Origin of the sequence: Paenibacillus sp. NPDC056579 (genome assembly GCF_042793215.1) — a bacterium.
Taxonomy (GTDB): domain Bacteria; phylum Bacillota; class Bacilli; order Paenibacillales; family NBRC-103111; genus Paenibacillus_S.
The window spans coordinates 688985-804327 of record NZ_JBHTVD010000003.1 but is presented as its reverse complement, the minus strand read 5'-3'; the positions used below and the strand labels follow the sequence as shown (position 1 = coordinate 804327).

At 50.5% G+C, this 115343-nt stretch carries 103 protein-coding genes and 1 other annotated feature (2 of these 104 running past the window's edge); of the genes, 78 read left to right on the top strand and 25 right to left on the bottom strand.

Features of this window, described 5'->3' with window-relative positions:
- Nucleotides 1–1372, top strand: the 3' portion of a protein-coding gene (locus ACFQ88_RS16255; RefSeq protein WP_379454784.1) for a glycosyltransferase. It extends 68 nt beyond the left edge of the window; the window shows 1372 of its 1440 coding nt (coding positions 69–1440); the start codon falls outside the window, past its left edge; its stop codon occupies nucleotides 1370–1372.
- A gap of 60 nt (nucleotides 1373–1432) precedes the next feature.
- On the opposite strand, the gene ACFQ88_RS16250 is transcribed toward ACFQ88_RS16255, so the two are convergent.
- The 6 genes from ACFQ88_RS16250 to ACFQ88_RS16225 all read right to left on the bottom strand — a co-directional run bounded on the left by ACFQ88_RS16250 (nucleotide 1433) and on the right by ACFQ88_RS16225 (nucleotide 5195).
- On the bottom strand, nucleotides 1433–1738 hold the full coding sequence (locus ACFQ88_RS16250; RefSeq protein WP_379454783.1) for a hypothetical protein: 306 nt from the start codon (nucleotides 1736–1738) through the stop codon (nucleotides 1433–1435).
- 29 nt (nucleotides 1739–1767) lie between these two features.
- Nucleotides 1768–2067 (bottom strand): alpha-helical endospore appendage domain-containing protein, encoded by a 300-nt coding sequence (locus ACFQ88_RS16245; protein WP_239627809.1) that lies wholly within the window; start codon nucleotides 2065–2067, stop codon nucleotides 1768–1770.
- 33 nt (nucleotides 2068–2100) lie between these two features.
- The gene (locus ACFQ88_RS16240) at nucleotides 2101–2391 is read right to left on the bottom strand and encodes a nucleoside-diphosphate sugar epimerase (RefSeq protein ID WP_239627806.1); all 291 of its coding nucleotides are present in this window, start codon (nucleotides 2389–2391) and stop codon (nucleotides 2101–2103) included.
- Between the two features lie 122 nt (nucleotides 2392–2513).
- A complete protein-coding gene (locus ACFQ88_RS16235) occupies nucleotides 2514–3242 on the bottom strand; it encodes a glycosyltransferase family 2 protein (protein ID WP_379454782.1) in 729 nt (242 codons plus the stop codon).
- Between the two features lie 32 nt (nucleotides 3243–3274).
- Complete coding sequence (locus tag ACFQ88_RS16230; RefSeq protein WP_379454781.1) at nucleotides 3275–4054, bottom strand: glycosyltransferase family A protein; 780 nt, start codon at nucleotides 4052–4054, stop codon at nucleotides 3275–3277.
- Nucleotides 4055–4061: 7 nt separating this feature from the next.
- Complete coding sequence (locus tag ACFQ88_RS16225) at nucleotides 4062–5195, bottom strand: DegT/DnrJ/EryC1/StrS family aminotransferase (protein WP_379454780.1); 1134 nt, start codon at nucleotides 5193–5195, stop codon at nucleotides 4062–4064.
- Nucleotides 5196–5531: 336 nt separating this feature from the next.
- On the opposite strand from ACFQ88_RS16225, the gene ACFQ88_RS16220 reads away from it, so the two are divergent.
- Both ACFQ88_RS16220 and ACFQ88_RS16215 read left to right on the top strand, forming a co-directional pair.
- Entirely contained in the window at nucleotides 5532–6170 is a 639-nt protein-coding gene (locus tag ACFQ88_RS16220) for a hypothetical protein (RefSeq protein WP_379454779.1), read from the top strand.
- Between the two features lie 117 nt (nucleotides 6171–6287).
- Nucleotides 6288–6938, top strand: coding sequence for a DUF1796 family putative cysteine peptidase (locus ACFQ88_RS16215; protein WP_379454778.1), 651 nt, complete (start codon nucleotides 6288–6290; stop codon nucleotides 6936–6938).
- 74 nt (nucleotides 6939–7012) lie between these two features.
- On the opposite strand, the gene ACFQ88_RS16210 is transcribed toward ACFQ88_RS16215, so the two are convergent.
- Genes ACFQ88_RS16210 through ACFQ88_RS16190 form a run of 5 tightly spaced genes read right to left on the bottom strand, consistent with a single transcriptional unit; the run spans nucleotide 7013 to nucleotide 11682 of the window.
- Nucleotides 7013–7648: an acetyltransferase gene (locus ACFQ88_RS16210; protein ID WP_379454777.1), complete on the bottom strand. Its 636-nt coding sequence runs from the start codon at nucleotides 7646–7648 to the stop codon at nucleotides 7013–7015.
- A gap of 41 nt (nucleotides 7649–7689) precedes the next feature.
- Nucleotides 7690–8415 carry an SDR family NAD(P)-dependent oxidoreductase gene (locus tag ACFQ88_RS16205; RefSeq protein ID WP_379454776.1) on the bottom strand — a complete coding sequence of 242 codons (726 nt, stop codon included), beginning with the start codon at nucleotides 8413–8415 and terminating at the stop codon, nucleotides 7690–7692.
- The gene (locus ACFQ88_RS16200; RefSeq protein ID WP_379454775.1) at nucleotides 8412–9656 is read right to left on the bottom strand and encodes a class I adenylate-forming enzyme family protein; all 1245 of its coding nucleotides are present in this window, start codon (nucleotides 9654–9656) and stop codon (nucleotides 8412–8414) included. The genes ACFQ88_RS16205 and ACFQ88_RS16200 overlap by 4 nt, the downstream gene beginning before the upstream one ends.
- On the bottom strand, nucleotides 9653–9895 hold the full coding sequence (locus ACFQ88_RS16195) for an acyl carrier protein (protein WP_379454774.1): 243 nt from the start codon (nucleotides 9893–9895) through the stop codon (nucleotides 9653–9655). Before ACFQ88_RS16195 ends, ACFQ88_RS16200 begins: the two co-directional genes overlap by 4 nt.
- Nucleotides 9896–9897: 2 nt before the next feature.
- Nucleotides 9898–11682 (bottom strand): DUF4214 domain-containing protein, encoded by a 1785-nt coding sequence (locus ACFQ88_RS16190; RefSeq protein ID WP_379454773.1) that lies wholly within the window; start codon nucleotides 11680–11682, stop codon nucleotides 9898–9900.
- Between the two features lie 250 nt (nucleotides 11683–11932).
- Here ACFQ88_RS16190 and ACFQ88_RS16185 point away from each other — a divergent pair, with 250 nt between their 5' ends.
- The 16 genes from ACFQ88_RS16185 to mscL all read left to right on the top strand — a co-directional run bounded on the left by ACFQ88_RS16185 (nucleotide 11933) and on the right by mscL (nucleotide 32509).
- Nucleotides 11933–13213 (top strand): 2OG-Fe(II) oxygenase, encoded by a 1281-nt coding sequence (locus tag ACFQ88_RS16185; RefSeq protein ID WP_379454772.1) that lies wholly within the window; start codon nucleotides 11933–11935, stop codon nucleotides 13211–13213.
- Between the two features lie 183 nt (nucleotides 13214–13396).
- Nucleotides 13397–14119, top strand: a complete 723-nt coding sequence (locus tag ACFQ88_RS16180; RefSeq protein WP_379454771.1) for a sugar phosphate nucleotidyltransferase — start codon at nucleotides 13397–13399, stop codon at nucleotides 14117–14119.
- Entirely contained in the window at nucleotides 14116–15141 is a 1026-nt protein-coding gene (gene rfbB / locus ACFQ88_RS16175; protein WP_379454770.1) for a dTDP-glucose 4,6-dehydratase, read from the top strand. Before ACFQ88_RS16180 ends, rfbB begins: the two co-directional genes overlap by 4 nt.
- 4 nt (nucleotides 15142–15145) lie before the next feature.
- Nucleotides 15146–16009, top strand: coding sequence for a dTDP-4-dehydrorhamnose reductase (rfbD, locus tag ACFQ88_RS16170; protein WP_379454769.1), 864 nt, complete (start codon nucleotides 15146–15148; stop codon nucleotides 16007–16009).
- Nucleotides 16006–16461, top strand: a complete 456-nt coding sequence (locus ACFQ88_RS16165) for a dTDP-4-dehydrorhamnose 3,5-epimerase family protein (protein ID WP_239627766.1) — start codon at nucleotides 16006–16008, stop codon at nucleotides 16459–16461. Before rfbD ends, ACFQ88_RS16165 begins: the two co-directional genes overlap by 4 nt.
- Nucleotides 16462–16500: 39 nt before the next feature.
- The gene (locus ACFQ88_RS16160; protein WP_379454768.1) at nucleotides 16501–17619 is read left to right on the top strand and encodes a CgeB family protein; all 1119 of its coding nucleotides are present in this window, start codon (nucleotides 16501–16503) and stop codon (nucleotides 17617–17619) included.
- Nucleotides 17620–17631: 12 nt separating this feature from the next.
- Nucleotides 17632–18786 (top strand): CgeB family protein, encoded by a 1155-nt coding sequence (locus ACFQ88_RS16155; protein ID WP_239627761.1) that lies wholly within the window; start codon nucleotides 17632–17634, stop codon nucleotides 18784–18786.
- Between the two features lie 34 nt (nucleotides 18787–18820).
- The gene (locus ACFQ88_RS16150) at nucleotides 18821–19948 is read left to right on the top strand and encodes a CgeB family protein (protein WP_379454767.1); all 1128 of its coding nucleotides are present in this window, start codon (nucleotides 18821–18823) and stop codon (nucleotides 19946–19948) included.
- Nucleotides 19949–20090: 142 nt separating this feature from the next.
- Complete coding sequence (locus tag ACFQ88_RS16145; RefSeq protein WP_379454766.1) at nucleotides 20091–20546, top strand: ferritin-like domain-containing protein; 456 nt, start codon at nucleotides 20091–20093, stop codon at nucleotides 20544–20546.
- 216 nt (nucleotides 20547–20762) lie between these two features.
- On the top strand, nucleotides 20763–21983 hold the full coding sequence (locus ACFQ88_RS16140; RefSeq protein ID WP_379454913.1) for an S-layer homology domain-containing protein: 1221 nt from the start codon (nucleotides 20763–20765) through the stop codon (nucleotides 21981–21983).
- 8 nt (nucleotides 21984–21991) lie between these two features.
- Entirely contained in the window at nucleotides 21992–28393 is a 6402-nt protein-coding gene (locus ACFQ88_RS16135) for a CARDB domain-containing protein (RefSeq protein ID WP_379454765.1), read from the top strand.
- A gap of 178 nt (nucleotides 28394–28571) precedes the next feature.
- Nucleotides 28572–29396, top strand: a complete 825-nt coding sequence (locus ACFQ88_RS16130; protein ID WP_379454764.1) for a sensor histidine kinase — start codon at nucleotides 28572–28574, stop codon at nucleotides 29394–29396.
- Entirely contained in the window at nucleotides 29393–30064 is a 672-nt protein-coding gene (locus ACFQ88_RS16125; protein WP_379454763.1) for a response regulator, read from the top strand. Before ACFQ88_RS16130 ends, ACFQ88_RS16125 begins: the two co-directional genes overlap by 4 nt.
- An 88-nt stretch (nucleotides 30065–30152) precedes the next feature.
- On the top strand, nucleotides 30153–30815 hold the full coding sequence (locus ACFQ88_RS16120) for a YcnI family copper-binding membrane protein (RefSeq protein WP_379454762.1): 663 nt from the start codon (nucleotides 30153–30155) through the stop codon (nucleotides 30813–30815).
- A gap of 191 nt (nucleotides 30816–31006) precedes the next feature.
- Nucleotides 31007–31795: a CAP domain-containing protein gene (locus ACFQ88_RS16115; protein ID WP_239627744.1), complete on the top strand. Its 789-nt coding sequence runs from the start codon at nucleotides 31007–31009 to the stop codon at nucleotides 31793–31795.
- 237 nt (nucleotides 31796–32032) lie between these two features.
- Nucleotides 32033–32509 (top strand): large conductance mechanosensitive channel protein MscL, encoded by a 477-nt coding sequence (gene mscL, locus ACFQ88_RS16110; protein ID WP_239635504.1) that lies wholly within the window; start codon nucleotides 32033–32035, stop codon nucleotides 32507–32509.
- Between the two features lie 128 nt (nucleotides 32510–32637).
- Here the strand turns inward: mscL and ACFQ88_RS16105 are convergent, their stop codons facing one another.
- Both ACFQ88_RS16105 and ACFQ88_RS16100 read right to left on the bottom strand, forming a co-directional pair.
- Complete coding sequence (locus ACFQ88_RS16105) at nucleotides 32638–33075, bottom strand: GtrA family protein (RefSeq protein ID WP_379454761.1); 438 nt, start codon at nucleotides 33073–33075, stop codon at nucleotides 32638–32640.
- Nucleotides 33068–34087 (bottom strand): glycosyltransferase family 2 protein, encoded by a 1020-nt coding sequence (locus ACFQ88_RS16100; protein ID WP_379454760.1) that lies wholly within the window; start codon nucleotides 34085–34087, stop codon nucleotides 33068–33070. Before ACFQ88_RS16100 ends, ACFQ88_RS16105 begins: the two co-directional genes overlap by 8 nt.
- Before the next feature lie 189 nt (nucleotides 34088–34276).
- Between ACFQ88_RS16100 and ACFQ88_RS16095 the strand changes: the two genes are divergently transcribed.
- From ACFQ88_RS16095 to ACFQ88_RS16070, 6 genes are all read left to right on the top strand, one after another.
- Complete coding sequence (locus ACFQ88_RS16095; RefSeq protein WP_379454759.1) at nucleotides 34277–35530, top strand: mannosyltransferase family protein; 1254 nt, start codon at nucleotides 34277–34279, stop codon at nucleotides 35528–35530.
- A 157-nt stretch (nucleotides 35531–35687) separates the two neighbouring features.
- Complete coding sequence (locus tag ACFQ88_RS16090) at nucleotides 35688–36563, top strand: AraC family transcriptional regulator (RefSeq protein ID WP_239627731.1); 876 nt, start codon at nucleotides 35688–35690, stop codon at nucleotides 36561–36563.
- Nucleotides 36564–36660: 97 nt separating this feature from the next.
- Nucleotides 36661–37689, top strand: a complete 1029-nt coding sequence (locus ACFQ88_RS16085) for a zinc-dependent alcohol dehydrogenase (RefSeq protein WP_379454758.1) — start codon at nucleotides 36661–36663, stop codon at nucleotides 37687–37689.
- Between the two features lie 63 nt (nucleotides 37690–37752).
- A complete protein-coding gene (locus ACFQ88_RS16080) occupies nucleotides 37753–38865 on the top strand; it encodes an alginate lyase family protein (RefSeq protein ID WP_379454757.1) in 1113 nt (370 codons plus the stop codon).
- 49 nt (nucleotides 38866–38914) lie between these two features.
- Entirely contained in the window at nucleotides 38915–39418 is a 504-nt protein-coding gene (locus ACFQ88_RS16075) for a GNAT family N-acetyltransferase (protein ID WP_239627724.1), read from the top strand.
- A gap of 186 nt (nucleotides 39419–39604) precedes the next feature.
- Nucleotides 39605–39829, top strand: coding sequence for a helix-turn-helix domain-containing protein (locus ACFQ88_RS16070; RefSeq protein ID WP_028547616.1), 225 nt, complete (start codon nucleotides 39605–39607; stop codon nucleotides 39827–39829).
- Nucleotides 39830–40196: 367 nt separating this feature from the next.
- On the opposite strand, the gene ACFQ88_RS16065 is transcribed toward ACFQ88_RS16070, so the two are convergent.
- Nucleotides 40197–41294 carry an acyltransferase family protein gene (locus ACFQ88_RS16065; protein WP_379454756.1) on the bottom strand — a complete coding sequence of 366 codons (1098 nt, stop codon included), beginning with the start codon at nucleotides 41292–41294 and terminating at the stop codon, nucleotides 40197–40199.
- Nucleotides 41295–41501: 207 nt separating this feature from the next.
- On the opposite strand from ACFQ88_RS16065, the gene ACFQ88_RS16060 reads away from it, so the two are divergent.
- From ACFQ88_RS16060 to ACFQ88_RS16045, 4 genes are all read left to right on the top strand, one after another.
- Nucleotides 41502–41969 (top strand): SRPBCC family protein, encoded by a 468-nt coding sequence (locus ACFQ88_RS16060; RefSeq protein WP_379454755.1) that lies wholly within the window; start codon nucleotides 41502–41504, stop codon nucleotides 41967–41969.
- Nucleotides 41970–42165: 196 nt separating this feature from the next.
- Nucleotides 42166–43467 (top strand): beta/alpha barrel domain-containing protein, encoded by a 1302-nt coding sequence (locus ACFQ88_RS16055; protein ID WP_379454754.1) that lies wholly within the window; start codon nucleotides 42166–42168, stop codon nucleotides 43465–43467.
- A gap of 118 nt (nucleotides 43468–43585) precedes the next feature.
- Complete coding sequence (locus ACFQ88_RS16050; protein ID WP_379454753.1) at nucleotides 43586–44578, top strand: phosphotransferase family protein; 993 nt, start codon at nucleotides 43586–43588, stop codon at nucleotides 44576–44578.
- Nucleotides 44579–44976: 398 nt separating this feature from the next.
- On the top strand, nucleotides 44977–45333 hold the full coding sequence (locus tag ACFQ88_RS16045; RefSeq protein WP_239627705.1) for a hypothetical protein: 357 nt from the start codon (nucleotides 44977–44979) through the stop codon (nucleotides 45331–45333).
- A 157-nt stretch (nucleotides 45334–45490) separates the two neighbouring features.
- Here ACFQ88_RS16045 and ACFQ88_RS16040 read toward each other — a convergent pair whose 3' ends face one another.
- Entirely contained in the window at nucleotides 45491–46360 is an 870-nt protein-coding gene (locus ACFQ88_RS16040) for a helix-turn-helix domain-containing protein (protein WP_379454752.1), read from the bottom strand.
- 84 nt (nucleotides 46361–46444) lie between these two features.
- On the opposite strand from ACFQ88_RS16040, the gene ACFQ88_RS16035 reads away from it, so the two are divergent.
- From ACFQ88_RS16035 to ACFQ88_RS16025, 3 genes are all read left to right on the top strand, one after another.
- The gene (locus ACFQ88_RS16035; RefSeq protein WP_239627700.1) at nucleotides 46445–47263 is read left to right on the top strand and encodes a phytanoyl-CoA dioxygenase family protein; all 819 of its coding nucleotides are present in this window, start codon (nucleotides 46445–46447) and stop codon (nucleotides 47261–47263) included.
- Nucleotides 47264–47408: 145 nt separating this feature from the next.
- Complete coding sequence (gene yhfH, locus ACFQ88_RS16030; protein WP_239627698.1) at nucleotides 47409–47621, top strand: protein YhfH; 213 nt, start codon at nucleotides 47409–47411, stop codon at nucleotides 47619–47621.
- Nucleotides 47622–47823: 202 nt separating this feature from the next.
- Entirely contained in the window at nucleotides 47824–49317 is a 1494-nt protein-coding gene (locus ACFQ88_RS16025; RefSeq protein WP_379454751.1) for an extracellular solute-binding protein, read from the top strand.
- 81 nt (nucleotides 49318–49398) lie between these two features.
- Here ACFQ88_RS16025 and ACFQ88_RS16020 read toward each other — a convergent pair whose 3' ends face one another.
- Complete coding sequence (locus ACFQ88_RS16020; RefSeq protein WP_379454750.1) at nucleotides 49399–50382, bottom strand: HD domain-containing phosphohydrolase; 984 nt, start codon at nucleotides 50380–50382, stop codon at nucleotides 49399–49401.
- A 352-nt stretch (nucleotides 50383–50734) separates the two neighbouring features.
- Between ACFQ88_RS16020 and ACFQ88_RS16015 the strand changes: the two genes are divergently transcribed.
- Both ACFQ88_RS16015 and ACFQ88_RS16010 read left to right on the top strand, forming a co-directional pair.
- Entirely contained in the window at nucleotides 50735–50986 is a 252-nt protein-coding gene (locus ACFQ88_RS16015) for a hypothetical protein (RefSeq protein WP_239627691.1), read from the top strand.
- Between the two features lie 62 nt (nucleotides 50987–51048).
- Nucleotides 51049–51792, top strand: coding sequence for an SDR family NAD(P)-dependent oxidoreductase (locus ACFQ88_RS16010; RefSeq protein WP_379454749.1), 744 nt, complete (start codon nucleotides 51049–51051; stop codon nucleotides 51790–51792).
- A 110-nt stretch (nucleotides 51793–51902) separates the two neighbouring features.
- On the opposite strand, the gene ACFQ88_RS16005 is transcribed toward ACFQ88_RS16010, so the two are convergent.
- The gene (locus ACFQ88_RS16005) at nucleotides 51903–52463 is read right to left on the bottom strand and encodes an NADPH-dependent FMN reductase (RefSeq protein WP_379454748.1); all 561 of its coding nucleotides are present in this window, start codon (nucleotides 52461–52463) and stop codon (nucleotides 51903–51905) included.
- Nucleotides 52464–52611: 148 nt separating this feature from the next.
- The gene (locus ACFQ88_RS16000; protein ID WP_379454747.1) at nucleotides 52612–53319 is read right to left on the bottom strand and encodes a FadR/GntR family transcriptional regulator; all 708 of its coding nucleotides are present in this window, start codon (nucleotides 53317–53319) and stop codon (nucleotides 52612–52614) included.
- Between the two features lie 142 nt (nucleotides 53320–53461).
- Here ACFQ88_RS16000 and ACFQ88_RS15995 point away from each other — a divergent pair, with 142 nt between their 5' ends.
- From ACFQ88_RS15995 to ACFQ88_RS15980, 4 genes are all read left to right on the top strand, one after another.
- Nucleotides 53462–55093, top strand: coding sequence for an FAD-binding oxidoreductase (locus ACFQ88_RS15995; RefSeq protein ID WP_379454746.1), 1632 nt, complete (start codon nucleotides 53462–53464; stop codon nucleotides 55091–55093).
- A complete protein-coding gene (locus ACFQ88_RS15990; RefSeq protein WP_379454912.1) occupies nucleotides 55090–56562 on the top strand; it encodes a (Fe-S)-binding protein in 1473 nt (490 codons plus the stop codon). Before ACFQ88_RS15995 ends, ACFQ88_RS15990 begins: the two co-directional genes overlap by 4 nt.
- A 286-nt stretch (nucleotides 56563–56848) precedes the next feature.
- Nucleotides 56849–57985, top strand: a complete 1137-nt coding sequence (locus ACFQ88_RS15985; protein ID WP_239627680.1) for a DGQHR domain-containing protein — start codon at nucleotides 56849–56851, stop codon at nucleotides 57983–57985.
- On the top strand, nucleotides 57985–59157 hold the full coding sequence (locus ACFQ88_RS15980; protein WP_239627678.1) for a DNA sulfur modification protein DndB: 1173 nt from the start codon (nucleotides 57985–57987) through the stop codon (nucleotides 59155–59157). The genes ACFQ88_RS15985 and ACFQ88_RS15980 overlap by 1 nt, the downstream gene beginning before the upstream one ends.
- Before the next feature lie 99 nt (nucleotides 59158–59256).
- On the opposite strand, the gene ACFQ88_RS15975 is transcribed toward ACFQ88_RS15980, so the two are convergent.
- On the bottom strand, nucleotides 59257–60252 hold the full coding sequence (locus tag ACFQ88_RS15975; RefSeq protein WP_379454745.1) for a formylglycine-generating enzyme family protein: 996 nt from the start codon (nucleotides 60250–60252) through the stop codon (nucleotides 59257–59259).
- Between the two features lie 42 nt (nucleotides 60253–60294).
- Nucleotides 60295–61506, bottom strand: a complete 1212-nt coding sequence (locus ACFQ88_RS15970; RefSeq protein ID WP_239627673.1) for an ROK family protein — start codon at nucleotides 61504–61506, stop codon at nucleotides 60295–60297.
- Nucleotides 61507–61789: 283 nt separating this feature from the next.
- On the opposite strand from ACFQ88_RS15970, the gene ACFQ88_RS15965 reads away from it, so the two are divergent.
- The 7 genes from ACFQ88_RS15965 to ACFQ88_RS39825 all read left to right on the top strand — a co-directional run bounded on the left by ACFQ88_RS15965 (nucleotide 61790) and on the right by ACFQ88_RS39825 (nucleotide 69142).
- Entirely contained in the window at nucleotides 61790–62521 is a 732-nt protein-coding gene (locus tag ACFQ88_RS15965) for a class I SAM-dependent methyltransferase (protein WP_379454744.1), read from the top strand.
- A gap of 7 nt (nucleotides 62522–62528) precedes the next feature.
- Nucleotides 62529–63506: an MBL fold metallo-hydrolase gene (locus ACFQ88_RS15960; RefSeq protein ID WP_379454743.1), complete on the top strand. Its 978-nt coding sequence runs from the start codon at nucleotides 62529–62531 to the stop codon at nucleotides 63504–63506.
- A 357-nt stretch (nucleotides 63507–63863) separates the two neighbouring features.
- Complete coding sequence (locus ACFQ88_RS15955; RefSeq protein ID WP_379454742.1) at nucleotides 63864–65504, top strand: spore germination protein; 1641 nt, start codon at nucleotides 63864–63866, stop codon at nucleotides 65502–65504.
- Between the two features lie 23 nt (nucleotides 65505–65527).
- On the top strand, nucleotides 65528–66625 hold the full coding sequence (locus ACFQ88_RS15950) for a GerAB/ArcD/ProY family transporter (protein ID WP_379454911.1): 1098 nt from the start codon (nucleotides 65528–65530) through the stop codon (nucleotides 66623–66625).
- Entirely contained in the window at nucleotides 66594–67832 is a 1239-nt protein-coding gene (locus ACFQ88_RS15945; RefSeq protein WP_239627664.1) for a Ger(x)C family spore germination protein, read from the top strand. Before ACFQ88_RS15950 ends, ACFQ88_RS15945 begins: the two co-directional genes overlap by 32 nt.
- A gap of 38 nt (nucleotides 67833–67870) precedes the next feature.
- Complete coding sequence (locus ACFQ88_RS15940; RefSeq protein ID WP_239627662.1) at nucleotides 67871–68080, top strand: CLC_0170 family protein; 210 nt, start codon at nucleotides 67871–67873, stop codon at nucleotides 68078–68080.
- Nucleotides 68081–68149: 69 nt separating this feature from the next.
- The gene (locus tag ACFQ88_RS39825) at nucleotides 68150–69142 is read left to right on the top strand and encodes a hypothetical protein (protein ID WP_483875130.1); all 993 of its coding nucleotides are present in this window, start codon (nucleotides 68150–68152) and stop codon (nucleotides 69140–69142) included.
- 93 nt (nucleotides 69143–69235) lie between these two features.
- Here the strand turns inward: ACFQ88_RS39825 and ACFQ88_RS15930 are convergent, their stop codons facing one another.
- The gene (locus ACFQ88_RS15930) at nucleotides 69236–69757 is read right to left on the bottom strand and encodes a phosphatidylglycerophosphatase A family protein (protein ID WP_239627658.1); all 522 of its coding nucleotides are present in this window, start codon (nucleotides 69755–69757) and stop codon (nucleotides 69236–69238) included.
- 345 nt (nucleotides 69758–70102) lie between these two features.
- Here ACFQ88_RS15930 and ACFQ88_RS15925 point away from each other — a divergent pair, with 345 nt between their 5' ends.
- The 3 genes from ACFQ88_RS15925 (at nucleotide 70103) to ACFQ88_RS15915 (ending at nucleotide 72685) form a co-directional block, all read left to right on the top strand.
- Nucleotides 70103–71152 carry a GerMN domain-containing protein gene (locus tag ACFQ88_RS15925; protein WP_239627656.1) on the top strand — a complete coding sequence of 350 codons (1050 nt, stop codon included), beginning with the start codon at nucleotides 70103–70105 and terminating at the stop codon, nucleotides 71150–71152.
- A 149-nt stretch (nucleotides 71153–71301) separates the two neighbouring features.
- A complete protein-coding gene (rph, locus tag ACFQ88_RS15920; protein WP_239627654.1) occupies nucleotides 71302–72066 on the top strand; it encodes a ribonuclease PH in 765 nt (254 codons plus the stop codon).
- Nucleotides 72047–72685 carry an XTP/dITP diphosphatase gene (locus ACFQ88_RS15915; protein WP_379454740.1) on the top strand — a complete coding sequence of 213 codons (639 nt, stop codon included), beginning with the start codon at nucleotides 72047–72049 and terminating at the stop codon, nucleotides 72683–72685. Before rph ends, ACFQ88_RS15915 begins: the two co-directional genes overlap by 20 nt.
- Before the next feature lie 248 nt (nucleotides 72686–72933).
- Here the strand turns inward: ACFQ88_RS15915 and asnB are convergent, their stop codons facing one another.
- Nucleotides 72934–74778, bottom strand: coding sequence for an asparagine synthase (glutamine-hydrolyzing) (gene asnB, locus ACFQ88_RS15910; protein WP_239627649.1), 1845 nt, complete (start codon nucleotides 74776–74778; stop codon nucleotides 72934–72936).
- A 399-nt stretch (nucleotides 74779–75177) separates the two neighbouring features.
- Between asnB and ACFQ88_RS15905 the strand changes: the two genes are divergently transcribed.
- The 10 genes from ACFQ88_RS15905 to ACFQ88_RS15860 all read left to right on the top strand — a co-directional run bounded on the left by ACFQ88_RS15905 (nucleotide 75178) and on the right by ACFQ88_RS15860 (nucleotide 86230).
- Nucleotides 75178–75522, top strand: a complete 345-nt coding sequence (locus tag ACFQ88_RS15905; protein WP_239627647.1) for a hypothetical protein — start codon at nucleotides 75178–75180, stop codon at nucleotides 75520–75522.
- A gap of 144 nt (nucleotides 75523–75666) precedes the next feature.
- Complete coding sequence (locus ACFQ88_RS15900) at nucleotides 75667–76761, top strand: GerAB/ArcD/ProY family transporter (RefSeq protein WP_379454739.1); 1095 nt, start codon at nucleotides 75667–75669, stop codon at nucleotides 76759–76761.
- A complete protein-coding gene (locus ACFQ88_RS15895) occupies nucleotides 76745–78199 on the top strand; it encodes a spore germination protein (protein WP_379454738.1) in 1455 nt (484 codons plus the stop codon). Before ACFQ88_RS15900 ends, ACFQ88_RS15895 begins: the two co-directional genes overlap by 17 nt.
- Nucleotides 78189–79361, top strand: a complete 1173-nt coding sequence (locus ACFQ88_RS15890; protein WP_239627641.1) for a Ger(x)C family spore germination protein — start codon at nucleotides 78189–78191, stop codon at nucleotides 79359–79361. The genes ACFQ88_RS15895 and ACFQ88_RS15890 overlap by 11 nt, the downstream gene beginning before the upstream one ends.
- A gap of 79 nt (nucleotides 79362–79440) precedes the next feature.
- Nucleotides 79441–80364, top strand: a complete 924-nt coding sequence (locus ACFQ88_RS15885) for a hypothetical protein (protein WP_379454737.1) — start codon at nucleotides 79441–79443, stop codon at nucleotides 80362–80364.
- Nucleotides 80365–80512: 148 nt separating this feature from the next.
- Nucleotides 80513–81796, top strand: coding sequence for a trigger factor (gene tig, locus ACFQ88_RS15880; RefSeq protein ID WP_239627637.1), 1284 nt, complete (start codon nucleotides 80513–80515; stop codon nucleotides 81794–81796).
- Nucleotides 81797–82238: 442 nt separating this feature from the next.
- Nucleotides 82239–82832, top strand: a complete 594-nt coding sequence (gene clpP / locus ACFQ88_RS15875; protein ID WP_239627635.1) for an ATP-dependent Clp endopeptidase proteolytic subunit ClpP — start codon at nucleotides 82239–82241, stop codon at nucleotides 82830–82832.
- A gap of 11 nt (nucleotides 82833–82843) precedes the next feature.
- Nucleotides 82844–84112, top strand: coding sequence for an ATP-dependent protease ATP-binding subunit ClpX (gene clpX, locus ACFQ88_RS15870; RefSeq protein WP_239627633.1), 1269 nt, complete (start codon nucleotides 82844–82846; stop codon nucleotides 84110–84112).
- Nucleotides 84113–84210: 98 nt separating this feature from the next.
- Nucleotides 84211–85326: a flavodoxin-dependent (E)-4-hydroxy-3-methylbut-2-enyl-diphosphate synthase gene (gene ispG / locus ACFQ88_RS15865; RefSeq protein WP_239627630.1), complete on the top strand. Its 1116-nt coding sequence runs from the start codon at nucleotides 84211–84213 to the stop codon at nucleotides 85324–85326.
- Between the two features lie 193 nt (nucleotides 85327–85519).
- Nucleotides 85520–86230: a divergent polysaccharide deacetylase family protein gene (locus ACFQ88_RS15860; protein ID WP_379454910.1), complete on the top strand. Its 711-nt coding sequence runs from the start codon at nucleotides 85520–85522 to the stop codon at nucleotides 86228–86230.
- A gap of 16 nt (nucleotides 86231–86246) precedes the next feature.
- Here the strand turns inward: ACFQ88_RS15860 and ACFQ88_RS15855 are convergent, their stop codons facing one another.
- A complete protein-coding gene (locus ACFQ88_RS15855; protein WP_379454736.1) occupies nucleotides 86247–86960 on the bottom strand; it encodes an N-acetylmuramoyl-L-alanine amidase family protein in 714 nt (237 codons plus the stop codon).
- A 178-nt stretch (nucleotides 86961–87138) separates the two neighbouring features.
- Here ACFQ88_RS15855 and lonB point away from each other — a divergent pair, with 178 nt between their 5' ends.
- The 14 genes from lonB (at nucleotide 87139) to hemH (ending at nucleotide 103435) form a co-directional block, all read left to right on the top strand.
- Complete coding sequence (gene lonB, locus ACFQ88_RS15850) at nucleotides 87139–88842, top strand: ATP-dependent protease LonB (protein WP_379454735.1); 1704 nt, start codon at nucleotides 87139–87141, stop codon at nucleotides 88840–88842.
- Between the two features lie 195 nt (nucleotides 88843–89037).
- Nucleotides 89038–91371, top strand: coding sequence for an endopeptidase La (gene lon, locus ACFQ88_RS15845; protein ID WP_379454734.1), 2334 nt, complete (start codon nucleotides 89038–89040; stop codon nucleotides 91369–91371).
- 57 nt (nucleotides 91372–91428) lie between these two features.
- Nucleotides 91429–92085 (top strand): ribosome biogenesis GTP-binding protein YihA/YsxC, encoded by a 657-nt coding sequence (yihA, locus tag ACFQ88_RS15840; protein WP_379454733.1) that lies wholly within the window; start codon nucleotides 91429–91431, stop codon nucleotides 92083–92085.
- Nucleotides 92086–92512: 427 nt separating this feature from the next.
- A complete protein-coding gene (locus tag ACFQ88_RS15835; protein WP_379454732.1) occupies nucleotides 92513–93103 on the top strand; it encodes a non-ribosomal peptide synthetase module in 591 nt (196 codons plus the stop codon).
- Nucleotides 93104–93443: 340 nt separating this feature from the next.
- Complete coding sequence (gene speD, locus ACFQ88_RS15830; protein ID WP_239627619.1) at nucleotides 93444–93845, top strand: adenosylmethionine decarboxylase; 402 nt, start codon at nucleotides 93444–93446, stop codon at nucleotides 93843–93845.
- Nucleotides 93846–93985: 140 nt separating this feature from the next.
- Nucleotides 93986–94513: an S-adenosylmethionine decarboxylase gene (locus ACFQ88_RS15825; protein WP_379454731.1), complete on the top strand. Its 528-nt coding sequence runs from the start codon at nucleotides 93986–93988 to the stop codon at nucleotides 94511–94513.
- A gap of 167 nt (nucleotides 94514–94680) precedes the next feature.
- Nucleotides 94681–96078 carry a glutamyl-tRNA reductase gene (gene hemA, locus ACFQ88_RS15820; protein WP_379454730.1) on the top strand — a complete coding sequence of 466 codons (1398 nt, stop codon included), beginning with the start codon at nucleotides 94681–94683 and terminating at the stop codon, nucleotides 96076–96078.
- A gap of 15 nt (nucleotides 96079–96093) precedes the next feature.
- Entirely contained in the window at nucleotides 96094–96918 is an 825-nt protein-coding gene (locus ACFQ88_RS15815; protein ID WP_379454729.1) for a cytochrome C assembly family protein, read from the top strand.
- Nucleotides 96919–96950: 32 nt separating this feature from the next.
- Complete coding sequence (locus ACFQ88_RS15810) at nucleotides 96951–97652, top strand: precorrin-2 dehydrogenase/sirohydrochlorin ferrochelatase family protein (RefSeq protein ID WP_379454728.1); 702 nt, start codon at nucleotides 96951–96953, stop codon at nucleotides 97650–97652.
- A gap of 56 nt (nucleotides 97653–97708) precedes the next feature.
- Nucleotides 97709–98647: a hydroxymethylbilane synthase gene (gene hemC, locus ACFQ88_RS15805; RefSeq protein WP_379454727.1), complete on the top strand. Its 939-nt coding sequence runs from the start codon at nucleotides 97709–97711 to the stop codon at nucleotides 98645–98647.
- Between the two features lie 6 nt (nucleotides 98648–98653).
- Nucleotides 98654–100186 carry a uroporphyrinogen-III C-methyltransferase gene (gene cobA, locus ACFQ88_RS15800; protein ID WP_379454726.1) on the top strand — a complete coding sequence of 511 codons (1533 nt, stop codon included), beginning with the start codon at nucleotides 98654–98656 and terminating at the stop codon, nucleotides 100184–100186.
- A gap of 43 nt (nucleotides 100187–100229) precedes the next feature.
- On the top strand, nucleotides 100230–101219 hold the full coding sequence (gene hemB, locus ACFQ88_RS15795) for a porphobilinogen synthase (RefSeq protein ID WP_379454725.1): 990 nt from the start codon (nucleotides 100230–100232) through the stop codon (nucleotides 101217–101219).
- Nucleotides 101220–101421: 202 nt separating this feature from the next.
- Complete coding sequence (gene hemE / locus ACFQ88_RS15790) at nucleotides 101422–102492, top strand: uroporphyrinogen decarboxylase (protein WP_379454724.1); 1071 nt, start codon at nucleotides 101422–101424, stop codon at nucleotides 102490–102492.
- A gap of 1 nt (nucleotide 102493) precedes the next feature.
- On the top strand, nucleotides 102494–103435 hold the full coding sequence (gene hemH / locus ACFQ88_RS15785; protein ID WP_239627602.1) for a ferrochelatase: 942 nt from the start codon (nucleotides 102494–102496) through the stop codon (nucleotides 103433–103435).
- 87 nt (nucleotides 103436–103522) lie between these two features.
- Here the strand turns inward: hemH and ACFQ88_RS15780 are convergent, their stop codons facing one another.
- Nucleotides 103523–104185, bottom strand: coding sequence for a Crp/Fnr family transcriptional regulator (locus tag ACFQ88_RS15780; RefSeq protein WP_379454723.1), 663 nt, complete (start codon nucleotides 104183–104185; stop codon nucleotides 103523–103525).
- Between the two features lie 103 nt (nucleotides 104186–104288).
- On the opposite strand from ACFQ88_RS15780, the gene hemL reads away from it, so the two are divergent.
- Complete coding sequence (gene hemL / locus ACFQ88_RS15775; protein WP_379454722.1) at nucleotides 104289–105587, top strand: glutamate-1-semialdehyde 2,1-aminomutase; 1299 nt, start codon at nucleotides 104289–104291, stop codon at nucleotides 105585–105587.
- Nucleotides 105588–105749: 162 nt separating this feature from the next.
- Here hemL and ACFQ88_RS15770 read toward each other — a convergent pair whose 3' ends face one another.
- A complete protein-coding gene (locus ACFQ88_RS15770; RefSeq protein ID WP_379454721.1) occupies nucleotides 105750–107390 on the bottom strand; it encodes a phosphodiester glycosidase family protein in 1641 nt (546 codons plus the stop codon).
- Nucleotides 107391–107631: 241 nt separating this feature from the next.
- Between ACFQ88_RS15770 and ACFQ88_RS15765 the strand changes: the two genes are divergently transcribed.
- From ACFQ88_RS15765 to murC, 5 genes are all read left to right on the top strand, one after another.
- Nucleotides 107632–108507, top strand: a complete 876-nt coding sequence (locus ACFQ88_RS15765; protein WP_379454720.1) for an RluA family pseudouridine synthase — start codon at nucleotides 107632–107634, stop codon at nucleotides 108505–108507.
- 104 nt (nucleotides 108508–108611) lie between these two features.
- The gene (locus ACFQ88_RS15760; protein ID WP_379454719.1) at nucleotides 108612–109715 is read left to right on the top strand and encodes a LysM peptidoglycan-binding domain-containing protein; all 1104 of its coding nucleotides are present in this window, start codon (nucleotides 108612–108614) and stop codon (nucleotides 109713–109715) included.
- A 173-nt stretch (nucleotides 109716–109888) separates the two neighbouring features.
- Nucleotides 109889–110185 (top strand) — a binding site (T-box leader).
- Nucleotides 110186–110332: 147 nt separating this feature from the next.
- A complete protein-coding gene (locus ACFQ88_RS15755; RefSeq protein ID WP_379454718.1) occupies nucleotides 110333–113005 on the top strand; it encodes a valine--tRNA ligase in 2673 nt (890 codons plus the stop codon).
- Nucleotides 113006–113010: 5 nt separating this feature from the next.
- Complete coding sequence (locus ACFQ88_RS15750; RefSeq protein WP_379454717.1) at nucleotides 113011–114399, top strand: bifunctional folylpolyglutamate synthase/dihydrofolate synthase; 1389 nt, start codon at nucleotides 113011–113013, stop codon at nucleotides 114397–114399.
- Nucleotides 114400–114406: 7 nt separating this feature from the next.
- Nucleotides 114407–115343, top strand: the 5' portion of a protein-coding gene (murC, locus tag ACFQ88_RS15745) for a UDP-N-acetylmuramate--L-alanine ligase (protein ID WP_239627588.1). The gene runs 446 nt beyond the window's last position; 937 of the gene's 1383 nt are visible here — the first part of the coding sequence; the start codon lies at nucleotides 114407–114409; its stop codon lies off the right edge, out of view.

Here is a 115343-nt window from a genome sequence, read left to right as displayed (position 1 = left end):
AGATGAACCGGAAATGCAAGCTGCCGCCCCGAAGCCAACGAGGAAAAGGAAGCTAAAGCGCGGCACTACCAAGGCAAAGCGTGCGGTAGTTAAGGACGTTAAAAAGAAAGCTAATCCCGAGCAAACGAAAGTAACTAAAAAAAATACGGATAACAAAAAAAGTGATCGTTCTGTTAAGAAAAAACAACCTGGAAAAAAACAGACCAAATCCGTAATAAAGAAAGCCGCACGGAGGGTTGTCAAGCTTAGAAGGAGAAAATCAGCTTATCCTAGGGGAGTTAATCTGATCGGCTTCATTCGGGCTGAAACGGGGATTGGAGAGTCTGTCCGGCTCGCTGCAAGATCATTGATCAATACGGACATTCCTTTCGGCACTATCAATTATCCGGAGCAGCACGATTTCCGTGAAGATGACACGACCTGGGCGCATATGGAAATGGAGAGCGCGGTATACAAGGTGAATCTATTCCACATCAACGGAGACAGGATCAAGCCGGCTGCGGCGTATTTCGGTCCTCGCATCACCAGGGGCAGATACAATATAGGCTACTGGCATTGGGAGCTGCCTGATTATCCGCAGTCTCACTGTGCCGGCTTCGATGTAGTACAAGAGGTCTGGGTTCCTTCCAACTTTGTACTAAACAGCATTTCCACGAAGTCCAAAGTACCTGTGGTGCGTATACCGCATGGGATTCAAGTCCCTGTACCGCTTGGATTGAACAGGGACAGCTTCGGGCTGCCGAATGACCGTTACCTGTTTTGTGCGATGGCGGACTCACAAAGCTACCAAAAGCGTAAAAATCCTCTGGGAGCCATCGAGGCCTTTAAACGGGCATTTGCAGGCGAAGACCCACGAGTCGGACTGGTCATCAAATTGAACAATGCGCAGTCAAATCCGGAGGAGACGGCAGCGCTGCAGCAGGCAGCGGCAGGGCACGCGAACATTTATAGTATCGACCAGACGCTGACGCGCGAGGAGGTCAATGCGTTAATCAGCAGCATTGATTGTTTCGTCTCGCTTCATCGTGCGGAAGGCTTTGGCCTGCCCCTGGCGGAAGCGATGTATTTGGGCAAGCCGGTGGTCGGAACGAACTGGTCAGGGAATACGGATTTCATGCATCCGGGCAATTCCTGTGCCGTTAATTACGAGCTAGTAGAAGTAGGGGAGTATTGGGGGCCGTATGATGCACATCAAAAATGGGCTGAGCCGGATATTGACCATGCATCGGAGTTTATGCGCAAGCTGATTATTCAGCCCGATTGGGCAAGAAGAATTGCTTTAGCCGGCCAGAAAACCATTCATTCCTACTATTCGCCTTATCATGTCGGGCAGCTGATAAAGCAGCGATTAAGGCTTCTGGGATTCAAATAACATGTTCTAAAAGAGAAAAAACTCGACCAGCAGGCTGGCCGAGTTTTTTTGTGCTTAACGTTATGCAGAGGAATTGCGGCGTTTCACAGGCCGGTTCTTCCGCACATGAAGCTTCCGGTTGAGCCATGGCTTTGCCGGCTTGCCGTACCGTCTTCTCCGAAGCTTCACCCCGATCATTTTGACCGCGATTTGCCTCTGATACTTGCTGAAGGCTTCGATTTGTTCAGCGAGCCCTTTGGCCACCATCTGCGAGCTTCCCGCCACATCCGCCATGCTCTCCAGGATAACGGCCAAAGCGCGTTGGCTTCGGGCCAAGGAGTTCAATATATGCAGCTTCATCCTCACTTCCTGCTCGTGCCACTTCATCTGGAGCTTCCTCCCATGAGATCGTTGTATTATCCGGAGATGCCCCCGTTATCGGCTTCGCCATCGTCAAGAATAGCTTGCAGGTTTTTGGTGAGTGCTTGCTCCATCTTTGTCAAACCGTCGATAACTTCAATCAGCTGCTCGTGAATTTCCAAGCACTTCTTCACCTGATCGTTATGGTCACCCAAGTGCTCTGCGGCCAAGTGATTACAGATCCATCGGCAGGCACGGGTCGTTTCGAACGATTTGGCCTCCAAAATTAAATAGACGTTTTTCTGAAAGCTGACTGCGGACACCAGCAGCTTATGGTAAGAACTCGTTCTGCTCAAAGCTAGCCCCTCGCCTCCATCAATAGTTTCAATCTATTCTTCACCGTCCGGCTTTTCTACCTCTTTAAGCACGAGCATGAGATTATCGGCCAATGTGTCTTCCAAATCAGCCAGACTGTTCAAATATGCGGCCATACTCTTCGTTACATTGAGCGCGTTGTCCGTTAACGTTTCAATATCTCCAAAAGAAGGATTATCATGCGGGATATCGTGGATGATTCCTGCAGCATGAAGGATGATATGACGCTGCGATTCCAATATTTTTGCCATTTCCGTCTGCGAGTTCGCCATATGCTCAATAATTTGGGTGAGCTGCTTTTGCATTTCTCAATCCTCCTTTCCGTATTGATTTTTCACCATAACATATGCCATTCGCCCTCTATGAATCACGGCATTTGCCCAGGAGGCGGGGGAAGGAAGGGGGAGGCATCCTCTTTAATCGAAGCTCAAATAAAGGAGCGCGGGTGTACTCCCCACTTTGCAATGAACTGCGCGTAATTTCGATGAAGCAATTGTCTTACGGCTTTCCTCCCTTTTTTTCTAAAGCTTCCGCCTCCTTTGTGATAAATAAACGCATCCCCGGCTACCATCAGGCGAAAACCTTCAAGCCGCGCACGATAGCAGTAATCGTCATCCTCTACATACCCTGGCGAGAATCGTTCGTCCATCAGCCCGACACGGTCCATCAGCTCCCGTTTGAACAAGAAGCATAGCCCGACGATGCGATCCACCTGATGCCATTTGGAAGCATCGGGGTCATTGTACCTTGCCGCCATCTCATTTAGGGATGTGAAAGGCTCCTTGATCTTCTGTTTACCGGTCGCATAGTTGGTTACAGGGCCGACAATGCCGATATCCGCCGAGCTGTACAAGCATCTCAGCATATTGTCGAGCCAATTGCGCGTAAGCAGCGTATCGTTGTTCAGCAGCAACAGCGAGTCTCCGACAGCCATCTTAAGACCGTAGTTGCAAGCAGCCGGAAATCCGCAGTTCGTCGGCAATGAAATTAGCTTGAGCTTCTGCTGCTCGCAGTATTCGATGGAGCCGTCGTCCGATCCGTTATCGACAACTATGATTTCGTAAGGGGATGATGTATGGATTAGAATAGATTCTACACAAGGCTTCAAGTACTTAATTCCGTTGTAATTAGGTATGATAATGCTGGTCAACCGCATGCTATGCCCCCCCTTGCCTGTGCTCTGTTTCGCTAATGGTAAACCGTAGTCACGTCTCTATCTGCTAAACGATTTTCTCCCTTATCGGGATCCAATCCGTTATCCATTTCATGAATCATTCGTATCAGCTGCTCCTCTTCAAGCGGATGGTCTCCGTCCAGAACCAGCAATAGCTCCGATTTGGCCATTTTTGAAACGGCTGCCCGGCTGATTTCCTGTCCGACGGTTTGAGGGTAACATATAATAACGGAGCGGGATAAAGAACGAAGGGCTCGAATGTTGGGATTCGAGGAGCCGTTGACAATAATAAAAACCTCATCAATCGGAAGCCGGTTCAGCAGCTTTAGGATGCCGCCGATATGCTTCCTTTCGCTCCCTAAGTTAACAATGACAGCTACGGAGCGGTAAGTCGGTAAAAGGAGCCATTTACGAGACGGCTTTTTCCGGGCAGACATAAAGCCTTGCACATATCCTCTTGCCGCATTGATATAGCGACTCCAAGGCTCTCCGGCCAGATTAAGCGCCTCAACCCGTTTCACCCAATACCGGTTCAATGTTATTTTCTGCAAAGGACCGCTCTCGATAGTATGCAGAGCGGCATCTTCTCTGCCTGCGGACCATCCGATCCGGTAAAACGGAGATTCTTGTAAAAGGGGGAAGGCTGTTTTTTTTCTTACTGCTTTTGAACGCGAAGCCGCGTTTTTATTATTCCCCTTCTTTGCACGCCGGCTGACAGACCCCTTTCGCAGCTTTTGCTCTTTGCGTCTATGGCGTGACGCTCTCCTTGTTGCCGCTTTACGTAATGGCTTCATGCTTCATTCAGCGCCTCTCTTCAGAGCTTACTTCATGAAGCACCTTTTTCAAACAAGAGCTAATATGTTCTATATCGTTGGCGGTTAGGCCAGCATAGCTCGGGAGGTTAATTCCTTGGGCGCAAATTCGGTTGGCGACTGGAAATTCGTCGGCTGCTTGCAGGTGCTTATAAGGCGGCAGCGTATGCATCGGATAGAAGAAAGGCCGGGTTTCGATTCCCATCCGGCGAAGCCCGTGCATAACCTCATCACGCTGCTCCTCTGTGAACTCGTGGAATACGGCGCTGAACATCCAGTACACATTCTTAGCCCAAATCTTCTCTACAGGAAGGGTGATAGCGGTGCAATCTTGCAAATTTTCAATATAATGACGGGCGCTTTGAATCCGTTGACCGATATGCCATTCCGCCATTTCCAGCTGTGCACAGCCGATGGCCGCTTGAATGTTGGTCATCCGGTAATTGTATCCGATCACGGGATACCAGTAGCGCCGGTTTGGATCCATCCCTTGGCCTTTCAAAAGCCTGATCTTGTTGGCAACGGAATCATCATTCGTCGTGATCATTCCGCCTTCACCTGTAGTTATAATTTTGTTGCCGAACAAGCTGAAAATAGCGGTATGCCCCAGTGAGCCTACCATTCTATTTTTGTATTGCGCTCCTACGGCTTCGGCCGCATCTTCAATTACGAACAGGCCGTGACGCCGGGCGATATCCATAATCGGGTCCATATCGGCGGGATGGCCGTACAGATGGACGGCAATAATTCCTTTCGTGCGAGGTGTTATTTTGGCCTCTATGTGCTGAGGACATAGATTCCAGGTGTCAGGTTCCGAGTCGACAAATACAGGCGTTGCCTTGCAATAAGTTACCGCGTTAGCGGTAGCTACGAAGGTAAAGGTCGGTATTATAACCTCGTCGCCTTCTTCCACGCCATGAGCCAATAAGGCAAGATGCAAGGCGGTCGTTCCGTTGCTGCAAGCCATAGCGTGCTTCGTTTGGCAAAACTCGGCGAATCCTTGCTCGAACTTATGAATATAGGAACCGTTTGAGGATATCCAGGTCGAATCAAGACAATCCAATACATAGTCTTTTTCGTTCCCGTTTAAGGCGGGAAGTGCAACGGGATATAAAATGTCCACTACGAATCTCCTCCACATCGTAACTGATAATGAAGCATTCTTTACTACTATATGCGTGGAGGGAGATAAGGGACTCGAATGCAGCGGCTTTTCCGGCCCAACCTTAAAAGGGGGAAGGTTGTGGGTGTCTGAGGATTAAATACTATTACCTAAAAATGGCTTATACCACATTATTATTAAAATATGCATTGATCCATCAGCATGTACCGTGGCGATAAACAAGCATTTTCATATTAATATAGTATCTCATAGAAAAGGAGTGTTCATATGGCATTTATAGGACCACCCGGACCGCCGGGACCACCGGGACCAACAGGCCCAACGGGACCAACAGGCTTGACCGGTGCGACCGGACTAACGGGTGCAACAGGATTAACAGGTGCAACAGGATTAACAGGTGCAACAGGTGCAACAGGTCCGACAGGTCCGACAGGCCCGACAGGTCCTACAGGAATAACAGGTGCAACAGGTCCGACAGGCCCGACAGGCCCGACGGGTCCAACAGGTCCAACAGGTCCAACAGGTCCAACAGGCCCGACCGGCACCGGATCTGCTGTAGTAGGAGATACAAACTTTACACCACTAGTTATCGCGTTCAATACGGAAGTTCCTGTGTTTACACTAGCTGGTGTTACTGCTACAGCTGCGGTAAATCAATTTAAAGTCGACACGTCTTTTTGGCTTAATATCGCAATTCTTGCCGCTGTCAATGTTGAAATTGATGCAAGGTTGTACAGAGATTTCGGTACTGTAGATTCAGAATTGATAGGGAGGGCAGTCATTGACTCTAATTTGTTGGTAACTTTCTTAAACGCTGACATATCTGGAGCAATTACCGCCTTTGACGACCTCTCTGCAGACTTAGGACCACATAGCTATACGCTAACACTTAGGGTTACTGCTCTGGTCGCAGTAGGTGACACCGCTACAGTAAACTTCAGATCCTTGAACGTCGTGCTTGGAACAACGCCTTAATGTAAGGAGGGTCCGTCTAGTTGAACATTTATGCTAGACGGGCTTTTTTCATTTAAAAGCTTATATTTCAAAGAAATACTCTATCAGATGACTAATCCATAGCGGGAGGTGATAGAAGTGCGATTGAAAGATATTCAAACCTCTTATGATGTGATCTTTAGTCTGGGAGGCAATTGCGAGCCTGCATGGCATATGAAACGGCTTAATTTAAGAAAGTATGCGGGACCGTTGGATTGGAATTTATCTCCTTCACTCTCGGATGTGAACAGGCTGCTGTCCAACCGCTTTCAACATTTCATGGAACTGAATAATCTATTTTTACCTGGTGGTGTCGATTATGTATTTGATGACGGGGAGTATCAAACGTCGAATTCCCTCTATGTTACGGATGCGTACTATAATATTATTACGGTTCACGATTTTCCTAATACCGCGGACTGGATGAACATGTACCCTACCATTAAAGGAAAATACAATTATCTTGCCACTCGATTTCTGGATAAAATCGCAAACAGCCGATCCCTGTTGTTTGTAAGGTGGTCTAACGATTCGAGAGAAGAAATCGTCCATCTGCAAAGCATTCTATCCCGCATGACGAAAGGCCGGTTCCATATTCTTGTTGTTCAGCCATCGGAAAGTATGGAGGGCTATGTGGAGCTGGATTGGGGAATGAAAGGGGTCTGCGCGCTTCAGGCTCATCAAGCTCCCAATATATTTGTGAATGTGCAGCTTTGGGATAAAATATTCAGTGGAATGAGATTGAAATGAGATCGAACAACAACACAGATAAAATGAACAGGGCTATCCCTTATTGTTTTGACAAAGGGATAGCCCTCTATGGGTTAAAAGATCCGTTTATTTCTGCCGGGGACACCAAAGACAAAGTTGTAATCGGGAACGTCATACATAACAACGGAATTGGCGCTTACCTGCGCCCTGTATCCCACTTTTTTGCGGGGGGTGACCGTCGAGTGGCTGGCTAGGAATACTTCATCCTGAAGAATGGAGAATCCGTTCACGGTGGCGTATGGGCATAGGATGGAATAATCCCCCACCTTGGCATCATGACCGCAGGAGGAATAGAAATTCATCATGACAAAATTCCCTATTTCCACATGATCGCTTACGGTAACGAAGGGACAGAGGATGACGCCTTCCCCAATAGTTGCTGTCGGTGTAACGATGGCCGTCGGATGGATAAGAGTAAGGAATTGCGCCCCCCGCTGCTTCAGCTGCGTGACCACCCGCTTCTTAATATCAATATTGCCGATGGCAAACAAGAACCGGTCATTCTCCTGAATGTCGTAGGTGTTCTCATCTCCAATAATCTTTGCCTCAGTACGGAAGTAATCCAGATCATGAGGGTTAGGCGAAAGAAATCCTTTGATTCTGTATTCGTTCTCCGGAAATGCATCCTTCGCCCACAGATAAACTTCCCGCCCGAACCCGCCGGCGCCAACGATAATAATATCCAGCATACGACGACACACTCCTTTCATATCCGGAATCCCATTTCTTTTTAGATCGTTCCATTATCGACGTGGATTACCGTTCCGGTTATGGAGCGTGCATCCTCCGAGAGGAGAAACGCCACCGTGTTCGCAACGCTTTCCGGATCGGTTTCCTCCTTTAACGAGGTTCTGCCGTAGATTTTGTTTTTTTGCTCCTGGGACAGCGATTCGCTCATCGCAGTTTCCATGAAGCCGGGGGAGACGCAATTGGAGCGGATGCCCAGGCTTCCCCATTCTCTGGCCGTCCCTTTGGAAAAGGCCTCCAGTGCGCCTTTGGTCGAAGCATACATACTTAAGCCTTTATAACCGGTATGAGCGCTTACCGAAGAAATATGAACGATAGACCCCTTTGTTCCGTGGAACAGCATATCCCGGATAGCATACTTGGTCAGCAGCATCGGGGCGAACACATTGACCTGAAACATCTGCTGCAGCGCATCCGTATTGATGTTCGTCACGATATCGTCATAGGCCATTGCGGAGTTGTTGACCAGGCCATAGATTGGCCCAAGCGGCTTCAGATGCTGCAAATAAAGCTTGCGGATCGATTGGAGCTCGCTTAGATCATAGCTCAAATGGTGGTACCTCTCGGGGTATTGCTCCCGAAACGATGCGGTAGCCTCGTTTTCCTTCCTGCTGATTCCAACAACGCGATAATTGCCTTCCTTCAATAGCGTCTGGACGATTTGCCGCCCCAAGCCGCCTGTATCTCCGGTAACTATGATGGTTTTCATGTCCTCACCTTTTTGCCTGTTCGGGATTTCGGTAATTCGTTCACAAAATGAAACAGCCGGGGGATTTTCCAAGCTTGCAGAGTGGACACCAATATGTTTCTAATTGAATCCTCCAGCTGCTGCTCGTCGTATCCGGATGCCTTCACAATGTCTGCAACCAATATATTGCCGGTAATGCGGTTATGCCTCGATTTCACGAGCACATCCAGGACCCCGTCTACGGTCTTGATTTGTTCTTCCACCTCATGCGGGTTTACTTTATAACCGCCGATATTGATCATCTCGGTTTTTCTTGCAGCAAATACGAATCTATGCTCGTCAAGAAGCGTGACGGTATCCCCGGTGTGATACCAGTCCCCGTCTGCCAGGGACACCTCCTCGGCGGCACCCAGGAGGCTTTTGTGAATAAGCAGCTCCCGGTCGTCCGAGATTTTAACAAAGGGCCGGAGGGACTCGTTGATTTCGAATATTTCCCCTACGGAGCCGAACAAGCTTCCCGCCTCGGTCGAGGCATAAACATTTCTTATTTTCGCATGGGGCATCACTCTGCCAAGGTCTTTTAGGACGTTCGAATCGAACTTCTCTCCCCCGACTGTAACAATCCGTACGTCCGGCAAAGGATGCTCCATTAAGGGCAGCAGCGTTCTGTAAAATGTCGGCGTAGCGGAAATATTGGTTACTCCATATTTCAGCAGGAGAGAATGAACTTCATTCTTATCGGTATCGAAAATGTACAGCATCGGATTGCGGTTGAAGAATGCCTGGAAAAAGACTTGGAGTCCGGCAAAATGGGTCGGGTTAAAAGAAAATGCCCAGACATTGTCCTTATATCTGGGCCCTTGTTTTACGCTTCTTGCTATGGTGGATAAAGAATGGGTCACTTTCTTCGGCCTGCCCGTAGTTCCTGACGTGTAGATCGTTACGCTCCATCGCTCTTTGGCTGCATCGATTCGAGTGCATAGCTCTTCGAAGTCCGCGATGGGACGGCCGCCGGTTTCAGTCTCTGATACCAGCATGCTTGGGCTGACGCCGAGACGGCTCCTTTCGCTTTCCGAGAAATTGGAGTCGAGCATTTCAACGCCGATCCCGTACGCCATGCTGTGAACTAACTCCAAAAAGATATGGTAGGGATTATCGTAGAAAATGCAGCGCCTGCAGCCGCTCTTCGCGTTCATGTCCGCTATTAAATCCGCATAGCTTTTTTTTATTCCCTGCGCTTCATCTATCCAAAACAGACTCATAAGCTTTCGCTCCGTCCTATTTTTTGTAAAACGTCTTGTATCGTATCTACGTTCCCGTCCTCAAAAACATCTACGCCGAATTCGTCCTCAATCCGAACCGTAAACTCAGCTAAATCAAGCGAATCGAACTGCAGATCGCTTCTTAACGAAGCCGCTGGATCGAGAGCCTCATAACGCCCTCTCGGGTTTTCCTTTTTGCTCAATATTTTATTAATGATGCGAAGCAATTGGTTTTCCATGGCTATCTCCTTCGAATGCTTTTAATAACCTTATAATAATCACGGGCTACATCGCTCCACGTTCTCTGAAGGGAGCTGCTCAATGCGGAAGCTTGAATAGCCGCCAAGGAGCTGTGGGAATAAATCAGCCTGTAAATGGCTATGGACATCTCATAGACGTTGTATGGATCAAACGGGATAAACGGCTCCATATCCGGTACGACTTCCTGTGTAACTCCGATTTTGCTTACGGATACCTGCGTTCCCATCAGGAGCGATTCCAGAATCGGAAACGGGATGGCTCCTTCGAACAGCGTCGGCACGATGGTGCCCTTGGCATATTTGTACAGCGAAGGGACGTCATAAATCGGCATCCGGTTTTGTGAGAAGATGATACTGCCCTGCAAATCGGGGTATCGGCGTAAAATGGCTGCTATTTCGGCGCTGTTAGGTCGATGAACATAATCGTCGGTCAAGAACAGGCGGGTTCTATTCTCACGGTTGGACGCTTTAAAGTACAGGAACGCTTCGATAAGCCGTTCATGGTTTTTGTGCAGACGAATCACCGACGGAAATACGATGTACTCGTCATACAGATTGTATTTTTGCCTGAACAAGCTTTCGTCGTAGGTGCCGATCGCGTGGTACTCTTCAATCGGCGGCGCGAAGCGGACGACGTGGGTTTTATGAGATGGAATTTGCAGAAACCGCAATCCTTCATTATTACGTGTAAATTCGGATTGGAAGAGGACGGCTTCGGCTTTGCCCGCCATGGCGGAAGCAACCCGTTCGATCTCCATGCACCACTGAGGATTTTTGTCATAATACATTTCTTTGAAATGAAGATGAACCATGTCATGCAAGCACAGAATGATAGGCTTCTGCAATTGCAGCGCCGACTCCAATCCCACGTAAGGAATGATCCATGCATCGACATGGACATGGTTATTGACCCATTCGATATCCTGAAATGCATGAATAAACAGCCGGTTCGGGAATTGAGCGGCAAATTTGCCGAGGGTCTCTACAAGATGCGAATAGTTCATTTCGAAACAAACAACGTCTATGACGACATCCTCACTATGAAGCAGCAGCCCTTCCAGCAATCTTGCAATGAACCGCCCGATTCCTTCGCCATCGAGAGAAATTCGCATCGGATATCCAAGATAGAACCCGACACGGGTCGTTCCATGACGAAAGATGAAGCCTTTGCCGGCCGATTTATTACGTCGGTTCATCAAATGTGTAATTGGAGCCAACGACGCTGGAGGGGGCTCGTGAGTCATCGGCGGATAGGGAGAAGATAAAGCGCCGATGCATTCAGCCGAAATCAAGAAGCTTTTGAATAATTTGCCTCTCGACAAGCCCCGGTTCAAATGATAGATATGACTATCGAGACCAGGCAAATCCGGTTTGCGGCCTAACAGTTCGTAGTAAAGAGCATAGATGAAATGAAATTCATTGTAGCCGTACAATCTTTGCATGTGATCGGCGATGAGAATACGGTCAGGCGATCCGGCTTGCTCGGGAGGAACCGGCTGCTGATATAAATGCTCGGCTTCTTCGCTTTGGATAATGGAAGCAACTACCTCAGCCTTAGACATGCTTGCAGCCAGACTACTAAGATGAGTATAATAACCCGCAGCATCCGGTTCCCGTTTCAGTAGTTGCCGATAGACTTCCCAAATGAAATCCTCATTCCCTAGATGAAAAATGGGATATAAAATTTCGATGATTCTTTTGAAACCTCCCTGAAACAGCAATGTTTGATAATAGTTGTTACGTATTCTTAATTGAAAAATATCCATCGGGTTTCCTTTCCCTCCTGTTGACAAGAAGACGGTAGCTATCCTTTTTTTCTAAATTCTTCTTACTAACATATGTAACGATAGGATTGATTGAAATAGACGCTTGTATTAACTTTGGAAAACGCCGGAAGCATGGTCTAAGGGACTTGCGGATAAAAGGGCGTCAGCTCCATTCTCTTCGTCCACACAGGCCGCCGTACTTGGCAATATGATAGTCGATGTAGAAGTATGCTCAAAAGGAGGCCGACTGATGAAGGAACCTTCCGTCATCTTTAATGAAGAACCGCGTGTAGCGAAATACGAGAATGTCTTATCCGGCTGGGAGTGCCGCCAATTGATCGAAATGGCCAGAAACCAGCTGCAGCCGGCTCAGGTTATCGGTGAAAAGGAAGTCATTACTTCGGAATTCCGCAAATCTGAATTCGCCTGGTTTACGCATCAGGCTAATGACGTTGTGAAGCAAGTAACGGAGCGGGTCGCTTCCATTATGGGACATCCGCTTCACTACGCCGAAAATTTGCAGGTTGCGAGGTATGGGGTTGGAGGCAGATTCGGTGCGCATCTGGATACTTACGATTTGTCGTCCGTTGCCGGCAAAAGGTTTTACGAGGAAGGAGGGCAGCGGCTATATACGGCGCTCATGTATTTGAATGACGTCGAACAAGGCAACGGAGGCGAGACCTATTTTCCCAACCTCAATTTCGAAGTGGCTCCGACGGAGGGGACGCTGCTCCTCTTCCATAACTGCTACCCAAATAGCGCCACACCGCACCCTCTATCCATGCACGGCTCAAGAGAGCTGAAAACCGGCGAAAAATGGATTGCCACACTATGGTTTCGTGACCGCCAGCAGTACAACGGGGCACAAGATTCGGGTCCCTATGTGATTGATTATTCCTATGCGGAAGAGGAAAAGAAGAGCGAACCGCCAACGGCTGTCGAGAAGCCTGTCCTCCAACAGGAAGCAGCGGGCAAAGAACAAGCTGCCGTGAAACAGGAGTCCCCTGCTCCCAGCCACGTCTCAGTCAAGAAGCAAGCGATTCCTATCATGAACACTTCGGCAAAGAGAGAATCCTTCTCTCAATCCGGAAATGTGAAGGTAAGAATCGTCGAAACGGAAAACGAGCTGACAAGGGACATTCATATCCGAAATGTTCAGATTATGCACGACAGCATATCCGATTTGGATAAAATTCATTTAATTCCCAATTCGGTCGAAATGATGCTCGGCGCATTGGGGAGCAGCATTGCGGAAGCTACGGTTGCCATCGCCGCCGACAGAGGTATATCGGTACAATCCGTCGAGGTCGAAGTGAACGGACAGCTTGATAGGTACTCAGGCTGGTACGGAGCGTCCTATGTTCCCGCCTACCTTTCTAGTATTTCCTATACGTTGAACATCGTGTCTTCGGAGTCGGAGGATACGATCCTGAAGCTGCATAATGCCGTGCAAAGAACGAGTCCAGGCTTGCAGCTCATTATTGACCCGCAAAAAGTGAATGCATCTTTTGTTCATAAAAAAGAAAAATAACAAACACCGATCCCATGCTCCAAGGAGTATGGGACATTTTTTACCACACTTTATCGGACATAAGCCAATTTTTACAATACGACGGTATACGTCCATATGCTCTTGTCTGTAGGAGAATATCTTGTTACTAGAGTGCAGAAACGAGAACCAGAGATAAGTAGGTGGGAAAGGAGTCGAAGTTCATTGAGAGGAGTCATTTTGGCCGGGGGGACAGGAACAAGGCTTCGTCCATTGACGAACATAGTGAATAAGCATCTCCTGCCTGTCGGAAATTATCCCATGATTCATTATGCTATCGAAAAGATGGCATCGCTCGGAATTGAGCATATTCTGCTCGTCATTGGCAAACAATCGGCGGGCTTATATACGGAATATGTCGGAAGCGGACAGCAATGGGGAGTCAACATTTCGTACAAAATCCAGGAACAGGCTGGCGGCATTGCTGAAGCGTTGGCGTTGGCGGAGGATTTTGTGTCTCCCGGTGAGAAAATGCTCGTCATCTTGGGGGATAACCTGTTTATGGATGATTTAACCGATGCAGTAAACGAGTTCGAGAGGATTGCGAACGGGGCGCATGTGTTTCTAAAGCAAGTGCCGGATCCCAAACGGTATGGTGTTCCTGTATTGAATAAAGGGCGCATTGCGATTATTGAGGAAAAGCCGGAACAGCCGCAATCCGATTACTGTGTGACGGGCATTTATATGTACGATTCCAAAGTATTCGAAATTATACGTACCATAGAGCCTTCGGTAAGGGGAGAGCTGGAAATCACGGATGTGAACAACGTGTATGCGGCAACGGGACAGCTGACATACAGCATATTATCGGGATGGTGGCTTGATGCGGGGACGCACGCTTCATTGCAGCAAGCAGCCGTCCTGCTGACGGGGCGTGATCAGGAGTGACGACGGTGCTTGTAACCGGGGGAATGGGCTTTATCGGCAGCAGCTTTTTGCAGTACTGGATGAAGCGGCATCCCAAGGATCGGGTGATCAACTACGATTTGCTTACGTATGCGGGAAACCCCGCCAACGTCGAGGAGATCAGCCACCTGCCCAATTACCGGTTTGTAAAAGGAGACATCACGGATCTCGCTTTGCTCGAGAAGGTGATGAAGGAGGAAGCGGTCGAGCGGGTTGTCCACTTTGCCGCCGAATCGCACGTTGACCGAAGCATTCTGGAGCCGTCCTGCTTTGTCACGACCAATGTGCTTGGCACCCAATGCCTGCTGGAAGCTGCCAAGCAATGCGGAGTCGGCCGTTTCATCCACGTCTCTACCGACGAGGTATACGGAAGCTTGGGAGCGGAAGGGTACTTCAGCGAAACAACCCCGCTCGCGCCGAACAGCCCGTATTCCGCAAGCAAAGCCGGCTCGGACTTGTTGGCGAGAGCTTACTACGAGACGTATGGCTTTCCCGTCCTCATTACCCGCTGCTCGAATAACTACGGGCCCCGCCAGCTCCCGGAGAAGCTTATTCCTGCCGTCATTACGAAAGCGCTGATGGATCAGCCGATTCCTCTGTACGGAGACGGCCGCAACATCAGGGATTGGCTGCATGTCGACGACCATTGCTCCGCTATTGAGAAGGTAATCGAATGCGGGGTGCCGGGCCAAGTTTATAATATCGGCGGAAGCAATGAGCGTACGAATGTGGAGGTGGTTTCGCAGATTTTGCGAACGCTGGGGAAGCCGGACAGCTTGATCCGGTATGTCTCCGACCGGCTAGGACACGACCGGAGGTACGCGATCGACTCCTCCAAAATTCAATCCGAGCTCGGATGGAAGCCCGCCTATACGTTCGAACGAGGGTTAGCTCAGACGGTGGAATGGTATGCGAATCACAAGGACTATTGGCTTCGGCCGAGCAATGCCACAGTAAAGCGTAACGAAGCTGCGGAAGAAAGCGGTGACGCGGAAGGAGCGTGAGTCGATGAAAGTTTTGATTACGGGGGCAGGAGGACAGCTCGGGCACGATTTGATTCGGGTACTGTCCGGCAGCCATCAGCTTTTCGCTCATACGAGAGCCGACCTTAATATAGCCGATGAACAGGCGGTCTATGCCGCCATCCGGAAGGCGCAGCCGGACATCATTATCAACGCGGCTGCTCATACGAATGTCGATTTGGCGGAGCGGCAGGCCAATGACGCCTATTTGATCAACTCCATCGGAACGAACCATGTGGCCAGGGCGGCAGCGGAAGCCGGCGCGAAGCTGGTCCATATTAGTACCGATTACGTATTCGACGGCTCCAAGCGGACCCCTTATACGGAATCGGATCGGCCTAACCCGATCAACATCTACGGCAATTCCAAGCTGCATGCGGAGAAATTCGTGGAGCTTGCCTGCGAGCGTTATTTCATCCTGCGCACCTCCTGGCTCTATGGGAGAACCGGCAGCAACTTTGTGACGAAAGTGGCGTCTCTCGCCAGGCAAAAGGAAGAAATATCCGTAGTTCACGACCAGTTCGGCTCCCCTACGTATACGCTGGATCTGGCCCGCTTTATCGAGCAGTTGATGCAAACGGATCATTACGGATTGTACCATGCCTCCAACCGCGGGTATTGCTCCCGCTTCGAATTTGCTCAGGAGATTCTCCGCACACTGCAATTGGAGCATGTCCGTCTTGTGCCTGTAAGCTCGGACGCATTCGTCACACCGGCGGAGCGGCCCGCCTATTCCGTTTTCGACGATGAGGCCATCCGGAGAAATCGGCTGCCGAGGCTCCGCCCTTGGAAAGAAGCGTTGGTCGATTTTTTGCTTAACGATTATAACAAAGAGGAGTCGAAGTCATGATCGAAGGGGTTCAGAAAAAAAATCTCGTGCTGCATAGCGACGATCGGGGCTATTTCATGGAACTACTGCGTGAGGACGACGCGATCTACGGACGTTTCGGGCAGGCTTCGATCTCGATGTCGTATCCCGGCGTTATCAAAGCGTTTCATTACCACAAAAAGCAGGATGACATCTGGTTCTTTCCAGCCGGAAGCGCCCAGGTCGTTCTTCACGATATGAGGCCGGATTCCCCGACCTATCGGCAAACGGATGTTTATTATATGGGGGATAATAACCGCTATCTGCTGTTCATTCCCCGCGGCGTGGCGCATGGATACCGCGTGCTGGGCAATCAGCCGGCGACCATCGTCTATTTCACGAATCTTGCTTACGACCCGCAACAACCCGACGAATACCGGATCGATTGGGACGATGAAACGATCGGATTCGATTGGAAAACCCGGAATCGCTAAAGACCGGAGTGACCCGGAGTACGGAGGAGGCTGAAGTACGTGGCTATCAAAGCAAAGCAAGGCAGGTCGGAGGCAAGAAAAAGAGCGCTAGGTGGCGCACGCAGCGGACGGGTGAAGGGCTATCGGTTTGGTTTCAGCCACGGTTTTCATACGGGCCGGTGCCAGGCTGTAATGAACCGTATTCCCGAGAGAATCGAGAAGAGACGCGCAGTCAAAGTGATGTATGTGCAGGAAGGAACGCCTGGGTTCCGTACGCTGGATTTGGGCATTATTCATACGCTGGGCGACATGGTGCAGGAGCTCCGCGTCGTTTATTCCTCGGATTTGATCGAGGCGGCCCAGCAGTTCAAGCCGGATCTCATCCTTGTGCTGAACGGTATTTTCCAGGTTAGCAATGAACAGCTTGAACAGCTTAGAGCACTTGGGTTCCGCACCGCGGTGTGGATTATGGACGATCCGTACTTTATGGACGTGACAACCCGAATGACACCGCTCTATGACTATGTGTTTACGTATGAAGTCAATACTGTACCCTACTACAAGAGCCTCGGCTGCCCTCAAGTCCATTATTTGCCTTCAGCCGTCAGCAGAGCCGTTATATCTCCGCGCTATGTAGAGAAGGAGTACCGTTCGGACGTTTGCTTTATCGGGCAAGGGTTTCCTAACCGGATTGCTTTTTTTAACAAAGTCGTTCCGGCGCTGAAAGGGGTTCGGCTCTTTATGGCGGGATACGGCTGGAATTTTCTCAAAAACTACGCGGATATAAAGAGATATGTCAACCTAAGAGGCGTGCTGTACGACCAAAATATCATGCACTATGCCGGCGCCAAAATCGTGATTAATTTGCACCGGATTACCAATCCGGCTAGCAGCAAATTCATTCAGCCGATGTCGCTCAATCCGCGGACGTTTGAAATCGCCGGAAGCGGCGCCATGCAGCTGACGGACGTACGTAGCGAGCTCCCCCGCATGTTTACGCCAGGAGAGGAGTTAGCGACTTTTTCCACTCCGGCGGAGCTGGTTGAGCGGATTCATTATTACTTGCAGCATGAGGAGGAACGTGAACAAATGGCGCTCCGCGGCTTGTCGAGGGCGCTTAGCGATCACACGTACGGACACCGTCTGGAGGAAATGCTGCGGATTATTTTTGGGGAATAGGTGGGGTAGGTGATGGAAAAAAAACAAGTTCGTCCCGCCTCGGCGCATAAGAAAAGCGCTTTTCAAGCGTATTGGTCGAAAAGAGGAAGCAAACTTGGCTATGCATCGGGATGGAGCCGAGGGTATCACCTTGGGCGAAGCCAGGCGATTGTGAAGAAGCTGGCTGCCTCCGCAGGACTTCAATCGATACGCGATCTTCATGTGCTGTTTGTGGTGGAGGCTTATGAAGGCGGGCAATTCCATGATCCGATCAACCAGGGGATCATCAAGGGACTGCAGGCGCAAGTGCGCAAAGTATCCGTCGCGAGTCCAGTGGACAATGTGGCCAAACAGGCCAAAGCTCTGCAGCCGGATTTGGTTATGGTCTTGAATGGCATATTCCATCTGCAGATCGAGCAGGTGAACGAAATTAGAATGAGCGGGATCAAGACTTGCGTCTGGATCACCGAAGACCCGTATTTCATTGATATCACCTTGCTCAAAGCTCCGCATTACGACTATGTATTCACCCATGAACTCGGCGCGCTTCCCTACTATCAGAAGGCGGGCTGTCAACAGGTGCACTATTTGCCTCTTGCCGTCAATGACGCCATGTTTCGTCCGAGACAGGTCAGCCCAAAGTATAACCGGGATATTTGCTTTATCGGGACGGCGTTTTGGAATCGGGTCCGTTTCTTCGACGCCATATCACCATACCTTTCCAAGAAAAAAACCTTCATCTCCGGTCTGCTCTGGAATCGCATGTCCCATTACAAAAAACTGGGCTCCAAAGTCAGTCTGGAACGCTGCATGAGCCCGGAGCAGACCTCAGCTTATTATAATGCTTCCAGCATCGTCATTAATCTGCACCGTTCCCATGAGGATAGTCAGCATAACCACAACCGGAACGGAATCAGAGCCCTGTCCATCAATCCTAGAACCTTCGATATTTGCGCATGCGGCGCGCTGCAGCTGACCGATTCGCGCGATGATTTGACGACCTTCTATACCCCCGGTCAGGAAATCGTCACGTATTCGTCTCCGGAGGAGCTGGTTTCCAAATGCGAGTATTATTTGAAGCATGAGGATGAACGCAGGGAAATCGCCCTCAGGGGGCTGCAAAGAACCATGAGCGAGCATACGTACACCAAGCGGTTGTCGAGGCTGCTTAGCATCATTTTTGGGTAGCACGTGATGAAATCAGGAAAGGAGAGAATGGATGATGGCGGTAAAACGTGTCAAAGGTTCATTACTCAGCCATGCGTCGAAAAGAGGCAGTTTGGCGGGCTACCGGCTGGGCTGGAGCCATGGGCTCCGTTACGGAAAGAGTGAAGCGGTAATCCGCTCCCAGCCGCCGCAGCACCTCCCCGTTCGCGATTTTTCCGTGCTGCTCGTCACGTCGGGTATGGGCTATCCGTTTTCGCCGATAGATCATGCGGTTACGAATGCCATGAAGAAGCAGGTTCGCAAGCTTCAGGTTTGCTCGCCGAAAGACGATATTGTTGCCGTTGCGGCTCAATTTCGGCCGACGCTGGTCATCGTCTTGCTTGGGACACATATGCCTGTAACGACGGTGGCCAGCTTGAAATTGCTCGGGATCAAAACGGCGATATGGTATTCGGACGATCCTTACTATACCGATACTACAAGGAACACGGCCATCTATTACGATTTCGTGTTCACGAATGAGCTTAGCTGCGTTGAGTTTTACCGGCAGGTCGGGTGTAGGCACGTGTACCATATGCCGCTGGCCGTCGATTTGAATGCTTTTCGTCCCATGAAGCCGAAGCGGGGCTATTATAGCGATATATGCTTTATTGGAAGCGCGTATTGGTACCGGGTGGAATTTTTTAATAAAATCGCTCCGTACCTGATCAAGCAAGATGTCAAAATCTTTGGCTGGTGGTGGCAGAGACTAAGCCTGTATTCGCGTCTGGCCCGAAGCATTCGTACCGAGTGGCTGTCTCCAGAGGAAACGGCACGTTATTACAACGGAGCCAAAATCGTTATCAATCTGCATCGTTCCCCTGATGATGAAACCTTTAACAAAAACAGCTCGCGTGTAGCCGCGCTGTCCACCAATCCCCGCACATTCGAAATTTGCGGCACGGGCGCGTTTCAATTGACGGACGCCCGACTGGATCTGCCGTCTCATTACACACCGGGTCATGATTTAATCACCTACACGTCGGCAGAGGATTTAGTAAATAAGCTCAATTATTATTTAGAGCATGAGGAGGAGCGGAACCAAATCGCGTTGAATGGCTTGAAGAAAACGGTGCGTGATCACACGTTCGATCAGCGGGTCAGAGCTTTGCTCAGTATTCTTGCGGAAAGGCTTGTACTGTAGCAATTCATCCGGAATTGGGTGGAGGTAAAGGGCTGGGTCGGGAGGCCGGAACACTGTTAAAAAGTAGTGACGTAGGCGAGCTGTAATGAATAGGCTATAGTAGGGCTAATGCCTATTCTTGTTTTGGAATGGAGGATGCAGGATGATTAACCAATCCCCCTCTGCCGACGAAAGCTGCAATCTGTCCGTGAAGCTGCAATATCGGGATGTGCGGCGATTTATGGAGCAGCTTCAGTGGAGCGTCGACCATACAGCCACCTTAGTACGCGCTTATGCCGCTTTGATCAAATCGGCTCCCGATGAAGATGCCGTTATAGAATTGGACCGGATGATGCTTGAAGAGAAAGCGATCTTCTCGTTATTGAGTGCCATGTACATGGAGTTGAAGGGTGTGGAGCCGCAAGCCAGGCCCGAATCGTTCGATTCCCCCACATATGCCGATGGCTTGCTGCGCGCCGTTCAACTGGAGCGCGAAGCCGCCCGGCACTTCCGCGATACTTATTTGCTGACCCCGAGCCCGCGGGTCCGGGATTTATTCTTCTACGGATGGACCGTTAGCACGGACCATTCGACCGGATTAGTGCTAATGATGCAATAGTGGTTGCCAAAAATATAATGTATCTAGTATAATCGTACTGTAAAGGAAACTTCTGGAATGAATGTGGCATAATTTCATATGGAAATAGGTCGGAAGCACCGCCAATCAGAGGGAACAACCCTGAGTTTGGGGTGCTTTTTTGCTGGAAATATCCAGCTGTACAGTATGGCTAACAAGCCATCAGGTATATAGAAATAACACGGGAGAGTGGATGGAATGAACAGAATCAAGAAGTTGGCTTTAAGTTTGATCGTATCGGCTGTAGTGGTGCCGATTGCTTCTCAGCACAATGCGAATGCCTCCGGGCTCCAGGATATAACCGATCATTGGGGAAGAACGCAGATTGAAGCTGCGGTCAAGGAAGGGTATGTCGACGGATATCCCGACGGCACGTTCCGTCCGGACCAGCAGGTGAGCCGGGCGGAATTCTTGAAGCTGGTGGTGGATGCGTTGAAGTTTGCTAAGAATGGACAAGCCAAGGAGTGGTACCAGCCTTATGTGGATGCCGCTGTGGCTAACGGCTTGCATGTCGCTGACGAGTTCCCTTCGGATAGACTGAATGATCCGATGACCCGCGAGGAGATGGCGCGTATTGCCGTACGGGCTACAGGGCAGGCCAATTACGATGCTAAGAAATGGATGTACCTGGCCACATCAAAAGGGATTATTACGGGGATGGACTCCAGCGGAACGTTAGGGCCGGAGCAGCCTACAACCCGTGCGCAGGCGGTTACGGTCATTCGGCGAATTATGAAAATTCGCGAAGGGGCCAGCTTACCGACGGATAAGTATGCGGTGTCGTCGGCGGAGGTGTATTGGCATAAGACGAATGTAATAACAATGCTGCCGAGGTATTTTACGAAAGTTAGGAAAGATGAGCGATTTCGGGAGGAAATTTTAACCGACTCAACTTGGGACGGAAATATTACTTGCTCGATAGACCAGTATGTTGTCGTCGATATGGACGATCCGAATGACCCTAACAAATCACTCGTTCCTAACGATCTTCAAGTTTACTATGTGGATGGTTATCGGGAGATTAGCGGAAGTAATTATATTATTATTTCTCAGCAGACATCCAGTATTAAAAGCTATCCTGCAAACACTAGATTTATAACAGGATGCTATACAGCCACGATAGATCGTCTTTATGATGATACTGGGAGATTAAAATCCAATGGGGATGTTTATCAATCTGCGGGACTTGGAGCTGAAGATGAAACTACAAAAACAGAGAAGTATTCAAAAAGATTAAAAGGAGAAGAAGGAAACGTAATACATAGAACAACTTTTTCTTACGAAATCTTACCTAAAGGCCCTCTGAAATCGACAAACCATTTTCCTGATGTATTCAGAATTGGTTTTTACGGAATTGATGCTAGTAGTCCTAAAACCGTGTATGAGGGCCTTATAAGTAATGAGATTCAAAAAGATTAGGTGAACCAATGAAAACACTCTGGCTGAAAACATTTTTTTTCATGAGCGTATTTATCTTCATTTACACAATAAGCGCAGAAGCCTCAACTTTTAAAGTGGGCGATCTTGAATACCCAAGTTCTAGCATTGTTACACCTTATAAAGATAAAGCCTCACAAGTAGAAGGTTACTTAACAAATTATTATAAATATGACTACCCGGCAATTACAGTTACGCCTAAAACGCCCGGAAATATAATTAAGAGCGTAAGACTTTTACGAAAAACTGGAGATACCGAGTACGGCAAACTTATTAATATAGGTAGCAATCAGTGGAAAATTGATACTATTATTGGTATTAGTAAACCAGTAACGAAAAGTGCTAACCCATATAGCGGATATTTCGAATGGTTTCGTGACCCAAACAAGTATGTTTGGATGTATGATATCCCTGGGCAAGAACGTATACACTATCGTTCAAGCCAAATAACGGATATTCCTGTATCAGGCATGATGAGGGTTCCCAATCCTTTTGTCACAAATGGCCCTGTAGATCCCGTTAGTCAGTATGCAGAGATTCATCATGAAACCTCGCTTGACGTATCTCAACTTACGTTAGACGAAGATTCTAGGGTGGTAGTTCCAATAGATAAAGCTTCAAATGTTCATGTAAATGATAATGAAATTATATTTAGTACTGAACACATAAGAGATAATGAAATTCTCAAGCACGCAATTAGAGAAGATGAAGACGACGTAAGTGCAAAAGCAGACTACGTGGATGTAGCTAATAATCTATTCAAATTCCATGTAAGAGCTAAATTTGATAACAGCCGTTACGAAGTAATTTCAGATACTCCCACAGGTGGGCGAGTGATACGATGGTACGACGGATGGAAATTCACGATTCGTGGTGAAGTGTACTTCGTTCCCGAGCTGTACATCGAAGCCGAAGAAGGCCCGCCACCCGATCAACCCGATCTTACCGTTGAATCAATTGTTATGAACGGCTGCCCCGAAGTCGGAACAGAAGCCATGTTCACTTATACCATCTGGAATAAAGACGCAGCAACGACAAAAGACTTCAAAGTACAGATTCGCGTTGACGGTACAGAAATAACAACTCATACCTTCGCAGGAGGGATAGGAGCAAATACCAAGAAAACCGGCACGGTACGGTATACGTTCCCTTCCGCTGGGGAGAAGACATTCTCCGTATTCGTAGATAGCAACAATGATGTTCTGGAATCGGACGAAGCTAACTCTTCGAATGCGCTGCTCCAGACGTTAAAGCCTTGCGATCCGGACGAACCACCCCCACGGCCGCCCGATCTCAAGATCAAGGGAGATTTTCGCATTGCGAAATCAACCATTTATTTTACAGAATCCAATACTATGGTACCGGAGGGAATTGACGTAACAGGAGGGAACGGCTGTACTTATGTTTCTCACTCCTTTAACTTTGCACAGGGAAGCAACCGTTTTTATCCGAAAGATGCTTTAAGTCCAGCAGAAGTGTATTTTTTAGATTATGATTCAGGCTTTAAAACGTATGGCGGAGGGATAGGCAAGGGAACCGTTTCCGTGAAAATGAAAATCAACACTTCCTGCGGAGTTTCTGAGGAGGTTGGGCCCAAGACGTTTCAGATCATTGACGATCCCAATAACAAGCCGCCGTACCTAGAAATTGCATGGTATTACAACGGGATAGAAACCGATACAGTAACGGAAGGGGCCGTTGTAGAGCTAAGAGTCAAGAAAGAAGAAGACCCGGATAACGAGCGAGTAACACGGTTATGGTATTTTGATCAAAGTACGGATTGGGTTCGGAATTTGCCATCCACTTATGGGTTTAAAACGCCTTACGATAAAAAAAGCTATAGCAATATGATTGCAAACGTTCAAGGTACACATAAAGTTTGCGCTATCACTCAAGATGAAAAAGGAAGCGCTTCCAATAAGGCTTGTGCCTTCCTCGATGTCATTGGACCGAATCCGATCCCTGTAATCAGCGGGGCAACATCGGTAAAAGTGAATCGACCGTTAAATCCGACATTGGATGCATTGAAAAGTTTCTCACCTGTTCCAGGTAGAACGATCGATCATGTCCGTGACGAATGGAGCAGCACGGCCCTATGGAGCGATGGGACCACTTCTTCATGGGGAGGATTTAGCAATTCCTTTCCCAAAGATGGCCAAGTGACCGTTTCCCTTCATGTTTTTGATAATACGGGACTTAAATCCGTCGCTCCGGATACGCACGTTATTACGGTAATACCGGATGATCCGCCAGTGATTGAGTTTGAATATTTAAGTGTTATGACACGTTCGGCGCAGACGTTCCGTAACGCTTCTTACAGTCCAGATGGCGACGGAATTGAAATGTACCGCGTAACCGTAGGTTATGAATGGAGCAATAACGGAGTGTTTAATATTTATGAGTCCGAGGTTTCTACCAACAACAACGGATTTATATTTAATCCGACTCGCGTAGGAAAATATCATTTTAGGGTGTATGCAAAAGAACCGCAAGATTATGGCAAAGACGCGTATAAAGATTACACAGTCGAGGTAATTAACGATAGTCCGGAAGTTACGTTTACCGTAACAGGGGAAGCATCCGAACCGAGTCCGGTCAATGTTACGGGATTCAATCCGAGCGATTTAGCGAATGGATGGACGAATACAAGCTTGGATAAATCCTGGATGTTTAATTCATGGAGTGTAGGGCCGAACAATACGTTGGTAAGCAGTAAGAGGGCACCTGTGAAAAACTATCCAGGGAGTGCGTTACCCAACTTCTACTCCGTACCTTTAGGCGATGCCAATATGAAGCTTCAAGGTAAAAAAATGTTGTGGCTTCCAAGGGGGCCATTCGGCTATATAACTCCGCAAGATGGTGTTGACGGCCAATTTATTGCTTCACTCGGAAATGAGATTTTTATTGTAGCTGATGTTGGTGACACTTTGTACTTGGCAAGTCCAAGCTTTGCTCCCAAGCTTATTACAACTAATAACGGGAGTGTATATATCAATAAGGCGACACAAGAACTAATGGTTGTCAAACGATCTAACAGTTACTCTGACCGTTATAGTGAAATTTGGGAGAAGTACGATCTGACAAAACTGAAAGAAGCCGTCGTTGTTAAGACAGGAAGTGGTACACGATCTGTTGAATATCGGGCAGGAGGAAAATATTATGTTGCCTCGGGCACGAGAGGAGCTTGGTCGGACGGAACCCTTCCGGGAGGTTTTTCACGAATTCCGTTTAGAGATGATTTTAAGGAAATCAATTTTACAACAAGAACGATTAAATCATACACGGCAGAAGATAAAATAAACCCTTATAGTGTCATATCTTATGAAACGATTCCAGCTCTTCCGCAACAGAACAGAGAACGAAGCAATGTATATAACTTGGAATGGTATCCTGAATTGGTATCCGATGTTCTTTTTGCACCTACCGACGATGGTGATACTTACCCTTCTTATAACAATAACTACTACATGGATGCGAAAGGGAACTATTACTTTTATACGAGGTTGAACGGGAATCCGACTCTGTTGAAATTGGATTCGTTTACGGGTATCCCTACATTTGCAGGTACTCTTAATTCGAGAGTAACGTATGCAAAATTCGTGTCCATATCGGAAGACGGTCATATTGCAGGGTTTGATTTAGGTAGTGAAACGATTTATATCGACTTACGGACAGGAAATGAAACCGGAGCTGGATCAAAGCATTTGGCTGGATACGATTCAGATTCCTACCAAAACGGTTACGGCTATAAAATGGTTAGCGAACCCACTACCTATTATGATGAAGATTGTGGTTGTACCTTGCCTACAACTCAAAATGTCATGAGACTGCATGAGCTATCCTACAATAATCGTGTATGGGATAGCAGTTTTGACCGAAATAAATCGAACGTAACGGTTGTTTCTGAGAACCAGTACTTTGATGGCGAGTATTTGTATCGATACAACCCGAGCGAGGATCAGCCAGCAGCTTCCAACGAGCCGTTCACGTTCGGCCAGCTCATTAATACGTCTTCGCAGCAAATTACGAACGGGACGATTCTTTGGAGCATGAAAACCCGTTTGGATCAGGTGAATATGACGGCAGGGATGGCCTTTAGAATCCAGAACTACCAAAACATGTACCGACTGGAATCGAACAAGCGGAAGCTCAATTTGGTGAAAATCGTGAATGGCCGCAAAACCATTCTAACAACGGTCAACCGATCGGCAGCTGTAGACACATGGGTTCCATACCGGATCAAGATAACTGGTTCCAATATGAAAGTATATGAGAATAACAGTTTGATTATGGACGAATGGGATGATACTTTCTCCTGGGGAACGATGGGTCCATTCTCCACGGCCGACAGCAGCCAATTTAAAGGCATGTCTTTCCAATGGAGCAATGCAGACAACAGCTATGCAACGCCAGGAACGGCCATCGTTGATAAGAGTGTGAAATACGATCCAACGTATAACGACCAACCGGAAAATGACCCGCGCTTAGATATTCGAACGCAGTGGAGCTATCAGCACGTCGATACGACGAAGTTTTTGGACTATGGGGATGGAAAATCCGGTTTGTCTTCGCTTCACGGCCAAATCATTACATCGCCAGCACTCACTTTCGATAAAGTCGGCGTGTACAAGATCGATTACCGCGTGCCGGACGATCCGCACCAGGATCGCCGTATCGCGAACGGCGACTTGATGTTTGAAGGATATTCCAAATATTCGGATTGGTATTCGCAATACTTGATCGTTCACCGTAGACCGATTTCGCTATTTAACATCTGGCAGGATGGGAGCCGAATGGTATTATGGTCCGACTCCAGTTATGATCCGGATCGTTGCTACAACTCTGGAAACTGCCAAAATCAATCGGACTACCCCACAAGTCACGGGATATACAAGAAAAAGTTTTACTACATCACGCCTAGCGGCAGCCGCGTAGACGGCAAGCTGATCCGGCCAACCGAGTCCGGAACGTATGTTGTAGCTATGGCCGTGGCCGACGAATATAATGCTTGGAGCGATTGGTACGAGCAAACGATCGATATTTGTAACGGATGTCAAGCAGCACCAAACAACCCGCCGGGGGTTTGGCTGACATTTCCTGGCGGCGACTATAACAACCCGAGTCCGGTTAGTCTGCAGCCGACGATTTACTGGAATCAATGGGACCCCGATCCGGGAACCGTGTACGAAACGTTTGATTTGAACATTAAAGAAGAATGGGGCGCTTGCGTCGAATGCGTAACGAATAAATTCATGGGAACAACGGCGGGCAGCTGGGCATGGACCATGGATGTTCAACTTACCGAAGGACGGAAGTATAGCGCTCAAGTACGGATTAACGATGGAGAAGCATGGTCGGGATGGAGTAATATCGGATGGATGATGACGAACAGCCCTCCTGTGGCGTATATGAGCTATCCTTGGGGTACACAAGACAATCCAACGATAGTGAATACGAGACAACCAACGCTTACCTGGACGCAAAGTGATCCGGATGCCGGCGGCTGGCTCGATTACTTCCAAATCCTTATTATCAATGAGGCCAATAATAATACGATTTACGACAGCGGCAAGGTGTGGCAGCATACGCAATCAACCAACGGCAGCATAACGGTCCCGTGGGATCTTCCTACAGGTCAGAAAATGCGGGTACGCGTCAAGGTATGGGACCAATACGGTGCTGAATCCAGCTGGTCGCCCGATGCTTGGATGATGATAAACCGCCCGCCGGTTGCTGATTTTGACTGGACGCCGAAGCCGGCATTTGAAGGGGACACCGTATATTTGCATAATCAGTCGACAGATCCGGACGGGGATCCGTTAACTTATGAATGGCAAATCAAGGGTCCGGCTTACGACGTGGTTCAACATACATGGGATACTTCCATCCCGTCTACGGTGACGGATAACCATCCCGGCAATTATATTGTTTCGTTGAAAGTGACCGATATCCACGGAGCTACAAGTCAAGTGGAAAAGATCGTACGTGTCGGAGACCTGCAGCTAAGAGGATTCGTCAAGCATACCGGTCAATGGGATGATAACCGGAAAAGCTACAATATGCGAAAATCCGGCGATCCGGAACGGCCGCGTCCGTACGATATGTTCTGGTCGGGAGAAGCTTTTGTATTGGAAGCATTGACTAACGAGCCTGCCGCGGCAGTCCAGGTTCATATGTCTTACACCGAGCTGGATTCTGAGCTAACTTCCAACACGACGCACACGATTTGGAGCGGGCAGATGCATCGGGATGAATTCGAAACGCTGCCGGACCAATCGTATTCATTCCGTTTTCATGTCACTTGGCCCAATGGACATATAGAGTCGGTTATTCCGGTCATTACGGTTCGGGATCCATGGACTGATTTTGCAACGAGCGTTAGAAAAGAATAGCATGCGTCGTGCGTAACCCAGATGGGAGATTTTGTCGCTACACACTGGAAGCTGCGATTCCCGTTGCGCAGGAATGATGGTATCATTCAGGTAGGCGATCATCAGCAAGAAGCGTACAAGCTCTATTAGTGCGAGCCGTCTATCTTGCGGCCTTAGACTACTAGAAGAGAGGATATCCATGTCTTTACGCACATTGAAGCTGCTGGCCATCATTTTGCCAACGCTTATTATCGGCGGTTTTGAATATATCCGTCATGAGTTTTTGCTGGATGAGCTCTCGATGGAGGCGGGCAACGTCTATATTACCGTGCTTACCTTGTTTCTTTCTTATTTGTTCGCCTCTTGGATGTTCCGCAGCATACGCCGCACGAACGAGCGGCTGGCCGCAGAGCAATCGAAACGAGCCGTATACGAAGAGCGGGAGCGAATGGCGCAGGAGCTGCACGATAATATTGCGCAAATCTTGTTTTTCCTGAACGTTCAGCTGAAAAAAGGCCAAATTCAGGAAGCCCGCTCCGCCGTTTCCGAGATCGATCATCATCTCCGGCAGGCGATTTTCAACTTGAGAACGGCGCCGGAGGAGGGGGCTACTTTTGGAACCCGATTGTCCACTTGGCTTGATGAATGGAGCGGGATCACTGGCATTGCAGTCGAACAAAAGGTGGACGAATTTCAGCAGTCCGTCGCCCCCGCGGAGGAAGTGAAGCTGTTTGCCATAATCCGCGAGGCGTTCACGAACATTCGCAAACATTCCCAAGCGGACCATGCATCGATCGAGCTCCAGCTTATTAACGAGAAAAATGGAAATGACTGGATTCTGCGGATTTCCGATAACGGGATAGGCTTTGATCCGAGCTTAATAGGGGGCACTAATCGTTACGGAATGACCTTTATGCGCAAGCACGCCGCCGAGATGGGGGCAGCCTTAACCATTCAGAAGTTGAGCCAAGGAGGAACGGAGCTGTTTGTATCTGGTCCGGTAAAAAGGAGCGAGCCGCAATGAATTACAGAGTGTTGATAGCCGATGATCATCCGCTGGCCCGAAGAGCGGTCCGTACGCTTCTCGAGGGCGAAGAAGGCTTTGAGATCATTGGCGAAGCGGATAACGGAGAGCAAGCATTCGCCAAATGCCGCGAGATGTCCCCGGACCTGGTGCTTATGGATATTCAAATGCCTGGAATGACGGGACTGGAGGCGACGAGGAAAATCAAACAGCTGCATCCTCATATCAAAATTGTCATGTTGACCGTGTCGGACGACGTAGCCGACTTGTTCACGGCCATTCAGAACGGAGCACAAGGGTATCTTCTTAAAAATATGGACCCTGACGACTGGATCGTCTACCTGCGTGGGCTTCTGGACGATAACAGCGACATTGCGCGCCAAATGGCGGACAGGCTCTTTCATCAGTTCCGTTCCGTACCTGCGCAGGCGGTCGAGGAGGCGAAACCTCACGTCTTATCTGCTCGGGAAGGAGAAATTCTGACATGTGTCGCGAGCGGGCAGAGCAACCGGCAAATCGCGGAGCAGCTGATGATAACCGAGAACACGGTCAAAAATCATATCAAGAACATATTATCCAAGCTGTCGCTGGATAACCGGGTGCAGCTAACAGCTTATGCAATCCGTCACGGCTTGACACAGTATAGTCAAAAACAAGGGCGCAAATAGCCCGATAGAGTCATATTCATCCCATCCTCCATGTTGTACATTAAGAAAGAAGTTTTTCAAGCATGAAGTTGAGGGGATGAATGAACAAATGAAGAAAATCAACATGTTCCTTATGATTGGGTTGCTGCTATCCATGCTCGGAGGAGGATTGGCAAGCGCTCACGTTACCGTGCAGCCTGCAGAAGCTGTACAAGGCTCGTATGAAAAATTCGCCGTCCGCGTACCATCGGAAAAAGAGGTGCCGACGGTCAAAGTGGAAGTGAAATTTGCTGTCGACTCCGTATCGATCAGCCGATTCGAACCGAAGCCGGGCTGGAAGTATGAGATTGCGAAGGATGCCAGCGGCAAAATTACAGGCGTAACCTGGACGGCAACCGGTGATGGGATTAGTGCAACGGAATTTATGGAATTTTATATGCAAGGGAAAGTAGCGGACAACGCTACCAGCATCAATTGGAAAGCTTATCAAACGTACAAAGACGGCTCGGTCGTTGAATGGGTAGGGGCAGAAGGCTCGGATAAACCGGCTTCCGTAACCAAAGTCAAAGCGAAGCCAGCAGGCGCGGGCCAAGACAGCCATGGCAACACGACGTCAACGCCTGCACAAGGTGCTGCGGGTGCCGGGCACGACAGCCAGCCTGCTGCAGCTCCTGCCGCATCGCAAGCACCATTGTACTTGTCTATCGCGGCACTAGTACTGGGATTGATCTCTTTTGTCATCTCGCTGTCCAAAAGAAAATCCAGCCGTTAAAAAGGCAGCGCCTGATTTCAAAAGTCGGAACCCGGAGATAAGGGTTCCGATTTTTTGGCGTACAATGGACGAAGGATATCCGCTTCCCATTAAACTAAGTAAAACGGCGTGTCTGTTCTCATAAAAATGAAGGCAAATGGGGAAGCTTGGTATAAACGAAACATCAATCCAACCCATGGAGGTATGAGTATATGCGCGGCAAGCTCAGGAAGGGGAAACTGCTCGTTACTCTCTGTATTTGTTTGCTGTTGTTATTATCCTTCAGCACCAACGTATTAGGCTTCGGAAAGAATTCCCAAGGACCTGACGTATTCGTCGTACAAGGGATGCTGAAGACGCTAGGGTATTTTCCGGGTACGATAACGGGGTATTACGGAGCGGAAACGGAGCAGAGTGTAAGAACGTTCCAGAAATCTTATGGCTTGCCGGTGACCGGTGCCGTTGACGACCGGACGCTTCAATCAATTATATGGGCGTATAGCAATCGGAAGCTTCCGAAGAAGCCGGCTCCTGCACCTGCTCCTGATCGGAAACCGGCCCCAGCTCCCTCACCTGGTCCGGCGCCGAAACCGACTCCGCCTCCGACAGCGGATTTTCTCTCCCCTGAAGAGAAGCAAATGATCGATCTCGTGAATGAAGCCCGTCAGCAGGAGGGTGTTCCCCCATTAACAGTTGACCTCGAGCTGTCCAAGTCGGCGAAGCTCAAAAGTCAGGACATGGTGGACAAAAACTATTTCTCGCACGATTCTCCAACGTACGGATCGCCGTTCGACATGATGAAGCGGCTCGGTATCAGCTATTCGACGGCAGGGGAGAACATCGCCTGCAATCAGGCGACGGACACAGCGCATAGTGCGCTGATGGAATCTCCGGGGCACCGCTCCAACATTCTGAGCGAAGACTTTACCCATATCGGCATCGGCATTGTGGATGGGGGAGCTTGCGGCAAGATGGTTACCCAGCAGTTTATCGGGAAGTAACCAACCACGCTGTTTAAACAAAGTCGAGTGTCCATTGGACCTTAGGTCCATCCCGACACTCGCAGCATAACCTCCAGGCTGCCTCCATCATCTAGGGGCTCTGGAGGTTTATTTTGATTTGGAAGGGAATGCTTTTATGCCTCCAGCCCGTTACCTTATCGACCCCGAGGGAAAAATCGGGTATGATAGTAACAAACAAGCGCAGCAAAGGAGAAACGTTGAAGTATGGCTTCCAAAATGATCAAAGAGTTTAAAGAATTCGCAATGAAAGGGAACATGATCGATCTGGCGATCGGTGTTATCATCGGCGGAGCGTTCAGTAAAGTCGTTACCTCTATTGTGAGTGACCTTGTTATGCCTCCGATAGGCCTTTTGCTTAACCGGGTCAATTTCTCGGATTTGTTCTTCAGCTTAGATGGAAAAAGCTACGATTCCTTGGCGGCAGCTAAGGCTGCTGGGGCACCGACACTTAATTTTGGATTGTTTTTCAGTACGATGATCGATTTCCTTATCTTATCATTCGTTATTTTTATTACCGTCAAGCAGATCAACCGCCTGCGCAAAAAGCAGGAGGACAAGCCTGATCCGAAGAAGGAAACGAAGGAATGCCCGGAATGTCTATCGGATATTCCAAAGCAGGCCGTTCGCTGCAAATTTTGCACAGCTTACGTTGAACCGGCAGCAAATCTGGAATCTCCACGCACAATGAACTAAGGACTTACCGAATAAAAAGATGAAAAACCGCTGAGTCAGCGGTTTTTTTTCATATAAAGGATGCCAGGCTGCTGCCATGCCATCTTTTCGTATCCGTACGAAATCGATGACAGAAGCTTGGCCAATACTTAGTTCGTCATAGGTGAACCGGCAGTACGGGAGCGGAACGTAAAATATTTATGACCGAAATAATTGCTGATCGTATACAGCCCGCTGCCGACCAAAATAGCGGCATTGTGAACCCAAACGGGTTTCACATGCGGAAGCATCCGCAAAACAACCTGTCCCAACCAATTACTTACCCCGTACGACACGCCGTAACAGCATAAAATAACGAGCATAAACTTCCACCAGCTGTTTTTGACGCTTACCTCCGAACGGAAGGTGAATTTCTTGTTCAACACATAGCTTACGATGGCCCCTATCGTGTTGCCCAAGAAGGTCGCCGGCCAATAACCGAGATCGAGCAGGTTAAATAACAAGAAGCTGGTTCCCAAACCGACCAGCGTGTTGAATACGCCGACCATCAGGAATCTTACAAAGCTGTGTTGAAGCAGCTTAATCATAACGCCCCCCAATGGAAATGGCGGCCTCCGCCGCGGATTGCTGATACTCTCTTTTTCCGACATCGGTCAGCATCTGTTTCTCAATGACATAGAGCGGACGCCGCTTGACTTCTTTATATATTTTACCGATGTATTCGCCGATCAGACCAAGCGCCAGCAGCTGCACGCCGCCGATGAACCAGATCGATAAGATGAGGGAGGTCCACCCGGATACCGTAGTCCCCCAGAACTTGCCGACAAGCGCATAGATAAACGCAAGCGCACTTAACACAGCAAAGCCGAATCCCGTAAGCGTAACAAACCGGATCGGCTTGACGCTGAATGACGTGATGCCTTCGAGGGCGAAGGCGAGCATTTTTTTGAGCGGATACTTCGACTCTCCCGCAAATCGTTCCAGACGATCGTAATACACTTCCGTGGAGGGGAATCCGATCAACGGAACGATGCCCCGCAAAAACAAGTTTACTTCCTTGAATTGCTCCAAAGACTGCAGCGCTCTCTTGCTCAATAAGCGATAGTCAGCGTGATTATAGCGGATATTGACGCCCATTTTGGTCATCAGCTTGTAGAAGCCTTGTGCGGTCGCCCGTTTGGACCATGTATCCGTCGCTCTGCTTTTTCTCACTCCGTATACGACATCATAGCCTTCACGAAATCGGACGACAAATTCGCGCATCACCCCGGTATCGTCCTGCAGGTCCGCATCAATCGAAATAACGCAGTCCGAATATGCTTCAGCGGTCATTAAACCGGCGAGCAGAGCGTTCTGATGCCCGGCATTGGCAGCCAGCTTGAGCCCGGTTACATACGGATTGGAGGTATGAAATTGCTCAATCAACGCCCAGGTGCGGTCGCGGCTCCCGTCATCGACGAACAAAATAGTGCTTGCGGAAGAAACTAGCCGGTCTTGAATGAGTTCGCTTAATACGCGGCTTAACCTGGTCTCCGTCTCCGGCAGCACTTCTTCTTCATTATAGCATGGGACAACAATCGTCAATACCGGATTCTCCAAAATAGGAATAACCTCCGTTCCTGAATTTCCATCGAGTCGAGTCCAAATGTTTCTAAGCATAGGAATGTTGTTTATAGTATTTAAACATATAATTCGTTATTTATTTATATATTTACAAAAAATTAACACCCATTCGGCTATGTAATCCGTCTATCATAGTACATATAAAGAGAGGATGGGGTGGAGAGATTGGGTTTAGAAGTTCGATTGACGAAAAAAATCATGCTTACGATAGCAATCCTGCTGATCATAAGCCGCGCACTCACTTTATTTACAGGCTACATAGGAATGAATTTATTTAACCATTATAACAACATGCCGACCTATGAGAGAAGCGAATTCGATTTTTTGCCGGCCTGGAAGCTCCAGCAGCCCGAAGCATTGGAGGAAACGCAGCTGCCGACCCTCACGGATTTTCTGAAATTCGATACGTATTCTTATCTGAGAATCGCTACTCAAGGCTATGACAAGGTGCGAATCGACGAACCGCATACCGCTGCGAATTGGGTGTTTTTCCCGCTGTATCCTTTGCTGATATTTATTACCGGCAAGCTGCTGCCGTTCCTGGAACCGATTGCCGTCGGTATGCTGCTGTCCAACTTATTCTTGTATGCAGCGCTGTTATTTATATATCTCATCGGCAGACAGAGAGGGCTGACAGAGCAGCAGGCCGGGGCGGTTGTATTTCTGGTGCTCTTATACCCTTCATCCGTCTACTTATCGGTTGCTTATACGGAGAGCTTGTTTCTGATGCTGTCCGCGATATCGATTTATTGTGCGACGAGCAGGCAGTATGCTTTGGCCTTCCTTGCGGCGGGATTGTCTACCGTGACCCGGGTTCCCGGCGTGATGAATCTGGCATTCGTAGCGGGTGCCGTCTGTCTCGACCAAGGCTTTCGGTTTACCCGAACCTATGTCAAATGCGCGGCTTACGGTGTCCTTTCTTTAGTGCCGATGGGCTTGTATTTGCTGCATATGTATCAAATCACGGGAGATTTTCTGGCGCCGTTCCATGAGCAAAGCCTGAACTGGTTCCGGCATACGACCGCTCCCTTTAAAAATTACATAGGGTACTTGTCGAATCCTTACTTTGCCACGCCGGACGGGTGGGATAACGGATTTATCGCATTTGCGGTATCGACTCTCGTGTTTCTTGTATATATTGCTTACTTTGTGGTTCATTTCAAAACGATATGCCGCGACTGGAAGCAGCTTTTGCTGTACTTGTACGGCGCGATGCTGATTGTGATTCCGTTCTCCAGCCAGCCATATTTTTTGGTCAGCGTGGTCCGGTATATGATGGTCTGCATTCCTTTTTACATTTATTTGGTAAGCCTTACGTCTAAAAGCGAGAACGGCTTCAGGCTGTTCCAGCTGTTTTTTATGATTGTTAACGTCATCATTACTATCGGTTTTTTCAACGGATATTATTTCGTTATTTAACTTTAGCCCTAGCAGATGGAGTCAAGGAATAGATTGCAGGCTTTGTCTGGCTTCCTTCCAGGTAATATATTAAAATATGAGGAGGAAGACCTGTCAAGGTCTGCTCTGCTATCTTTTTAAGCAGCTAACTTCATGAAGCGAGGCAGGGTCAATACATATGAACCTTTTAAGAGATTCCCAATTATCGTTGCTTTGGACAGCGCGTATCGATTATGCCAAGGGCAGCAAGGTAGAGTCTCATTTACATACCGACTATGATCAGCTGCTGGTCGTTCTTTCCGGAAAAGGCAAAGTAACTATAGGACAGCAGTGCTGCGAAATGAAAGAAGGAGCCGCTTACTTGTTCTTGAAAGGGGTTTCACATTGTTTTCAATTTTCAAGCCCTTCTGTAACGCTGGATTTCAAATTCCGAATTGAGGATCCGAAGATCGTCGATTGCCTGTCCGCTGTTCCGTCGCATTGCGCTTGTGCAGGAAGCTATTTGCCGGAGCTGAAGCAGTACTACAAAATGTCGCTGCTGCATGCAAGAAAGCCCGGTACGCTGCACCCGCTCACCATCGAATCGGGCTTTAAAGGAACGTTGGTGTCCATGATGACCAGAGCGGGAGCCGAACAACAGGATACATTCCAAACGATGCCGCCGCACGACGACAATGACCCGATTGTCCATTACATGAAGAGCCATTTTGCCGATAAAATCACGCTGGATCTGCTGGCGCGTCACTTTGGCTTTAATCCGAACTATCTGATCAAACGGTTTCACGATAAGACCGGGATGACGCCGATCCAGTATTTGCAGGAAATCCGCTTGGAGAAGGCCAAGGAATACCTTGAATTCACCGCGCTGCCGATATCGGAAATTGCAGAGAAAGTGGGCTGGACGCAGGCTTATTTCTCTAAAATATTGAAGAAACGAATCGGGCAATCTCCCTCCCAGTACAGGGAATCGCTGCTTAATGCCATCGGGAAGGACATTAATCTGGAGCAGGACTTTTCCAACGTATGGCGTATCGTGACTTATGACAGAAACTGAATAATGACAATAAACAAATGAAGTTTTTCCATACCGATGCCAGAGCTCATCCTATATAATTTTTTTAAGGGTCGAACACATAAGGAGGAGCTATCGTATGGTTAGAAAAATGTCCGTGCCGCCGATGCAGCTGGTTGATTCCGATGGAGAAGGGACGCAGCTGTGCGCCGTTGTTGAAGAGGTGGGAAGCATCTCACTGCAAAGAGCACTTATACCCGAGCCGGCAGAAGGGGAAGTCAGGGTTAAAGTCAAATGGGTGGGCATATGCGGGAGCGATGTGGAAGTGTTTCGCGGCGCCCGAGAGCCGGAATTTATTAGTTATCCGACGAGACTTGGCCATGAAGTGGCCGGCGTTATAGATAAAGTGGGACCGAACGTCATCGGTTTGCAGGTGGGTGATCATGTCGCCCTTCGCTATATATGGGGAGCTTTCGCCGAGTATGTATGCTGCACTCCGTTCTCCGTGAAGGTGCTTCCCAAAGAGCTGCCGTTAATCGAAGGATCGCTGATCGAGGTGCTTCCGGGCATCATTCATGCAGCGGAGCTTGCGGAAATTTCCCCTCACAAAAACGTGCTCATAACAGGACAAGGGGTCAGCGGCTTGATCATGACGCAAATCGTCAGCCTGTACAGTCCGCGTAACCTGATCGTGACGGATCTGTTCGACGAGAAGCTGGAGCTTGCGCGCAAATACGGAGCAACCCATACGTATAAAATGCCGTCACCGGATGCGAATACGATGGATATCGTCGGACGCGACTTTCCCGAAGGGTTCGACGTCGTGATCCCGTGCCTGCTGGAAGGCGACGGCATGGTGGACGCGATTAACGCGGCTGGGCAGAACGGCCGGATTGTGATGTACGGTTGTATCGGCACATGCCACAAGCCGGTGGATTTCTTCAAAGTCCATAAAAAACGTTTGGACATTTATTCTACGGAACCGAAGCGGGATATCGACAACCGGCGCTATTTCGATCAAGGGCTGCAATTGGTTCTGGACGGGCTGGTGAACACCGCCGAGATGATTACGCACGTGGTCAAGCTGAAGGATATTGCCGAAGCTTTCAAGCTCCGCAACGAGCATAAAGGCGATACGATTCACGTGATGATCGATTGCGAAGCGTAAGCAAGGGCAAGGACCTCAAGCTCGAATGCTGAGCGTATAGGACAAAGGAGTGAGTATAGCTACATGATCAGATTTGCAGCGAAGGACAAATTCGAGCTGTTCGATAAGGAGTGGATTGTCCGCCATGCGGATGCATCCTTGAAGGCGGAGCCGGTCCATATCACCGATGCAGTCGCCCGCATGAGCGAGGGCGGCATTCACGATTTTTATTCCAACGGCGACTATTGGTGGCCTAATCCTGAAACACCGGACGGCCTGCCGTATATTCGACGCGACGGAGAGAGCAACCCGAACAATTTTGACAGCCACCGTCTTACCTTAAGAAGCATGAGAACTCATATAGCTAATTTGGCGGCAGCATACCAGTATACAGGCAGCGAGGCTTATGCGGCCAAAGCGGTGCGTTTCTTGAAAGAGTTTTTCCTGGATGAGGAAACCCTTATGAATCCGCATCTGCTCTATGCTCAAGCGATACCGGGAATTACCCCAGGACGTGGCATCGGCATTATCGACACGCTGCATTTGGTGGACGTTCCATTTGCTGCAGAAGCCTTAAAAGCTTCCCCATCGATGACAGAGGAAATTTACGACGGGCTGAAGCGCTGGTTCGCAGAATACTTGAGCTGGATGAGCACGCACAAAAATGGGATCGAGGAAATGAACGCCGACAACAACCATTCGGTGTGCTGGTTCGTTCAAGCGGCTGCCTTCGCCTGGTTTACAGGCAATGAGGATATGCTGCGATTTTGCAGGCAGCGGTATAAAGAAGTGCTGCTTCCTGAGCAGATGGCTGCAGACGGCAGCTTCCCGCGGGAGCTGGCACGCACCAAGCCTTATGGATACGCGATCTTCGTGCTCGATAACATGGCTGCGCTGTGCCATATTTTATCGACACCCGAAGATAACCTGTGGCAATTCGAGCTGGCGGACGGCCGCGGCATTCGCAAGGGGTTATCCTACCTGTACCCGTATATGAACGACAAAAGCAGCTGGCCTTACCCGCCGGATGTGGAGCACTTCGATGGCTGGCCTGCAAAGGTGCCTTCCTTGCTGTTCGCGGGATTGGCCTATGGTGAGAATGCGTACATTGAGCTGTGGAAGCGACTTGATCCGGATCCGACCGATATGGAGGTTCGCCGTAATATCGGGATTCGTCAGCCGATTTTGTTTGTGTGAGAGGCCTTCGAATCTGGTATAATGGCTAGACGGAAAGGGGGCAATGCAGATGCACATTCGAGTGTTGGGATCGGCAGACGCCGAGGTGTACCGGGAGGTTAGGCTTCGGGCATTAAAGGAGCATTCGGAAGCGTTTCTGGCCGATTACGAAACCGAGCTGCAGAAGCCGATAGAGGTGTTTAGGCAAAATCTCGCCCCGGCTGAAGGGAAGTTCACTCTAGGCTGCTTCTCGGATTCGAAGCAATTAGTCGGGATTGTTACCTTGGTTCGTGAAACGAAACCGAAGATCGAGCATAAAGCCAATATTTACGCGATGTACGTCGCCCCCGAGGCGCGCGGCCAACAAGTGGGCCGATCTTTGCTCAACGAGCTGCTGCAGCGGGCCAAGTCGTTCGATGGATTGGAATTGATAAAGCTGACGGTCGTCTCCAATAATGGTGCTGCCAAGCGGCTCTATGCATCGTTAGGCTTTACCGTCTATGGCACCGAAGCTCGTGCGGTAAAAGTGAATGGCACTTATTTGGATGAGGACATGATGATCCTCACCTTATGAAAATGATAAAAGGCATCCGGCTTGTACGCCGGGTGCCTTTTTGCATAGGCTAAAGAGCCGTTTCCCTGATCAACGCCCATTTTTTCCAGCTACTGCACCATTATATAGTGCCCTTCATAAACTAACTTTGACTGTATCCCTACACCTTGTAATGATACAAAAACCCGGGCAAGGAGGGGTGACACTTTGAAGGGCAGCGACCACAAAAGTAAATTTTTGCTAACCAATCGTGAACGCGAAGTTTTCGAACTGTTGGTGCAGGACAAAACTACCAAGGATATAGCACAACAGCTGTTTATCAGCGAGAAAACGGTGCGTAACCATATTTCCAACGTCATGCAAAAACTGAATGTGAAAGGTCGTTCACAAGCAGTTGTCGAGCTGATCAAGCTTGGGGAATTAACCATCTGATCGGCTAGTCAATCCCGCTTTGCGCAGTCCACCTAGTTTAGCTCTCTTATGCGCTTTCCTTAGGGAAAGTGGCTGGAGGGCTCTTTGGTTTGTGTGCGGGATGTATATGAGTGATAAAGAACTCATTGCATGTATTTTTGATTTTAGGCGAAGGAGCTGTCATTTTGTCTAAAGGGAAGTCGGATGAAATGTATGTGCTTCTGCAGAACAGCTACCCGTATACCGAATGGGGCAGAGTCCAGTGGACTCTGCTGGATAACCATGTCATCGTGAGGAATAAGTAATAGTCAAATAAATGATTGTTAAGATTGAAGCTGAGCTGATTTGCTTGTTGGAAAATGCGTTAGCATGTTCAAACGCCTAAAATCTATTTGATCATGGCACTATTTGATAACTGTACGGATGGTTTGCTTGTTTTGAAAAGCCCAAAGCGAATTTTTTTCCGCAAAGGCTCTTCATAGTATTGAAACATAAGCGCACTAAGCACTAAAGAAACGATGAAGCACAGCACATATCGAGACACGGGCGCAATTCCAGTAAATTCTGAATAACGGATTACTAGCTGGTGGATCATGTAAAAAGAGAAACTGATCTCTCCTAAGTAAACTAACCACTTGTTGGAAAGAGCTTTTGACAAGACACCTTTTTGGAAAGCAAATACATAAATGAGGAAGCACCAGACTGGAACAAAATAAACTCCACGGACGATCGCCGGGCTCATTTGCTTGGAAAGAACGAGAGAAATGACAAACGACAACAAGCTCAACAGCTCAAGCCAGTGAAAAAGCTTCGTATTATTTACGAATTTCAATTTGTTTGTGGATTGCTCGATAAAAATGATCCCTAATAACACGCCGGTCATAAATTCAAACAATCTTGTAATAGGAAAAATATGCAGCATCCAGACCCAAAGATTGTTATCCGCATCCAAATTCATGTTCAATAAAAACATAATGAGCCAAGCGGCAAATAGTACAATTAACGATTTGAGAACGTTTCTAGTCACTCTAAATTTGGTAAATAACCAGATGATGAACGGGAAAGTTAAATAGAACACGGATTCAACCGATAATGTCCAGGATACGCCGTTAAAATTGAAATAGGTGGCCTGGCTTGGAATGAAGCTGTGAATTAACATCAGATTGATGGCCGACATAACAGCGAATTTAACGGCATATAGACCATTCGGATGAAAATACATTACGACAAGAGGAATAGAAATTACAAAGGTTAACACATGGACTGGATAGATTTTGGCAAACCGCGCCAAATAAAATTTCTTTGTTTGGTTTAAGGTTAGCTGTGAAAACTTGGAGCGATAGTTGTAGGCAAGTATAAACCCGGATAATACAAAAAAGAACTGAACTCCCGCTGTCCCAAGCTCAAATTGCTTGAATAGATTCACATGATACAGAAAGACCATCATAGCGGCGACAAACCGGAAAGAAGTCAAAGAATGTAACAAAAGAAACGACGCTCCTTTTTGTTCTTTATAACGAACGAATTGATTTTATATCAACAGCTTCGTGAATTCAACACGGTTTCTTTAAAGATTTCTTTATGTTGTTAACGAAAACATTTAGACTAAGCAGTGAGCAGGCTCTCCTATGCCTGTGCATTATACCCATTTTCATATACAATGACACAACAACGGCAGTTAGGGGCGATGAGCATGCCAATCATTGAAATGTCTTTTTACATACAAGCGCCGGCGCCAGTGTGCTTTGATTTGGCCAGAAGCATTGATGTCCATATGGAATCTACCGCTCAAACGCAGGAGAAAGCAGTAGGAGGGCGCTTAAGCGGGCTGATCGAGCTGAACGAAACGGTAACGTGGGAAGCGGTGCATTTTGGCATTAAGCAGCGATTGACCGCACGAATTACGGAGATGGATGCACCTCATCGGTTTGTGGATGAAATGGTAAGCGGAGCATTCAGCCGGTTTTACCATGTGCATGAATTCATTCCGCAGCAAGGCGGAGGGACGTTAATGCTCGACCGGTTCGACTATACGTCGCCGTTAGGCTTCTTAGGGAGATTGGCCGACAAGCTGTTTCTTGAAAAGTATATGTCCGAGCTGCTGCGCAAACGGAACGAGCATATCAAGCAGCTGGCAGAGGCACAAGCGAAGCAGAGTTGATAGTGCGCATGTAAGAGCTAAGAGTGAAAAGTACAAGCCTCCACCCACAAATTCCGGTAAGGAATGGGTATGGGGCTTTTTATTTCGAATGTTACATAACATAAGGTTATCACGATAATAAAAATGAACAATTATACTTATAGCAAGAAACTGTATATGCTATTAACAAGACTACTCAGAAAGGTTGTGCAATCCCATGAGCCAACAGCCGGAATTTTTTCGCGATCAGTTTCCTTATTCCGCCCCGCCCAAAATCTTATTCGATGGGGTGGACGTCCCTACCGCCATGCCAAGCGACATTTTTATTACCGACACGACGTTTCGGGACGGGCAGCAAGCAAGACCTCCATATACGGTCGATCAGATTGTAACGCTGTACGATTATTTGCACCGCTTGTCCGGAGTGCGTGGCGTGATCCGTCAATCCGAGTTTTTCCTGTATAGTGAAAAGGATCGGGAGGCCGCATATCGCTGTATGGAAAAAGGCTACCGGTTTCCCGAGGTGACTGCCTGGATTCGTGCGGTTAAGAAAGATTTTGCGCTGGTAAAGGATATGGGCATTAAGGAGACGGGCATCCTGACTTCCATTTCGGATTACCACATTTTTACGAAGCTCGGTCTGGATCGGGAGCAGGCGATGAAGCAGTATCTTGACATCGTTGAGGCCGCTCTTGCGGCAGGGATTCGTCCTCGCTGCCATCTGGAGGATGTGACCAGGGCGGACGTACACGGCTTCGTCATTCCATTCGTACAACGGCTTGTTCAACTGTCCGAGGACAGCGGTATCCCCGTTAAGGTTCGCCTGTGCGACACGATGGGATACGGCGTTTCGTATCCCGGTGCGGTGCTGCCGAGAAGCGTACCGAGACTTGTCCACGCGCTGCGGCAAGAGACGGGAATCCGAAGCGCGCAGCTGGAGTGGCACGGGCACAACGATTTTTATAAGGTGCTGACCAACGCTGCTACTGCGTGGTTATATGGAGTCGGAGGAGTGAACGGAACGCTGCTCGGCTTTGGAGAAAGAACGGGCAACACACCGATTGAGGGGCTGCTGTTCGAGTATATCGGACTTACCGGCGATCATTCGATAGATACGACGGTCATTACGGAAATTGCGGACTATTTTGAGCATGAGCTTGGATACAGCATCCCGCCGATGACGCCGTTTGTCGGCAAGCAGTTTAATGTTACTGCGGCAGGGATCCACGCGGACGGAGTGATCAAGAACGAGGAGATTTACAATATTTTCGATACGGGTAAGCTGTTGAACCGTCCTCTCGGTGTGCAGGTGACGGATAAAGCGGGGGCTGCGGGAGTTGCTTTTTGGGTGAACAAGCAGCTTGGTCTGGCTGGAACGGAGCGGATCGATAAAAGGGACGAGGCGATTCAGGCCATGACCGCATGGGTTGCCGAACAGTACAAGGACGGGCGTACGACGAGTTTGTCCGATACGGAGCTGCTGGTCGCCGCTAAGCTCTTCTTGCCTGGCCGATTTTGATGGTAATCTTTAGGACTGCTGCATTGTGAATATATTGTAAAAAAACCTATTGATGTTATGTCCTCTATCGCATATATTGAACGATAGATAAAGAAAATGTGGAGATGGAGAGCGCCGCATGAAAGGATTTGACCGGTACATGGATAGCATACTTTTTGATCAAATGGTACGACAAGACGGAACACTTGATTCCAGTAAGCTGGTGAGCCGGGAAACTTTGTATGTCGGACGCAACGGAAAAGCGGTAGAACGGTTTGTCGTGGAGAACGACGACCATTCGAGCTTCATCTTCAAGCCGCTCACCAATCTGGAAACCATCGGGAGGGAAATGTGGGTCTATGAACATTTGCTCCCGCACATCCCGGTGAGATACCCGAATTTGCTGGCGCAGGCCAAGCATCGGGATGCCGACCGATTTTGGGCTATATATGAGGATTTGGGGCCGCTTCAGCACCGGTTCGACCGGGACACGCTGGTGAAAGCGGCTGCAGCGATTCCATCTTGGCACCAGCTTCCGATGGACTGTTTGCCGGCTGATTTTACAGGGCATACGCCAAAGGTTGATGTGGTGCTGAACGAGGTAAGAGAGAAGAGCGAGCTCTGGCAATCGATTCTGGAGAAGCGGTCGGTTCCGGCGTACTTGATTGACCGGGCTGCGCGGATCCTACAGCAGGTCGATGACGAGCTGCAGTCCGAATGGACGGTATCGCACGGAGATTACCACCCGCTCAATCTGTCGGTTCGCAATGATGAAATTATAATTCTCGATTGGGAATATGTTCATTTGAACTCGATGTATTGGGATTTATATAATTTGCTGGACATTACAAGTCCGAATTACCGCAGGCCGGAAGTAAACGCCTCGGTCCGGAACGAAGTGCTGCAGGTGTATTACGCACGCCGGTTACAGCTTGGCTGGAGCAGCCGCTTCCATACGTTTCAGAAAAATTATTACCGCTATGCCCTCATCCATTCCTTATGGATTATGACGCTGATAGACAAGGACTTGAAGGCAGGGAAGCTGGACCAGGACGCTTTGCTGGAGCAGCAGAAGGAGACTCTGGCGATCGTAACGGACCTTTTGCTGGAGGAAAATGAAATCAGAGGGTAGGGGAAGGCGAACCCGATGATTCTATGGACTGCCGAAAGCTCAGATCATTATTTGCACAGGAAGCTCCGGTACGGATACCTTTCCAGCCGCTGTTGAATCCCGTGAATTTTATAATTATATCTTATGGTGTATTCACGGAATTCAAAGGCGGACGCTGACGCTTCTCCAAGGTATTCCGCACCTCCTCTTATGGCAAATTATAAATCAATACTTTCCGACAGCCAGGCGAGCCTTCAAGGTTCGCCTTTTTTGGCGGTAAGGAGAGAGAAAAACCGCTTTACATTTGCAGCCGATCGTGGTAAAAATATTAAAAACCAAGTAAAACTATCCGATATATATGTTAAATAAGCCGGTTCACCATGCAAAAGACGGAGAAACGGGAGAAAGGAGCTTCAATTATGAACTCAAGCCTGGAATCCATATATATTGACGACCATCTGGACCTGTATTTGTACGCCCTTCAATTAGGGGATCAAGTGTGGGCGGATGAGCTGCTGCATAAATTGAAAAACCGCAAAGAGACCCTTCGCAAGGAAGAGTACAGACGGAAGAGGGAGATGCTGTACAGGCAATTCGACGCGGTGAATTTGAAGCTGCTGGAAGCATACCGGCAACTGCTTCATGAGAGCGGCGACGAAGAGGCAACGGAGAAGCTGCACCGGCACATATGGCATTTGAAGCTGGAGCGTATCTCCATCACCAACGAAATTTGCATCACGAAGCAGGCCGCACACGGAATCGATCACCATTCATAGGCGGAGGAGTACCGGCCCTCAATAGCATGAGGGACAAAGAAATTACTCAGAAGCGCGTTATTCCCAGGCGCGCGTTTGCGGCTCCGTGCGGAGGTCGCTCAAATCCCGCCACGCAGAGCTGCTTCATTAGCTATAGATCAAGCCATGGCCCAATAGATCACGGCTCTTCCTCATCAGCCGCTTTCCTTACCGTCTTACGGTAATGAGAGGGGCTTTTGCCATAGTAGGCGGTAAACTGCTTCGTGAAGTAAAACGGGCTGTGAAAGCCCACCTCCTCGGCGATTTCACCGACCTGCATCGTCGTATGCTCGAGCAGCCTCGACGAATGCCGGAGCCTGAGCCGCAGCAGCGTCTCCATCACCGACTCACCGACCTCCTGCTTGAATAAATGGGCCAAACGTGATGGAGAAAGGGCGACTAGTGCTGCCAGCTCCTCCACCGTATGCCGCATCTTCATATGCTGCTCCATAAACCCGAGGACTTGCTCAACGCGCGGGTCCAAGGGCACGCTTTTCCTATTGGTTTGCTGCCCGATGAGCAGCAATATTTCCTCCATTGCGTTGAGAGCGAGCCGCGTCCGGTAAAAGTCCGACTCCAGACTGTCCCTAATCATCCGCTCGAAAGCCCCTTTGATCCTCTCCCGCTGTGCTTCCGATTCAACATGAATGAGGAACAGCGCATCTTTGTCCTGCGGAGGCGATAGCCATTCCGACCATGAAGGAAGCGGCAAAAAATGCGCCCATACGAATTCCCACACGTGCCCCTCCGGCGTCCCGTAATTGTGAGGCGTACCCGGCGGCAGCAGGACGATATCTCCAGCGGAACAGTGCCGCATCGTATCTTGATGCCAATAATAACCACAGCCGGATAAAGTAAACATTATTAGCCAGTCCTTCGTCCCTCGGGATCGATTTGTTTGATAGCCGTAGGCTTGGTTGAAATGCCCCGAGACCAGGATCCCCGGGGGAGGCGCGGCGGTTTCTGCCGAAACGGATGAGGCAGCAGGATTGTTATGGTTTTCAGCCATTTGTTCCATTCCTCCGGATGTCCTTAACCTTTTATAATGATATCAATGAATCATAATCAATATTATGGATGGGGGAAGGATTCCATGTCAAACCAAACACTTGGCGGCGTGCTGAGCGAGCAGCAGAAAAAGCAGTTTGATGAAGAAGGATACTTGATCGTAAAAGGGTTGCTCGCGGAGGACGTCGAGCGCATCAAGGACGAATTCATGAGGCTTCATGCCGCTGGGCCGATTCCAGGCTGCTTCAACCCGTTGTCCGAAGAAGAGGCCAATGGGGACATTCTGAAGCTGTACCCGCGGATGATGCATCCGCACAAGGTCAATGAGATAGCATTCGAGTATATGCTCCATCCCAAGGTGATGAACATATTGGCCGATCTGTTCGGTGCCGAGCCGCTTGCCGCGCAAAGCATGTTTTATTTCAAGCCACCGGGTGCGAAAGGGCAGGCGCTGCATCAGGATCAGTTTTATTTGAAGGTGGAGCCGGGTACATGTATTGCGGCTTGGACGGCCGTTGATCCGGCGGACGAAGAGAACGGCGGCTTGTTCCTCGTGCCAAGAACGAACCGCTTCCCGATCCAGTGCCCGCATATGGCCGATCCGGAAGTGTCCTTCACGAAAGAGGAAGTAGAAGTACCCGAAGGGTATGAAGTCGTACCCGCCCGAATGGAAGCCGGCGACGTGCTGTTCTTTAACGGCAGCGTCATTCACGGTTCCTTCCCGAACACGTCCGGCGAACGATTCCGCAGAGCATTCATCTGCCATTATTCCGACGGGCTGACCTCGAAGATCGGGAAATATTACAAGCCGCTGTACCGGTACGACGGTACGGATTTGACGGTCGATGAGAACGAGGACGCAGGTCCTTGCGGAAATGAATTTCAATCTTCGGGAGCCCACTAGGCGAATAAAGCTCCCGGCTGGCCGGAGGCGCTGCTTCCGGCTTACTTATTTTTAAAAAAATATTTTTTTCAGATGGATGAAAGCGGTAACATTAGTCCCCTTTTTCGTGTATACTTGTTTAAAAGCGATTAAAGGAGTGTCGACTATGGGAGTAGAACCGATGAATCCTTTAGAATTGTTTGCCGTTAAACGCTGTTGCCGCTGTGGGATCGAATTGGAAGAGCAAGCCGATTGCTACAAAAACACCTGTGATGACTGCGAGGGAAACACATTTTACCCTTTATCGCCGCTTCAACCGCAAGGAAAGATCGTCAGGTCAATGCAAGGCACGAACATCATCGATGAATATTGGTCGTAATGCTACCCCGGCAGCTCCGTTAGCGGATGCTTGCCGGGGTTAATTTATGGTTATTGTCTATAAAAATGTTGAAAATGACGCTTCCAGCATTTACATTTAAAATAGGAGTGAGATGTCATTGTTCGACAAGAACTCATACTGTATTCCCATTGCCTTCAAGGGTGATAAGACTGTCGCACTATAGAGAGAGGAATATGGAATCATGTCAAAGAAAGCGATTGCAGTCTGGATTCTATGTTTAATCATCATTACCGTGTCAACGCCCGGCTGCGGTACTGCGAATGAATCCATTGAAGCGGTTGATCCTGAAGCGTCCGTTCCATTAACCATGCTGTGGCGAGGCAGCGAAACCTTATCTCCAATGAAAAGGCAGCTGCTGCAAAGAAAACTAAAAGAGAAATTTAATGTCTCATTGCATATCGAGATTTACGAGAAATACGAGTATGAGAAATATGTAAATGCTTTAATGAACAGCGGGAAGGTTCCGGATATTGTTTGGATGAGCAGCGAGAGAATTCGGGGGGCGTCGGCCGTCGGAGCGCTAATGCCTTTGGACGAATTGATTAAAGCGTCTCCGATTTGGAGCGGCATGCCCAAGGAATATTTTGCGGACTCCACCTACAATGGGAAAATGTATTCGCTTCCGCAGTTTTTTCAAGCTCCGGAATCGATTTATTACCGGGCGGACTGGGCGGAGAAGCTTCAAATCAAGACGCCTGTCAATGCCGATGAGCTGTATACGATGCTGTACCGCTTTACGAAGGAGGATCCTGATGGAGACGGTAAAGCCAATACGACCGGGTTTACAATGGGAGGAGACTTAAGCCGTTCAGGACCGTTGTGGAAACTGTTTGTTCCAGCCCACCCCCGTAAGCTTGCATTGTATCTGGATCCGGTGGACGACACGATCAAGTCGGCCTATTTGTCCTCCAAGGAAATGAAGGAGGCATTGGCGTGGTTCAGAAGAGCGTATGAGAACGGGGTGCTTGACAAGGAGTGGGTGCTGGAAAAACGCGTAACGGCTGAAGACAAATTTACCTCCGGCAAAACGGGTGCCTGGATCCGGGGAGCCGAGATGATAACGGAACGCTATGATAAGCTGAAGGCGCGCTTTCCCGATGCCGCCATCACCACTGTCCCGACGATGACAGGACCCTATGGATCGAATTACACGGTCCGCGCAGGCTATTCAAGCTCCTATGTCATTCCGTCCACAACCCGGTATCCCAAAGAAGCGAAAATGGTGCTCGATTACTTGCTGGGGCCGGAAGGGACGAAGCTCACGGCGATCGGGTTCGAAGGTCTGACGTACAAGATTGTGGACGGGAAAATATGCTGGATGGCAGAGGGAGAGGAAAAGTACTACAATCCCGGAGCCGTCCTGTTCAGTGTGCATCCATTGATGCTGCCTGTCCCGATCCCGGTGCTGGAGCAAAACCGGCTTGCCGTGAACGGCTTTAAGACGGAAACGAGCATGAACAGCTTGTACATCCCGCGCAGTGAAAAAGCATCCGGCAAAGCACCCGCTTTTGAAAAGCTGGCGCTGGAGTACATATCCAAAATCATTACCGGCCAGTATCCGGTCGACAAGTATGACGCGTTTGTAACTGAAACGAAGCGGATGGGGATCGATGCGGTATTGAAAGAGCTTAACGAAATGTACAAATTGGATAAAAAGATGGATGCCTCGGAATAAGAGCCCATTCAACGAAAAAAGACCGGCGTACCCCGGTAAGGGGAGGATGCGACCGGTCGATTTGTTTTGGTAAAGCCTGAATCAGGAACATTCCAGCGTCATAACGAAGGTATCGACGAGGTCGGGATTGAAGGCGGATCCTTTTTGCTCATTTAAAAACTGTATGGCCTTCTCCCGGCTCCAGGCATCCTTGTAAGCTCTGCGGCTCGTCAACGCATCGAACACGTCGACGATCGAGACGACCTGCGCTTCGAACGGGATTTCGTCGCCCTTCAGCATGGCGGGATAACCGCTGCCGTCCCATTTTTCATGATGATAGTGAATAATATGCTCGGCGATCCGCAGCTCCTCCTGAAGAATCTCGTCCTCCATTTCACGGGAAATTTTGTTCACGATTTCGACCCCGATGAGCGGATGCGTTTCTATAATATGACGCTCGTAGTAATTAAGCTGCCCGGGCTTGTACAGAATGCCCTCGGGAATTCCCGATTTGCCGATATCGTGCATGATGCTGGCGTTGACGACCTGATGAATGTACTCCTCCGACAGTCCGAGGTTCAGCCTCCGGTTATGGGCTGTCAGCAGCTTCTCGGTGCCTTGCTGTACACGGGTCAAATGCTCCTCAATGTGAGGGTCTCTTATTTCACAGGAGATGGCAAGAACCTTTAATATTTCGCTTTGCAGCTTTATTTTGCGTGATTCGGACAAATAGCTGCCCTCGGGGATTCGGTCCAGGTCGCGGACGACGCCGACATAATACGTTCGCCCGTTCAAGCTCATGGGGGTTATGGTGATGTTGGTGTGCCAAATGTCTTTGTTTTTCTTCCGGTTAATGAATACCCCGGTCCATGCCAAATTCATACTAAGCGACTGCTTCATGCTGTCATATGTCTTGGAAGGGGTCAGCCGTGAACGCAGAAAGTTGGCTCGCAGTCCGACCATATAGTCGCGGGCATACCCGGTTACTTCCTCGTACTTCGCGTTCACTTCCACGATCCGGTGCTCTTGATCGGTAATGATGACGCCGTCCGCCAGTTTCAAATAAAATGCCAAAGCCGGTTCCATGATGTCCCTCCATGAATTCGTCGATGTGTAGTGGATTAGGAGGTGTCGTTGATTTTACCTCATTTCTTCATTATTTTACCACATGATTCCCGAACCTCTGCTGCCTGGTCGCACATTTTTATGACGAATTGCAGGATGAATGATCGGTAAAACTTAAGCAATTTTTAAACTTTCCTTTTATCTTATTTAAGAAGTACTCCCTACAATAAAAAGCACGAAGCACAGTGCAAATCAAGTTGACAGTGAGGAGCATCAAAGGGATGAGTACATTGCTAAAATCGGCCAGTCTCATGTCCATTATCGAACTCAAAGCGGGCAATGGTCTGGCTGCATCGGCTGGGGGAGCGGCGTAATGGCGGGAGCTGCCGATTCCCGGGAGATGACGCTGGAAAGACGGGCTCAGCTTATACGGCGCTATGAGCAGGCGTGCTACCAAATGTGCTACTATTTGCTGCGCAGCGAACCGCTAGCCATGGAAGCGGCGCTTGCAGCCGTTGAAACGCTGCTGTCGGATGCCTGTTTCTATGAACAAGAAGAGCAGAGCAGGCTCGAAGCAGTAAAAAGAACGGCTATACGCTGTTCCCTGAAACGGATCGTTGTTTAAAAACGAAGCTCACTCGGCATACTACGGTTTTACAACTATTCAAGCACATGGAGGCTGTCAGGATGAGATTTGCTAACAAAGTCGCGGTTGTTACCGGAGGAGCCAGCGGAATCGGAGAGATGACGATCCGGTTGTTTGCAGAGGAAGGAGCGAAGGTCGTCATTGCCGATTTTTCCGACAGGGGCCAGACCTTGGCGGACGAGCTTCGTAACGGCGGCAAAGAAGCGCTGTTCATCAAAACGGATGTAACCAAGGAAGATCAGGTTCAAGCGATGGTTGCCGAAACGGTAAAGCAATTCGGAAGGCTCGATATTATGTTCGCCAATGCCGGTATTGCCAAGGACGGGCCTGCTCATATGCTTACGGCGGATGCGTGGGAGAGAACGATCGATATCAACTTGTCCGGCGTCTTTTTGTCGGATAAATATGCCATCGAGCAGATGCTGAAGCAGGACGGTGGAGGGGTTATCGTCAACTGCGGCTCCATCCACAGCCATGTCGGGAAAGCGGGGGTAACAGCCTACGCGGCCGCTAAAGGCGGGGTGAAGCTGCTGACGCAATCGCTAGGCATCGACTATGCGAAACAAGGGATTCGAGTGAATGCGGTTTGCCCGGGCTATATCGATACGCCTCTTATTGCAGGGCGCAATGAAGCGATTAATGAACATTTGATCAGCCTTCATCCGATGGGTCGCCTAGGCAAGCCGGAGGAAGTGGCCAAAGCCGTTCTGTTTCTCGCTAGTGAAGACGCATCGTTTATTACAGGAACAAGTCTGCTGGTTGATGGCGGCTATACGGCTCAATAAGCACTTGAAGCACCAGTCACTCGATTTAAACAGCCCACTTATATGCCAAGAGGGTGTCCCAAACCGAAATTTCGGCTCTTGGGGCACCCTCTTTTGTTGCCAGCATGCAATTATTTGTTCACGGCGATTTTAGCTTGCTGGTTGTACCAGTTGATGAAGTTGTCGACAACGGAGTCCAAAAATTTCACGGTCGGCTCATGAGTCAGGTTGCCTTCCGCATCGATTTTTTCATGAACGACGCCTACATACACTTCGTTACCCGGAAGAAGCGGAGATCCGACGCCTTGGGCGAACAAGATGTCGCGCAAATGGCCTTGGGCTTTAACCGTACCGAGCAAGCCCATCGATGCTCCTACGATCCAGGACGGTTTGCCGTTCAATACCCGGTCTACACGGGACATCCAATCGATGGCGTTAACCATCACACCCGGAACGGTTGCATTATACTCGGGAACAACCCACAATACGGCGTCGGCGGCAGCCACTTTGCCCTTGAATTCCTTTACGGCAGCCGGTGGGTCATTTTCAATATCTTGATCATAGAAGGGAAGATCCCGCAAGGTCAAAATTTCAAGCTCAAAACGGTCCTGATAACGTTTCTGAATGAATTTGGCAAGCTTCAAGTTATAAGATTCCTTACGAATACTCCCTACAATAGCTGCGACTTTCATCATCATTACCTCCAAATTCTAGGTTGGATTATGTAGAAAAACAAACCATCATTTTATTATGGTTTATTAATGATATTTAGTCAATATATAAGTTTAAAAAATATGTAAAGTTGACTAAGGAAGGAGCGGCGTTCAAGTTGTCTGCGTTTCAACGCGGTTCCGGCTCCGGGAGCTTGTTCAGCTTCTCCAGCACCTGCTCTACTTTGCGAAGATGCGCGGCCATCCGCTGCTTGGCAAGCGGAGCGTCGCTCTGTTCAACTGCATCGATAATAAGCCGGTGCTCCTCAACCAGCCTGTCGGTTTCGCTTTGCTCGGCGAACAGCCACAGGCGGCGGCTTTCCTGCATCACCTTGCCCATATTGGAGAATAAAGATTCCAGAGTGCCTTGAAGGAGCGGATTTCCCGCTGCCTCGGCAAGTGAGGTATGGAACCGGATGTCGGCCTGCTCCAGAGCCTCTTCGTCCCGAAGCAAGGCCATTTCGTGTAAAATGGCATGAAGCTGCGCAAGCTGCCCTTCCGATCTTCTTAGAGCGGCAAGTCCTGCGCTCTCCGTCTCTAGGATGTATCGAAGCTCCAGCCACGCCGCCAGCTGCTTCCTGTCGTTAATTTCGGGGGGCTGCCATAGCGGAGCGTCATCGGTAAGCTTAAGCACGAAGGTGCCGCCGCCGTGGCGGACGTCCACCCAGCCATGCGCTTTCAATGACATGAGCGCCTCCCGGATCGTGGAGCGGCCGACGTTGTAACGGACAGCAAGCTTTTCTACCGAGGGAAGGCGGGTTCCGACGGCCCATTCTCCCTGGATGATTTGCTCGCGAATCGTTTCGGCGACTACTTCATAAGCTTTACGAATAATCATGACTACACGTCCTTAATCCTCTATATTGACACTTGGGAAAATGTACTTCTATAATAAAGTCATCAGATGACCTGATTAAAATTATAATCGATTGTTTCTGCTTATTCAACGTTATCCAATGCCATGGGAGGGTTTGAATTCAGTGATAGCGCAGTCTGTTCGCGAGCAATTACAGAGCATTGTAGGGCCGAAATGGTTCAAAGACGATACGGAAACGCTTGTATCTTACAGCTACGACGCGACGCCGTTATATCAAGCGATGCCGGACGGAGTCGTATTTCCTGCGTCTACGGAGGAAGTGTCCGAGGTTATGAAGGTTTGTGCCGGCCATAAAATACCGGTTATTGCGAGGGGAGCCGGGAGTAACCTGTGCGCAGGCGTCGTTCCTGTTCAAGGGGGCATCGTCATGGTCATGACTCGCATGAACCGGCTGATTGAGATCGATCAGGATAACTTGACGGCCACCTTCCAAACGGGGTTGAATACGAAGCAATTTCATACGGCGGTGGAAGCGACCGGCTTGTTTTATCCGCCGGATCCGAGCAGCATGATCATCTGCACGATGGGGGGCAACATCGCTTTGGGGGCGGGCGGCTTGCGCGGTTTAAAGTACGGGACGACCAAAGACTATGTGATCGGCTTGGAAGCGGTAATGGCTAACGGAGACATATTGCGGACGGGCGGGAAGCTGGTCAAGGATGTGGCCGGCTACGACTTGACGCGTCTGCTCGTAGGATCGGGAGGTACGCTGGCCATCATTACGGAAGCGACGGTGAAGCTCGTGCCGAAGCCTGATTTCCGGCGCTCCATGGTAGCGATCTACAGCGATTTGCAATCGGCGGCACGCTCGGTGTCGCAAATTGTTGCGAACCGGATTACTCCGTGCACGCTCGAATTTATGGACCGGGCAACGATTCGGGTCGTAGAGGATTTCGCACGAATCGGTCTGCCAGTCGACGCGGAGGCGATTCTGGCGATAGAGCAGGACGGCGACGAGAGCATGGTCGAGCGGGATTTGCAGCGGATCGAGGAGTTGTGCCGCAAGGAAGGCGCGATCCAGGTCAAGGTGGCGGCCACCCCGGAGGAGGGCGCCAAAGTGATGGAAGCTCGGCGGAGCGCGCTGGCTGCGCTGTCGCGTCTGCGGCCGACGACGATATTGGAGGATGCGACCGTTCCCCGTTCCCGGATTGCGGATATGGTCATGGAGGTGCAGCGGATTGCTGCCAAATACGATGTGCAAATTTGTACATTCGGCCATGCCGGCGACGGAAATTTGCATCCTACGGCAATGACCGACGCGCGCAACGCGGAGGAAATTCACCGCGTGGAAAAGGCGTTCGAGGAAATATTCGAAGCGGCTATAAGCATGGGCGGGACGATAACCGGAGAGCACGGGGTCGGCATGGTGAAGGCGCCGTATCTGGAATGGAAGGTAGGCGCTTCCGGCATAGATATTATGAAGCGGCTGAAGCTGGCGTTCGACCCGGATCAGCTGCTGAATCCGGGCAAGCTGTTCGCCGAAACGCGCAAGCGTATCGTGCTGACCGATGGGCCGGGCGGCAGAGAGGGCGAGGGACGTTCAGAAGCCCGGGAAGCAGGGCAATTGCGGGCGAACGAGCAAGAACGGCAAACGGAATCGGAATTGGAATCGAAGCAAGACCGGCAAGGGCAGCAAGACCAGCAAGACCAGCAAGAGCATTCATTGCAGTCAGCCGAGGAGACACAGCAGCGTGTGAGGAGAGCGGGAACAGGAAGCGAGGAGGGCTTGTCATGACGAATCTTGGTACAGGAGCAGGTGCACGATCGGCGGCACAGGAGAGCGCAGCGCCATCGGCAGCCCAGCATCTACCGCAAGCGGTTCAGACGCAGAAGCTTGCGGCGAGATTGAAGCTGACGCTGGATTCGGATCAGCTGACGAACTGCATGCGCTGCGGGTTTTGCCAGACCGCCTGTCCGACGTTCAACGAGACCGGACTGGAGGCGGCGTCGCCACGCGGGCGCATCGCATTGATGAAAGCGGTTGCCGACGGTTTCATGGAGCCTGATACCAGATTCAAGGAGCAGATGGATCTGTGCCTCGGCTGTCGCGCCTGCGAGCCGGCTTGCCCGTCGGACGTGAAGTACGGGCAGCTCATTGAGCAGGCGAGGGAGTCTATCGCAGCGGAGACGGACTACGCTCCGCACGTGAAAGCAATCCGCACCCTGTTCATGGAGCGGCTGTTCCCGCATCACGGGCGCATGCGGCTGCTCGGCGGCATGCTGAAGCTGTACCAGCGCTCCGGGATGCAGAAGCTGGCGCGCATGAGCGGCGTCATGCGGCTCTTGCCCGAGCATATGCGGCAAATGGAAGCCATCTTGCCGGAGGCATCCGCCGACGGCGTCATCCGCGCCTGGGCGAAGCTCGGCCTCCCGGCGGCGTGGGAAACGACGAACGGCAGCGGCGGCAGCCGCCGCATGCTCGTCATTCCCCCTGCCGGCGGCGCCACACGAGCCCGCGTCGGGCTGTTCCGCGGGTGCATCATGGATGTACTGTTCACGTCGACGAACGTGAACACGGTCCGGCTGCTCCGCGAGGCTGGCTACGAGGTCGTCATCCCGACCTCGCAGACGTGCTGCGGAGCGCTGCACGCCCACGCGGGCGAGACGGCGTCGGCCCGCCGCCTCGCTCGCGAGAACCTCGACGCCTTCGGCGCAGCCGGCGTCGACTTCGTGGCGAGCAACGCCGGCGGGTGCGGCGCGAGCCTGAAAGAGTACGACCATCTGCTGCATGGCGATGAGTCGGCGGCGGACGCTGCGCGCGATTTTGCGCGCAAGGTGCGGGACGTCGCGGAGCTGCTCGTGGAGCACGGCCGCCCGCTCCTTCCGGCGCCGGAGACGACGGGGGCCCCCCTGGTCGTCACGTACCAGGACTCGTGCCATCTGCGCAACGTGATGCGGGTCCAGCAGCAGCCCCGCACCCTCCTGCAGTCGAGGCCGGGTGTGCGGCTGAACGAGCTGCAGGGAGCCGACCGCTGCTGCGGCTCCGCAGGCATCTATAACTTGACGCAGCCGCAAATGTCGGCGGATGTGCTCGACCACAAGATGGAGCATGTGGAGCAAACAGAGGCGGAATATGTCGTGACGACCAATCCCGGCTGCCTGCTGCAGATGAAATGGGGAATTGAGCGAGCAGGACTCGGAGGGCGCATGAAAGCGGTGCATCTGGTTGATTTTATGGCTGAAGGACTAGTCCGCAAGAGCTAGGACAAGGATTGCGCCAAACAGCTCTGAATATTCTGAGCAAGCGAAACTTATCTGCACGGCAGGCTGGCCGCTTGCTGCGAGGCGGATAAGTTTTTTTGCATTTTCCAGAATGTCAAGGGGAAGTGGCAAGAATAACCTACATGAATCGGGAATAACTTTTAGAAATCAAGTAATATTCTGGCTATTTCCTGAATGTTTCGTGATAATTCGGTGTATAATGGAACTATATGAACCTATTATAGTAATATATATCTATAGCAACAGCCACTTAAGGAGGAAAGAACGAATGGACCAAATTTCTTCTCTGTCGGAACTTCTGGCGGAGCAAAAAGCTTCATCCTACATCGAGATCCCCGGAGCGGTTTCACGGACGTTCGGACAAACAACCTTGTCCACCACCTTGCCTATGAGCAAGCTGTTTTCCATCTATGAAGTAGATTTGGAAGTTCAGCGGGCGATTGTGCCGCAGAACTTATCGAAACTGATGGATTATATTATGCTGTATCTCGATCACCAGCAGGGGATTTATTTCCCGGGCATCATTCTTTCCGCCAGAGGAGCGGGCGAGTATGACGCCGATCAGCAGGTATACCGCCTTCAGGCCATCGAGAAGCTATACGTTGTAGACGGACAGCACCGGCTTGCCGCATTCCGGAGAATTATGGAAACGCTGCAAAGCAACATGGCCCGTGCCAAAGACCGCAGAGAGTATGACCGTATGGAAGAAATTACGGATAAGCTGAGCAAGCTGTACACGTTCCCGATGTCGACGATGATTTATCTCGATATTAACGCCCGTCAGGAGCGCCAGCTGTTCTCGGATATTAATAAGCTTCCGCGCAAAATCGGCGGCAACCTGGCGGTTCTTCGCGAGCAGCGCAGATTTTATCATGTGCTGGCCACTCATTTGGCGATGAAATCCCCGGCTATGAAGCAAATTTCGGTAGATATGTTTACCGAGCGGGGGAAAGGGCCGGAATTTTTGTTCTCGTATCACCTGCTGGTCGAAATTCTTTGCGGACTGTTCGAAGGCCGCTTGAAATCGGCTGCGCGCAACAACGGATATTACTTTGAGGATACGGACATCGACGAGCATGCAAGACTCGCGTCCCATTATTTCGACGTTATGCTTCGTCATTTGCCTGAGCCGGAGAAAGGCGAGCTTTGCTGGACCGAAAATATGCAAATCGCTATGGCGATGTTTTTCCACGAGGAAGCGACCAAGACGGGAAGCTTCAACCGCTATGCGCTGGACTATGCGATGAAAATTTTGCCTCACATCGATTGGAATGCGATTTATACCGGCGATGAGAAGGACCGTTTGCCTAGACGCTCGCGTATTATGAAGGCTTACCAGTATATTAAAGATTTTTATCAGGAGCATCATTTGTTCTTGATCCGTGATAAGGAGGATGCCGGCTAATGGATGGACTTTGCCTCAATATGACGATTCACCCGTTTTGCGAAAAATTCGGTTTGGCTACCGTTCCTGTACAAGTGCAGGATTTGCTTAACTATACGACGATCGATCCGATGGTACAGCGCAAGCTGAGCGCAGGCCAACGCCGGAAAATTTCGAATTACCTGCAGGAGCGCGAGCTTGACCGCGTCTTCTTCGGACCCGTAACTTTAAGCTTGCGCGATGTCAGCTCGCTTGCCAAAACGGATAAAGGACTGTATTTGCGTCCGGGTTCGAAGCTTAGCATTTTGGACGGACAGCACCGGATTCTTGCCTTGGGCTATGTGAACGAGCAATTGCTTAAGGAAGTTCGCAGCCACGAGAAGAAGGTATCCGCTCTGAAAATTAAGCAGCGCCGGATGCCGGACAGCGAAGAAGTGAAGACGGAGCTTGAGCAAATGGAAGGGCTTGTTGAGCAAATCGAGCGCCGCCGTCTGGAATTGATGGAGAGCGAGCTTGCTGTGCAAATTTATATCGGCTTGAGCGAAGAGGAAGAAAAGCAGCTGTTCGGCGATATCAACTCCAAGGTTCAACTCGTTAGTAAAGAGCTCGGCCATTCGTTCGACAGCATCGATCCGCTCAATTTGGTCATTCAGCAGGTAGTTGATCATAACGTATTCCTGAAGGGAGCCGGTGTGGAACGCCGCGCCAACCTGACTTCTTACAATAAAAACTTCACCTCGTTCAGCTGGCTGTATTCGACGGCAACGATGCTGTTTACGGGAAAAATGCAGCCTTCCTACGAGATGGCGCGCAAAATCAGGCAGGATCCTTCGGCTCATATCGAAATCCTTCACCAGTTTTACAGCACGCTGCTGCCGCTGATGCCGGAGCAGCCGGGATTGCCTCAGTTCAGCTCGGCGAGCCGGGCTATGCAGGAGAGTATCGCCCTGTATGCACATGCTCATCTGTATCAGGATGGCAAATATGTGAAAAACTGGACCACCTGTCTTAGTATTTTCGAAGGCTTCGATTGGACCCATGAAAATGAGCAGCTGGTCGAGCGGTTCGGAACGCTGGATAACGGCAAGCTGAACCTGATCCATGAGAAATCGCTCCGCAAGCACGGCAAGCTCGTTGCGCTGTTCCGCGAGCTGCATGGCGAAGCAGCGGATGACGAAGCGTCGACCGCTTAACCGCTTTCTACGCTATAAACTAAAAACCCTCCTATTCCCAACAAGAAATGGAATAGGAGGGTTTTGTTATGTTACAGGCAGGCTTGGCAGGCTTCCGGCTTATGCATCGGCTGCGCAGCGGAAGCCCATATTGCCGGAGGCACTATCCGGTGTATTGGAGCTGCGTGCGGCGACCCGGTAGCGGTTGCAGTATGATTTGTGGCACAGGTAGGAGCCGCCTCTCATAACTCGCGAGGTGCCTTTGTCCGGTCCCTTCGGGTTGTCTCTTGGCCCGGTAATGTGCCATGTCGGGTTGAACCAGTCCTGGCACCATTCCCACACGTTACCGGCGACATTGTATAAGCCGAAGCCGTTAGGCTGGAACGAACGGACCGGAGCGGTCCCGGCGTAGCCGTCGCTCTTGTTGTTTTTGTCAGGGAACTTACCCTGCCAAATGTTGCACATATGCTCAGTACCCGGCTTCAGCAGATCGCCCCAAGGGTAACGCTTTTGCTCCAAGCCGCCCCGGGCTGCATATTCCCATTCCGCTTCGGTAAGAAGCCGTTTGCCGGCCCATCGGCAGTAGGCTTGCGCATCGTTCCACGATATATGGATTACCGGATGATCCATTCGATCCTCGATCGACGAGTCCGGTCCTTCCGGATGCGCCCAGTCCGCGCCTTCGACATTCCACCACCAGGGCGTCCTCTGTACGACATGCTTTACTTTTGCAGCGGTTTCCTCGGAGACGAACAGATGGAATACGAAGGACCATCCGAACTGCTCCGATTCCGTTTTATATCCGGTCTCTTGGACAAACCTGGCGAATTCGGCATTGGTTACGGTACAAGGATCCACATAGAAAGGATTCACGGTAACGGGCCGCACAGGACCTTCTCCATCCTGCGGAAATCCTTCCTGATCGTCTGTTCCCATCAGAAATTGCCCTCCCGGCAAATAGATCATACCTTCGCGCGGATCGGTAATGGTACTGCTGCCGTTATGGCTCTGCTGAGGCTTGCGAAGCAAGCTATCCATAGAGATGTGCTGGACTGTATTGCTATCGGCTTCCGATCGGCTTGTTGAGCAGCAGGAAGGCTTTGTCGGTTCTGTCATTGTAAAGTTCCCCCTTGTTCATCTGTAGCGGTTGCGATGTGCCTATACTTCTGTAAGCTGATTAATGACCATCGTGGCAGCACCGATGACCAGCGCCTCTTCCCCAAGATGCCCCTGGCTGAATACGACTTGGTAAGCAGGGTAGTAGTAGGTATTGCGAATGGCGACGCGAGTCGCGATTTGGAAAAAGCTCGGGTCGCTGTTCATGAGCGAGCCGCCGAGAATGACTTTTTCCGGATGCAAAATGTTCAGCAAATTCGATAGGCCGATACCGAAATAGGTGGCGGCTTGGGAGAAGATTTCGACGGTTAGCGGATCGTGCTCCTTCAGCGCCTGAAGCAAGTGCGCGAAAGTAATTTTCTCGGGATCCGGCTCCTTGAAGCGCAAGGAGCTTTCCCGTCCTTGCTTTAACCGGGACTGTGCCTGCTGCTCCAGCGCATAAATGGATGCATAGGTCTGCAGGCTGCCGAAATTGCCCTGCTCTCCAATTCTCGGGCCGTCCGTTTGGATGATCATTTGTCCGATGGATCCTTCCATATCGACTGCTCCATATACGACTTTGCCGTTAGACATCATCGCGGACCGGATTCCGACGCCGACATGAACGTATAGCAGGTGACGGTAGTCCCGGTTACGGTCGGACCACGATTCTCCCATGATGGCGGTATTGGCGCCGTTATCAAGCAGCACGGGGAAAGCGAAACGTTCCTGCAAATAGCGGACAATCTCGACATGCCGCCATCCGGGTGCTTGAAAATACAGCGGTTCCACAATGATGCCTGAGCTGCGGTCCAGCGGACCTACTGCGCCGATCCCCATGCCCAGCACCGATTCTGTGGAAATCCCGTGCGTCTTCAGCATGACGTCCACGGTTTCGGCGATGGCATGAAACAGCCTGGACGGGGTCATCGTTTCGTCCATGATCCAGCTATGACCGTCCAGCTTGTTCAAATGCAGATCGCATAGAATAAGCTTGGAGCTCATCCGTGAAATGTCCAGGCCGAATACGTATCCGGCTGCCGGATTCGTTTCATACAGAATCGGACGGCGGCCCCCGGTCGATTCACCCAGGCCTGCTTCGACCAGCCAGCCTTGCGCTGTCAGCTCCTCCAATGTCCTCGTCAGCGTGCTTCCTGTCATTTGGCTTTGCTCAAGCAAATCGATTTTGGAAACGGTTCCTTGCCGCCGGATACGTTCGTATATTTCCTTGTGCTTGCGGCTGCCCATTCTTTCGTTTATCGGTAACAAGCTCATTGAAACCTCCAACCAAGCTTTAATGCGGCATCGATTATTTTTTCGGTATTGCTGATATGAAGAAACAAGCTCTATAACGACCAATTATACACGAGTTCCGAGGGCTTAACCATAGCGGAAAGCTCGATACGGGTCCATTCTCCGGACATGCCGGGAGACGTTTCGTTTGCATCTATTGATTGTGGCATGGCGGTCATGTCTGGTAAGATAGTAACCATGATTACATGCGGGGTGTCGCCCCGGCTGCTTCGGCAGCACGAACGCGTAAAGGAGATAGAAGACCATGTCGGATTGGTATCGCAAAAGCTTTGGCGATGATTATTTATTAGTATATAAGCACCGGGATATGCAGGGGGCCTATGATGAGGTCAAACGGATGATTGAGTGGCTGCAGCTTTCTCCGGGTGCCGACGTTCTGGATCTCTGCTGCGGGATGGGCCGCCATTCTATGGCTTTGAACGATTTCGGTTACAACGTCACCGGTATCGATCTGTCGGAAGTACTGCTCTCGGAAGCGCGTAAGCTGGATGGACAGAACCTGGTGCGTTTTCTGCAGGGCGATATGCGGGAGGTTCCGCTTGAAGGTCCTTATGATGCGGTAGTGAACTTATTTACTTCGTTCGGTTATTTTGAAGACGATGAACAAAATGTGAAGGTGCTGAAGGAAATCCACCGGCTGCTGAAGGCACAGGGCAAATTTATTATCGATTTCCTCAATCCCGAGTACGTCATAAGCCATCTGGTTCCGTTCTCTACCCGGGACGAAGACGGGATTACGATTGAGGAGTCGAGAAGAATCGAGGACGGTTTTGTCCGCAAATCGATTGTCGTCAAGGAAGGGGCGGAGGAGCGCACCTATATGGAGCAGGTCAAGCTGTTCGACCTGGAGCGGTTCCAGGAGATGCTGCGTGCCTCGAATCTGGAGATCGATCATGTGTACGGGGACTATAACGCATCGGAATACGACCGGGAACTATCCAAACGTATGATATTTGTCGGGCACAGGAAAGGATAACACCATCATGAGCTTGTACACCCTACATAATGAAGAGTACATTCAGGTAAAAGTGCCGCTGCCGTTTCCGCTGCGTTGGGTGAACGGATATTTGATTCGCGGAGACGACGGTTATACGCTGATCGATCCCGGTCTGCATACGGTAGCATCCGTCGAATGCTGGGAAGCGGTGCTGAAGGAGTTACGGTTAAGCTGGAAGGATATGGAACAAATTGTTCTGACCCATCATCATCCCGATCATTACGGTCTGGCCGGTCTGCTTCAGGAGAAGTCGGGGGCACCGGTTCGCATGTCGGCGAAGGGCTGGGAGCAAGCGAAGCTGCTCTGGGGAGAAGGTCAGCCTATGACAGCGGCCTTGCTAAGCCTGTTCGCAAGCCATGGGCTGCCTGATGAGCTTGCGGGGCCTATGAAGTCCCATATGGACGATTTCGTCCCCATGGTTTCGCCCCAACCGGACGTTTCCCTAATAACGATCGGAGAGCCGATTCGTCTCGGCAACAGCGTATACGAGACGATTCATACGCCCGGTCATGCGGCGGGGCATGTATGCTTCTACCTTCCGGAGCGCCAGGCGATGATTTGCGGGGATCATGTGCTTCCGCAAATTTCTCCTAACATCAGTTACTTACCCTTTGGTGTAGACGACAATCCGCTGGACAGCTTCCTTCGCAGCTTGGAGCATATCGGTGAATATGAGGTGAGCTGGGCATATCCCGGCCACAGAGAGCCGTTCTCGACGTTTGGCAAACGGGTTCGGGAGCTGCTGGACCATCATGAAATCCGTCTTGAAGCAATGAGAGCGCAGCTGGCAGGCGAATCGTTGACAGCCTATCAAGTTTGCCGCGCAACCTTCGGTGACAGGCTGACGCTGCATCAAATGCGGTTTGCCTTGTCCGAAACGCTGGCACATTTAATCTATCTGGAAAAAACAGAGCGTATTCGTTCGTTGGAACACGAAGGGATTGTGCTCTTCCAAGCACTATAATCAGCACCCTCCCGATGAAAGACCATTCCGCCTTGTGCAAGGCGTGAGTGGTTTTTTTTACCACAATAGAATTTATAAGATTCCGAGGTCATCGGATGTAAAAATTCTATTTGGCGATAAAAACAACCTCTTAACGCGGTCGCTCCTCTGTGAAAGGACGTCGATAGACGTTTTTCTCATTGATAACTTCCGAGGCTGCAGGATGAGTGAAAAAGGACTTGACGACATGATCATCGCTCCTTCCACTTTCAACGCATATCAAAAATGTTTGTTCCCTGGATGAAATGGGAATAATTACTTTGTATGTCCGTCCGCTGCATAAAAGGTATACAACAAGATGCGTGAGGAAGTGAACAGATGAAGTCGATTCTGAAATGGTTCAAGTCAACCAAGCCCAAGTCCAACCGGCTCCCCATTACGGTACCCGACCAGATTATGAAAAATAATACGGATATAACGGTTAACACCAATATGGAGGATTCGCTTACTTATATCGAAAAAATTCTTGGTGAGAACGACGATTTCGTCATTCGCCGGTTTAATGCATTCGGACGGCATAAAGCCGTTCTATGCTATTACTGCAATATGGTCGACCAATCGGCTGTGAACACGGACATTTTAAAGGCTCTCATGTACGTGCCTGCTCATTTAGACAGCAAAATAATAGAATTGCACGACCTGAAAGAAGTACTGATAAATGATGCTTTATACCATACCGAAGCCAAGCGGGAAAGCAAGCTGAACCATTTGATCGAAGGGCTTGTGCGCGGCCATACGGTAGTCATTGTGGACGGGTTGGACGAAGCGTTTATGATCGGCACCCGCAATATCGACAAACGGACGGTCGACCAGCCTGCTACGGAGATGGTGATCCGAGGACCGCGCGAAGGATTTATCGAGCTGCTCGGAACGAATATCGCCCTGCTGCGTTATCGGCTGCAGACCCCGGATTTTCGTATGCACACGATGGAGATCGGGAGGAGAACGAGATCCAAGGTCGCGATTTGTTTCGTGGAAGGGATTACGAAGCCGGAGCTCGTTCAGGAAGTGAAGAACCGGTTGTCCAAAATTGACATTAGCTCGGTGCTTGATTCTGGAATATTGGAGCAATACATAGAGGATAACCATCTGTCTCCATTCCCGCAGGTCCAATATACGGAGCGGCCGGATAAAGTCGTGTCCAATCTGCTCGAGGGACGGGTCGCCATCCTGGTCGACGGCTCGCCGATGGCGCTGGTCGTGCCTACCATCTTTAGCCAGCTGTATCAAACGGTGGAGGATTACAACGAACGGTTTCTGCTGATGAGCTCCATTCGGATGGCACGGCTCGTCGCTCTCATTTTTTCGTTAATCTTCCCGTCACTGTACGTAGCGATCATCTCCTTCAACCCGGAGCTGATTCCGACGGAGTTTGCGGTTGCGGTTGCCGGCGGAAGAGCGGGCGTGCCGTTCCCGGCCATCATCGAGGTTCTGATCATCGAAATCTCGATGGAAGTGCTGCGGGAAGCGACCATTCGGCTGCCGCAGCAGGTCGGAGGCGCCTTGTCCATCGTCGGCGTTCTTGTCATCGGGCAAGCGGCGGTTTCGGCTGGCTTTGCCAGCCCCATTACGATTGTTATCATCGCCTTGACGACAATCGGCTCGTTCGCCACTCCGGCCTACAATGCCGCGCTGGCATTAAGGCTGCTGAGGTTTCCGCTTATAGTGCTGGGAGGCATCTTCGGTCTTTACGGCATTATGATCGGATTGATCCTTATCGCCAACCATCTGCTTTCTTTGAAATCGTTCGGTGTACCTTACTTAAGCCCGCTAGTTCCAGGCAACTTTGAAGGAATGAAGGATCTTTTGTTCCGAAGCCCGATGTGGTTTTTTAAGAAAAGACCTTCCATACTGCAAACGATCGACGATACCCGCCTAAATCCGAATACTATGGATGAACTGAAAAGTACGACTGAAAATGTGCTGGATCCTTTGAACTATAAAGAAAAGGGGCGGTAACCGTGTATTCTCGTCAAATCACCATGATTCAAGCAACCACGATACTGGTCAGCACGATCATCGGAGTCGGGATTTTGCCCTTGCCTCTCTTTGCTGTTCGCGACGTGGGGTCCGGTGCTCCCATGGTTACTTTAGCCGGCACCCTGCTGGCTTTTATCGGCTTGTGGCTCATTACGGTCCTCGGGATGCGATTTCCCAACAAATCGATCGTTGAATATAGTGCCGAAATCATAGGCAAATGGCCTGCAGCCATAGGGAGTGTTTGCATTATCATCTTCTTTGCAGTGCTCAGCTCCCTGACGGCCCGGGAATTCGGAGAAGTGGTCATTACATCCGTATTGAAACGGACTCCGCTCGAAGTGACGGTGTTCGTCATGCTGCTTCTCTCGGCTATCTCGACCCGCCATGATATGAGAACGTTCGCCTATATTCATAACTTTTACGTTCCCCTGCTGCTCATCCCTGCGTTGCTGATTGTAGCCTTGTCTTTGAAGAACGCCGACGTCATCAATCTGCTGCCGGTATGGGGAACCCCGTCCGGTAAAATGTTCCGCAGCGTATTTACCGTCGCCGCTCTCTTTCAGGCTTCTTTCGTAATGACTATCGTCATACCGGCTATGCGGCAAAGCCGTCTCGCAATGAAAGCCAGCATTTGGTCAATGATCATTTCCGGGATGCTGTACATTACGATCGTTACTGCGACGATCGGGGTATTTGGAGCGGAGGAGACGAAGCTGCTGCTATGGCCGACGCTGGAGCTCGCTAAAACGACCTCGCTGCCCGCCAATATTTTGGAACGGCTGGACGCGGCGTTTCTCGGTGTTTGGGTTACGGCGGTTTTCACTACGCTGTTTTCCACTTATTATTTTACCATTCGCGCCCTGAGCAATTTGTTCCATTTACGCGACCACAAAATGTTTTCTTTCTCGGTACTGCCATTTGTTTTCATTTTGGCGATGCTGCCGGAAAGCATATTGCATATGTACGAAATCATCCAGGATGTAGGTCGAATCGGTCTCGTCATTACTATTTTTTATCCGGCCTTGCTTCTGGTGATTGCCATGATCCGGAAGAAGAGGGGGGATCGGGGTGGGGACAAGACGATGGATCCGAAGTCTTAAATGGCTGATTGTCCTATCGCTTTTCGTACCCCTGTTGACCGGGTGCTGGGATCGGCTGGAGATTGAGGACCGTGCCATTGTGCTGGGGGTATCGATTGATGAAGCAGGACCGGAAGCCGAGAAGAAGGAGGATGAGATTTCCCATCTTCACGAAAAGTTTCCCGCCCCTAACAAGGGAATGATTAGGGTAGCGGTACAGATTGCGCTGCCCGGCAAAATACCTCTCGGACCCGGCGAGAGCGGAGCGGCCGGAAAAAGCTCGGCAGAAACGGTTTGGGTTATCGAGGTCGTGGGGCATACGATTGACGATGCGGTGATGAATCTGCAGCAGCAAATATCGTCCAGACTGTTTTTCGGGCATTTGCGCGTTATTGTCGTATCCGAGAAAATAGCGCGGAGAGGATTACAGAACTTGAACGATTATTTTCGCCGTAATCCGGAAGTACGCAGAACCGCATGGATGGTCGTTTCCAAAGGAAAGGCGGAGCCGTTTCTCAGAGCCGCCCCCAAGCTGGAGCGGGTGCCGACGTTATATTTGCTTTCCACGTTGGACGATGCGGTTAAGCAAGGCAAGCTTCCTAACGACTTTCTTGGCATTTATTGGAGTAACGAGTCCAAGAAGGGGCAGGATGCATTCCTGCCTTACATCGAGCTGATGAAGGAGCAGAATGTGGAGCTGAAGGGAATCGCCTATTTTAAAAATTCCAAAATGGTAGATTCGACGGAGCCGTTTGAAATTGCTGCCTACATGGGGATTAAGGGCTTGAACCCTGCGGGATATCGAGGTTTTATCAGCCTGGATGAAGACCCCTCCAAGACGGTTACGATCTTTGCGACACACCGGATGTCCCGATTTGAGGTCAAAATAGTGAATGACCTTCCCCATTTTACCGTTCATATCTTCACCGAAACGAACCTCGAGGAAAAATTGAGTGAGAGTGTGCTCACCAACAGCTCGAAGGTCTTGAACAAGATCGAAGAAGAGAACAAGAAGTCTCTTGTCAAAACCTGCACGGGGCTGTTCAAAAAGACACAGAAATCAGGCTCCGATATTTTTGGATTCGGAGAATATGTCAGGGCATTACAGCCGCGGTTTTGGAACGATCAAGTAAAGACGAAGGAAAAATGGCAAGCAATGTATCCGCATATCGAAGTTGAATTTGTTGTCAATACTGAAGTAAGAAGGGTCGGAATGAAAGCGAGATAATGCAACGCGGAGGATCATTCCCGAAAGGAGCTGCAAGGATGGTCGGCGCTTTTTCCAGTTATTTTACTTATTCGGTCCCCTTGCTGCTATTGACTGGGGCCTACGTGCTGCTGATTGATGTCAAAGGATACCGGATGTCCTCTATGCCCAAAGAAATGAAGGTGGCTCGTATGGTCGGCTGGCTGAACCTTGTTCTCGGGGCCCTGCTTTTCATCGGGAAATGGTTTCTCTTTAAGTGGGGATGGTAGTCTGCAGAATCGGTTCGACGACCGGCCATAAGTGGTAGTAAGTATTGAAGCGGAAAGGGTGCCCGGGTGATGGCAATGGAGAAAGTCAAGGTTACGGCACTGCTTGTTTGCATCGGACTCCAGCTCGGCGGCTGTGCGGAAGCTAAGCTGGAAGAAGAAAGCCTGGTGAAGCAAGAATACGGAAAAGCACCGGTTGTTGCAGTGGACGCTTCCGTTGACGGTCAAATGAAAATTGCCGAAGGCGGACATTCGATCCGCGCCCTTTCGGGTACGGAAGGGACACAGGTCGTCTTGCTAGGCGAGGCTTTCGTCTCCCGCAACGGGCTGCCTGCCTGGAGCAGGCGGGGCGCTGGAGTGATCCCGGCTGAAGAACGGCCTGTCGTAGCTCTTGTTCAAGGGGAAGCGGGGGCGATGCTTCGCGATACAGGGGCCATGGGACAATGGATCCCGGAATTACACAGGCTGGACGGCTTGCTGAAGCCGTTTCATAAGGGCGGGACGGGACGTTGGAGAGACAGCATAATCCCGCTTGTGATTCCGCCGGATGGGAAGGGCGCGAGCATGCGCATAAGCTCCGTTGTGATGAGAGGCAGGGAGCCGGCGGCTGCTTTGACGGAGGAGGAGCTTAGGCTGCTGGCATGCCTCGGCGGGTATGGAGCCGGCTCCTATCCTTCCGATCGGACAGGACAGCGTCTTGGCAGCGATTCAGGAGGGCAAGCTCCAGCCGGATCAAGAGCTATGAGCTGCCGTACACGGTGGAGCGGCAATGGAGAATTGAACAAGCCGCTGCTTAAAGCGCAGGTTACCGTATGGAATTTTATGGCGGTGACGGGACGGTTCGTGGCGTCTCGGCGGCGGAGGAGCTGGAACGGGGGATGGTCGCCCTGCTGCAGCGTCTTCAGGAGCAAAGAGTGGATCCGCTCGATATCGGTCGGGAAATTCGCAACCGGTATCGCGGGGTTTGGACCGTGGAGAGATGGAGAGAAGCTTTTCAGAGAGCGGAGATTGCGATTGACGTTCGGTTGGGATAATTTGCAGCTTGATGCAGACACGATTGCATAGGATGTTATGAAAAAAGGACCTCTCCGCAGGCAGCTTGCAGCTGCTCTTGCGGCAGGTCCTTTTTTGCAGCTTGAGGGGGCGAACACAGCGCAGTCATTCCGCCTGCAGGTTCGCTTCCTTCTCGGCTTGCTTGCGATGTGCGATGCGGCTGCTGGCCGCGGCTGCGATGGCTCCTACGATATCGTCCAGGAAGGTGTGCTTGCGCTCCCCGTTTTTATCGTTGAGCATTTTCAGAATGCCCGGCTTCAATTTGTCGATATAGCCGAAGTTGGTAAAACCGATGCTGCCGTATACATTCACTATAGAGAGGGCCAGCACTTCATCGCAGCCGTACAGCCCTTCGTCGTTTTCGATCATTTCCTGAAGCGGCGGAAGCAGCTTGCCCTGCTCAGCAAGGATGTCGAGCTGAATGCCTGTCAGCATCGCATTTTGCACTTCCCTTTTGGCAATAACGCTTTCCACGCTTTCTATACATTGCTCCATCGTCAGGCAGCTGAAATAATCCTTTTGCAGAAAATAAGTCAGCTCTGCAATATCCTCCAGCTTGACTCCTCTTTGCGAGAGCCAATCCCTAGCGGCCGAGGCGACTTTTTTGGAATCCAAATTGTACGGCATCTGATAAACCTCCTCATGGTTGGAAGAAAGCCTTGATATGTAGGCTTGTTCGAAATCGTGCTGGCATAAGTGCTGAAACTAGTGTTTACTGTGCCGCCTGGCCTGATACATAGCTTCGTGCCCGGCTTGCTGCTGCAGAGCTTCACCTGGCTTCTAACGATGTATCAATGGGTTAAGCGCGCAGTGAATTTATTCTATCACAGAAATGCAATCATTTTCCAAAAAAAATAAAGCCGGACCGCTTGCGAATATGGGACAAATTGTTGTCATAAAACTTGTCTGCACCTCGTATAGTTGGATTAAAGAGACAGGACAAACAACCCCCATTTCAAGGAGGAATCATCCATGAAACAGTACAGATGGACGCGGTGGGCGGCAGTGACAGGCATCGTTGTTCTGCTGACCTCGGGCTGCTCGGTTTTGGGAACGAAGGAACAGTCGCAATCGATCGATCCTCCGCCGACAGGAGCCGATGCTAGCTCCAATACGGCCAAGCCCGTAACGGCACCCGTTGTCCAGAACCCGTCGTCGGTCACGGTGTATGCGAAGGACGCGAACGGATTTGTTGCCCCTATTTCATTGAATGTCGAGAAGTCGGTTGAGGTAGCCAAAAAGGCGCTGGAGGCCATGGTCGACGGCAACCCGGCCGCTCAGCAAATGCCTGCCGGATTTACCGCTTTGATTTCCAAAGGCACCACCGTCAAAGGAATCAATATTATGAAAGACCAGAAGCTGGCCATTGTCGATTTCTCCTCATCCTTCACCGATTACAACGTGCAGGACGAAAGGAAGATATTGGAAGCGATCACCTGGACCTTAACAGGATTTCCTTCGGTGGACAAGGTGCAAATCCGGGTGGAGGGTAAAGAGCTCAAAGAGATGCCGCAGGGCGGAACTCCTATGGATGAGCCGCTGTCCCGCATGATGGGAATTAATCTGGAGAAGCCCGATGGCGTCGAATACGGCCAATCGACTCCGGTAACGCTCTACTTCCTTGGTCAAAATCAGGATAATTATAAATATTACGTCCCTGTGACGCGCCTGGTCAAACGGACCGATAACGTTGCTCAAGCTGTAATCGAGCAGCTCATAGCCGGTCCGGATCAGAAGAAAGGCCTTGCCGCCGTCATGACTCCAGGCTCCGAGCTGAAGCAGGTGAAGAAAGCGGATGATCTCATCACGGTGGACTTCTCCGACAAGGTGCTCGGCCCGGACAAGAAAGCACCGGCCGATGCATTGAGAGCCGTTGTCCTGTCGCTGACGGAAAATGCCGGTGCTGCCACGAAGGTGCAAATTACGGTGAATGGCGATACGAAAGTGGCTTCCAGCGACAGCCAGACGAATTACAGCAAGCCGGTCAGCCGTCCTTCAACGGTAAATCCGCAAAAAATGTAGCAACTCATCCAAGGGAGCTGATAAGCTCCCTTGTTTTATTGGAAGTCGGAGAGCCACTCTGGTACAATGGGAATGGTCAGAAATACCGGAAGAAACAGCCAATGAAACCGGAAATCATGATTCAGTCAGTGCGAAGGAGGCAGCAATATATGAGAAGCGACGGGAGACAGACGGCACAGACACGTCCTGTCCGCATTACAACCCACTATAATAAGCATGCCGAGGGCTCGGTGTTAATAGAGGTAGGAGATACGAAGGTCATATGTACGGCAACCGTAGAGGAACGTGTCCCGCCGTTTATGAAGGGCCAAGGCAAAGGATGGGTCACCGCCGAATATTCCATGCTTCCGCGGGCGACGCAGGTCCGTAACCAAAGGGAGTCGGCCAAAGGGAAGCTCGGCGGCCGTACGATGGAAATCCAGCGGCTCATCGGGCGGGCGCTCCGATCGGTCGTCCATTTGGAGGCTTTGGGCGAACGGTCCATCACTTTGGACTGCGACGTCATCCAAGCGGACGGAGGGACGCGCACCACATCCATTACCGGAGCTTTTGTTGCAATGGCCTTTGCCATCGATAAAATAGCGAAGGACAGAAATCTGCCGAAATATCCGATTGCGGATTTTCTCGGCTCGGTCAGCGTAGGGATCGTGAACGGAGAGGCTTGCCTCGACCTGAATTACGAGGAAGATTCCAAAGCGAAGGTCGACATGAACGTTGTGATGACCGGGGAAGGCAAGTTCGTCGAGGTTCAAGGAACCGGAGAGGAAGCGCCGTTCTCCCGAAGCGAGCTGGATGAGCTGCTGGCATTGGCCGAATCGGGTATCCGTTCGATGATCAACGAGCAAATCGCCGTTCTCGGACCGGACATCACAGAACGAATCAGGAGAGCGTCGCATGCTGAATTTGGGGTCTGAGATCGTCATAGCTACACGCAATGCCGGTAAGGTGAAAGAATTTGAACCGATGTTCCGGCAGCAGGGCATCGCTGTCAAAAGCTTGCTCGACTACGACGGCATTCCCGACGTCGTCGAGGATGGAGAGACGTTCGCTGCCAACGCGCTTATTAAGGCGCGTACTATTGCGCTGAAGCTGGGAGTGGCCGTCGTGGCGGACGACTCGGGCTTATGCGTCGACCGGCTGAACGGGGAACCGGGCGTCTACTCGGCCCGGTACGCCGGGGATCACGGCGACGATGAGGCGAACAACCGCAAGCTGCTGCAGGAGCTAGGCAAGCTGCCCGCACCCGAAGAGGGTACGGCCGAGCATAAGTACCAGTCATTGAGCACAGCCCGGTTCGTATCCGCCCTTTGCCTGGTGGATCCGAATGGACGGATTGTGAGCGAAGTCGAAGGAACGTGCGAGGGGCATATTCTCTCGGAGGCGAGAGGGATTAACGGCTTCGGATACGATCCATTATTTTATATTCCTTCACTCGGCCGCACGCTAGCTGAGCTTACGGTTGAAGAGAAAAATGAAATCAGCCATCGCGGCAAGGCTATCCGGGCTCTATGGAAGGAGCTTGCGCAGAAGTAACCGCCGACGGCAATACAAAAGGATCGATTCGTTGCGGCATGCGCGAGCATGCGAACGGTCGATCCTTGTTTTACCACAATAGAAATTATAACATTCCGAGGTCATCGGATGTAAAAATTCTATTTGGCGATAAAACCTACCTCTGAACGCGGTCGCTCATCATTGAAAGGCCGCGGTAGAGGTTTTTCTCACTGAAAGACAGTTCCAATCGGCGATAAAAATTACCTTGATTACGAGAGCTTGCCGGCTTATCGTACCGATACCTTGTAATGCCGCAGCCATGTGTCCACCTGGGCTAAATAGGCGAACAGCTGCGGGCCGGTCATCAGCTGACCGAACCAGGGAAGGTTGAACTGATTGGCGTCGGCTTCCGCCAGAGCGCGTATTTTCGCTACATCGATGAATGGCAGCAGCGGAGAGCTGGAGTCGTTCAATATGTCGAGCACCCAAGTTTTTACGGCAGCCAGATAGCTTGGGTTGTGCGTTTTCGGATACGGGCTTTTCTTGCGTGTCAGCACGTCGTCAGGAAGCACGCCGCGCAGCGCCCGGCGCAAAATGCCTTTTTCCCGGTCGCCGGCCGTTTTGATCTCCCATGGAATGTTCCACACGTATTCGACGAGCCGATGGTCGCAGAATGGAACACGCACTTCGAGGCCAACCGCCATACTCATCCGGTCCTTGCGGTCGAGCAGCGTCGGCATGAAGCGGGTAATGTTCAGGTAGGACATTTCCCGCATCCGGTTCTGCTGCTGATCCTCTCCAGCAAGGCGAGGGACCTCGGACAGCGCCTGACGGTACCGTTCCTGTACATACTGCTCCGGCTTCACCCAGTTGACGAAGTCGGCAGACAGCAGATCGACCCGCTCCTTGGTCGCGAGCGACCATGGGAACGTATTGGCATTCAGCGCCTCCACGCGGTGAAACCACGGATAGCCTCCGAAGATTTCATCGGCCGCTTCGCCGGATATCGCTACGGTAGCATCCTTCTTTATCTCGCGGCAGAACAAGTACAGGGAGCCGTCGACATCGGCCATTCCCGGCAAGTCGCGGGCGTATACGACGGTTTTCAACGAATCTACCAGCTCTGGGGTGTCAAATTCCAGAAAGTGGTGCTCGGAGCCGAGAAACTCCGTCATCCGCTTGATCCATGGGGCATCGGAGTTCGGCTGAAACGCATTGGCTTTAAAATGCTTGGCGTTGTCTACATAATCGATGGAATAAGTATGAATTGTGCCAAGCTGATTCTCCTTGTAATGATTCGCGGCGAAGGTAGTCAAAGCGCTGGAATCCAGTCCGCCAGACAGCAGCGTGCATATCGGTACGTCGGAGGCCAGCTGACGCTCCACTGTATCCTTCAGAAGTTCATGGATCGTCTGAGCCGTCGTATCGACGTCATCCTCATGAGGCTTGCTTTCGAGCCTCCAATAGGTCCGGATCTGGATGCCGTTGCGGTCCACGGTCATGCAGTGGCCCGGCTTCAGCTCCGACATGTTGCGGTATACGCCGTGACCCGGTGTACGGGCCGGTCCGACAGCGAATATTTCGGCCAGTCCTTCGCCGCTTATTTGTGCTGGGAAATCCGGATGTGCTAAAATTGCTTTTGGTTCGGACCCAAACAGCAGCCGTCCATCCGAATAAGAATAGAAGAGGGGTTTGACGCCGAGCCTGTCGCGAACAAGGTACAACGTTTGCTCGAGAGAATTCCATACGCCGAAGGCAAAGATACCGTTTAGCCGGTCCACGCACGCGCGTCCCCATTCAATATACGAAACGAGCAATACTTCCGTATCGCAAGTCGTATGAAATTTGTGGCCGCGATGCTCCAGCTCTTTTTTCAATTCGGGCGCGTTATATAACTCCCCGTTATAGACGATGGTGTACGTGTTTTCTCCGTATTTGCGAACCATTGGCTGAGCTCCGTTTGCAGGGTCCATAACGCTCAAGCGTCTGTGCCCAAGTGCACAATGCTGCGTGATCCACGTACCGGAAGCGTCCGGGCCTCTGTTCGTCAACGTATCCGTCAAGCATTCCAAAACGGACGGATACTGGGTTAAATCTTTTTGCCAATCAATCCATCCCGTTATTCCGCACATGGCCTTCATCCTCTCCTGTTGTATAACCGTTCGTCAAGATGACAAGCATTTCGACAGCGACAGTATGATGATAAAGGTTATGCTTAGCAGAGGCATAAAATGTCTGTCCTCCAAGGAGGAAAAGATAGACAAATTCCAAATTACCGTATACACTACTCGTTAGCGGTCCAATACAAGAGTGATGCAGGATGAATAGAACAAGAGCGATTGTCCCACTCTAACCTTATGGCGGTTGGGAAGGGAAGAAGAAGTTTCAAAGCGACGCTTCTGTTTATCTTCTTGGCCAAACATGGCCGATGCGGTGCTACGGATATCGGGCTAAGGACGATTAATCATGAATGATGCCGGGAAAGCTGTAAAGCCGACCGAACCGATCAAGAAGAAGAGGTGGTCATACGTATGAAAAAAACGAAATTATCCAAGGCACAAACCCAATACAAAGAGGCCAAAGAGCACTTTGAGAAAGTGAACGAGGCTTTTCAAAATAAGCTCGCTACCGTTCAATTGCTTGGCGTTGTGAATCAGGAGAAAGTGGAGGAGCTCATCGAGCAAACCGGCCTTCATACGGCTCTTAACCGATTGGGCGCAGCGGAGAAGGCTCTGCTCGAATGGTCACACGAAGCGATTCAGAGCGAGAAGGACTATTTGCAAAATAAGGAAGCCGTTGATAAAATGTACGCTTTTATCGATCAGGATCCGGGCATTAAAGCCAAATTGATTCAAGCGGCAATGAAAATTTACTAATTCGTGATAAAGCTTCCAATATATAGAACGAAATGAACAGCGTGAGGGACAAATCGCCCCTTGCGCTGTTTTTTTTGTCGTTTCATGGGAAAGCTATCCGCAGGAATAAAACACCGTATTAACCACAGGGGAGGAGGAAGGAGCATGTCCAGATCCATTAACGTGCTGCAGGCGACTATGATCATTATGGCAACCGTGGGATTGTTCGATCATGTCATCATCATTCCGATCCTGCTGGATATTGCCGGAAGAGATGCCTGGGTATCCGCCATTCTGGCTTTTTTTCCGTTCGCAGTCTGGATTTTCGTCATTCACTGGATCATGAAGCGAAGCGGTCAGCAACCCCTGCTCGAATGGATTCGGGACACGGCGGGAGGCACGGTTTCGATACTATTCCGGATTTTGTTTTTCATCGCCTTTTTTCTGGTTGCTTTAATCACCGTCAAGGACACGGTCACATGGGCCACATCCTCCTATTTGCCGGAAACGCCGATGATAGCGCTGACTATGCTGCTCGTCTGCCTGTGTTATTTTTCCGCACGTTCGGGCATCTTGTCCATTGCGGTTACAAGCGGCGTCCTGCTTCCCTTTATTGTGCTGCTCGGCTTTTTCGTGATGAGCGCCAACATGGTGAACAAAGACTACAGCCGTTTGTTCCCCATTATGGAATACGGGACGATCCCGCTGCAGAAAGGGATACTTTATGCGGGTTCCGGCTTTATTGAGCTTATCGTCATCCTCCTGTTTCAGCATCACATCGGACCTAAGGTCAAGTGGTGGCAGCTGCTGGTAATCGGCGTTATCATTACAGGCTTGACGCTTGGACCGACGACCGGATCCTTGGCCGAATTCGGACCTGTGGAAGGAACGAAGCACCGTTACCCGGCTTTTGAACAATGGAAGCTGGTCGTTGTGCAAAAATATATCGAGCGCGTCGATTTTTTCTCCATATATCAATGGTTTGCCGGTGCGTTTACCCGCGTATCCCTTGCGATGTACCTATTGGCGGAGCTAAGCCCGTTCAAAGGAAAAACGAACAAGTCGCTGTTTTTGATGCTGCTGTCGGTTGTCCTCATTTTCATTACCGTACTGCCTGTCAGCGATATCACCTTTTATGACTGGCTGAAAAATATATATTTGCCGTATTCGCTTGCCGGATATTTGGCTTTAACTCTGGGTTTGTGCATTGTGGCTATGCTCGCAAAGAAAAGGGGGACTTTCCGTGACAACCTGGAATGAACAAAAGCTTCACCAGCTGTTTTACCGCTGCGACGACGTCAAAATTCGATCGAATGGAGACAGGGAGCTGGTTCTCGTTTATTGCGAAGGCTTGTGCAGCAATGTCATGCTCAAAGAGCTTGCGATGAATAAATCGGACTCGAAGCAAAGCGCTCACCATCAAAAAGATGAATCGGGACCGATGGATCACAACAGCTTTCTGTACAGCCGCCTTCCGGACGACGTGTCGGATCAAGTGATAATCGATGAGGTGTTCAAGGGCAATTTGGTTATGCTCGATACCAAGGACGGGTCGTTGTACCAGTCGAATATGGCAAACCGTCCTGAGCGGAATCCGGAGGAATCGCAGACCGAATTGACGGTATACGGGCCGAGGGACAGCTTTATTGAGCAGCTGACGATCAACATTGCCCTTATACGCAAACGGATCAGCTCGAACACATTAAGCTGCGAAATGTACACGCTCGGCAGCAGAAGCAGAACAAGCGTGGCGCTGCTCTATTTAAACGATGTGCTCAATGAGGACATAGCGGATAATATCCGCGGGAAGCTTCAAGCTATCGACGTCGATTCCATTCTGAACATGGAGGAACTGAAGAACATCATACTCAAGCCTGGCCTCGGTTTTTTTCCTTTGGTCAATATAACGACGCGGGCGGATATGGTGGTCAACAGCTTGATGAGGGGCCGTTTTGTCATCCTGATGGACGGCATGCCGACGGCCATGTTAGCTCCCGTCAACATATCGTACATGATGTCTGCCGCCGAAGACGCCCATACGCCTCTTCTTCTTGTTTACATTGTGCGGGCGATGAGAAGTGCCGCACTGTTTATCACAATACTTCTTCCGGGCTTTTGGGTCGCTCTAACCTCGTATCATCAAGACCAGATCCCTTATCCTTTATTGGCTACCGTAGCGATGGCCACTGCAGGAACGCCGCTGTCCGGACCGCTGGAAGTGCTGCTCATGATCCTGTTGTTCCAGTTTTTCCTGGAGGCGGGGAGCCGGCTTCCATCCGCGCTAGGTCCATCCGTTTCCGTAGTCGGAGGGTTGATCATCGGAGACGCCATTATCAAAGCGGGACTGACCTCGCCGGCGACGCTGGTCGTGGCGGCCGTTTCCGCAACCGCCCAATTTACCCTTGTCACCGGCATGTTCGGCCTGTCCGTCGGCATTCTCCGAATCTATATTTACATCCTTTCTTCGTTTTTCGGGTTATTCGGCTTTTTTACCGGCGCCTTCTCCGTTTTGATTTATTTGTCGAACCTGAAATCGTTCGGGGTTCCTTATTTGGCTCCCTATTCGCCGTTTAATTGGAGGGATCTTCGGTATGTGATGTTTCATTTTCCGCGCGGCAAACATCAGCTGACACCGCGTCTGCTGCACACGCAAAAAGACAATTACGGACAGCGCGGAGGGGATGGGGATGAAGCGTAACCGGGCGTGCCTCTGCGTCCTTCTGGCTGCTATGATGCTATTAAGCGGCTGCTGGAACGTGAACGCTATCGATAATCTGGATTACGTCAATGCGATAGGAATCGACTATTTGGAGGATGAAAAGCAGTTCGTAGTATGCCTGCAGCTGCTCAGCTTCGAAAAGGCTGCCAAATCGGAGCAAGGAATCAAACCGGATCCGACGCCTGCATGGTTAGGAATCGGCAAAGGCAAGAGCTACAATGAAGCAATTGGGAAAATTACGGTCGAGTCGCAGCGAAGACTGTTCTGGGGTCATGTTACCGCGCTTGTGTTGGGTGACGGATTCTTGAACAAAGGGGAGATCAGCGAAACGCTGCAGACATTTTTTCGCTTCTATGAGCTTCGCTACACCATGTGGGTGTTCGGCACCAAAGACAAGCTGACGGACATTTTTACGGCAACGCCGAATTTTGAACGCTCCAGGCTTCGGATGCTGCTGCATACCCCGAAGGAAAATTTCAAGCAGCGCTCCTATATTGCCCCGCTCAGACTCAACGACTTCATGGCGGAGTATTACGAGCCTGTGCATACTCTGGCGCTGCCTTCAATAACGATCGGAACCGATATTTGGCATAAGAATGAAGAGCCCATCGAGTCGCTGCGTTACAACGGGATCTATTCTTTTTGGCAGCAGAAACAAACGGGATTTATTCCAATAGAGAAGATTAAAGGCATCCGCTGGATGGTGCCGCAGACCAATCGCGCCCCGGTTTCCATTGTGAAGGACGGCAAAAATGTGGCCGGCGCGCGGATGCGAAAGCCGAGAATTGCTGTCAAAGTTGCGGAAGCGGGAGGAAAGCCTCGTTTTGATGTCCACGTCATCGTGGAAGGGGCCATTACCGAGCTTGACGAGGGGGTTCCTTCCAAGGAGCTGATCAAACAGCTGCAGGATGCGATCGAGAAGGAGATAAGAGAAACGTATGCCACCGGACTGAAGTATCAGGCGGATCTGCTGGGACTGGGCAACCGGCTGTACGATAAAGGGGCGGACAAATACCGGCAGTTTGCCGATGAGAAGCTGTTTGTCCTGAAGCCGGACTCTCTTCGCGATGTGAAAGTCGAGGTGCAATTGACGACAGCGGGTAAGTACACTTACAAACAGTACAACAAAGACGAGCGCTGATTTTGCTTTCCTGCGCCGAATCAGGTACACTGACTTTCATACATATTGGATTGCCAGAAGTCGGTAAGGTGGTGTGCTTTTGACCGGAAAATCGCATGATAACGTCATTTTATTTCCTAAGACTATCGATTATTACCAATTTGAATTAACGCGGATGCTGGAGAACGAACGATATGGCGAAGCCATTTCGCTGCTCCGCTTTTTGCTCACCTGCCGCAGCCAGGATGAGCGGGTCGAGGAAGAGTGGAATGCGCTGCTTCAGTGGCTGCAAACGATGTTTCCCGACGAGACGTTCGCTGATTTCGGAGCCGGATCAGATCCGGAGGACGAGCTGTCCGAGCGCGATATGCTGCGCGAAAAGCTGATCTTAAGGGAACGGGAGGACGGCAGCTACGCCGCTAAGCTGATGGAATCGTTAAAGGATGCCTCCTCGCTTGAGAAGCAGCTGCTTGCGCTTGATCAATTGGCATTAATGGAGCATCCCGAATTAAACGGCCAGCTGATCGACTGGATCAAATCCGGGGAGCAGCATCCGCTCATTCAGTACAAAACGCTCCAGACCTTAAAGCTGCGCGGCGTGCAGGGGCTCATCGAGCTTCATCGAAACGGCGAGTCCGTTCTTGTCGAAATTGAGGATACGCCGGCGGATTTCGACCAATTTCCCTCGATCATTAACGAAATTATCGAAAGAATCCAGCAGGTGAGCGAGACGAACCATCCCGCCTTGGCGTATTTTGCCCAGGAGACGTGGAACGAGTTTCTCGCCTTCATTTATGGGACCTATCAGTACCGGCAAATGCTTAGAATGGACCGCGACGCCATAGACGCATGGGCCGCGGCGCTTCATCTGGTCTTGCTCGAGCGCGTTTTCGACAGCGGCGATAAGGAAGAAATTCTTGAGCTGTACGGGATTACGAGCGAGCTGCTGTTTCAGTGGGAGCAGGCGTATCGCATTATGCAGCAATTTGCTTCTTCGACATTTAGCGGGGGATTTCAACGCTGATTTTAATTTTTAAACCAACTGAACTTGAAAACCCTATGGGTTATGTTATAATAGAGTGGTTATATTGGCGGACCGGGGACAAGCATGCCCCTTATTCGTCAGAACGTGAAAAATTGTGATGGATAATTTTTGGAGGGGAAAGCATAAAATGAAAGCAAGCTGGGAAAAAATAGAGAAGAACGTTGGAGTTCTTGATATTGAAGTGGAAGCGGATAAAGTTTCCGACGCGTTGGACAAAGCGTTTAAGAAAGTTGTAGCGAAAGTGAACGTACCGGGCTTCCGTAAAGGAAAAGTGCCTCGCCAGATCTTTGAATCCAAATTCGGCGTAGAGAGCTTGTATCAAGAAGCTCTTGACATTGTCGTTCCTGAAGCTTACGTTGAAGCGGTTGTGGAAACAGGCATTTCCCCTGTTGACCGTCCTGAAGTTGACGTTGAGCAATTCGGCAAAGGCCAAGTTTTGAAATTCAAAGCAAAAGTCGTTGTTAAGCCTGAAGTTGAGCTTGGCGAGTACAAAGGCATCGAGCTTGAGAAGCAAGACGCCGAAGTTACGGCTGAAGAAATTAACGAAGAGCTTGTAAAACTGCAACAGCGCCATGCTGAACTGGTACCGGTTGAAGAAGGCGCAGCGGAAAACGGCGACGTCGTATCGATCGACTTCGAAGGTTTTGTTGACGGCGTTGCATTCGAAGGCGGCCAAGCGGAGAAGTACTCCCTTGAACTTGGATCCGGCAGCTTCATCCCTGGCTTCGAAGAGCAAGTGGTTGGCTTGAACAAAGGCGATGACAAAGACATCACTGTCAACTTCCCTGAGAACTACCACTCCGAAGAGCTGAAAGGCAAAGAAGCGGTATTCAAAATTCATCTGCATGACATCAAGCGCAAAAACTTGCCTGCTCTTGACGACGAGTTCGCTAAAGACGTAAGCGAGTTCGAAACGCTGGAAGAGTTCAAGCAAGATTTGGGGAACAAGCTGAAAGAGCGCAAGGACTCCGAGATTCAGCGCAAGAAAGAAGCGGATATCGTTGAGAAAGTTGCAGCAGCTGCAAAGGTTGACATTCCTTCTGTAATGATCGACAACGAGTCCGAGCAAATGCTGAAGGAATTCGAAAACCGTCTTCGTACACAAGGCATGAACCTTGAAATGTATTACCAATTCACAGGTCAAAACGATGACGTGTTGAAAGAGCAAATGCGCGGCGACGCTGAGAAGCGCGTATTGAACAACCTTGTTCTTGAAGCCGTCGCTAAAGCGGAAAACCTTGATGCTTCCGAAGAAGAAGTCAATGCAGAGCTCGAAAACATGTCGAAAATGTACCAACGTTCCGCTGACGAGCTTCGTTCGATCTTGGCAGCTAACGGCAACCTGAACGACCTGAAGCATGATATCGCAGTTAAGAAAACAGTTGAATTTTTGCTTGCAAACAGCAAATAATTCCGTTACTGTATCCTATAAGAGTGAAGGCACGTGTTCTTATGCGTGCCTTTCTCTATAGGCGTCGATTCGGGATTCGATCCCCGGATAGCATAAGGATGGCAGTAATAAGTTGACTCTCACGGAGGTTCGAACTGGAACTCCTTACGAGGTACCGGATTCGGACACGCTTTACGGCAGCGATAGACAGCTGCGTAAAGGGTTTATTCCTCAGCCTGGCGGATCCAGGTTAGGCGGGAACGGGAGCGTTAACGAGTAATACATATCGCAGTGCCCGAATTACATATTGCTTTGGATGTACGGTCGTGTTTCGGAAGGCAGTGGCTTCCGGAATCGTTTCGTGTAGCGCTTTTCGATACATAAGGAGTGGAAATTCGCGAAATGATTTCAAACATGATACAATGGAAATCGCAAGTCATTTTGGAGTAAAGGGGTTGGAACAATGGGTCTGATACCTATGGTAGTTGAGCAAGAAGGACGCGGGGAGCGCTCATATGACATTTATTCCCGCCTTTTGAAGGATCGCATTATCTTTATCGGCAGTGCCATTGACGATGATGTTGCCAACCTCGTTATTGCGCAGCTGCTGTTCTTGTCCGCGCAGGATTCCGAGAAGGATATTTCCCTGTACATCAACTCACCGGGCGGTTCCGTAACGGCCGGTATGGGTATATATGATACGATGCAGTTCATTAAGCCGGATGTTTCTACGATTTGCGTAGGCATGGCGGCGAGTATGGGCTCCCTGCTGTTAACTGCTGGAGCCAAGGGCAAGCGTTTTGCCTTGCCTAACAGCGAAGTGATGATTCACCAGCCGCTAGGCGGCGTCAGAGGTCAAGCGTCGGATATTAAAATTCATGCCGATTGGATTATCAAGACGAAGCAGAAATTGAATCAAATTTATGTGGAACGTACGGGACAGCCGCTGGAGAAGATCGAGCGGGATACGGACCGTGATAATTTCATGAGCGCTGAAGAAGCCAAAGAATACGGGCTTATCGATGCGGTTATCACTCGTAACGAATTGAATGGATAAGGAGTGATCCCATGTTTAAATTTAACGATGAAAAAGGTCAGCTTAAATGCTCGTTTTGCGGAAAATCCCAGGAGCAGGTCCGCAAGCTGGTAGCCGGCCCTGGTGTCTATATATGTGATGAGTGTATTGAGCTCTGTACGGAAATCGTTGAGGAAGAGTTGGGTCATGAGGAAGAGCTTGATCTGAAGGACGTACCGAAGCCGAAGGAAATCCGCGGTATTTTGGATCAATACGTCATCGGTCAAGACCAAGCGAAAAAATCGCTGTCTGTAGCGGTGTACAATCACTACAAACGGATTAATTCGCAGCAAGGCAAGCTGGAGGATGTCGAGCTTCAAAAGAGTAACATCGTCCTGCTGGGACCTACGGGAAGCGGGAAAACATTGCTCGCTCAAACGCTGGCCAAAATTTTGAACGTACCTTTCGCGATCGCCGACGCCACTTCTTTGACGGAAGCAGGTTATGTTGGTGAAGACGTTGAGAACATTTTGCTGAAGCTGATCCAAGCCGCGGATTACGACGTGGAAAAAGCGGAACGCGGAATCATCTATATCGATGAGATCGATAAAGTGGCGCGCAAATCCGAGAATCCTTCCATTACACGTGATGTATCGGGCGAAGGCGTTCAGCAGGCTCTGTTGAAAATTCTTGAAGGCACTGTAGCATCCGTACCTCCACAAGGCGGACGCAAGCATCCTCATCAAGAGTTTATTCAAATCGATACGACGAACATTCTGTTCATTTGCGGCGGAGCGTTCGACGGTTTGGAGCAAATCATCAAGCGCAGAATCGGTAAAAAGGTTATCGGCTTCGGTACAGACGGCAACAAAGCGGATCTGAAACCGGGCGAATACTTGTCGATGGTATTGCCGGAAGACTTGCTCAAGTTCGGTTTGATTCCTGAGTTCGTAGGCCGTCTGCCGGTCATCTCTACTTTGGAGCCGCTGGATGAAGCAGCATTGGTTCGCATCTTGACCGAACCGAAGAATGCTCTTGTCAAGCAGTACCAAAAGATGCTGGAGATGGATAACGTAACTCTCGATTTCAATCGCGAGGCTCTTGAGGAAATTGCGCGTGAAGCCATCAAACGCAATACCGGTGCACGCGGCTTGAGAGCGATCATCGAGAGCATCATGCTCGACGTGATGTACGAAGCGCCTTCCGCTACGGAGCTTTCGACTTGCACGGTAACGAAAGAAGCCATTCAAGCGAAAATTACTCCGGAGATTACAAGCAAGGGCGACGACAAATCCGTAAAGAAAAAAGAAGAGAGCGCATAACATAAATAAACCATAGCAGCCTCCAATCCGGTTTGGAGCCGATTACGGCTCTGAACTGGAGCGGAGGATGTTTGGTATCATGGGAGAGATCGATAACAATGTTCCACAGAACGGAAACCATCCCTGTCAGAGTGGGGGATTTGACGATCGGCGGAAGCAACGAGGTCATTATGCAAAGTATGTGCACCACGAAAACCGCCGATGTAAAAGCGACCGTTGCCGAAATTCACCGATTGGAAGAGGCCGGCTGCCAAATGGTTCGAGTTACTGTTAATAACAAGGAAGCAGCTGAAGCGATCAAAGACATAAAAAAGCAAATCAAAATTCCGTTGGTGGCGGACATTCACTTCGATCATCGGCTTGCGCTGATGGCGATTGAGAACGGCATCGATAAGGTTCGGATAAATCCCGGCAATATCGGCCGCCGCGAGAAGGTCGAAGCCGTTGTAAAAGCATGCAAGGAGCGCGGTATCCCTATTCGTATCGGGGTTAATGCCGGATCGCTGGAAAACCACCTTCTTGAAAAGTACGGCTACCCTACCCCGGAGGCTATGGTAGAGAGCGCCTTGTTTCACATCGGGATTTTGGAGGAGCTTGACTTCCGTGATATTATCGTGTCGTTGAAGGCGTCCGATGTGCCTATGGCTATCGCTGCTTATACGAAGGCTGCACAAGCGTTCCGCTATCCGCTTCACTTAGGGATTACGGAAGCCGGCACCTTGTTTAGCGGCACCGTCAAGAGCTCTGCCGGCATCGGAGCACTGCTCAGCATGGGCCTTGGCTCGACGCTGCGTATTTCTCTTAGTGCGGATCCTGTTGAGGAAATTAAGGTTGCACGGGAGCTCTTGAAAACATTCGGTCTGATTACGAATGCGGCGACTTTGGTATCATGCCCTACTTGCGGCCGTCTGGACATCGATTTGTTCTCCATCGCCAACGAGGTGGAAGAATACATTTCCAAGATCAAAGTGCCAATTAAAGTATCGGTCCTCGGCTGCGCTGTAAACGGCCCTGGGGAAGCCAGAGAAGCCGATATCGGCATTGCCGGCGCCCGCGGCGAGGGTATGCTGTTCCGTTACGGAGAGATGATCCGGAAAGTGCCGGAAGCGGAGCTATTGGCTGAGCTGAAAAAAGAAATCGACATCATTGTCGAGCATTTTAACCGTACCGGCGAAATCCCGGGAAGAAAGCATCATCAGGTACACGCCAACTAACGGAAATCATACAAAGAACAGTGTCACTCCTGTGGAGCAGCACTGTTCTTTTTTTGCGATGCATAGTTTTTCCACCTGAGGTAAATACCATATAAGTGCCACAAGACTTCAGGAGGTTGGAACTATGAATCAAACCGTGAAATGGATTGTCATGTATTTTATCATCGTTTGTTTGGCTTTTGGACCGTCCGGCATGTTGGCGGCAGGCGCCCGCAGTCAGGAAGAACAAGCCGTTCAGAAGAAAATTGCGATCGTCATCGACGATCTGGGTAACGACATGGCGGGCACGAAGGAAATGATGGAGCTTCCGGTTCCTTTTACAGTAGCGATCATGCCGTTCCTGCCGACAACCAAGCGGGATGCCGAATGGGCGCATAAGCTCGGACATGACGTGTTGGTTCATATGCCTATGGAGCCGGTAAAAGGTAAGAAAAGCTGGTTAGGACCCGGTGCAATTACAACGGATCTGTCCGATGAAGAAATTCGTTCCCGAGTCATAGCGGCTATTGAAGAAGTCCCTTATGCAGTTGGCATCAATAATCATATGGGGTCCAAAGTGACAGCCGACAAAAGAGTGATGCGAATCGTTCTGGAAGTATGCAAGGAAAAAAATCTGCTCTACTTAGACAGCAAAACGACACATAAGAGCATAGTGCAGTCCACCGCCTCGGAGATCGGGATGAGAACGCTAGAGAATAATGTGTTCATGGATGATGTCTATACCCGGGAGCACATTGTGAAACAAGCGCTAAAAGTACACAAGCATGTGGACGAGCATGATACAACGATCCTAATCGGCCATGTCGGGCCTCCGGGCAAGCATACCGCTGCCGTATTGAAGCAATCCGTTCCTGCGCTGCAGCAGAAGGCTCAGTTCGTTACGATTTCCAAGCTGGTACCTTGAGGTGCCGGCTTTTTCCTCATTTTGCCGGCTGCTGCGTTGTTTGCAGAAAAGCGATTACTCCGTCGGCAATGGATTCCGCCAGCTTCTGTTGTTTTTTCGGATGGGTCATTTGCTCCCGGTCCAGCGAATTCGATATAAAGCCCATTTCCAGAATTACTGCAGGCACTTGAACATGTTTCAGCAGGTAGAACGTTTTTCCGTACACTACCTCCCTGTTCGTGCCGTACAGCTGATTCAGCGATGATTGCAGACAGGTTGCCAGCTGCTTGCTTTCCTCCGACTTCTGATGAAGCACGATAGGGCCTCGTTTTCCCGTTTTGGCGGCCCAGTTTACGTGAAGGCTGATCACGGTTTTGGGGTGGATTTCATTAGCCAGATGGCTGCGCTGCGCTAAGTCTTTCAGATGGCGGGAGCTGGAGCGAAACCAGCGGTTTTCGCCGCTCAACGCGTAATCCTCTACGCGGTTCATCATCACGTTGTAGCCTTTTTTCTTCAGTACGTTGTATGTCAGCTTTGCCATCTCGAGGTTAATATCTTTCTCGTACAGCTCTCCATACAGCGTTCCGCTGTCAATCCCGCCATGGCCTACATCTATAAGCACATCAACATCGGTGACGATTGGATTTTTAATGATCGGATAAGGACCGGTCTGCTCAGCGACAATGGTTTCGCGTGGAATGAGCAGCGATACGGTTAGAAATAAGAGCACAAAAACAACAACTTTTTTCATATGTACGCTCCTTTGCTCCAGGTTCACTGTCCTAGCGTTCTCAGAGACGACTTTCTCAATACGTGCCAGAAAACTTTCTCAAATCGGATTAACCCATCCTGAAGAGGGCAATACTACCAATTATGCAATGGTTGAGCGCTTGCTACTCACTCTCAACATTTAGGAGGGATTAAGTAAAATGAATATCAGTGTGATTTTGATGATTATTCAGCTGTTTTTTGCCGTCGTTATCGGTATGTACTTTTGGAATTTGCTCCGCAATCAGCAATCGAACCGTTCGGCCGTAGATAAAGAGTCGAAGAAAGAGCTTGAGAAGCTTAGAAAGCTTCGTTCGATCTCGTTAAATAAGCCGCTGGCCGAGAAAACGCGTCCTACCGCCATGACGGACATTGTAGGGCAGAAGGAAGGGCTGCGGGCGTTAAAAGCGGCCTTGTGCGGCGCCAATCCGCAGCATGTCATCATTTATGGTCCTCCAGGAGTGGGCAAGACGGCAGCGGCCCGGGTCGTGCTGGAGGAAGCGAAGAAAAACGCGGATTCGCCTTTCCGCCAAGACGCCAAGTTTACGGAAGTCGATGCTACTACCGCTCGGTTCGACGAACGCGGCATTGCCGACCCGTTGATCGGATCGGTTCACGATCCTATTTATCAAGGAGCCGGCGCGATGGGGGTTGCAGGAATTCCTCAGCCCAAAGCGGGAGCCGTAACCAAGGCTCATGGCGGAATTTTGTTTATTGACGAGATCGGCGAATTACATCCGCATCAAATGAATAAATTATTAAAGGTGCTTGAGGATCGTAAAGTTTTTTTGGAGAGCGCGTATTACAACTCGGAGGATATGAACATTCCGAGCTATATTCATGATATTTTTCAGAACGGACTGCCGGCCGACTTTCGACTGGTTGGAGCGACAACACGCAATCCGCAGGAGCTTCCGCCAGCTATTCGCTCGAGGTGTATGGAAATTTATTTTCGCCCTCTGCTGCCTAACGAGATCGGAACGATTGCGAGCAACGCTTTGAAAAAAATCGGCTTTCCGGAAAATCAAGCAGCGATGGACGTAGTCAAAAGGCATGCGACCAACGGTCGCGAAGCGGTCAACATCGTTCAGCTGGCAGCGGGGATGGCGTTGACGGACGGTCGTAAAGAGGTGTCCGCAGCCGATGTGGAGTGGGTCGTAAACAGCTCTCAGATTCCTCCGAGACCGGAACGGAAAATCGGTTCGCAGCCGGAGATCGGCTTCGTCAACGGCCTTGCCGTATATGGTCCTAACCTCGGAACGCTGTTGGAAATTGAAGTGACGGCTATCCCGGTAGTACAGGCAGGAAGCGGCAAATTTACGATTACCGGCGTTGTCGACGAAGAGGAGATGGGGGGAGGCTCCCGCACCATCCGCAGGAAGAGCATGGCCCGCGGCTCTGTAGAGAACGTTCTGACGGTATTGCGCAGATTCGGGATCAATCCTTACAACTATGATTTGCATATTAATTTCCCGGGGGGAACGCCAATTGACGGCCCTTCCGCGGGAGTATCGATGGCGACGGCAATAGCTTCCGCTATCAATCAAATCCCTGTAGACAATCATATCGCCATGACGGGCGAAGTCGGGATTCACGGCAAAGTCAAACCGGTAGGGGGCGTAGTCGCCAAGGTGGAGGCCGCTTTCCAGGCGGGAGCTACCAAGGTGATCATTCCTAAGGAAAACTGGCAGGAGATTTTCGCCGGGCTGAACGGGCTGGAGGTTATCCCGGTCGAGTCGGTGGAAGAGGTGCTGCATCATGCGCTTGGGATTGAAATTTCCAGGCAGGCCGAGATCACCGGAGTACAGCCGGATGTGCTGCCGTCCGCCTCGGTTACCGTCCTGCACGCTGATGGGCTGGAGTAATTCTAGCTCATTGGCGTCTCTTTTTTTACCCGGTGCAAGTTAAGCTGACATGCCGATTGGTGTTTTGATTTTAATTTTGCTAAAATGTTAACTACAGCAATTGGTAATAGGGACCGGGTGAGGAAATTTACATGCCTTGTATGCTTGCCCCAAGTCTACTATGCTGAAGCGAAGTTCTCTAGGAGGTGCTCCAGGATGGGACCGAACAAAACAAAGGTGCGGCGCTTGCCTCTGCTTCCGCTGCGGGGATTGCTCGTTTATCCGAGCATGGTGCTGCACTTGGATGTCGGCAGAGAGAAATCAGTCAGAGCACTGGATAAGTCCATGGTGGATGACAGCATGATTCTTCTTTGCTCGCAATCGGAAGTTAACATTGAAGAGCCTACCACGGAAGATATATATCGCATAGGAACGATTGCCAAAGTAAGGCAAATGCTGAAGCTGCCTAATGGAACGATTAGGGTATTGGTCGAAGGGGTCGTCCGAGCCGAAATCACCGAATTTTTATCCAACGAAGAATATTACGAAGTACAGGTCAAGGAGCTGCCTGAACAGGAAGTGACGGATCCGGAAGTCGATGCGCTGATGCGGACCGTGCTGAATCAATTCGAGCATTATATCAATTTGTCCAAAAAGGTCACACCGGAAACCTTGGCGGCGGTATCCGATATTGATGAACCGGGCCGGCTTGCCGATGTCATCTGCAGTCATTTATCCCTCAAAATCAAAGACAAACAGGATATTCTCGAAACGATTGAAGTCAAAGAACGGCTGGAAAAGCTCCTGGGCATTCTTAACAACGAACGTGAAGTATTGGAGCTTGAGCGCAAGATCAGCCAGCGAGTCAAAAAGCAAATGGAGAAAACCCAGAAGGAATATTACCTTCGTGAGCAAATGAAGGCGATTCAGAAGGAGCTGGGTGACAAGGAAGGCCGCGCAGGCGAAGTGGAGGAGCTGCGTTCGCAGCTAGCCGAAACGGAAGTTCCCGAGAAAGTGAAGGAAAAGATCGAGAAGGAAATCGACCGGCTGGAGAAAATGCCCGCCACTTCTGCGGAAGGCGGCGTCATCCGCAATTATATCGACTGGCTTCTCGGCTTGCCGTGGAGCATTTTCACCGAAGACGATCTGGACATTAACAAGGCTGAGGAAATATTGAATGAGGACCATTACGGCCTGGAGAAGCCGAAGGAGCGCGTCCTCGAGTATTTGGCCGTTCAGCAGCTTGTTAAGAAAATGAAAGGACCGATTCTTTGCCTCGTGGGGCCTCCCGGCGTCGGTAAGACGTCGATTGCTCGTTCTATCGCGAGGTCGTTGGGCCGCCAATTCATCCGTATCTCACTCGGCGGCGTTCGTGACGAAGCGGAGATTCGCGGTCATCGCCGCACGTATGTAGGCGCGATGCCGGGACGCATTATACAAGGCATGAAAAATGCAGGCTCGTCCAATCCGGTGTTTCTGCTCGACGAGATCGACAAGATGGCGATGGACTTCCGCGGAGATCCGTCCGCGGCATTGCTGGAAGTGCTCGATCCGGAGCAGAACAACACCTTCAGCGATCACTATATCGAGGTACCGTTCGATCTATCCAACGTCATGTTCGTAACGACCGCCAACGTGGTGCACAATATTCCGCGGCCGCTGCTGGACCGGATGGAAGTGCTGCACATTCCTGGCTATACGGAGCTGGAGAAGCTGAACATCGGACGCAACTACTTGCTTCCGAAGCAGCTGAAGGAGCACGGGCTGCAGGAAGAGCAGCTGAATATGGATGAACAGGCGCTCATGCGCATCGTCCGTGAGTACACTCGCGAAGCGGGCGTTCGTAATCTCGAGCAGCAAATTTCCGCGGTCTGCCGCAAGGCGGCGAAGCAGGTTGTTTCCGGGCAAAAGAGCTCCGTTCACGTTACTTCCGACACGGTCAAGGAATTCCTCGGACCTCCGAAGTTCCGTTTCGGCGTAGCGGAAGAATTCGATCAGATCGGTGCCGTGACCGGTCTTGCTTGGACCGAAGTCGGCGGCGACACTCTCGTCATTGAGGTTACGGTTATGCCGGGCAACGGGAAGCTGACGCTTACAGGGCAGCTCGGGGACGTCATGAAAGAGTCCGCTCAAGCGGCATTCAGCTACACCCGTTCCCGCGTAGAAGCGTTGAACATCGCAAAGGATTTCCATGAAAAAGTGGATATCCATATTCACATTCCGGAGGGAGCTATCCCGAAGGACGGTCCTTCCGCGGGGATTACGATGGGAACCGCATTGATCTCCGCGCTGACCAACATTCCGGTGTCCAGAGAAGTGGCGATGACCGGTGAGATTACGCTGCGAGGCCGTGTTCTGCCGATCGGCGGCTTGAAGGAGAAGAGTCTTGCCGCTCACCGTGCGGGCATACGGAAGGTCATCATCCCGAAGGATAACGTCAAGGATATCGAGGAAATCCCGGAGAGCGTACGCAAGGAGCTTACTTTCATTCCTGTAGCTCATATGGATGAGGTACTCGAGCATGCATTAGTGAAGCCCGTACAGGTTTAATAAGGCTACGGAAAAATAGGGCTGAAGCGAGCCCGACAACAAGGAAGAGTGAAAACAATGAAGGTCAATCAGGCTGAGTTTATTATCAGCGCGGTTGGTCCGAATCAGTACCCTGCCGACGCCTTGCCGGAGATTGCTCTGGCAGGGCGTTCGAATGTCGGCAAATCGTCACTGATCAATCGGATGATCCAGCGCAAAAATTTGGCGAGGACAAGCTCGAAGCCGGGAAAAACGCAGCAATTGAATTATTATAAAATCAATCAGGACTTATTTTTTGTAGATTTACCGGGATACGGATATGCTCAGGTATCCAAGTCCAAGCGCGAGATATGGGGCAAGTTTATCGAGGAATATTTGCTGCACCGGGAATATTTGAACCTCGTACTGCTCATAATCGACCTGCGTCACCCTCCTTCGAAGGATGACCAAGCCATGTACGACTGGCTGAAGCATAATGAGGTTCCGTATTGCGTCGTTACGACGAAAGCGGATAAGATTTCTAAAGGACAATGGCAGAAGCATGTCAAAATCGTCAGGGAAACGCTGCAAATGGAGAAAAGCGAACGGCTGGTGCTGTTCTCCTCCGAGCTTGGAGTAGGCAAAGACGAGCTGTGGCAGGTTATCATGGAGACGATCAAGCATAAGCATGACGAGGCAGATGAAACGCCAGAAGCGTCTGCAGGGCAAGAAGCTGAGGAAGAGACGGCCGGATAGCCGGCTTTTCAACAGCGGCCGGAATCCCACACACGATTCCCTCTCCACGCACATATGTATTTTGTACATCCATCCTAACGCCGCAAGGCGTTTTTTCTTTTTCATAAAATCGGCTTACGTAGTGATGAGCAGCGAGAAAGAGGAATACTATCGAGAGAGTCCGATTTAGGCCGCTGTCCTTGAAAGATGAAGATTTTGTTTAACGTCGGATGCAGGAGGGAACTGCATAACTTGCTGCGGGAAACAGAGGGATTTAGATGATACGTTGAATCATTCCGTAAAAAAAGCAGTTTTTTCAGAATTTCAACGAAATTCAATGAAATGGCGGGAGGAATATTAAATATTTATGTAGTATAATGTATATAGTAACAAAAAAAGAATAACGGTTTGGCTTCATGGTTCGAAAACAAAGAATTGAGGGATTTTTATGGCAATGAGGTTAGCGACCCAATACGTCAAAACCTGCCTACAGTTAACGGAAGCCGAGATGGCCATGTTTATTCAGATGTTTGTCGATCATCAAGCCTCTCTGCAGGTTAAAGTACTTGAGAATGGAAATCAGGAAGTCGTGTTTCAAGACAACGAATCGGGAGAAGAAATCGTTCTTTCGTTCGAAAGAAAGTTCAACACCTATGTTTGCCGGGGCACCTGCCGCATCACGGACAAGAATTTGGTTAACCTGATGCGCAAAGCGGTATCCACTTTCAAGGGGAGCGCAATCGTTCATCGTATTTATGAAGGGTATATCATGATATACGAATATGAACGGGGTTCCGTGGTAAAAATCGTTGAGCGCAAGGATCAGACCGATCGGGTGATCTACGAGTACAAGGATACGATCGGAATGCTGGAGCAGCTGTACCGCCGGGATGATGTGGAGCATGAAATCCAGTTCATCAAAGCGCAGATTAACAGCCTGCTAGACTTGCGAAATGACATGCAAGATACTGCCGTACGCGAACAAATCGATAGCCGATTATACAAAATGACGCATCGTTTATTCGTACTCGAAGCATAATTATACACGATGAAGAAACTTTTTCGGGCCGTATTGTCCGGAAAAGTTTTTTGTTATTTCGGCCCATATAAGCGCTGTGCATTCACCTGGGACAAGTGTCGTACATATGTTAGTCATTGTGTGAGCTCTCGCAAAAAAGAAATATAGGTGAATGGTAAAAAAAAGTATTGCATTTCTACCGAATAGATGTTATTTTTATTTTCGTTGAAAACAAAATAGGAACCAGGATTCACTCAGGACATTGAATGTTGCGAGAGATTATTCCCTCGAGAAGTGAATGACGTAGGTCCTAGCGGATGAAATTTTCAAACATTTTATTCCTAGGAAGGGGGACCGAAAGATGGAATACTCAACTTTCGGAAGACACGTTGCTGTTGATACTTGGGGAGTCGATTTTGATCTTCTCAACAATGCAGAATGGTTACAAGCTCAAATGGTAGAGGCTGCGGAGGCATGTGGAGCGACGGTGATGTCGGTTCAATCCAAGCAGTTTGAACCACAAGGTGCAACAGTGCTAGTATTATTGTCGGAAAGTCATCTCTCCATTCATACTTATCCTGAGAAGGGTTTTGCTGCTCTGGACTGTTATACTTGCGGCGAAACGGTAGATCCTCAATTGGCTATCGACTACATGATTTCCGTGCTCAAGCCGGAAACTGCTCATGCCAAGAAGCTGGTTCGGGGTATGGGCGAATTGACAGTCGAAACGCCGGTAATCAAGCAAGCTCAACTAACAAAATAAACTCGTAATGAGAATGATAACCGCGGATATAATCCGTGGTTATTTGTTTATATGCTTCCCCATACAATGTTCATGACAAGCTTGCATGCATCCGTCAGGACGGAGCTGCTTGCACCAGCATGGGCATGGGAGGAAAGCTTATGAAGCGGAAGCCGAATATAATAATATACGTGATCGTTGCTTTTTTAATCATTTGGCCGCTATATCAAATTATCGGAATGGTGCGGGGGCACTCGGAGACGGAGGACGCCGGCAAGCTCCTGTATCAGGTATCGTTGTTTCAGATGGAGCTGTTAAGCAGCTCACTGCACGATGTAGATAAAGCCAAGGATACGAATTCGCTGAATCCGCTAAGGCAAGCCGTTTACACCGCGAGCTTCACTCACGAGCATTTGGTTCAGGCTTATGGCGCGAAGAAATTGAGGCCGCTCGAAGGCTTATCTCAGCTGATGCAGTATTTGCTGCGGCTGCAGATAGGCGGACAGCGCGCCTTGAAGGGCGAGGAAGTGCAGACGTTGACCGAGAGCCGAAGGTTGTTTGAAGAGATTTATGACGCCTACGGCAAGCTGATGTCATCCGGCGGGAGTATGGTATCTTCGCAAAATAACCGGCTGGTCAAGGCGGATAAAGAGATGGTAGAGCTGCTCCGCAAGAAGCTGCTTCAATAAACTGGAATGGCAGCCGTATAAACAAGCTGAAAAATGCTGAAAATAAGGGAAATAGTGTTGATTGATAAACATCTCTTTCACATATTATACAAAAAATTTGTCGGAGAAGCTCGTCATTGTATGCTATAATGATTTCTAGATTATTGAGGAAGGCAGGTGGACACCCAATGCATATCGTAGTGGCGGGCTTGAATTATCGGACAGCACCGGTGGCGATTCGTGAGAAATTCACATTCGCCGAAAGCGACCTTGAACTGGCGTTGAAAGAGCTCAAAGAAACGAAAAGTGTAATGGAATGTGTCATTGTGGGCACCTGTAACCGGACGGAGCTTTATGTCGTAGTGGATCGGGAGCATTTGTGCGGTCATTATTTGCGCGGATTCATAGAGAAGTGGTTCGGCGTTCCGCGCGAACAATTCAACAAGCACTTGTACATTTATGAAAATGAGAAAGCAATCGATCATCTATTCCGGGTTACATGCGGACTTGATTCTATGGTTATCGGCGAAACGCAAATTTTGGGTCAAATTCGCGATTCCTTTTTACTGGCCCAGCAATCGAAAGTAACTGGGATTATGTTCAATACGCTCTTTAAACAAGCGGTCACTCTGGCGAAGCGGGCTCATACCGAGACGGGCATCGGCGATAATCCGGTATCGGTCAGCTATGCTGCGGTAGAACTAGGCAAACGGATATTTGGCAGCTATGATCATAAGAAAGTTATGATTATCGGCGCAGGGAAGATGAGCGAGCTTACCGTCAAGCATTTGTACGCCAACGGAGCGGATAAGGTCATCGTGGTGAACCGGACGTTAAGCCGCGCGCAAGAGCTGGCAGGGAAGTTCCAAGGCGTCGCGAGCTCGATGGACAATCTGCTGAAGTATCTCGAAGAAGTCGATATTGTGATCAGCTCTACCGGATCGGCGGATATCGTGCTGACCCGTGAGCAGGTTGCCGCGGTGCTGCAAAAACGGCGTTCCCGTCCGTTGTTCATGATCGATATCGCCGTGCCGCGGGATCTCGATTCGGCTATCGGCGAATTGCCGAATGTGTTTCTGTACGATATAGACAATCTGCATTCGATTGTTAACAATCACTTGGAGGAGCGCCGTAAAGCTGCGGTCGTCATTGAGAGGATGATTGATGAAGAGATGGATGCATTCGAACAATGGACCCGTACGTTGGGCGTAAGTCCTCTAATTCAAGCGCTGCAAACCAAAGCCAGTGCGATTCATGACGAGACGATGGACAGCTTGATGAAGAAGCTGCCGGATCTTGATGAACGCGAGCTGAAGGTAATCCGTAAATTAACCAAAAGCATTGTCAATCAAATGCTGCGGGATCCGGTAATCCGGATTAAAGAAATGGCAGCCGAGCGCGACGGGGAAGAAGCGTTGGACTATTTCACCAAAATTTTTGCCTTGGAAGAGCAATTGGCTGAACAAGAGCGAGCGGAGCAAGCGGCTGTCCGTCAGCAAGAAGCTACCGATGCTCATGAGCGCTGGAGGGAAGACCTGTTAACGAAAGTATCGATGCAGGCTGTCGATGCCTTGGCTAAAACGTAGTTCGGGAGAGGTGCCATGGTCGCGAAAAGCTGGTTATACGATGCCATTATTTATATATATGCCCTGAGCCTGCTGTTTTACTTCTCGGACTTTGTCGGTCCGAACCGAAGTGCGAAACGGATGGGGACAGGGTTGCTTTCTTTTGTATGGTTATTGCAAACGGTCTATTTGGTTCTTAGTATCGTGTTTCATGACCGTTCTGCAGCGTTTTCGATGTTCGAAACGCTGTTTATGCTATCCTGGCTTCTCGTAACGGTCTCGCTCGTAGTGAACCGTTTTTTTCGTATCGAGCTGTTTGTATTTCTGGTCAATATATTGGGGTTCACCGTATTGGCGCTTAACTTTTTCAGCAACCCGAAGGTTTCTCCGACATTGGATTCCTGGGAAATCAACGATGAGGTACTGTTCATTCACATCAGCTTTTCTATCGCAAGCTACGCTGCATTCGTCGTTGCTGCCGTATTCTCCGGCATGTATTTGTTTTTGCACCGGCAGCTGAAGGAGAAGAAATGGTCTAAGCTGATGCAGCGATTGCCGAGCCTGGACAAGACGGATCATTATTCCTTTGTTTCCGTTGTCATAGGAACGCCGCTTTTGATGTTCGGCATGTCGCTCGGGGTCGTATGGATCTCCTTGGAGCATGACCTGTCGCTGTTTTTCGATCCGAAGGTGATCAATTCCTGGTTCGTGCTGCTGGCTTACGTGTTTTATTTGTTTCAGAGGGTGCTGCTGAAAACACCGGGCTACAAGCTGGCGCTTTGGAATTTGGCTGCATTTTTTATCATGGCTCTCAATTTCGTATTTGCTAATTTTTACTCCTCGTTCCATCAATGGTCTTAATCGCAGAGGACGAAGAGGCGGTGAGGTTCGCGATGAAATCAAAGAATTACTATCCGTTAATGCTGGATTTGCAGGACAAGCCCTGCGTCATCATTGGCGGAGGTGCCGTGGCGGAACGGAAGGCGGAGTCGCTGATCGAAGCGGGAGCATCGGTAACCGTGATCAGTCCGGTATGTACGCACAAGCTGGTCCAGTGGGCCGAGTCCGGCGTGCTGGAAGCGGTGTATGAAACGTATCGAACGCAAATGCCGCAGGTGCAGCAGGCGGTGCTTGTTTTTGCAGCGACCGACCGGCCGGATATTAATGAGGCTGTGCGTTTGGAAGCGGAAGCGTTGGGCAAGCTGGTGAATGTGGCCGATGATGCGGAACGCAGCGGATTCATCGTCCCGGCAGCGGTAAGAAGAGGCAGGCTGCTGCTTGCCGTATCTACAGCGGGTGCGAGTCCTGCCGTTGCGAGAAAAGTAAAGCAGGAGCTGGAGCGGTCGTTCGGCGAAGAGTACGGGGAGTACCTCGAATTGTTGCAGGAGCTGCGCTTGATAGTTCAGCGCATGGTCTCCGACACCAAGTTGCGCCAAGAGATGTTCCGGCGAATGCTGGACTGGGAGCTGCTGCCCTGGATACGTTCAGGAGAGCTCCAGGCGGCCGAGAAGGATGAGCTGATCCGCCGGATCGAGCTGGAGCCGACACCCGAGACCATGGAACGGATCCGTACTTGGATCCAACATCATACATAAGCCATAAAGGTTATATAGGAACTGTATTGCATTGACTAACAGAGGAGGCGGACTGCATGCGAAAAATCGTCGTAGGCACGAGACAGAGCGCGCTGGCGCTAACGCAAACAGGACAAGTCGTGGAGCAATTGCGCGAGCTGTGCAAGCAGCTGGGGATCGAGTGCGAATTTGAATTGAAAAAGATCGTAACCAAAGGGGACCGGATCTTGGATGTCACCTTGTCGAAGGTCGGGGGCAAAGGCCTGTTCGTCAAAGAGATCGAGCAGGCGCTGTTCGACGGTGAAATCGACATGGCGGTTCACAGTATGAAGGATATGCCGGCAGAGCTTCCTGAAGGGCTCGTTGTCGGAGCGGTTCCGAGACGGGAGGATCCCCGGGATTGCTTAATCTCCAACGGGGGGCTTTCGCTTGACGAGCTTCCGCAAGGTGCCAAGGTCGGCACAAGCAGCCTGCGCAGAGCTTGCCAGCTGCAAAACCACCGCCCCGACTTGAACATCGAGTCGGTTCGAGGCAATATCGATTCGCGTCTGCGCAAGCTGGAAACCGAAGGCTTCGACGCGATCATGCTGGCAGCCGCCGGTTTACACCGGATTGGCTGGCAGGACCGCATCACCGCGTATTTATCAGCGGATGTATGTCTTCCCGCCGTCGGCCAGGGAGCTCTGTGCATCGAGTGCCGTGGCGACGATGAGTTCGTACTCGGCCTGCTAAAGCGCTACAACCATGAGCCGACCGCATTGGCGGTTGCTGCTGAGCGCAGCTTTCTTGGCAGGCTGAACGGCGGCTGCCAGGTGCCTATTGGAGCCTATGCCGTCCTTGGGGACGAAGCCGGCAATCCGGTCGTTACGCTGACCGGTATGGTAGGCTCACCTGACGGCAAGACCATGCTAAAGGAAACGATGACCGGCACGGATCCCGATCAGCTTGGCACGATGGTTGCCGATGCTTTGATCGGCAAGGGTGCTGTAGACATATTGGCCATGGTGAGGGGTTGAATCGAGTTGAGTAAAGGCGTTGTATATCTCGTAGGAGCTGGGCCAGGGGATCCCAAGCTCATTACGGTACGGGGACTGGAGGCCATCCAGCGTGCAGACGTCGTCGTGTACGACCGTCTGGCGAGTCCGCGTTTGCTTAAACATATGAAACCGGAAGCGGAGAAGATTTTCGTAGGAAAGCTTCCTGACAAGCATATGATGAAGCAAGGGGAAATCAATCAGCTGCTGGTCGATTTGGCGCTGCAGGGTAAAGTGGTTACCCGCTTGAAAGGCGGCGATCCGAGCGTATTCGGACGAGTAGGCGAAGAAGCCGAGCTGCTGGCCGATCATGATATCCCGTTCGAGATCGTTCCGGGGATTACCTCCGCGATTGCGGTTCCGGCCTATGCCGGTATTCCCGTCACCCATCGAGACTTTACTTCATCCTTTTCCATAGTAACGGGACACGAGTACCCGAACAAAACATACAGCAGCGTCAACTGGGACAATTTGTCCCAAGCATCAGGCACGCTGATCTTTCTGATGGGGGTCGCTAATCTGGAGTCTATTTGCCGTCACTTGATAGATGGAGGCAAATCTCCGGGTACCCCGGTTGCCCTGATCCGTTGGGGAACCTGGATGGAGCAGGCTACGTTAACGGGCACGTTGGACGATATCGTCGACAAGGTTAAGACCGCCAATTTTCAATCTCCGGCTGTCATTATCGTCGGGGATGTGGTCAAGCTTCGCGACAAGCTGGCTTGGTTCGAGAAGAAGCCGCTATTCGGGCGGCGCATTCTTGTAACAAGAGCCCGCAGTCAGTCCAGCAGTCTGGTACAGCAAATTGAAGAGCTGGGCGGAGAGGCGGTTGAGTTTCCGGTCATCCGCACTCAGTCTCCAACGAAGCCGGAAGCGCAGCAGGCTTTGGACCATGCGCTCGGACGGCTGGACGAGTTTGCATGGGTTATTTTCACCAGCGTCAACGGAGTCGACTACTTCTTTGAACGCATCCGGAAACATCGCATCGATATCCGCAAGCTTGGCGGTGCACGCATCGCAGCGGTCGGGCCGAAGACGGCGGACGCCTTGGAGCAGCGGGGGCTCATGGTTGACTTGCTGCCGCCTAAGTTTCAGGGGGACGACTTGCTCGCTTCCATCGAAGGCGAAATGAAAGCCGGTCAGAACGTGCTGCTCCCGACCGCCGATATTGCCAAGGCGTATATTCCTCAGCGGCTTAAAGAAATGGGACTGAACGTTACCGAAGTGGACGTGTACGAAACGGTGCCGGATACAACCGGCGGTGCGGAGGTCATTGAGCTGCTTCAGCAGCAAGCGATATCGGTAGTCACGTTCACCAGCTCATCGACGGTGTCGAACTTGCTAGTCGCTTTGAAGGAGCTTGGCGTAGAGAATCCGCTAGAGCTGCTTCAGCCATGCCAGATCGCCTGTATCGGTCCGATGACCGCTCAAACGGCAGAGGAAGCCGGCCTAACCATAGATTATGTAGCGAAGGAAGCGACGGTCGAGTCGCTCGTTCACAGCTTGTATACGCAAAAATAACATTCCATACCGAGACTATATACAGGATGAGGAGGAAACTAAGATGAGTTTTCCAATCGTTCGCAATCGCAGATTGCGCAGCTCCAACGCTTTACGCAACTTGGTAAGAGAGACAAGCCTGTCGGTTCATGATCTGATCTATCCTATTTTTGTAACGCATGGCTCTCAAGTCAAAGAAGAGATCGGCTCCATGCCGGGCGTGTATCATTTTTCGCTGGATTTGCTTGAGCAAGAATTAAAAGAAGTGACGGAGCTCGGCATCCAGGCTATTATGCTGTTTGGAGTGCCTGAACATAAAGACGCTCATGCGACATCCGCCCACGATGCGAATGGCATCGTTCAGCAGGCGACTCGCCTCATCAAACAGTGGTTCCCTGAGCTGCTTGTCATCGCCGATACGTGCCTGTGCCAATTTACCGATCATGGGCATTGCGGCGTCGTTCATTTCGACGAGAAAAAACAGCGTGCGGAAATTTTGAACGATCCTTCCCTGGAGCTGCTGGTCAAAACGGCGGTGTCCCAAGCGGAAGCGGGAGCCGACATTATCGCACCTTCCAACATGATGGACGGCTTCGTTTATGCTATCCGTCAAGGACTTGACGAGGCAGGGTACGATCAAGTGCCTATCATGTCGTACTCCGTGAAATTTGCTTCGTCCTACTACGGTCCTTTCCGTGAAGCGGCTCATTCGACTCCGAAATTCGGAGACCGCAAAACGTATCAAATGGATCCGGGCAATGCCCGCGAGGCGCTGCGTGAAGCGGAATCCGACGTCGTTGAAGGCGCGGACTTCCTGATGGTGAAGCCGGCTATGGCTTACATGGATATCATCCGTACGTTGAGAGATCAGTTCGATCTTCCACTGGTTGCGTATAACGTGAGCGGGGAATACTCGATGATCAAGGCTGCCTCCTTGCAGGGCTGGGTGGACGAAAAGTCTATCGTTATGGAAACGATGATAGGCTTCAAGCGTGCAGGCGCCGATCTGATCATCACGTATTTTGCTAAAGATATCGCCGGATGGCTTAAATAAGAGAGCAGGTTTCCTGACTTCGATCCAAATAATGGAGCTTTTCTTGCTGACTGCGGTTGGATGAAGAGCTCCTTTTTTTCGGGTGGAGACCGCTCTTGTCATACTTTTGTCGGATTCTGCGACGGGCAATCAGTTGTTAGACAATGCCAAATAGGGCATAATGTTAGTAGATCATAGGACTTACGGAAATGAGGTTAATTCAATGAGCTATAACGATGCATTCCTTAGAGCGTGTAAAAAACAAGATGTGGATACGCTGCCGGTCTGGTATATGCGCCAGGCGGGTCGTTCCGATCCGGATTATCGCAAAATCAAAGAGAAATACAGCTTGCTCGAAATTTGCAAGCAGCCTGAGCTCGCAGCGGAAGTTACGATGATGCCGGTGAAGAAGCTGGGCGTGGATGCAGCGATTTTGTATTCCGACATTATGAATCCGGTTGCTTCCATCGGGGTCGATTTTGATATCGTCAAGGACGTAGGTCCGGTTATCCACAATCCGATCCGAACGGCTGCTGATGTAGCCAGACTTCGCCCGATTCAGGTCGAGCAGGATTTATCCCATATTATTAAAACGATTGAAATTTTGGTCGCCGAGCTGAAAGTTCCGCTGATCACCTTTGCCGGAGCGCCTTTTACCATTGCCAGCTATCTGGTTGAAGGAAGACCGTCCAAATCGAAAGATTATTTACATACGAAAGCTCTAATGTACGGAAACCCTGATGTATGGTTCCAGCTGATGGATAAGCTTGGCGATATGATCATCACGTATTTGAAGGCGCAGATCGCAGCGGGCGCGAAGGCGGTTCAGCTGTTCGACAGCTGGGTGGGAGCGTTGTCCCCAAGAGATTTTCAAACGTATGTGCTGCCTACGATTACAAGAATTTTTGCCGAGCTGAACCATCTGGATCAGCCGAAAATTTACTTCCCTGGCGTTAGCTCAGGAGAGCTGCTGCCTCATTTGTCCGGTATCGAAGCGGATGTTATCGGTTTGGACTGGCGCGTGCCTATAACGGAAGGGCGCAAAAGAGTCGGGTCGCGCTTTGCGATTCAAGGGAATTTGGATCCTACCGTGCTGACCGGGCCGATGTCGCTTATTCAGGAGCAGGCTAAAGCCATCATCGATCAAGGAATTCAACAGCCGGGCTATATATTCAATCTGGGACACGGCGTGTTCCCGGAAGCGTCCATCGATAAGCTGCGTGAATTGACCGAGTTCATCCATGCATACTCGAAAGAAGCCATAGCCCAACAAAGACTAGGAAGTGGTGTCTAAAATGACAAAACAGCGAATCGGCGTCCTCGTCATGTCCTATGGAACACCGGAAAGTCTGGATCAGGTTGAGGCCTATTATACGCATATCCGCCGCGGAAATCCGCCAAGCCCCGAACAGCTGAAGGAGCTGACGGACCGTTATGACGCTATTGTGGGCGGCTTCTTCCCGCTGAGAGAAAATACGAACAAGCAAGTCCAGGCATTGGAAGACAAGCTGAATGAGAGCCATCCGGACTATACGTTCGTATGCTATCAGGGATTGAAGCACGCTTCTCCGTTCATCGAGGACGGAGTGGAGCAAATGGTCAAGGACGGCATTCAACAGGCTGTCGGCGTCGTGCTGGCGCCTCACTATTCGATTATGAGCGTTGGCGGATATATCAAGCGCGCACAGGACAAAGCCGAGGAGCTCGGAGGCATCGATATCCGCTTTGTGAAGAGCTATCATCTCCATCCTCAGCTGATCGAAGCATTATCCAGCCGGGTTACGGAAACGTTGAAGCGGTTCGGCGATACACCGAAGGACGATGTTCGCGTACTGTTCACGGCCCACAGCCTGCCGGAAAAAATATTGGAAATGAGAGATCCTTATCCGGATCAGCTCATGGCTACCTCCAAGGCGGTTGCGGAAAAAACCGGGATCGTCAACTGGCAGTTCGGATGGCAGAGCGCAGGTCAGACGGCGATGCCGTGGCTCGGACCTGACATTTTGGATGTGCTTCAGTCGTTAAGCACGGAGGAACAGGTAAAGCATGTGCTGGTTTGTCCGATCGGGTTCGTTTCCGATCATTTGGAAGTGCTCTACGATCTGGATATCGAGGCGAAGAAGGTAGCGGCGGAGCTGGGAATGCATTTGGAGCGGACACCGTCTCTTAATACCGATCCGCTGTATATGGAAACGTTAAGCGATGTAGTCTATGAGCTTTGCGGGAATAAGCAGTAATAGAGGAAGCTGCCTTGCCAATCCGTTCGATGAGAAGGACCGGCAGGGCAGCTTGACTTTCATTTCATGAAGCCGGTAATGGAGGGATTAGGCTCTTAATTTGGCTAAATCCAGCTTCATTTCATGACCCGGCATCGTAATGATTTGTTTTTCCTGGAGCTCGCGAATCACTTGGATAAGTATCGGCTTCTGAACACCGGCCATTTGAGACACTTCATCATAGTTCAAGGTCATTTTGATCGTGATGGTGCTGCCGGTGCGGATGCCGTTTTTATTGGCCAGCGTTATCAGGCTTCGAATGACTCTGCTTCTTGCATCCAAAAAGGTAAGATCGTGAACATGCTGGTTCGATTCTCTCAGCCGGGTGCTCAGCTCCTGCATGATACCTAGCGAAATGTCAAAATGAGTCTTTAACAGCGTAATGAAGTCCTGCCCCGATATCGATATCAGCACGTTGTCTTCCAGCGTCCTGGCGGTTGCGGAACGAGGCTTGCCGTCGATAAGGGACAATTCTCCGAAGCTGTCTCTGGGCTTCATTAAGGAAAGGATCTTTTCTTCTCCGGTTGAGCCTGCGGTATAAATTTTGACGGACCCGCTATGTACAATATAGAATACCGAGCCGAGCTCTTTTTCGTGAAATAGAACGGTTCCTGTTTTAAACGACTTTTTGGTGCAAATGCCGGATATCGACTCTAGCTGATTCATGTTCAATCTAGAGAATAGCGGTACCGTATGTAAGAGTTCGATCATAAAGTTTCCTCGCTTTGAAGGATGATAGGTCCGTGGTCCCGAATATTATATCTTGCTGAGTAGAGGTTTTACAAGCCATATTATGGTAAAGGATGGTTGCGAAATGAGCTTGCGCAAACGTGCGGACGAACGGTCTGCCGAAGCTTTTGCCGAGGCGAAAGAAGTCATACCTGGAGGGGTGAACAGTCCGGTACGCGCTTTTAAATCCGTGGGACTGACACCGCTGTTTATGGAACGGGGATCAGGCTCCCGGGTCTACGATATCGACGGGAATGAGTTCATTGATTATATCGGCTCCTGGGGTCCCTTGATCGTCGGACATTCCCATCCTGACGTCGTGGAGGCCATTAAGAAGACGGCGGAGAGCGGATCCAGCTATGGGGCTCCGACGTTGCTGGAAACGAAGATGGCGAAGCTCGTCATCGAGCGTGTTCCATCCATTGAAATGGTACGTATGGTGAATTCCGGTACGGAAGCGACCATGAGTGCTCTGCGGCTGGCAAGGGGCTATACGAAGAGACAAAAAATATTGAAGTTCGAAGGCTGCTATCATGGGCACGCGGATTCGCTGCTGATCAAGGCCGGTTCCGGCGTTGCGACGTTGGGGCTTCCCGACAGTCCGGGAGTACCCGAGAGCGTAGCGGTTAACACGATCACTGTGCCTTACAACGATCTTGAATCGGTTAAGCTGGCATTTGAAAAATTCGGCGAAGAAATCGCCGCAATCATCGTGGAGCCTATAGGCGGCAACATGGGTGTCGTGCCGCCGCTTCCCGGTTTCTTGCAGGGCTTGCGTGATGTAACGACCCGTTACGGCAGCTTGCTCATATTTGACGAGGTTATGACCGGCTTCCGGGTCGGATTGCACAGCGCGCAGGGGCTGTACGGCATTGATCCGGACCTTACCTGTTTAGGCAAAATCATTGGCGGAGGATTGCCGGTAGGCGCCTACGGCGGTAAGCGGGTTATCATGGAGCACATGGCTCCGAGCGGCCCGATTTACCAAGCCGGCACCTTGTCGGGCAACCCGCTGGCTATGGCTGCGGGATACACGACGCTTCAGCTTTTGGGACAGCCGGGCGTATATGAAGAGCTGGAACGGAAAGCGGCTCGTCTGGAAGAAGGCTTCACGGCGAATGCCCGTGAATTAGGCATCGCCAGCACGATCAACCGGGTCGGTTCGATGATTTGTCCGTTCTTTACGGATCAACAAGTTATCAATTATGAAACGGCCAAGACGTCCGATCTGGGACGCTTCAACCGTTACTTCGGCTCCTTGCTCGATTTGGGCGTAAGCATCGCCCCATCCCAATTCGAGGGTATGTTCGTATCAACGGCACATACCGACGAGGATATTGAAGCTACCATTGCTGCGCACTACGAAGCGTTGAAAAGGCTGTAGGCTATAAAATAGAGAGGCGGATGTTCGCTGCATGCGGGCATCTGCCTCTCTTTGTTTAAAGGCTGCTCTGGCAAAAGAAAACGCCCCTCGGTGAGAGGGGCGACGCTTACCTATGTAACACCTGGTCGACTTGGTTTGTTAGACGACGGTATTCAAGAGAATCTATTGCTGCTGGCCGCCGGTACCGCTTCCTGCTGCAGGGGTCGGCGTCGGCTTTGGAGTCGGAGTTCCTAGTGCATCAGGAGTGTTTCCTGATGCACCAGGCGCTCCGGCTGAGCCTCCGTTGTTGGCTTTCGGCGGCTGGGAGGTACCGTTGTTCCCGTTCTGCGGTTCGTTACCCGGCTTAGGGGTCGGGGTCGCAGAAGGAGTCGTTATCGGCGTTGATGTCGGTGTAGGCGAAGGTGTCGGTTTCGGCGTCGGCGTTGCTGCACCTTCATTGCCGGTTGTGTTACCGCCCGTCGAAGGCTTATTCGGATCCGGCGTACTGTTGCCCGAACCATTGTTGTGCCCCGGCGTAGGTGATGGTGTCGGTGTCGGCTTCGGTGTCGATCCCTTATCCGATGACTCTTTCGTATCGGAATCATTGCTGCCGGTTGTTCCCTTGGAACCGTTCGTTCCGGTATCCGTCTTTTTCGGTGGCGGCGTTGGTGTAGGTGTCGACGTAGGCGTCGGATTGTTTTTCTGCTTCGCCTTTAGCTCAGCCTGCTCTCTCAGGAAATCAGGGTGGTCGTAAGAGCCGCCGGCATCAATCTTGTCTACGCCGTCCCATACCCGGTTGGCGACCGCGCTATCGGGATCGTCATACACGAGAAAAGCGGACGGCAATCGGCGTTCGCCGTATCGGCTGGACGGCTTGGTGACGACTTCGCCGTTCACAACCAGCTCCGAGGAGGCGCCGCCATCCAGGAAGCCGGCATTGACTACATCATCTTCCAGGAACATATCCTGAATTTCTTTTAACGTTGCGCCTACGCTGTGCACCTGTCTTCCGTCTACGACGATAAAAATGACCGTACCGTCGGCCTTTTGGCCAACCGCCGTCCGTGGAGCGCGGCTATTGTCGTTGATAGGAAGCGGCTTTCCGTTGGCGATAACGCGCGGATAGAAGGATGCAGCCTCGGAAATCCCCATTTCTTCCAATTCAAACATATCATATTTACCGATTACGAGAGTTCCGTCTTTGGTAAAGCCGACGATATGCTGCTTAACGCTGCCGTCTTGGTCCGTGAAGATGATGTCCCCGCCGGAAATAATGGCGCCGATGGCGGCAAAGCCGTTGCCGAGCCCCTCCGGATCGGTGAATCCTCCCGCATTGACACCGGCAACAGCGCCGGTTCTTTTGACCATGGAGCTGATGCGCTCTCCTTCGCCGGACTTTTCGGGAGTCATAATGCGAATCGACTTCGGATCGAATACATACATCCGTTTGCCTTTCCACAGCTTGCTGGAGATGTCCTCGACTTTGATCAGCTCATCGATCGATCTGTTCTTGCGGGTGGCGACAGGCTTGATAAGATTCATATTTTGTTTCTCGAGAGCATTCTCTTCCACGTTTGCATGGAGCTGCCTTACCAGATCGTCCCTTTTTTCCGGACCGACGAACATCCATGCCCAATCCCGATGCTGCGTAATGATAACCGTTTGGGCCATCCAAATGCGAATTTCCGTTCCGGGGCCGGTCAGAAACAAAAAGCTCGATGTTAGAAAAGTAAGAAGTGCGATCATCATTAATAACTTCTTAAGCAAGCTCCAATTGCGGAGCTGCTGTGCGGTCGACTCGAACCATTGTACGGCAGTGCTCACTTGGTTCACTCCTGTTATAAAAATAAAAAGCATTCACGTTTGCAACAGTGCACGTTCCCATGCCATCTCGATTTGTCGGGCAATTAGAACCTGGACATAACTCTATTATTCTACCATACTCTCTATCGATTGGATAGCAACAGAACGGGCTGAAAGTCTTATAAACTTTGAGCTTGCACGGACATTTTGCTACAATTGAGAGCAATGTAAAAACGCAAGTTGGAGAAGGGGCATATACGCAATGATTCCTTGGCAGAGAAAAGGGGAATGGCTGGAATTGAGACTTCCGCAACCGCTCGAATCGGAGTACGAGATTAAGCGGTACCTTCGCCTTTCGGACAAATATATCGGAGCTTTGATCAAAACCGGCGGATTTTCCATGAAAAGCGTCCGGGTGCGGCTGCGCTTATTTCCTAATGAACCGCTACACTATATGTCGAATTGGATGCCTGTAGAAGTGCTGTATGAGGATGATTTTTGTCTCGTTGTCCACAAGCCGGCAGGGATGAAGGTGCACGGCGAAGGGGGAGGCCCTAGTAAAGAGCCCACGCTGTCGGATGCGGTGGCTGCATATTACGAAGCCAGCGGGCAGCAGTGCAAGGTCCGGCACATTCATCGTCTGGATGAGGATACGACCGGCCCCGTGCTGTACGCGAAGTATGAATGGCCGCAGCTTGTACTGGACGAAGCGATGAGAGAGAAGAGGATCGATCGGCGCTATGCGGCTATCGTACAAGGGCGTCTTCCGTCGAAAGCCGGTACCATCGACGCTCCTATCGGCCGGGATCGGCATCATGCATCAAGAAGGCGGGTGTCGCCGACCGGGGAGAGGGCGGTTACGCATTATGAGGTCTTGGAGCAATGGCGGGATGCAGCTCTCGTCGCACTTCGGCTGGAAACGGGGCGGACGCACCAGATCCGGGTCCACCTGAGCCATCTCGGTGCTCCGATTTGGGGCGATGCGCTGTACGGCGGAAAGCGGGAGCTTATCGGCCGGCAGGCATTACACGGGGAACGGCTGCTCTGGGATCACCCGCTTACAGGCGAGAAGCTGGACATTGGCTGTCCTTGGCCAGCCGATATGACCAGCCTATATGAAGCTGTGAAAAAAATATAGTCATGCTCCTCCCACGCAAACCATATAATTCTATAGACAAGTGAAACTGACCATCTGCACGATGCGGTTTGCGAGACTAGTTTTACGAAAGGGAGGGCAATACATTGGCTGAACAGCAAAGCGGATTACGATTTGATATCTATGAGCGGGTGCATTTGTCGGAGGGCGTGGCAGGGATCAAGGAATTGGAGGGCGTGGAGCTCGTACCTCACATCCAGGTGCTCCCTTACGGAGAACAAGCATTGTTACGAGGTAATTTGCTCTTATCCGGGACGTATGTGGACGAACAGGACGCAGCGAACCGAACGTTGGAGCATCTCATTCCAGTGGAAATAACGCTTCCCATGAATCGCGTTCACCGGATGGAGGATATTGCAGTCGAGATTGAAAATTTCGATGTGGAGCTGCTCTCCACAAGAAGTTTGAATATTACCGGCGTTTTATCACTAAACGGACTGGAAGCCATTTCCTCTTTTGCCGGAGATAGCTGGCAGCAGGCGGAGGATGAGGTTGTTTTCGTCCATGAAAACAGAGAGCAGCAGCTTCCGGAAGAAGTGACGTTTGCGGCGGCGGAGCCAAACTTTCAACCGAAAGACCCATGGGCATCTCCAGCCTTGGCCTATGCCGCAGCCAATCCTCTCCCGGATTCAGAAGCGGCTGAACCGAATGTTTCGGAGGAGCGTCACGAATCATGGACAGCGGCGGAAAGCGGCTCGCTTGCTGCTGTGAACGCCTCGGAGTCAGCTTCGGATGAAGCAGAGAATGAATCCGAAGAAGCAGCAGAGACGAGCGGTACCGCCGAGACATCGGCTTTCCAGGCTGAAGCGTCTGAAACCGTGACTGCCGAAGATAAGAAAGAGATGAAAATCGCGTTTGGCAAAAAGAACGAAGATACGTCTCCGAAGCCTATCGGACTGACCACCTTGCTCCAAAGCGCAGTCTCTTCCAAAGTAGAGACGCGTCCGGAGGATGCTGAGCCGGCGCCGGAGAGCGACAAGTCCGAGAAGCTGGAGTGGAAGAGGCTTCTGAGCGGACCTAAGCATGAGCAGAAGGAATTCAAGCGTCTGCGCCTGTGCATCGTACAGAAGGAAGAGACTCTCGAATCCATTGCGAAGCGTTATGATTTGAACCCGCGTGAGATCGCGCTGTTCAACCGTCTCGGTGAAAGCGACCTGTCGGAAGGGCAGATCGTCTATATACCGAAATAAAGCTGCTGCGTTTATTCAGCGGCAAAATAAACGCCGTCTACACCTCGAGCTGCCCGTTTTCCGGGTTTGATCGGGGTGTTTTTTGGTTATAATGAGGACATCAGCTTGTTATTAGGCATCAATCGTATTGACTCTGCGTGCAATGTTGTTTATCATAGGAATGATTACACATGTTAACAACTTGGAAAGGGAATAGTAGGCAGCCAACCCTTCAGAGAGCGGAATTGTTTCGCTGAAAGATTCCGCAGGATGTAACTGACCGAAGTCGCCCCGGAGTTGCAATGTTCAAGGTATCGATGACGCGGATACACGTAGACATTGCCGGCTGCAGCCGTTATCTGTTGAGTGCCGCATAGCGCCGTTGCATTATAACGCACACCTTCCGGTTTGGACCGGAGGGGAGCAGGGATAACAACGCACTTTTGCGGAATAAAGGTGGTACCACGGAAGATAATCCTTTCGTCCTTTGCGACGGAAGGATTTTTTTATTTGGAGCAAGCATGTTCTGTTCCTGCATGTAGCCGGAGACGCCCCGAAGCAATCTCCTCATTCTTGTCGAACTTATTGGAGAGTAACGGCGACGTTTCCATTCTTAATCAATTGGGAGGTCCATAGCCATGGAAGAAACAAAAACAACGCAAACGCAAGCGACGACTTCGATGCCAACCACTTACGATCCGAAAGAAGCGGAGCGCAAATGGTACGATTATTGGCTGAAAGGCGAATTTTTCAAAGCAGGTCAGCGCCAGGACGCTGAAACTTATACAATCGTTATCCCGCCGCCGAACGTTACGGGAATGCTTCATATCGGTCATGCTCTGGATTGCACGCTGCAGGATATCGTAATCCGCACCAAACGGATGCAAGGGTACGACGCGCTGTGGTTGCCTGGCTCCGACCATGCCGGGATCGCTACGCAAACCAGAGTCGAGCAGAAGCTGCGCGAGGAAGGCGTAACGCGCTATGATCTGGGCCGCGAGAAATTTCTCGAAAAAGTATGGGAGTGGAAGGAGCATTACGCGGAATCGATTCACCAGCAATGGGCAAAAATGGGTTTCTCGCTCGACTATTCCCGCGAACGGTTTACACTCGACGAAGGATTGTCCAAAGCGGTTCGCCACGTGTTCGTGACGCTCTATGAAAAAGGCTTGATCTACCGCGGAAACTATATTATTAACTGGGATCCGGCAGCCCGCACGGCGCTTTCGGATATCGAGGTGGAATATAAAGAAGTTCAGGGGCACTTGTATCATTTGCGCTATCCGGTCAAAGACAGCAGCGAATCTATCGTAGTGGCGACAACCAGACCGGAAACGATGCTGGGCGATACAGCCGTTGCGGTACATCCGGAGGACGAACGATATAAGCACCTGATTGGCACAATGCTCGTATTGCCGATCATCGGCCGTGAAATCCCTATCGTTGCCGACGAGTACGTTGAGAAGGATTTCGGAAGCGGCGCCGTAAAGATTACTCCTGCGCACGATCCGAACGACTTTGAGGTAGGCAAACGCCATGATCTGCCGCAAGTACTGGTCATGGATGAAACGGGCAAAATGAATGAAAATGCAGGCAAATACAACGGCATGGACCGTTTTGACTGCCGCAAGCAAATTGTGGCTGACATGAAAGAGCTCGGCGTTCTCGTGAAAATCGAGGATCACGTGCATCAGGTAGGCCATAGCGAGCGCAGCGGTGCTGTCGTTGAGCCGTATTTGTCCACACAATGGTTCGTTAAAATGAAGCCGTTGGCCGATCAGGCGATTGCTGCTCAGAAATCCGAGGGTCGCGCCAACTTTATTCCGGACCGCTTCGAGAAAACATACCTGCACTGGATCGAGAACATTCGCGACTGGTGTATTTCCCGTCAGCTTTGGTGGGGACACCGCATTCCGGCATGGTACTGCGACGATTGCAATGCTATGCACGTATCCATGACGGACTTGTCAACATGCTCCTGCGGCAGCACGAACCTTCGTCAGGACAACGATGTGCTGGATACCTGGTTCAGCTCCGCACTGTGGCCGTTTTCCACGCTGGGCTGGCCGGAAGAAACCGAGGATATGAAACGGTTCTACCCTACAAGCCTGCTTGTAACCGGATATGATATTATCCCATTCTGGGTATCGAGAATGATCTTCACCGGACTGGAGTTTACCGGCCAAATGCCGTTCAAGGACGTTCTCATCCACGGTCTGGTTCGCGCAGCTGATGGACAAAAAATGTCCAAGTCGCTAGGCAACGGGGTCGACCCTCTGGAAGTCATCGAGAAATATGGCGCGGATGCGATGCGCTTCATGCTGTCCACCGGCTCCACACCTGGTCAAGACCTGCGTTTCCGCTGGGAGAAGGTCGAACAGGCACGCAATTTTGCCAATAAGATCTGGAACGCATCCCGCTTCGTGCTTATGAACTTGGGCGATTTCCAAGCGAAGGATATCGATCTTAGCGGACCTCTCGGAACGGCGGATCGCTGGATACTGCACCGCCTGAACGAAACGGTTCGCGAAGTAACGCGTCTTATCGATTCCTATGAGTTCGGGGAAACCGGACGTGTCCTGTACGACTTTATTTGGGATGACCTGTGCGACTGGTATATCGAGTTCAGCAAGCTGTCCTTGTATGGAACCGACGAAGAAGCGAAGAAAACGACGAAGTCCGTCCTGGCCTACGTACTGGACCGCACTCAGCGTTTGATTCACCCGTTCATGCCGTTTATTTCCGAAGAAATCTGGCAGCACTTGCCGCATGAAGGCGACACGATTACATTGGCCGAGTGGCCGAAATATGAAGCCCGTTTTGAAGCGGCGGACGCTGTTGGCGAAATGGGAATGCTGATGGATATTATCCGCACCGTTCGCAATATCCGAGCGGAAGTGAACGTGCCGATGAGCAAAAAGATCGAGCTGCTGGTCAAGCCGGCCGGAGACGATGCGCACGCGATTTTGAAACGGAACGAAGAGTACGTTCAACGTTTCTGTAACACGGCGCTGCTTGAAATCAGCCTGAGCGTGGCTACTCCGGACAAAGCGATGACCGGTATCGTAACCGGAGCGGACCTGTATTTGCCGCTGGCGGGATTGATCGATATTTCCCAAGAGGTGGCACGCTTGGAGAAGGAGCTTCAAACCCTTCACGGAGAGGTGGAACGGATCGAGAAGAAGCTTGGCAACGAAGGCTTCATTGCGAAAGCTCCGGCCAAAGTCATCGACGAGGAAAAAGCGAAGCTGGCCGATTACGCTGACAAGCGGGATAAAGTCAACGCCCGTTTGGCAGAGCTGAAAGGGTGAGCACGATGAGCGATACGAGAGCGCAACTAAACGAAGCCGCAGCAGGCGCATTCCAAACCGCAGCGGAGGCGATCGATTGGATCGTTCATTTAATTCCTTTCGGCATTAAGCCGGGTCTCAAACGGATGGAGCAGCTCATGGAGCTGCTCGATCATCCGGAACGCCGCCTGAAGTTCATTCATGTGGCAGGGACGAACGGCAAAGGCTCGGTATGCGCGTACCTGACCGAGGTGCTGAAGCAGAGCGGATACGATGTAGGAACGTTCACTTCACCTTATATACAGAAATACACGGATCGGATTCGGCTGAACGGCGAAAATATCGCTGATGAAGATTTGCTTCGAGTTGTTAACAAAATCAAACCGCTGGTTGATGAGGTGGCTGCTTCCGATCTGGGGCAGCCTACCATGTTCGAAGTGTCCACTGCGGTTGCCATAGAATATTTTGCCCATGTAGCCTATCCGGATTTTGTCGTATGGGAGACGGGAATGGGGGGCAGACTCGATTCTACCAATGTCGTTACGCCTCTAGTATCGGTCATTACGAATATCGGTCACGATCATATGGAAATATTGGGAGATACGATAGAAAAAGTAGCTGCGGAGAAGGCGGGCATTATCAAAGCCGGCGTCCCGGTAGTCACAGCGGTTAATCAGCCGGAAGCGCTGGAAGTGATCGAGCAAACGGCCAAGGGCAAGAACAGCACGCTGTATAGCAACGACCGCCAGTTCCGCTATGAGCTGGTAGCATCGGCGGAAGACGAGCAGACGTTCAACTTTTACAGTCCGTTCCGCAACATCCCGAAGGTAGGCATCAGCTTGAACGGCAGCCACCAGCTGCAAAACGCAGCCGTAGCCTTGATGGCGATTGAGCTGCTGCGCCAATATTACGCTTTGATCGTAGAGGATGACGTGCTGCTGCAGGCGATGCGGGATACGAAATGGGCAGGACGGCTGGAGATGATCTCGAGCTCTCCGCGCATTTTGATCGACGGGGCGCATAATCCTGAAGGAGGGGCTGTACTAGCACAGGCACTCCGCGAAACTTACACATACAATAAACTACATTTTGTAATGGGTATGCTATCGACAAAGAATCATTCCGAATATTTGCGGCATATACTACCACTGGTGGATACCCTCATCCTTACCGAGCCGGATTGGCATAAAAAAGAGGATGCTGCCAAGCTAGCCGAGCTGGCCAGAACGCTTTGTCAGGAGATCGATCGTAAGAACGTGGACGTGATCGTGGAACCGGATTGGAAGGCGGCGCTGGAGCTGGTCAAAAGCAGAACGGCACAAGACGATTTGGCCGTAGTTTCCGGCACGTTATATTTGATAGGCGATGTGCGTTCCTGGATCTTACATCAATCCGATTCTGAAAAAGGCTGGTGAGAGCAGCGTGAATACATCTGAGCGTATCCATTTTATCGGTATCGGCGGGTATGGCATGAGTGCCATTGCCAAGGTGATGCTGGAAATGGGTTACCAAGTTTCGGGATCCGATTTGGCCCGGCAGGAGCTGACGGAGAAGCTGGCGGCTAAAGGAGCTCAAGTATTTATCGGCCATGAAGCCGAGCATGTCAAAGGGGCTGACGTCGTCGTCTATTCGACGGCTTTGTCCAAGGATAACGTGGAAATGGCCGCAGCGGAGCAATTGAACATTCCTATTCTTCACCGCTCCCAAATGCTCGGCAGGCTCATGAACGCCAAGAAGGGCATCGCGGTAGCGGGTGCTCACGGCAAAACGACGACGTCGTCGATGATTGCTCTGGTGCTGGAGCAGTGCGAGAAGGATCCGACGTATATTATCGGCGGAGAGATTATGAATGTGGGCAGCAACGCCAAGGCGGGACAAGGGGACTGGGTAGTAGCGGAAGCGGACGAGAGCGACGGCTCTTTCCTGCAGTATCATCCGTATATCGCCCTTGTCAATAACATTGAAGCGGATCATTTGGAAAACTACAACGGCGATTTTGAAAACTTGAAAAAGGCTTACGCCCAATTTTTAAGCCAAGTCAAAGCCGACGGCAAAGCGGTAGTATGCAAGGATGACTCTTATTTGCGTGAGCTTATTCCTACGATTCAAAGCGAAGTCATTACTTACGGCATTGAGAACGATGCCGATTATATAGCCCGCAACATCGATTTGGGTGACCGGAAGGTGCACTTCGAGGTCGTGAGTAAGGGTGTTCTGCTGGGTACCATCGGCTTGTCCGTACCTGGAAGGCATAACGTCTACAATGCGCTTGCAACGCTGATTACTTGCATGGAAGCGGGGCTGACGTTCCAGCAGGTAGCGGACGCGATCATCGATTTTCGCGGTGCGAAACGGCGGT

Coding starts and splice junctions, on each gene's coding strand:
- ACFQ88_RS16250 (WP_379454783.1), bottom strand. CDS start 1,738: ATGAAGTGGCACGAGCAGGAAGTGAGGATGAAGCTGCATATATTGAAC.
- ACFQ88_RS16240 (WP_239627806.1), bottom strand. CDS start 2,391: ATGCAAAAGCAGCTCACCCAAATTATTGAGCATATGGCGAACTCGCAG.
- ACFQ88_RS16235 (WP_379454782.1), bottom strand. CDS start 3,242: ATGCGGTTGACCAGCATTATCATACCTAATTACAACGGAATTAAGTAC.
- ACFQ88_RS16230 (WP_379454781.1), bottom strand. CDS start 4,054: ATGAAGCCATTACGTAAAGCGGCAACAAGGAGAGCGTCACGCCATAGA.
- ACFQ88_RS16210 (WP_379454777.1), bottom strand. CDS start 7,648: ATGCTGGATATTATTATCGTTGGCGCCGGCGGGTTCGGGCGGGAAGTT.
- ACFQ88_RS16205 (WP_379454776.1), bottom strand. CDS start 8,415: ATGAAAACCATCATAGTTACCGGAGATACAGGCGGCTTGGGGCGGCAA.
- ACFQ88_RS16200 (WP_379454775.1), bottom strand. CDS start 9,656: ATGAGTCTGTTTTGGATAGATGAAGCGCAGGGAATAAAAAAAAGCTAT.
- ACFQ88_RS16195 (WP_379454774.1), bottom strand. CDS start 9,895: ATGGAAAACCAATTGCTTCGCATCATTAATAAAATATTGAGCAAAAAG.
- ACFQ88_RS16190 (WP_379454773.1), bottom strand. CDS start 11,682: ATGGATATTTTTCAATTAAGAATACGTAACAACTATTATCAAACATTG.
- ACFQ88_RS16185 (WP_379454772.1), top strand. CDS start 11,933: ATGAAGGAACCTTCCGTCATCTTTAATGAAGAACCGCGTGTAGCGAAA.
- rfbD (WP_379454769.1), top strand. CDS start 15,146: ATGAAAGTTTTGATTACGGGGGCAGGAGGACAGCTCGGGCACGATTTG.
- ACFQ88_RS16165 (WP_239627766.1), top strand. CDS start 16,006: ATGATCGAAGGGGTTCAGAAAAAAAATCTCGTGCTGCATAGCGACGAT.
- ACFQ88_RS16155 (WP_239627761.1), top strand. CDS start 17,632: ATGGAAAAAAAACAAGTTCGTCCCGCCTCGGCGCATAAGAAAAGCGCT.
- ACFQ88_RS16150 (WP_379454767.1), top strand. CDS start 18,821: ATGGCGGTAAAACGTGTCAAAGGTTCATTACTCAGCCATGCGTCGAAA.
- ACFQ88_RS16145 (WP_379454766.1), top strand. CDS start 20,091: ATGATTAACCAATCCCCCTCTGCCGACGAAAGCTGCAATCTGTCCGTG.
- ACFQ88_RS16140 (WP_379454913.1), top strand. CDS start 20,763: ATGAACAGAATCAAGAAGTTGGCTTTAAGTTTGATCGTATCGGCTGTA.
- ACFQ88_RS16135 (WP_379454765.1), top strand. CDS start 21,992: ATGAAAACACTCTGGCTGAAAACATTTTTTTTCATGAGCGTATTTATC.
- ACFQ88_RS16130 (WP_379454764.1), top strand. CDS start 28,572: ATGTCTTTACGCACATTGAAGCTGCTGGCCATCATTTTGCCAACGCTT.
- ACFQ88_RS16125 (WP_379454763.1), top strand. CDS start 29,393: ATGAATTACAGAGTGTTGATAGCCGATGATCATCCGCTGGCCCGAAGA.
- ACFQ88_RS16120 (WP_379454762.1), top strand. CDS start 30,153: ATGAAGAAAATCAACATGTTCCTTATGATTGGGTTGCTGCTATCCATG.
- ACFQ88_RS16115 (WP_239627744.1), top strand. CDS start 31,007: ATGCGCGGCAAGCTCAGGAAGGGGAAACTGCTCGTTACTCTCTGTATT.
- mscL (WP_239635504.1), top strand. CDS start 32,033: ATGATCAAAGAGTTTAAAGAATTCGCAATGAAAGGGAACATGATCGAT.
- ACFQ88_RS16105 (WP_379454761.1), bottom strand. CDS start 33,075: ATGATTAAGCTGCTTCAACACAGCTTTGTAAGATTCCTGATGGTCGGC.
- ACFQ88_RS16090 (WP_239627731.1), top strand. CDS start 35,688: ATGAACCTTTTAAGAGATTCCCAATTATCGTTGCTTTGGACAGCGCGT.
- ACFQ88_RS16085 (WP_379454758.1), top strand. CDS start 36,661: ATGGTTAGAAAAATGTCCGTGCCGCCGATGCAGCTGGTTGATTCCGAT.
- ACFQ88_RS16080 (WP_379454757.1), top strand. CDS start 37,753: ATGATCAGATTTGCAGCGAAGGACAAATTCGAGCTGTTCGATAAGGAG.
- ACFQ88_RS16075 (WP_239627724.1), top strand. CDS start 38,915: ATGCACATTCGAGTGTTGGGATCGGCAGACGCCGAGGTGTACCGGGAG.
- ACFQ88_RS16060 (WP_379454755.1), top strand. CDS start 41,502: ATGCCAATCATTGAAATGTCTTTTTACATACAAGCGCCGGCGCCAGTG.
- ACFQ88_RS16055 (WP_379454754.1), top strand. CDS start 42,166: ATGAGCCAACAGCCGGAATTTTTTCGCGATCAGTTTCCTTATTCCGCC.
- ACFQ88_RS16050 (WP_379454753.1), top strand. CDS start 43,586: ATGAAAGGATTTGACCGGTACATGGATAGCATACTTTTTGATCAAATG.
- ACFQ88_RS16045 (WP_239627705.1), top strand. CDS start 44,977: ATGAACTCAAGCCTGGAATCCATATATATTGACGACCATCTGGACCTG.
- ACFQ88_RS16040 (WP_379454752.1), bottom strand. CDS start 46,360: ATGGCTGAAAACCATAACAATCCTGCTGCCTCATCCGTTTCGGCAGAA.
- ACFQ88_RS16035 (WP_239627700.1), top strand. CDS start 46,445: ATGTCAAACCAAACACTTGGCGGCGTGCTGAGCGAGCAGCAGAAAAAG.
- yhfH (WP_239627698.1), top strand. CDS start 47,409: ATGGGAGTAGAACCGATGAATCCTTTAGAATTGTTTGCCGTTAAACGC.
- ACFQ88_RS16025 (WP_379454751.1), top strand. CDS start 47,824: ATGTCAAAGAAAGCGATTGCAGTCTGGATTCTATGTTTAATCATCATT.
- ACFQ88_RS16020 (WP_379454750.1), bottom strand. CDS start 50,382: ATGGAACCGGCTTTGGCATTTTATTTGAAACTGGCGGACGGCGTCATC.
- ACFQ88_RS16015 (WP_239627691.1), top strand. CDS start 50,735: ATGGCGGGAGCTGCCGATTCCCGGGAGATGACGCTGGAAAGACGGGCT.
- ACFQ88_RS16010 (WP_379454749.1), top strand. CDS start 51,049: ATGAGATTTGCTAACAAAGTCGCGGTTGTTACCGGAGGAGCCAGCGGA.
- ACFQ88_RS16005 (WP_379454748.1), bottom strand. CDS start 52,463: ATGAAAGTCGCAGCTATTGTAGGGAGTATTCGTAAGGAATCTTATAAC.
- ACFQ88_RS16000 (WP_379454747.1), bottom strand. CDS start 53,319: ATGATTATTCGTAAAGCTTATGAAGTAGTCGCCGAAACGATTCGCGAG.
- ACFQ88_RS15990 (WP_379454912.1), top strand. CDS start 55,090: ATGACGAATCTTGGTACAGGAGCAGGTGCACGATCGGCGGCACAGGAG.
- ACFQ88_RS15985 (WP_239627680.1), top strand. CDS start 56,849: ATGGACCAAATTTCTTCTCTGTCGGAACTTCTGGCGGAGCAAAAAGCT.
- ACFQ88_RS15980 (WP_239627678.1), top strand. CDS start 57,985: ATGGATGGACTTTGCCTCAATATGACGATTCACCCGTTTTGCGAAAAA.
- ACFQ88_RS15975 (WP_379454745.1), bottom strand. CDS start 60,252: ATGACAGAACCGACAAAGCCTTCCTGCTGCTCAACAAGCCGATCGGAA.
- ACFQ88_RS15970 (WP_239627673.1), bottom strand. CDS start 61,506: ATGAGCTTGTTACCGATAAACGAAAGAATGGGCAGCCGCAAGCACAAG.
- ACFQ88_RS15965 (WP_379454744.1), top strand. CDS start 61,790: ATGTCGGATTGGTATCGCAAAAGCTTTGGCGATGATTATTTATTAGTA.
- ACFQ88_RS15960 (WP_379454743.1), top strand. CDS start 62,529: ATGAGCTTGTACACCCTACATAATGAAGAGTACATTCAGGTAAAAGTG.
- ACFQ88_RS15955 (WP_379454742.1), top strand. CDS start 63,864: ATGAAGTCGATTCTGAAATGGTTCAAGTCAACCAAGCCCAAGTCCAAC.
- ACFQ88_RS15950 (WP_379454911.1), top strand. CDS start 65,528: ATGATTCAAGCAACCACGATACTGGTCAGCACGATCATCGGAGTCGGG.
- ACFQ88_RS15940 (WP_239627662.1), top strand. CDS start 67,871: ATGGTCGGCGCTTTTTCCAGTTATTTTACTTATTCGGTCCCCTTGCTG.
- ACFQ88_RS39825 (WP_483875130.1), top strand. CDS start 68,150: ATGGCAATGGAGAAAGTCAAGGTTACGGCACTGCTTGTTTGCATCGGA.
- ACFQ88_RS15930 (WP_239627658.1), bottom strand. CDS start 69,757: ATGCCGTACAATTTGGATTCCAAAAAAGTCGCCTCGGCCGCTAGGGAT.
- ACFQ88_RS15925 (WP_239627656.1), top strand. CDS start 70,103: ATGAAACAGTACAGATGGACGCGGTGGGCGGCAGTGACAGGCATCGTT.
- rph (WP_239627654.1), top strand. CDS start 71,302: ATGAGAAGCGACGGGAGACAGACGGCACAGACACGTCCTGTCCGCATT.
- ACFQ88_RS15915 (WP_379454740.1), top strand. CDS start 72,047: ATGCTGAATTTGGGGTCTGAGATCGTCATAGCTACACGCAATGCCGGT.
- asnB (WP_239627649.1), bottom strand. CDS start 74,778: ATGTGCGGAATAACGGGATGGATTGATTGGCAAAAAGATTTAACCCAG.
- ACFQ88_RS15905 (WP_239627647.1), top strand. CDS start 75,178: ATGAAAAAAACGAAATTATCCAAGGCACAAACCCAATACAAAGAGGCC.
- ACFQ88_RS15900 (WP_379454739.1), top strand. CDS start 75,667: ATGTCCAGATCCATTAACGTGCTGCAGGCGACTATGATCATTATGGCA.
- ACFQ88_RS15890 (WP_239627641.1), top strand. CDS start 78,189: ATGAAGCGTAACCGGGCGTGCCTCTGCGTCCTTCTGGCTGCTATGATG.
- tig (WP_239627637.1), top strand. CDS start 80,513: ATGAAAGCAAGCTGGGAAAAAATAGAGAAGAACGTTGGAGTTCTTGAT.
- clpP (WP_239627635.1), top strand. CDS start 82,239: ATGGGTCTGATACCTATGGTAGTTGAGCAAGAAGGACGCGGGGAGCGC.
- clpX (WP_239627633.1), top strand. CDS start 82,844: ATGTTTAAATTTAACGATGAAAAAGGTCAGCTTAAATGCTCGTTTTGC.
- ispG (WP_239627630.1), top strand. CDS start 84,211: ATGTTCCACAGAACGGAAACCATCCCTGTCAGAGTGGGGGATTTGACG.
- ACFQ88_RS15860 (WP_379454910.1), top strand. CDS start 85,520: ATGTTGGCGGCAGGCGCCCGCAGTCAGGAAGAACAAGCCGTTCAGAAG.
- ACFQ88_RS15855 (WP_379454736.1), bottom strand. CDS start 86,960: ATGAAAAAAGTTGTTGTTTTTGTGCTCTTATTTCTAACCGTATCGCTG.
- lonB (WP_379454735.1), top strand. CDS start 87,139: ATGAATATCAGTGTGATTTTGATGATTATTCAGCTGTTTTTTGCCGTC.
- lon (WP_379454734.1), top strand. CDS start 89,038: ATGGGACCGAACAAAACAAAGGTGCGGCGCTTGCCTCTGCTTCCGCTG.
- yihA (WP_379454733.1), top strand. CDS start 91,429: ATGAAGGTCAATCAGGCTGAGTTTATTATCAGCGCGGTTGGTCCGAAT.
- ACFQ88_RS15835 (WP_379454732.1), top strand. CDS start 92,513: ATGGCAATGAGGTTAGCGACCCAATACGTCAAAACCTGCCTACAGTTA.
- speD (WP_239627619.1), top strand. CDS start 93,444: ATGGAATACTCAACTTTCGGAAGACACGTTGCTGTTGATACTTGGGGA.
- ACFQ88_RS15825 (WP_379454731.1), top strand. CDS start 93,986: ATGAAGCGGAAGCCGAATATAATAATATACGTGATCGTTGCTTTTTTA.
- hemA (WP_379454730.1), top strand. CDS start 94,681: ATGCATATCGTAGTGGCGGGCTTGAATTATCGGACAGCACCGGTGGCG.
- ACFQ88_RS15815 (WP_379454729.1), top strand. CDS start 96,094: ATGGTCGCGAAAAGCTGGTTATACGATGCCATTATTTATATATATGCC.
- ACFQ88_RS15810 (WP_379454728.1), top strand. CDS start 96,951: ATGAAATCAAAGAATTACTATCCGTTAATGCTGGATTTGCAGGACAAG.
- hemC (WP_379454727.1), top strand. CDS start 97,709: ATGCGAAAAATCGTCGTAGGCACGAGACAGAGCGCGCTGGCGCTAACG.
- hemB (WP_379454725.1), top strand. CDS start 100,230: ATGAGTTTTCCAATCGTTCGCAATCGCAGATTGCGCAGCTCCAACGCT.
- hemE (WP_379454724.1), top strand. CDS start 101,422: ATGAGCTATAACGATGCATTCCTTAGAGCGTGTAAAAAACAAGATGTG.
- hemH (WP_239627602.1), top strand. CDS start 102,494: ATGACAAAACAGCGAATCGGCGTCCTCGTCATGTCCTATGGAACACCG.
- ACFQ88_RS15780 (WP_379454723.1), bottom strand. CDS start 104,185: ATGATCGAACTCTTACATACGGTACCGCTATTCTCTAGATTGAACATG.
- hemL (WP_379454722.1), top strand. CDS start 104,289: ATGAGCTTGCGCAAACGTGCGGACGAACGGTCTGCCGAAGCTTTTGCC.
- ACFQ88_RS15765 (WP_379454720.1), top strand. CDS start 107,632: ATGATTCCTTGGCAGAGAAAAGGGGAATGGCTGGAATTGAGACTTCCG.
- ACFQ88_RS15755 (WP_379454718.1), top strand. CDS start 110,333: ATGGAAGAAACAAAAACAACGCAAACGCAAGCGACGACTTCGATGCCA.
- ACFQ88_RS15750 (WP_379454717.1), top strand. CDS start 113,011: ATGAGCGATACGAGAGCGCAACTAAACGAAGCCGCAGCAGGCGCATTC.